Origin of the sequence: Massilibacillus massiliensis (genome assembly GCF_900086705.1) — a bacterium.
GTDB classification, from domain to species: domain Bacteria; phylum Bacillota; class Negativicutes; order FLKF01; family FLKF01; genus Massilibacillus; species Massilibacillus massiliensis.
The window spans coordinates 1,365,090-1,480,432 of the sequence record NZ_LT575483.1 but is presented as its reverse complement, the minus strand read 5'-3'; the positions used below and the strand labels follow the sequence as shown (position 1 = coordinate 1,480,432).

The following is a 115,343-nucleotide window of genomic DNA, read 5'->3' as shown; positions in this document are numbered from 1 at the left end:
TAGATAATCCAGTAGAAGGTGCTGAATTTGCTTGGAAGGGCAATGCATTGACAACTACAGTAACTCTTGGTCGCCTTGCACAAAGCGATTATGATTTTACATCTAATGCAGCTAAAGCAGCTAAAAAAGCTGATGATGCAGGTGTAGCTCGTCCTGATGGTGCTGGCTATTATGGTACTAGTGATTATGCAGCAATTCAATTTGATTACAAAGCAACGGATAAATTGAAAATTGGTGCTGGTTATCATCACTTAAAAAATGATAGTGCTTTTGGTAGTGACGAAGACACAAATAATATTTGGAATTTAGGTTTTGATTATAAATTAAATAAAACTCTTACTTTTGGCGCTTTGTATGCAGCATCTGATATTGATGCTGAAGATAGCGATATAGAAGAATCTTATGGTGCACAATTAACTTATAAAGGTGTTAAACAAAGTGCTCCTGGATCTTTTGGAATGTGGCTTGCATATCGTCAAATCGGTGAAGCAGCATCTTTCCACCCAACTTATGATGGCGTTGGCTATGGTGAAAAAGGTGTTGAATTTGGAGCACAATATATGTTAGATAAAAATATCATGGCATATGTAAACTACTTTGATGGTGAACAAGTTGATGGCGATAAAGATGTTGAAAAAATCTTCGGTCGTCTGCAATTCTCCTTCTAAGAATAACTATAATAAAAGGACTTTCTGTTTAGGCAGAAGGTCCTTTTTTATGAGAATTTTGAAATTTGTCTATTGTTTTCCATGAGAAAAAGTGGTATTATACTAAAAGTAAAGTGATTGTCAAATAAAGGTTAAGTATTTATTAAGATTTTTACATACACTTTATCTTTAGTTTAGATATGAGTATATACTTTATTTAAAGTATATCTTATATACAGAGCTGGAACTTAATAGGGGAGAAAAGTTTAAGAGGAAACGTGGATACTCTAAAATTCGTTCTCACCTTAAAGTAAAGGCTCAAAAAAATATTATTTATTTTAAGGGGGATTTTCTCATGAAAAAAACACTTGTTGCTGCAATCACTTCAGCACTCGTAATCGGTGCAGCAAGCACAACATTTGCTGCTGCAAATCCATTTAGCGATGTACCAACAGACCATTGGTCTTATGATGCAGTTGCTAAATTAGCACACGAAGGTGTAATCGAAGGTTATGGCGATAACACATTCCGTGGTGATGCAAAAATTACGCGTTATGAAATGGCTCAAATGGTAGCAAAAGCTATGGCTAAAGAAGGCGTTAGCTCATCAAACAAAGCTACAATTGACAAATTATCTGCAGAATATGCAGATGAATTAAACAACTTAGGTGTTCGTGTTTCAGCGCTTGAAAAGAAAACTGACAACGTGAAATTCACTGGTTTCTTACGTTTAGATGGTACGCATACAGAAATTGATAGTCATGACGATGGAAGCGAAGCTACAGGCACGATTCGTTTAGACATGAATGCTGCCGTAAATGATGATTGGGCAGTAAAAGCTCGTTTTGAATCTGAAGCTGATTTAGATAATGATAGTTCCGATAGAGATACAGAACTTAAGCAAGCCTATGCAGAAGGACCATTATTTGGTGCAAATGCAAAATTAGGTAAATTCGGCACATTTGATGCTGAACACTTAACTAACGGCGGTTTAATCATGGATACTGAAGTTAGTGGTGCTGAATTCCAATTTGGAAAGGCATTAAAAACTATAGTAACTGTTGGACGTTTACATGGTGATAATTATTCAGCAAATGATGAAGTTAAAAGATTGACTAATACGGATGCAAATCTTTATGGTACAAGTGATTATGCAGCAATCCAATTTGGATATGATGCAACAAATAAACTTTCATTAGGTGCTGGATATTACAATCTTCGTAATAGTGTAGGATTCCTAGATGGTGAAGGGGTAGATGATACCAATTCTATTTGGAATTTAGGTTTTGATTACAAATTTAACAATAATCTTACTTTCGGTGGTTTATATGCACAATCTAGTTTAGATGCAGCTGAAGGTACAAATGATGACAATGAAGACGCATATAGTGTACAATTAACTTATAAAGGTGCAGAATCTAATGCACCAGGTTCTTTCGGTGCATGGGTAGCATATCGTCAAATCGGTTCATTTGCTTCTGTTGCTCCAACTTATGATGGTGTTGGTTTCGCTGAAAAAGGTACAGAAGTTGGCGTGGATTACATGCTTGATAAAAACATCTTAGCTAAACTTGTTTACTTTGATGGTGAAAAAATTAATGGTGAAAATGATGTAGAAAAAGTATTCGGTCGTATCGAATTCCAATTCTAATCTTAGACAATTTGAAAGAGCTTATGCCAATTGGCATAAGCTCTTTTTGCGTATATAGTAGCAAAAAAAACTTTAGTGAGATTTAAGAACGACTTTACATAAGAAGGGGTTTTTCTTCTTGTGTCGAATACAATTAATGAATATATTTTTAGGAGGTATTTCGATATGAGTATGAAGAAAACCTTAATTGCATCAGTTGTTGCTTTGAGTGTTGTTTCTACTATTGCTATACAAACGACCCAAGCATTTAGTTTTGGGAGTATTTTAAAGGTTGGCGGTATCGCGATTCTAGTGGACAAGTTTGCTGAACCATTAAATAATTTTATCAATACATTGACTGCGAAACATTCTGTTAGCAGTGATTATGCAACCAAGGTTGTACCAATTATCGTCGTGGGGAGTGGTACATATACTGGTGCCGCACAGATTACTGGACCTCAAGCATCCGTAGATCAAACCCAAGCAGTATTGCAGATTGAAGGGAATTTCAGCGGCGATAAATTCAGAATCAAAGCATTGATTCCAATCGACAGTAAAAATCCAACCAGCTTTAATCGTGTACAAGGTGTAGGGGTATCTGCCCAAATTGATGTGAAAATCTGATAGGCGCGCAAACCAATCGATATATTTTAAATTATCTATAAAATAAAGGCATGGTATTTTTAGGATATCATGCTTTTCTTTTTGTGATTGCAGGATTTTGTAAATAAATTTAGAAGTTTATACAATAATAATATGAATTTAAGGGGGATTCTAATATATGTTTCGTAGAACGATAGCGATGGCACTAGTATTCATGTTTATGTTTACTACGATTATTTCAGCCCAGGCGACAGCAGAGATGACAGTAATGGATAAAATGTCTACAGTAGAAAAGACTTTGTATGGCAATGACCAAACAGGAGCATTACTTGAACGTGTCTCGAAGTTAGAAAAGGATGTATATGGTACTTCCATGGATGGAGCAATCGTTTCGAGAGTTGATAATTTATATAATGGAGCTTTGGATAATTCAGCGGGACATCCATCCATGCTGACAAAGGTAAATGGGATTGAATGGGCGATAACACATAGTGTGACGAATACAGCTATGAAAAATAGAATAGAACATTTGGAAACAGTAATTGAGGGGAATCCAAAAGTAGGCGCATACAATGATCGTATTAGTAATTTAGCAGCATTGGCTTTTGCTGATGGGTCTGTAGATGTATCGGACGAAATTATTCCTGCGGATACTTTGGTTAAAATAAAATTGGTTACACCAATTGAGAGCAAAACAGCGCGGGTTGGGGATATCGTTACATATCAAGTTGCTGAAGATGTAGTGATGAATGGCGTTTTAGTGTTTGCCAAGGGAGCCGAAGGAAATGGTAAAATAACAAAAGTATCACAAGCACAAAATTTTGGACGTGATGCGAAAGTGGATATTGATTTTTCTTCTATTACTGCAATCGATGGCTCAGAAGTAAGTACCTTTTTGGGCGATAAAGCCAAAAAAGAAACCGAATCTATGGCGATTGCCGCGGGAGCTACGGTAGCAGGATTGGCAATCTTAGGACCAATCGGGATTGTCGGGGGCGCTTTTGTTAAAGGTAAACAGGTAAATATTCCAGAAGGTACAGAAATCTATATTCAAACAAAAGAAGAAAACATCGTGCATGGGGTGCAATCGCAAACCACATTTAATTAAGTTGTATAATAAACCACAAAGATCGCGCTGATTTTAGCGATCTTTGTGGTTTTCTACATATTACCGATAGATTTAGTGCAGGAAATACGGTATATTTGTAGAATAAAACTAAGTTAAGAATTATTTCTTAATTTTTTCAAATGATAATAGTAGGTGCTAAGAAATTTTCTTGGATTAGAATAGGAGAACTATATGGCAAGAAAAAATAAGATCCTTTGTGGTTTGATTACTTTATATACAATACTTGGCTCCAATATGGTAGGACAGGCTGCAGAAGCAAACGACAATGTCCCAGTTCATGTTGAAGAAACAACAAATGATATGGGTGCAACAGTAGAAAAAGATCAAGAAAACCTTGAAAAACCAGCTGTTCCAGTGACGATAGAGGGAGATGATATTTCTTTTGATAATCAAACTGGCGATGTGTATGCAAAGGGAAATGTGGTAATAAAACAAGATCCGGCAACGGTTTATGCAGATGATATTCGCGGAAATACGAAACGTACAGAGGTCAATATAGATGGCAAAGCGAAGATTATGCAGCCAGGAATGAACTTAGATGGTTATGCTACTTTCTATAACTATCAAGATCATGTTGGTAATATGGGGGAAGCGAAAGGCATCGTTGATTATGAAAAACATGTTACTGCAAAACACATTGAATTTTTGCCAGATGAATATATTATTTATAATGGCACAGTAACAAAATGTCCGGCAAAAAAACCGGATTATCATATGCGGGCAAAAAAAATAGAAATTTGGCCGGATGATAAAATGGTCGCCTACGATGCACAATTCTTAATTAAGGATAAAATTATCTATTCAACGCCACGTTATGAAACTAAAATTGGTAAGAACAAACAAAAGAGCGCTTTTCCTAGAATTGGTTACAATAGTGATAATGGTGTTTATGTCACTCAAAATTTCCAATATCCATTAGCAGATACGATTATAGCGGAAGCTAATATTGGCTATTACAGTAAGCATGATTTTAAAAATGACTACGAAATTACAAAATATGATCCAAATTATACGCTCACGCTAAGAGCGGGAGATTATTTGGATGATGATGATGATTGGATGAAAAAAGAACCAGAACTAGAATTTAAATATGCCACGAAACGTATTGCGGGTGGACCTTGGAAATACGACTTTGATGCAGTATATGGTAAGTGGCGTGATGGCGATAAATCAAGTTGGCACCAAGATTATACACTATATTTTAGCCGTGATCCGATTCATTTGAGTAAGACATTTACTTTATCACTTGGTACAGGGTATGAAATTGTAAAGGAATCTTATGATGGTTCGCAAATCAATACAATGAAATATGATGCGACTTTATACAAAAAAGTAAATGATAGAATCAATGTTTATACAGGATACCATTATACGAAGAACAATAGTCAAACTTCATTATTTAACTATGATAACTCAGATGTTGGTCAAGAACTTGCTAGTGGTATTAGTTACCGGTTTGACGATAAAAATTCGATTTCAATTTCACAAAGTTTTGATTTAGCAAATGGAAGCGTTGCAGATATGTATTATTCTTGGCAGCATAATTTACATTGCTGGGATATGACGTTAACATATCATAAAGATTATCAGGAAAAAGATGATAAAATCAAAGTGAAGTTCGATGTAGCGCATTGGTAAAGGAGGATAATGTGAAGAGCGATTTAGTAGATGTAATCCATCAAATTCAAGGTAAAAAAATCTTGGTGATTGGAGACATGGTTGCTGATGTCTATTTGCATGGGATGATTTCCCGTATTTCTCGTGAAGCGCCAGTCTTAGTTTTGGAGCAGGCAAAGAGAACGATCGTTGCCGGCGGTGCAGCCAATGTTGTGCATAATGTGGCGACTTTAGGCGGTGATGTCTGGGCAGTTGGGTTAGTAGGCAATGATCAGGCTGGTACTGGTCTCAGGCAAATCTTCAGTGAAAAGGACATTCACATTGAAGGTCTTCTTCAATTAGAAGATTGGGCAACGATAACAAAGACAAGAATTATAGCTGGTGGTGCGGCCACTGTTAGTCAGCAAATCGTACGAATAGATAATGAGCCAAAAACGTCTATGAGTTCTGTAGTAGAAGATAAATTAATGAGTTTTTTAGAGTCAACGCTAAAAAATATCGATGGTGTCGTGATGAGTGACTATGGCAGCGGAACTTTGACAGAGGATATTAAAAAACGAATTATTTGTTACTGTAAACAGCATCATATACCATGCATAGTCGATTCTAGGTATAATATTTTAAGTTTCACTGGTGTAGATTATGTAAAACAAAATGATGCCGAAGCTTCAGCTAATGTAGGTTTTGCGATCGAAAATGAAGAATTATTGCTGAAAGCAGGGGCCATTTTATTAGAAAAAATGCAGGCAAAAGGTATTCTGATAACGCGTGGCGATCAAGGTATGACCTTATTTGAAGCAAGTGGTGCAGTGCATCATATTCCTGTATCCAATCTTAGCGAAGTTTTTGATGTGAGCGGTGCCGGCGATACATGTGTAGCAGCCATGTTGCTTGCGCTTGCTGCCGGTATAGAGCCTGTACTCGCTGCAGAAATTTCTAATATTGCCGCTGGAATTGCAGTACGCAAACTTGGTACTGCCACTGTAAGTGCAGCTGAATTAAAAAATGTGATTGGGGAAGTATAGGAATGTTCATAACTGAAAACGATATTGAACTTTGGTGTGAAAAACTACGTGCAGAGCGGAAAAAAATCGTATTTACCAATGGCTGTTTTGATATTCTGCATGCTGGACATGTCAGATATTTAGAACGCGCGAAAGAACTTGGAGATTGCTTGGTAATTGGGTTAAATAGTGATGCTTCTGTACGGTCACTTAAGGGAGAATCCAGACCCATCAATCATGAAATAGACCGTGCGGAAGTTTTAGGTGCACTTAGAGTTGTGGATTGTGTTGTTATTTTTGGTGATAAGACTGCCGAAAAATTAATCGCTAAAATTCGTCCTGATATTTATGTTAAAGGCGGCGACTATACGGTGGAAACATTACCGGAAGCGGAAATCGTGCAGCACTATGGTGGAAAAATTGAATTTGTTCCGCTGGTAGCAGGACGTTCGTCAACCAATATTATTAACAAAATAAAAAGTGTAGAATAAGGGTATCCATAAGATTAACCACAATAATCAAAACGAAGCAATTAAAAAATGCGTTGTTTCGTTTTGAGAATTTGTGGTTATCATTATTTTCAGAATGAGGTTGACATAATTATGTTAATACAAAATATTTTGATTGTAAAATTAAGTGCTATAGGTGATGTGATTCATGCATTGCCGGTTTCTTATGCACTAAAAGAAAGTTTTCCAGAGGCAAACATCACTTGGGTTGTTGAGCCGCCAGCGTATGATTTATTGGTAAATAACCCCTGTGTTGACCGTATTTTACTCTTTGAAAAGAAGAAATTTAAATCCGTGGATGGCTTTATAAAAAATTTACCCGGATTTTATAAAGAATTGAGAAAAGTAAACTATGATGCTGCACTTGATTTGCAGGGGTTAGGGAAAAGCGCAATCATTACTTATTTAAGTGGTGCGACTGTAAAATTAGGTTGCTGTAATATGCGGGAGTTTAGCCATTTCGTTAGCAGACCAATCTGTGGGATCAATCAAAATGGACATATTGTTGAACGATATTTAGATGTAGTCAGGGCTTTGGGGTGTAAAGTGGAAAAGGTCGTGTTTCCGCTCACGGTAACGGAAAAAGAAGCGGATATTGCGAAACAAATTATGCAGCAGTCTGGTGCAGACATAAATCAAGATTATATTGTTTTAGCGGTAGGTGCAAATTGGCCGAATAAGCGTTGGTCAACTGCGTTATATGCGAAACTTGTGGATTTTTTGTATGCAAATCATTTCATTCCTGTGGTGATCGGTGGCGGTGTTGTTGATCGTAGATTGGTGGATGAAATTACTGCGGAGTCTGAAATACCACCAGTCGATTTAGTGGGGAAGACAACACTGAAACAGTTAGCGTATATTATGCAGAAATCTAAGGCTGTAGTTGGTGGAGATACGGGAACAGTGCATTTAGCAGCAGGGATTGGTAAACCGGTAGTAATGCTGATGGGACCAACGGATGCGAATCGGAATGGACCATATGAACAAGCGCAAAATGTAATTGAGATCGAAAGACCTTGTAAACACTGTTGGAAGCGGCAGTGCAAATTCAAATTTGATTGCCTGGATGATATAAAATTGGAACCCGTCATTGAAAAGTTGCAGTCACTTTTGTAATCTTGTTTGCAGTTCTTTTTAAAAGAAGGTGATTTGATATGAAAAATATATTGCTGATAGTGCCGAGGATGAATATCGGTGGTGCGGAAACTTATGTCGCTACGGTTGCGTTAGGTTTAAAAGAGTCTGGATGGAATGTAGTTGTAGCATCAGGTGGCGGTCTGCTAGCGGAGCAACTTGTGAATAAAGGGATCAAGCATTGTTATGTTCCTATTAGAGCAAATGCCTCTTTAGCAGCGTATTTGATAGAAAAGATCGTCAAAAGATATCAAATAGATATTATTCACGCAAATTCTTCCGCTGCCGGTATTGTTGCTGTAAGGGTGAAGAAAAAACTGCACATACCAACTATATATACAGCGCATGGTGTGTTTGGTCATAATGCGAAAGAGATGACACTGAATGAGTGTGATCGGATTATTTGTGTAAGCGAATTTGTGCGTGCGTACGCAATTGAAAAAGGTTTTACACCAGAAAAACTGGTGACGATTTATAGCGGGATTGATTTGAACAGGTTTAAACCTAATTCCGAGAAGGTACGATTGATTCGGGAGAATATCGGAATTCCACAAGATGCATTTACGGTTGCAATTGTTTCACGCATAAAAAATTTACATAATAAAGGTCATGCGGACATATTACAGGTGCTACAAAATTATGCGGATGCAAAGAATTGGCATCTTATGGTTATTGGGAAAGGAAAAGGAAAGTGGAGTCTGCAGTATCAGATATGGAAGCATAATTTGAGGAGTCGTGTGCATGTGCTGGGGCATATTGTGAATGTAGAAGAAGTGCTTGATGGGGTCGATGTAGTTGTTTTACCATCGAAATTTGAGACCTTTGGCTTGGTGATTGCAGAAGCAATGGCTATGGAAAAACCCGTGATTGCTTATGCTGTTGGCGGGACACCGGAAGTTATCGACAATGAGCATTCTGGATATTTGGTGGAGAAAGATGCTATCAATTGCTTTTATGAAAAATTAGCGAGTTTGGAAAAAGACAAGGTTTTATGTAGCTCTATGGGCGAACAAGGGCGTAAGCGAGTTGAAAAATTATTTTCAAGGGATAAGATGATCGAAAATATTTTGACTCTTTATAAAAATTTATAGTCGAAAAGAAAAAATTAAATATTACATTGAAGAAGGCGTATTTGTGTTAAGATGAGATATATTTTTTTAGAATTTACAACAAGATCTTTTCTACCAGAAAAAATAAGGCAACTGCAAATTTGCAGCTACCTTATTTTTTTCTCAACCAACGCTTGAAATTACGTTCCCATTTTCGCATTGCAATAAAAATAACATGTATACGACTGACTTTTAATTTAAACTCAAATATAGATTGACTAGAAGGAATCGGGATTCGTGGCAGTGCGAATAGATCGATATGCCAAAGCGAAACATGTTCAAATATGGCAAAAGCAGCTTTGTACCCCGCTGCTTTTGCAGTACTACACGTATGTACATTGAAACTGCCATAGGGATAGCATAGAAAATCAATTTTACATTGTAGATTTTTTTCAAGTTGTTCTTTGCTCTCTGTTAATTCCAATTTTGTCTGTTCTATCGACGTGTGACCAAGAAAAGGATGATTTGCAGTATGAGATGCAATTTCCATCCCGGCATCTTGCCAGGCTTTCAATTGGTCCCAATCCATGGTTACGGTTTGCTCCTTGTTAAAGTCTTCCCATTTGTTTTTTTTGCCGATCCAATTAGAGATTGGAAAAATAGCAGCAGTCATGTTTCTTTCTTTTAAAATAGGTAGTGCTGCTGTGAAGTTGTCCATATAACCGTCGTCAAACGTGAGAAGTACAGATTTTCTAGGAAGTTTTTTACCATTTGCATAAAAATCATAGACCATTTCCATCGTTATCGTAGTGAATCCGTTGTTGTTTAAGTAATCCATTTGCTCACAGAATTTATTGGGTGGTAATGCATTCCTATCACCCGGAATATCAGCGATACGATGATACATTAAAATTGGTATGTAATTTTTAAATTTTAAATAAAGTAAGATAATTAAGAGTATTAAGATAAAAAATATGGAAGAAAATATCATTATATTGCCTCACAATAAAAAGTATAGTAAGATTAAAGACGAGTTTATTATATAAATTTTTATAAGGATAGTATTTTAAATTAGTTGTATTAAAATAGATTGTTAATAATGCAAAGATATAAGAAAGATTTGCAAATGAAGAATTGAGGATTGGTAATTTTGAATACTAAAAGAGCTGAGATTTTAGATACCGTAATATACTATATTTTTTTAGTATATATGGTAACTATATGTTGGACAGAATTAAGGACAAACTTTTTAGGCTATATTATATTAATATTAGGTATTATAAGATATTATTTTAGTCCAATTAAAATTAAATTGCAAACATATCATATTTGGATTTTAGTCATATTTTTTATTTGTAAATTTAGTACAATTTTTCTTAATGATGTAAACGCGAATTATTATACAAATTTTCAATGGTTTCGAGATCGGTTTTTAAGCCCGATATTAATTTTATTTCTATTAATATATTTTGTTAGAGAAAAAGAAAAAATTAAAAATCTATTTTTTGCTCTTGTGATATCTTTTCTTATTGGAAATTTATTCGCTATAGGAGAATTTTATCAGGGTGGAAGCAGGGTTTCAGGACTTACCACAGACACAATGGAATTAGCCGGTTTTCTTATTATGTTATATCCTAGTACAATCATTTTTTTATTTAAAGATCAATTAGCTAAACGTTGTAAAATAATTTTGTATTTGTGCTTAATTGTTTCAACACCTGTTATTTTTTTTAATGGAACTAGAATTGCGTGGGTTATTTTAGCACTAACTATTCCTTCTATATTGATTTTATTGATGAAAAATAAAAAAATGCTTATAACAATTTTACTTATAGTACTAGCTTCTACTTCTATGTTAATAAATAACAATGATGCTTTACAAAAACGCTTCTATTCAATAACCGATCATAATTATCAATCCAACGCTGAAAGAGTACGTATGTGGAAAAGTGCTTGGAATATGTTTAGTGATCATCCAATTGCTGGAGTGGGATTAGGTAATTATATGGAACAATATAGAACTAAATATATATTACCTGAAGCTAAAGAGCGAAATCAATGGCATGCGCATAATGTATTTATGCAAACGTTAGCTGAAAGTGGAATTATAGGTATTCTACCTTATATCTGTATGGTTGTTTACTTTACGATGGAAAGTTTTATACGGTGGATTAGAACGAAAGATTTAATGTCTTTACTATTTCTTTGTGTGACTTTGGGCTTTTTTCTACATGGGATGACTGACGTTAATTTGGGTAATCTTAGAATTTTATTTAAAATTTATTGCTTCTTTTTAGGTATGTACTTGATCACAAATGATTTAATTATTTATAACGAAAAGGAAACAATCAAAAATAATTAATATGAGGAGCATATAAAGTGAAAGTATTGATTGTAGGCGTTAATTATTTCCATTACGCTGCTTCTTTGGTAAGAGCTTGTGAACTACTGGGGCATGAAGTAATAAATATATGGATAACTGAGTTTAGAGATAGTGAAAATTCCTACTGGAAAATTCGTGCTGCTAAATTGGGATTAAAGATTTATGAGATTAAATATAATGAGAAAATGAATAAAAAGTTTATTAAAGCAGTAGAGCATTCTAATCCAGATTGTTGTATTATCTTAAATGGAAAGGACATTAATAATGAATTTTTAAAATACTTAAAAAAACAATTTGTGAAAACTGCTTTATTTATGATTGATAGTATACAATTTAATTGTTATAATCAGGCTTTAAAACAGATAGATTATTATGATAAAATATTTTCTTACGAACCATCTGATATACATTTTTTATCAAAAACTTATGGTCAGAAGAATGCTAAATACTCCTTCCTAGGATATGATGAAACTATTTTTCATTGTAAAGATAATTATGATGAGAAAGAATATGACATATGTTTTGTTGGTGCTTTAAATATGAAAAGGTTTAATCTTTTGGAAGCAGTTGCCGAATATGCATATAAGAATGATAAAAAAATGATCATATACACAAATCCACTGTATCCAGAGAAAAATATTTTACATAAGGTAAGGAACTATTTTAGGTCTAATAAGATTAAATCTAGATATCCTCATCTAAGTAAAATCCTAATAGATAAACCAATTTATGATGAACAATTAGCCGATCTATATAGAAATACTAAGATATGCATTAATATCCATTCGGCTGGCAACCTACACTCAGGCCCTAATCCAAGAACTTTCGAAATTTTAGGATGTGGTTCTTTTGAATTAGTTGATTCTGAACATCTATATCAAGTTGAGTTAAAGTCGGGGGAACATTTAGTTGAGTTTGAAAATGAAACAGATTTATGTAAAAAAATTGATTATTATTTAGAAAATGATGAAGAAAGAAAGTATATAGCATATAATGGATATAAGCGATCCAAGGAAAAGTACACAATGAAAAAATGTGTTGAAAATATATTAATGGAATTGGTTAATAACGGTTGAGTTAAGCAGGGAGTGAACATTCATTGATGAATTCAAAAAAAATATTAGTTAGTATTATTGTTCCAGTGTATAAGGTGGAACGATATGTGGGTCGTTGTATTGAATCAATATTAAAACAAACGCTACGCGATTTTGAATTAATTTTAATTGATGATGGATCTCCTGATAAAAGTGGTGAAATTTGCGAAAAATATAAAATGTTAGATGATAGAATTAAAGTTTTTCATCAAGAAAATAAAGGCCCAATGGCTGCTTGTAAATATGGCATAGATATGGCGCAAGGTCAGTATATCGGTTTTGTAGATAGTGATGATTGGGTCGAATCAGAGATGTATGAACACATGTATAAGACTGTTATAGAGGATAATGCGGATATTGTATCTTGCGGGGTTTTGTATCATGGTGAAAAAAAAATAATAAGGCAATACGTTGTTAAAGAAAAATCAGTTTTTTTAGAACCTGAAATTGAAAAATACATTATTCCTAATCTATTAAATTATTGGATGTATGAATATGGAATTTATGGTCCTTATAGAGTTAACAAGTTATATAGGGCAAGTATAATTAAGAATAATTTAGAATATTGTGATGAGAGAATTAGAATTAGTGAAGATATGAATTTGGTATTGGCATGTACATTAGATGCTAAAAAAATGATTTTCTTAACATCGTGTTTTTATCATTATGAATGGAACCAAACATCTACATCTGTTTCTTATACGCCAAATTATTTTGAAAATAATTTGATTTTATATAAGGCTTTTCATGATATGGTGAAAGAAAAGAATAAAAAAATACATGAAGAAATTGATCTATATTACAATTCAATGTTGATTGCGGCTATTCGAAATTTAGCAAAGGCGCCAATTTCATTAACCAATAAATGTATAATGTTGAAAAAATATTGTGAAAACAATCCAGCTAAAGACTTATTTAGATATCATAATTACAAAAATATATTAAAATCATATATTATAATTTTTTGCATTAATAGAAAATGGTATTGGATATTAACTTTCTATATTATGAAAAGGGAATTTAGGAAAAAAGTAAAAGAACTAATTGTTAAATAAGTATTGGTTTATTGTAGAATTTTAATTTGGGAGCGAGTCTAATTGATAGATTTTAAACATGTAAAGATTAGTATAATTGTGCCTGTATATAAGGTGGAAAATCTTATTGAAAGGTGTATTAATTCTATATTAAATCAAACGATAGAAAATTTTGAATTAATTTTAATTGATGATGGATCACCTGATAAATCAGGTGAGATTTGTGATCAATATGCAAGACAAGATAATAGGATACGTGTAATACATAAAAAAAATGAAGGTGCAATGGCGGCATGGATAGATGGTGTTAAGATAGCTAAGGGAAGATATATTGGATTTGTAGATAGTGATGATTATATAGAATCTACAATGTATGAGTTATTACATTATAATATAGAGATTTATCATGCTGATATTATTGCTTGTGGGGCGAAGAGAAAATCACAAAATGAAACAATATTTTATCAAATTGAAAAAAAATCGATTTTTAAATCGGCAGAAATAATAAAAAACGTTATACCTGACTTATTTAATAATGAAAGATATGGACAGGCTAGATGGAATAAATTGATTAAAAGTGAAATAGTTAGAAAAAATTTATTGTATTGTACCAATGGAATTGTTTTAGGAGAAGATTTGAATTTAGTATTAGCATGTACATTAGATGCTAGAAAAATAGTATACATTCCTGACATTTTATATTACTATTGTGAAAATAAGAATTCTGTAACAGCATCTATAAAAATTAATTCTTTAGAAAATGGAATACATTTATATAAAAATTTAACATTGATTGCACAAAAGAAAAACAGTGATATATATTTGGAAATTAATAAATTTTATAATAATCTTCTTACCGATACATTGTTGAATTTTTCAAATATAAAAACATCTTTTTCTATTAAATATAAAATGATAAAGAAATATATTGAATATAATCCCGCAAAAGGCTCATATTATGATGATTGTAAAAAAAATAAATATAAAATTAAAAGATTACTAGCAGTTTTTTTAATAAGAACTAAACAGTATAAATTATTATTATTATATATCACCTTCCGAAGGTTAAAAAGAACATGAGTTTTATCTATCTTAGGATTATTTTAATGCGATTATAAAATAAATAAATTATTAATACACCCCAATAAATGGTTAAAATAGAATAAAAGGTGTGACATATTTGATTTATAGAGAAGAACTTTTAAAAGCGATAAAAAAACACACTAATTTTGATAATAGAAAACCGGAACATATTAATAATGAAAAGGTTTTGCATATAGGTTATGGTGTAGATAATAATTATGCACGATGTATGGGAGTTTCCATTGCTTCAATTATACAAAATAATAAAGAGGAAAATATAATTTTTCATGTTTTAGCAAGCGACTTAGAGAATGAGAATATCCAAAATTTGAAGCGGTTGGCGGAAAAATTTTTTCTATGTATTAATGTTTATGATATAGATAAGAATGCATTTAATCTTTTACCCACGCATACGCATTTACCAGTGTCGACCTATTATCGATTTATTTTGCCACTCGTATTACAAGTACCTAGAGTACTTTATATAGATGCAGATATTATTTGTATGGGAAGTATAAAAAGCTTATTTGTAAATGATAAGAAAAATAGTATTATATCAGCTGTACCTGATGTCGAATCATTAGCATATAAGCGAAATATAGCTTTGGATTTAAAAGATCATATTTATTTTAATGCGGGTGTATTACTCATTGATATAGAAAAATGGAATGAGTATGATGTCGTTGGTAGGGTAATGGAAACATTAGCGAGTGATCCAGAAAAGTTTAGATATTTAGACCAAGATGCGTTAAACTTGATATTAACAGGAAAAATTCACTATTTGGATAAAAAGTATAATTGTATAAATACCCCGGATATGATGTGTAAGGATATTGTATTTTTGCACTTTGCTGCGCATCCGAAGCCTTGGAATATTGCTTGGCCTATTAGTAAAGTATGTAATGAGTTTACACAAGATATTTACGCGCGTTATGAGCAGTTAACGCCTTGGCAAGATTGTGCTTTGCTATTGCCCAAAAACTATAAGGAAATGAAACATTATGCAAATGCTTTATTTAATCAAGGAAATTATCTGCAAGGACTAAAATGGTATATTTATTATTTAAAAACGAAACTTCGATCTAAAGCTTAGAAGAAAGGTCAACTTTATGAAAACTTTTTTGGTGATTAATACATCTTTTTTTGGGGATACATTATTGACAGATCCTTTGTGCCGCAACATTAAACTAGAATATCCAAATGCGAAAGTTATTTTTATGGTTAACAAGCCTTTTCTGGAAGTGGCAAAATATATGGATGGTGTAGATGAAGTTCTTGTTTATGATAAGAAAGGTGAACATAAAGGTTTGGCAGGTTTTTTACATTTCTATCAAATGTATAAAGCAAAATACAATAACAAGATTGATGTTGCTTTTGTGATTTATGGAAATGAAAGAGGGATCATGTTAGCTAAGCTTTTTGGGACGAAGAAAATTTACAGTGATAATACAAGCATTATGCGATTTTTGTTAAATCATAGTGTGATTGATTATCATGGTAGTGTACATACACAAGATAAACATACTGTATTATTTGAATTGTACGCTGGTAAGAAAGCGCAATCTTTACCAATGCTATATGAGCCCCCTAATGAAGCTTATACGAAGGTGGATTTTTTATTACATAAACATCATTTAAAAGTGGAAGATAAATGTATTGCGCTTTGTACGACCAGTAAGCGCAAAGAAAAGGACATGCCTGTAGAAGAGTGTGCAAAACTCATCAATGCATTAAATAAACTAGGAAAAAAAGTTTTGTATGTTGGTGCTGGAAAAGCAGCGGTGGAATACGTCCAGACTTTGCATAGATTGGATTGTACGGATTTTATCGATTTGACGAATCAAACAACGATTTCAGAATTAGCTGCAGTAATAAAACGCTGTCAAGTTGCAGTGAGTGTAGATACAGGAACGATGCATTTAATTTGCGCACTGCATATACCGTTATTAGCACTTTTTTATGTGCAGGATCGGAATCATTTAAACGCTTGGGCTCCTAAAAATTTTTATCCGCATAAATTATTGGTTGGTGAGAGGCTGTCACCGGAATCTATGATGGCTGAAATTAAGAATTTGCTGAAAGAAAGGGATATAAATGGTTAAGAAAAATTTATTTATCGTAAATACTCCCTTTCATTTACTAACTTCCTTTATTCTAAGTAAGGGAAGATTTCAAAAAGATGAAAATTATCTTGCATTAATTCATCCACATGGATATGAAAAATGGCAAGATAGTGATGTAATGCAGTATATGTCATCCATCAATTGTGGATATAAGGAAGTATTTCCGTTGATTACTTGGATGTCACGAAAAAATAAAAAGCAGTCCTATCGCAAACAAGTTAATGAAGTAAAAAATACGATTGGTAAGATAGAAATCGATCAGATTTTTTTAGGCAGTGATATTGATGTGCAAAATCAGTTATTGGTAGGTGCGCTAGGGAAAAAAGAATTTTATAGATATGAAGATGGACTATATTCTTACTACAATCAAAATCGTCGTCGTCCAATTTCGCATATGTTATTTCATAAATTAAAAATCCATGCTATTGAATGGATTGCGGGTATAAAGAATGGCCCAGATATTAATACCTCTACTGCTAGTGCTAGTAAGGCTGGGATTTGTGATTATATGTATAAGCCGAAACTTTTGAAGAGATATTCTCCACAAGCCTATGAAATTACTTCAGCTCTGATTCAGATGGCAATGTGTGATCTTCAGGAAAATACAAGGTTGGATTCAGTTATGAAAAAAGCTAGTATTTTATACTTAAGTCAGCCACTAGTAGAACAAGGAAAATTTACAATTGAAGAAGAGTTTGGCATGCTTAGAGACATTGTGGAAACTTTAGATGAGAATCAAGTCTTTTACTATAAATCACATCCTAATGACAGTCCTGAAAAAATAAAATTTTATAAAAAAGAATTACCGAAAATGGAGTTTTTTGAATCTATAGAACCAGTTGAGATAGCTTTTTATAGTGAAAAAAACTTGCATGCAGTGATTAGTTACCAGTCCACTGCATTAATGTTTACGGACAAATTTGCAGAAAGAAAATTAGAAAGTATCAGCCTTGCAAGTTTTTACAGGGATTCTTTACATCCTTTGTATAGAGACATTATGCAAGAAGCAGGTGTGAAATTCCCAAAAAACATGGAAGAGATTAGTTCTTTACTTTCACATATAAACTAATTCATAATAGGTAGTGAAATTATGAATTAGTTAAAAAATGATTGAGTTTTAAATATTTTATTTCTTACAAAATTTATAATTGAAAGTGAGAAATATAAATAGATCTAATTGAACAATATTTGAAAAAAAAGTTATATGACTAAATACCGCGAAGTTTGATCGAGCAGAGAATTCAAAGTATCTTTGACACTTTGTTTGACTAAAGTTTTTAAATCCGTTTTGATTAAATCTTCGTTTAACTGGATAATGGTATTGGGCATGGTTCATCGTCTCCTTTGTAGAGTTCGGTTTGGCGACTTTATTCTAACAAATTACGAGTACCATGTCTTTATTTAATTTTGCGAAAATAGTATACGTTATCATAAAAACAGCCCATCCTTACGGATGAGCTAAAAAAAACTTATATTTTTGACTGTCTTTTTGAAAGGAACACACCATATAGTAAAAGTCCAAAAGTTTCGGTGTATTTTAAACAGACAGGTTCATGTTTCTGCGAATTTCTTCTAGAAAAAAATTATATTCAGACGCAGTCACAGCGAAATTTTGTGTCGTCTTTTTCAGTTTTTTTAAATTTTTTAGTAAAATTAATTTTTGGGGGAGCAGAGGTCGAAAATAAATATTGTCAACATCAATTAATTGAATATGTAAAATTTTGTTACATTGTTCGGGATGAACGATAAAATTATATAGCGAAGTATCTTGATGGGCGAGACTGTGAGTTGATAATTTAGCCAATATAAGGGCTAGTTGAGAAATAACGTTATTTCTCAACACTGGATTAGCTCGAGCTTCTCCCATGAGAAATGTATATAAGTCTATACCAGGAATTTCACGAGTCACAAAAATACTGTCAGAAGGGTAAATTCCTCTTTTTCTGGTTAAGGCAATAACTGGCTGTGCAACAGCCACACCTGCCTGCTTTATTCTGATTGATGTTTGAAAATAGCGGACAGCATCTGCTGGGCGAAAATAGTTTTTAATTTTTTTACTTATAGTTTGAGGCGTGTAGCTTTTTACATAGTAAATTTCATTTTTAAAATTCATTTTGTAGACTTTAGACCTGAAATCGCGAATGAGATCAATTTCTCGTGTGGCTTTAGATGAAGGTTGCTTTAACCAAAGAAATTGAATCAGTTCTTCTGCCAGTTCATAATATAAATCATTTTGATAATACATATTAATTTCAGCATTATATTTTTGTTGTTGTAACATTGTATGTATTTAGTCTCCTTGATCTTTGGATTTCGTAATATTGCGAAATAGGGAAAGTATACTATTTTTCATAATATCTGTATCAAGTATAGCAGAAATTTACAAAATACCACAAGCATAAAATTTCCATATCACACTCAGCCTAGCTGATCCCAAAGACGATTTAACCAAATGCCAAGCTTCAGCCGTGATGGAACAAATCGTGAGCAAAGCGATCTTTACCAGTGATAAAGGAAAATTAGAAAGCGTAGTGGAGATCATAATCAAAAGTATAGATGAAGCTGCTTTAGCGTAAAAATAAAAATGGGGCTATCGTTAGCGTTGAAGACGCTTAATGCGACAGCCTCTCTATTTTTTTGAAAAAGTGCTTTTAGCAAATTGTTTCTGTTTGTTTCTTTATTTTTACTTTAAGTGATAAATCTAATGTAGTCAAAATATCCTCTGCTATTTTATCTAGTACAGCAAAACGTTTTCTATAAAGGTTACGCTTATGAGAAGCCACCTCTTCTATACTTTTTCTAGTTTCGATTAGAGGAATCGAAAAAAAACGTTGGTCTTCAGAATGTATACCCTCAATCTCTTCCCAAAATTTATTTAAATTCGGTTGAATTTTTCGATTCCAAGGGATATGATTATTTGCATAAAACCCATAATCAGATACAGCGTAAATTTTGTCGATAGATAGAGATTGTGCTATTATACGCAAAGCGTACACGACTAAATTTTTTGGACGGTATCCGAAGAAATGTTTGGTAAGTTCTTTGTTAATTGCCAGTCCATTTCGGGATCCTTGCAGAGTTCCGATGTTTAAAATAGCATTCCGATTTGCATTAGAAGTAATCCAAAAATTTATATGGTATATACTTTTATTGTCGAGCTTTAATCCTAAAGTAAGTAATCCCTCTCTAATTTCACTTTTACAAAATTTTAAGTTCAAAGATAGTGTTTGTTCTTTATAACTTTCTGCCCAAAGACAGACTCCTGATTCTAAGTAAATATTTTTTACAACATTATCACCAAACATTTTTTCCATGAAGCAAAAATGTTTGGTGATGATGTTGAATCTTTCAAGAGCGCTAGAATTTTTATAAAAAACTGGACGTGTTAATTGTGTAAAAATAAAAAGATTACTTTCAATGATTTTTTGTCGTAGAGAATCTGATTGGAAAAATTCATTTAAATTTAAGATTGCATTACGATGCCATAACGATCTAAGCGCGAATAGAATGGAGCGACTATTTTGTTTATTGTAAATTTGTTTTCCTAATGTATAAAAATTTTTAATTTTGAAACATTCCCTTACAAATAAATTTAGTAATTATGTTGTTGTATAAAGTGGTATTTTGTTTTTGGATATACTTCTAAATATAGCAGTGCATATAATATTTCCTAAATATTTCTTATAAGAAAGAATTATACCATATTAGAGAAAAATAATACAAGCTTTATTAAAAATATTAGTTTATATAAGAACAACCAATGGATTTTTCCATTGGTTGTTCTTATATATTATAAAATTATTCTATTAAATATTTATTGTAAGTGATTGGTTTATTATACAAAAATTTATTAAAAAGTCAACGTTATTTGTATGAGGGAAGATTTTTAGCGATTTACTTTGGCAGAATCTTTTACTAATATTACTTTTACTTGTGGATCAATAAGTACTTTTTTAAAATTCGGATCAAGATAAAAAGCATACCATTTTTTGTTTTCTTTCCATGTTAATAAATCGGTTTTTATATTTGTACTTTTTATTAATGGATAATAAGCAATTGGAAACGAAACAGCATTTACATTCCCGGAGTCAGCAACTTTTGATACGATTGATATAAATGAGTTTTTTCCATTTTCTGTAGTCAGATATTTATCATCTACTGGACAATAGAAAGAGGTATAATAGCCATTGTCTTTAAAGTATTTAAGTGCTTTGTAGTCATGGCTTTCTATGACTATCCTGCTTTTATCAATATTGTTACGATTTAATAAATGATCTAATAAATTCAAAGATTCAATAGCATTATTTATATTTAAATTTTTAAAATCTAACCAAATCTTATCTTCAGTGTTACTTAAAAATTCAAAAAAAGAATTTAATGGGTAATCAATTCGTTCATTTGAATCGTGTGATACATCAAAATTATTTTCTTTGCTATAAAAAATGATATCTAATTCTATACCATTGTATTTATCAGACAACTCTTCTATTTTTTCCAGGCTATTACTTCTATGTAACCAGAATTTTTCAGAAATTGGATATAGTTGCTGAATATATGAATCTCCATGCATACGAGATATGCGATTTAAAGCTGATTCTGTTAGTGAGTCTTTTTTTAAAAAAAGTAGACTAACAGTGCTAATGATTAGCACAATAAGAATTATAGATTTTTTCAAATTTTATTCCACCTGACTTTGTGTTAAATTAAAACTATATTCTTACATTCATTTCTGCAACAAATTATAAATTCCTTTATCAATTTACAATTTGAAAAAGAGAAAGATTATTTCCTCAAAACAGCCAATGTTTACACATACAGTAAAATAATATACAATAGTTAGGCAAAATAAAAAATAATAGGTTCATACGAATCTATTATTTTTTATTTTATATGCTATTACAAGTCAATTCATTTTTAATATGAATTAATCTTATTTTATAGAAAAATTATTTGTAAAATTTAAACTAGCATGTTTAAGGAGTTGTCATTGTGTCAATTAGAAACTATTTTCAAAAGTTTATAATGATCTGTACGAACGTTTTTCAGAAAGAAATAAGGTTTATCTTACTTGTGTTTTTCTTTAATTTTGCAACGCATATGTTCTTCTTAATTGAATCTGGTAAAATTTCAAAATTAGTGAATTATACATTTAGTGCAATTTTCATATCATTTTGTTTTGGAGTGATTATAAACTTAATTCATAGCAATTATGTAAAAAATCTTTTAAAGTTTTTACTTATTAGTATATTATCGATTTTATTTTTAGTCGAATCTTTCATTGTGTATTATTATAAGACGAGTATCGGCGCAGGGATAATTAATGTTATATTGGAGACAAATCAACGAGAGGCTATAGAATTTTTAAATACATACATCAATCTTTCAATGGTGCTATTGGTAGTTGCTTTTATAGGAATTTTCTTATCTTTTATATATTTTTTGGGGAGATATATAAAGAAAATAGGTATTGTGAAACTGCAAAAAGGATTACTAGTCATGTTAATTGTAGGTGCGATATGTACAATTAGAGGTGTTTATATTTATAATGACTATGATGAGGAGTTTTTACTTCCTAGAGTATATGCTTCTACAAAAGTCGCAATGAAAAATATAAATGAATATGAAAATTTATATTCAAAATTGAATGATCAACCAGTTATTACTGAAAATAAAGCACAAATTAAAAATATTGTATTTATTGTTGGTGAATCTACCAATCGTAATCATATGAGCATATATGATTACTACAATAATACAACGCCAAATTTGAAAAGAATGCAGGAACAGCAAAAACTTTTTATTTTTAAAGATATCATTAGCCCTCATTCTCATACTAGTCCGGTAATAAGTAAATTATTTACTTTCTGTAATTTTGAGTCTGAAGAACCTTGGTATACTAACAATAATATAGTGAGTATCTTTAAGCAGGCTGGATACAAAACATATTGGTTGTCCAACCAGGAAAGTTCTGGAATTTGGGGTAATGTAGCGCAAATTTTTTCAAACTTAAGTAATCGTAAAGTATTTACTCGCTATAGAGATTCAAATGAAGATGATGAGGTTTATGACGAGTTATTACTGCCAATTCTAGATAAAGAGCTAGAAAACAAAGTAGAAAAGAATTTTTTTGTTATACATTTGATGGGGACTCATGGCGCTTATCATAAAAGATATCCAAAGGAATATAATGTTTTTCATGAACAAGACATTAAGTCAGATTTTGATAGTGATAAAAAACAGACTATTGCGAAATACGATAATGCAGTTTTATATAATGATTACATTATTCAACAAATTATAAATAGATTTAAAAATGAAGAGGCTATTGTTATATATCTTTCAGATCATGGAGAGGAGGTATATGATTATCGCGATTTTGCTGGTCATACAGAAGATAATGGCAGCAAATATATGGTTGAAATTCCGATGATAATATGGACTTCTGATTTATTCAGTGAAAAATATAGTGGAAAAGTGGAACAAATTAGAAATTCTACAGAAAAACCATATATGACAGATGATCTAATACATACATTATTAGATTTATCTGACATTAAGACACCAGAATTTGATGAGACGAGAAGCTTAATTAATAAGAATTTTAATCCACAAAGAAAGAGAATATATCATAACCAGAATTATGATATAGATCTAAAAAGCTAGATGATTTGATAATATGCTTTTATGAGTTAGAATAGTGATAATTATGGTTTGTGTAGAATCGTAGAATAGGGTATAGCATGTGGCAGTATTGCTGATTGCTATACCTTATTTTTTATTTTTATAAAATTCGTTTAAAAATCCTCCTTCACGGAATGTAGTATAGTGAAGGAGGTGATCAGCATGGCAGTAGTAAAAACGAGTCAAAGTGCGAAACTCATCATCAAAGTGCAAACGAAAACCAATGCAAAGGGTGAGCCGGTTTATGCACAAAGAAGTTTTAACGGACTGAATCCAGCCGCAGCCGACAGCGAAGTATACGCAATCGGTACAGCAATCGCAGCATTGCAGAAAAATCCGGTAGAAGCAGTATCACGTCAAGACGTAGCCGCACTTGCAGAACAGTAAGAGTTTAAAACCTAAAAAAGGAAGGGGGCAGAAAAAATGACGAAAAAACTTAACATGGTCTTTAAAACTGACTTAGGCAAAGAAGTCACACTTACCCTAGCTGATCCCAAAGACGATCTAACCAAAGCGCAAGTTTCCGCAGTGATGGAAGAAATCGTAAGCAAAGCGATTTTTACCAGCGATAAAGGGAAACTAGAAAGCGTAGCGGAGATCGTAATCAAAAGTACAGATGAAATTGCTTTAGCGTAAAAAAATCGAGTTTGTAACCATATGTATGGTGCAAACTCGATTTTTTTTGTATCTTATATATGCTTTGCGAACAGGTTGATCATAAAATGACAAACGTCCTTTTTGCATTCAATGTGAATACTGTATTTTGGCAGTTAGGATAAAATGATGAACTTGACAGTATAAAAAATAAAGATTAAGATAAACATATAAAGGGTGCTACCGATAGACGGTTAGTTCCCGAAGAACTTACGTTAAAAGATTAACCGCAAAGTTTCCAGGCTGGGCGGTTAATCTTTTTTTATGGCTAAAACCAAGATGATAAAAAATAACAACGTTATATTTGTATCATTCATGGCATCACCCCCATCCTCCTGCAAAATGCAGAACACGAATGGGAACTAACCCCCTACCGTTATCGTAGCACCTAAGTGAATTATAGCAAAAATTGCAAAAGAAATACAAGTCAAGGTAGATAATCTGTTTTTAGATAACAATCTAACTTTATATATTTTCACAATATAAAAATCCATAAATGAAATTTATCGAACAAAATAATATATATTTTGTTTATGGATAAACTGGCTTTTTTAGACTTTTTATTGATATAATGTAAATGAAATTGTATTATTAGCGTTAGGTTTGTAGATTAAGCGCTATGAATATGATAAAATAATAGTAAATTTTTATGGATTTTAATTTTAGATGGGATGATCGCAATGCAAAGAAAATTTCCGACGCTGCGAAAACTTGTATTACTTTGCGGAGATATAGGGATCGTTATACTGTCGACCTATTTAGCTGTTAGCTTTATATTTTATTACAGGCCACCACAAATGGATATGGAAATCTATCATACGATGCTGCCGGTAAGCATTATTACGATTGGAATCTTGCTCAATGTACATGGCTTGTTTTCATTAAGTAAAAAAAGATATAGTGAAATCTTACTTGGGGTAGGTATATCTGTTCTAAACTTACTCATTATTATGATGGCATTTAGCTTTTTTGTTAGAGAGTTTGCATACTCCAGGAGTGTTCTAGGTATTGCGGCAATCTTACAATTTATTTTTCTGGCACTTTGGAAATATGCATTTTGGCGTATGGAAAGAATGCTGATTGCGCCGCGCAAAGCATTAATTATCGGTGCTGAAGAAGAGTGTAATCGAATTTTTATCAGACTAAAGCATCAGTCTCAATTACGCTATGAAATTTGTTATGTATGTACAGACAGTAGCAGTGAAGAATGGAAGAGCGTTATCAGCAATATTGATATGGTGATCATTTGTTCAGATTTAAACTTAAAAAGTAAAGCTGAAATCATGCATGCTTGTCAAATGTTAAACAAGCAGGTATTGCTTGTTCCTGATGTATATGAACTATTTTGCAGTGGGCTGGAACTGGATAAGATTGATGACATCCCAGTATTTAGACCTAAATATCTAAATCCAAGCTTAGAACAGCGTTCATTAAAACGAATCGTAGATGTTCTCATTTCGGGAGTTGCACTTATCATTACAGCACCAATTATGGTCATGACAGCCATTGCAATAAAATTAGAGAGCGCAGGACCAGCGTTCTATAGCCAAGTGCGCACCGGACGATATGAGAAAAACTTTAAAATTTATAAATTCCGTAGTATGCGGCAGGATGCCGAAACGAAAAGTGGTCCGGTAATGGCGGCTGAAAACGATCCTAGAATCACTAAACTAGGAAATTTTTTGCGTGCTACACGACTAGATGAACTTCCCCAATTGATTAATGTACTTCTAGGCGACATGAGCATCGTTGGGCCAAGACCGGAACGACCATTTTTTGTGGATCAATTTAAAAAAAAAATACCAGAATATGTGTATAGGCATAATGTAAAGCCAGGGATCACCGGCATGGCACAAGTTTATGGCAAGTACAATACCACTGCCTACGATAAGTTAATTTATGATCTAATGTATATTCAAAAATGCAATGTATTTACTGACTTGGTTGTTATGATACAGACGGTAAAGGTATTGTTAACAAAAAGCAGTACCGAGGGCGTAGGTATAAATAAGAGCAAAATGAATCTAAAACAGTATGAGGTGAATGAAACAAAAGATTCATCGAATATGTACAGGGTAATGTGATAAAGGTATCAGAGAGTTAAAGGAGCATTTCATGAACGAAGAGAAAATACAGTGGACGAGTGTGATTAAGCCAACAAATGGCTGGTTTGATATAAATATAAAGGAATTATGGCAATATCGTGACTTAATCATGATGTTTGTAAAACGAGATTTTGTTGCGGTCTATAAACAAACGATTTTAGGACCGCTATGGTTTTTTCTGCAGCCAATTTTTACGACTGTTGTTTTTACCGTCGTTTTTGGACAAATTGCAAAATTACCAACCAATGGTGTACCACAAATACTATTTTACTTGTCAGGAACTGTAATGTGGAATTATTTTGCAGCCTGCTTGAATACGACTTCCAATACGTTTATTTCTAATGCAGGAATATTTGGCAAGGTTTATTTTCCTAGAATGGTGATGCCGATTTCAGTTGTGATTACGCAAATGATGACATTTGCTATCCAATTTGGATTGTTTTTGTTATTTCTTTTATATTTTCTTTTTCAAGGATCAGGCGTAAGTCCCAATGCATGGATTTTGTTTACGCCAGTATTGTTATTACAGATGGCTTGCCTAGGATTAGGGTGTGGTATTATTGTTTCATCCTTAACAACAAAATATAGAGACTTATCCCTTCTAGTCACTTTTGGTGTTCAGCTATGGATGTATGCTACACCGGTGGTGTATCCTATGTCTATGGTATCAGGAAAGCTAGCGCTATTAATGGCACTGAATCCGATGACTGCTATCATTGAAATTTTTCGGTTCGCATTTTTAGGTGGGCAGCTCATTTCATTATGGTACTGGGGAATAAGTATAGGCATTACGCTGTTTTTATTATTAATAGGTGTCATTTTATTTAGTAAAGTAGAAAAAAACTTTATGGATACGGTCTAAGGAATGAGGAATACGATGTCAGATACAGTCATAAAGGTAGAAAATCTATCAAAACATTATAATTTGGGCACGATTGGCTCAGAAACATTATATAGAGATCTCCAAAGCTGGTGGGCCAGACTTAGAGGAAAAGAAGACCCCAATACACAACTTGGTGCTTGGGATGCAGCACAAATGGATCAAGCTAACAGCTTTTGGGCGCTTAAGGATGTATCGTTTGAAGTGAAACAAGGTGATGTAGTCGGTATCATTGGTAGAAATGGAGCGGGAAAGTCCACTCTTTTAAAGATATTGTCCAGAGTAACTGGCCCAACAAGTGGTAATATAAAGATCAAAGGGAGAGTCGCAAGTCTGCTCGAAGTAGGGACAGGGTTTCACCCAGAGCTTACTGGTAGGGAGAATGTATACCTTAATGGTACGATTCTTGGCATGCGTAAAGTTGAAATTGATAAAAAATTTGCTGAAATCGTAGCATTCGCTGAAATTGAGAAATTTATTGATACGCCAGTAAAAAGATATTCTTCAGGTATGTATGTTAGATTGGCTTTTGCGGTAGCGGCGCATCTTGATCCAGAAATTTTGATTGTTGATGAAGTTTTGGCTGTTGGTGACGCTAATTTTCAGAAGAAGTGTTTAGGCAAAATGGGTGAAGTAAGTAAGGAAGGTAGAACAGTTTTATTTGTTAGCCATAATATGCAAGCTGTAAAGCGATTGTGTAATAAAGGATTGTTCTTAGAAAGGGGAAAGAAAATAGGCGAAGGAAACACAGAAAATATTATTAAAGTTTATCTTCAAGGAGATAAAATAGAAAGATATAACCTAGAAAAAGCAATAAAAAATTTGCCTCCTGATCCTGTGTTTAAGTTAAAAGCAGTACAACTAAAACAAAATGACTATGTAGTTCAAAATAATATTGAAAATGGTTCGTCATTGGAAATAATAATAGAATACTCTGTATTACAAAAGGTTAAAGGATTCAGAATATATTTTGATATATTAGACAGAGAAGAGGATTTGATTTTTCGAAGTTTCCATGATGAAAGAATAAAAAACTTTTCTGACATGGAAAAGGGAGACTACATTTCTACTGTGATTATCCCTGCTAATATATTAGGGCCAATTAATTATAACTTGAAAATATATGCAACAATTTTTAATGTAAGATCTTGTGCATCAGATGGTATAGCAATACCGTTAGAAGTTACACAAACAGGCATTTATAACGAAGCGTATGCGGCTGATACATTTAGAGGTAAACTTGGATTGGCATTAGAATGGAACACGAAAAAGCTAATATGAAGGAGACGTTTAGGATTGAATTTTAAAATTAAGCAAATACTTTTTGCACGGAATGAATTATGTAATTTACAAAAAAATGTAATTGAATGCAATAGTTTTGGTGAAATAAAGAGAGTATTTAAATGGGAAGAAGATCCTGTTCTAGATAGGCCGGACATTTATGATTTTGATTATATCGAAGATATAAATGAACGTAGAATAAGAGATGCGGAAGCCTTGGCCGTTGTAATGAAAAATGTAAAGCCGAAGATTGCGTTAGAAATTGGGACTGCAAACGGTATGGGAACGGTATTAATGGCTGCCAATGCGCCGGAAACAAATATTTTTACGATAAATATTCCGCCAGAGGAAATTTTGTCTGGAGCTGGAGGCAATTTGACAACAATTGCTTTGGAAAAAGAAAAAATAGGAATAGAATATAAAAAACAAAATCTAAAAAATATCACGCAAATTTACTCTAATACAGCTACTTGGGAGCCTAATGTGGGAAATATTGATGTAGCGTTTATTGATGGATGTCATGACACTAAATTTGTTTATAATGATACAATAAAAGTACTGAGAAATATGAAACCAGGTGGATTTATACTGTGGCACGATTTTAATTTAGAGTTGAAAGATAAATTTGGTTGGATAAACGAAGTTTGTTTAGCGATAGAGAAGTTATATAAAGATGGATATCTTAAAGGGAGAATTTTGCATTTAAAGGATTCTTGGATAGGAATTTATAAGGTGTGATTTAAATGAATAAAAATCTAAAAATAGTTTATGGATATCCGTATTATCCATCACAGGCATATGATGATACTCAGCAGATGGCTTTACGATATGCTAATCGTTTACGTGAATATGGATATAATATTATTCCATTTTGTTTGACATTAAATTCTCCGAATAGTTGTTTGTCCTTTGATGAGTTAGACTTTAGGTGGCAGATTGGCGATCGAGAGTTATTAAAAATGTATGAGCAATTGGAAGAGTTCATTCGCTTGGAAACTGTGATGAATCTAAAGTAATTAAAAAAGGTATTGAACGAGATTTGTATGAGACTAAATATGGTGATTGTTTTTGGCTTAACAATGAAGGATATCTTGATAAATGTATAAAGCAAACAGGGGTTTTTGACCCACAAAGTACTAATGTAGTTAAAAATTTAGTTAAGAAAGGAGATGTAGTTTTAGATGTAGGAGCAAATATTGGCTATTATTCTGTATTGATGTCAAAATTGGTGGGGATTAATGAAAGAGTTATTAGTTTTGAACTAACTCAGCATTATCGAGAAGTCTTACAATCTAATATTGAAATAAATAATCTTAACAATTGTGATATTATGGATTTTGGGCTTTCTAACGGAAATGATATATGTGAAATCTCTATTGGGTCATCTTCGGCAACGATGCATTGGGCGGATGATAGTAAACCAATTAAAACTGAAAAGATACAACTTAAGCGATTAGATGATATTATAGAATTCCAAAATATTAATAAAATAGATTTTATAAAAATTGATGTAGATGGTCATGAACCCGTATTTTTAGAAGGTGCATGGCAGAGTATTGAAAAATTTAAACCAGTAATATTGTTAGAAGTAAATCATGCAAATTATTTGAATTATGGAATCACAGCTTGGGAATTTTATGATTTATTAAAACGCCATGAGTTTTTTATATATTCCGAACAAAATTTAGCTGAAATAGAAACAAAAAATCAGTTTTTATTTCTATGTGGTAATTTTGCATATAGTGCTAATATAATTATTTCAAAGGGAAAAATTAATATTTAAAGATCAAATGTATATATAAACACAAATTAAAGTTAATAAAATTACATATATTTACTATTTACATAGACACATAAATGTATGAAATAATATTTTTATGGGGCTGGAGGATATTAGTTTTGATTAAGTTTAATCAATTGTGGAAAAAATCGGAATTTGGGTTGGTTATTAATTGGGATTTTCATGAAAGGAATCGATGGGTTAGTGCGCTTACGCCATATTTAGTGAATGCACTGATTGAAGAGTTCCATCCTATTATTATTTCATCTCAGTTAGAATATGAATTGCATAAGAGAAAAATAAAATATATTATATCGATGGAACCAGGCTGGGCAGCTCCAAAGTTAAAGTATGATGCAAAATGCGAATGTATAAAAGCCATTTTTTATAGTGACCCACATTATGAGACTAAAAAAAGATTAGGGTATTTTAACAATAATGGATTTGACTATGTTTTTTCTTATTATAAGTCACCATTTTTTTATCATTTCGTTGATTTTCCAGAAGATAAATTTGTGCATATGCCATGGGCTATTCCCGATCAGTTTATTGCAGATAATGAAATTGTTTGTAATGATGGCAAAATTGCTATTTTTGGTGGAGCAAATTCAGACGCATATGATATGAGAAATTGGTGTAGAAAACAAAACGGTGTTATTGATTATGCAAATTCAGGTGTAGAAAATAAAGTTTTTACAGATGAAGAATATTTTTTATGGTTGAGTAAATTTGAGGCAATTATTGCTGCCGGAAGTACAAATCCTATTTATGATTTAGTCACACCGAAATATTTTGAAATTATGGCAAGTGGAGCATTATTGATAGGTCAGAAATGTAAAGATCTAAAAGATTTAAGATTCACTTCAAGAAATATGGTATCTTTTGAAAATAAAGAGGAATTTTTAGAAAGAGTATACCAATATCAAAAGGAACCAGAAAAATTTAATATTATAAGAAAGAATGGCAGGGAAACGATTCGTAAATACCATCTTGTTTCAAATAGAATTCAGCAAATAAAGCAAATTTTTATGGGCAGATGATGAGAAATAATTTTAAGGTGAAATGGAATAAATATGAAATTGACGACTAAAGAATACTGGGATACTGGTAGAGAAAAATTTACTCCTTATAAAGTAATGGATATACCTTTTTCGTTAGAGTTGAAGAAATATCTTGAAGTTGATAAAAATAAATCATGTGTGGAGATTGGGGCATATCCAGGAACGTATCTTTGCTATTTGGCAAAAACGTTTGGTTATCAGCCTACGGCAATAGAATATTCAACACAGTGTAATCATATAGAGGAATTGTTACAGTTTAATGGGATAAACAAATATGAGATTTTAAACCAAGATTTTTTTTCGGTTAAAGATCTTCAATTTGATATTGTTACTTCTTTTGGATTTATTGAACATTTTATTGATTATGAGAGCGTTATAGAAAAACAAATAGAGCTTATTCGTAAGGATGGAATGCTGGTGTTAAGTGTTCCTTTTTTAGGGGGAATGCAGGGTATCATTAGACAACAGGCATATAAAAAAGAATTTTTAGATAAAATTTATGAGTCACATAACTTGCAAGCAATGAATTTAAATAACCTAAAAAAGATTTTAAAAAGAAAATCTATGGAAATTGTGTTTGCAGATTATGTATTAGGGACTACAGTTTGGTTTAATTGGAAAGATGATTGCGTACGAGATGACAGAAGAGATTTCATGAGATTGGCTAATTTTATGGATAAGCATTTAAGACATCGATTGCCATCTTCAAGACTGTGGAGTCCTATGATTTTACTAATAGCAAAAAAACGATAACAAAGGTCAGTGATATTTTTGAAAATTGCCGTACATTGTGATAAACAGACATATGGTAGCGGCTTTACGCCTAAATGGATTGAAAGATTAGAAGGCAAAGGTATTGAAGTAGTAAAAGTTGATTTAAAAAAAACTGATGACTTAGCCAAGGTAAAGCAATGTCAAGGAGCTATGTGGCATTGGTTTCATTCACCGGAAGACAAGAAAATGGCTTTGGGGATTTTGCAGAATATCAGTGAATGTTACAAAATACCGGTTTTCCCAAATATGCATACATGTTGGTCTTTCGATGAAAAGGTATTGCAGAATTTTTTCTTTATAGGTTCAAAATGTCCGCATATACAATCGTGGCTTTTTACCTCATATGCTGCTACTAAAAAATTTTTATCTGAAGAAGCACAGTATCCCTTAGTTTTTAAATTGTCATCTGGAGCAGGCGCTTCTAATGTTTTATTATTGAAATCATATAATGAAGCTGTACATTATGCAGAAAAAATGTTTTTAAATGGGATTTTTCCTTATACAATAAATGAATTTAGCCCTACTGTTTTTAAGTTTGGCATAAAATATGAATTAAAAAATTTGTTGAAAAGAATTTTTTATGCAATGAGATACATTTCCCAGCAGGAATATCCACCTCTTCCGGAGTATTATTTAGCGCAAAAAGGATATTTTTATGTGCAGAAATTTTTGCCTAATAATGCTTATGATATCCGAATAACAACAATTGGTAAAAGGACGTTTGGGTTTATTAGGTATAATCGTAATGGCGATTTTCGAGCATCTGGTAGCGGGGTTATAGATTATGATAAAGAAAAAATTCCATTAAAGGCAGTGAAAATAGCTCAGGAAATTTCTCGAAAATATCATTTTCAAAGTATGGCTTATGATTTTTTACTTGATGAAAAAGGAGAGCCATTGATAGGTGAGATAAGTTATGGATTTGCAGATGTGGCAATTTATAATTGTGAAGGATATTGGGATGAAAAGATGGCTTGGATTTCTGGGCATGTTTGGCCGGAATATGCACATGTAGATGATTTTATTAATGAAATTGAGATAGTACAACGCAATAATATATGAAATATGATCTTAATAAAAAATCAATAGGGAAAAACTGCTTAATTGCTGCAAACACTCAGATTTTTGACTGTAATGGTCATGATTTTTGTTTTGAGAATCCAGAAAATATGATACATACATTTGGTGAAAAATATGGAGCGCATCCCATTATTATAAAAGATAATGTATGGATAGTATTAAATACAATCATACTTTCTGGGGTGACAATAGGTGAAGGCAGCATTGTCGCTGCAGGTAGTATAGTTGTTAGCGATGTACCATCATTTTCTTTGGTTGGAGGAAACCCAGCCAAACTAATAAAATATTTTGGTAATAAATAAGCGCTTAGAATGGCATATAGTTAATGGACAAGCTGATAGCTCTTGAAACATCCATAATTTCAAGAGCTATCAGTAATATATAATATTGATAAGATGTAAGTGAATCACTAGATAAATATGTGAAAGAAGGATTACAGTGGTTAAAATAGGTGTGATTGGATTAGGCTATGTTGGTCTGCCCTTGGCAATTGCTTTTGCGAAGAAATTTTCTTCTGTGGTTGGATTTGATATCAGTTGTGAAAAAGTAACTAAATTAAAAGAATGTCATGATTACACTGGTGAATTATCAGATGGAGAGTTAGAAAATACAAATTTGAAAATTACTTGTGATGTTAGTGATTTATCTGATGTGAATTTTTATATAGTCGCTGTACCTACACCAATTGATAAAGCTCATCGTCCAGATTTGACACCAGTGATTAAAGCATCAGAAACAGTCGGCAGTGTTTTAAAAAGAGGAGATATAGTTGTATATGAGTCAACTGTTTATCCAGGGGTAACAGAAGAAATTTGTGGTGATATTTTAGCTGAAATATCAGATTTGTCAGTTGGAGAAGATTTTTATCTTGGATATTCGCCGGAGCGTATTAATCCTGGTGATAAAGTACACAAACTGGAAAATGTTACGAAAATTGTGTCGGGACAAGATGAAAGAACACTGGAATTAATTGCAGATGTTTATTCTAAGGTTATAAAAGTAGGTGTACATAAAGCATCAAGTATTAAAGTTGCAGAAGCGGCAAAGGTAATTGAAAATACCCAGAGGGATATCAATATAGCGCTTATGAATGAATTAGCTATTATATTTAATAAAATGGGAATTAACACTCAGGACGTATTAGCAGCAGCAAATACTAAATGGAATTTTCTAAAATTCACTCCTGGATTAGTAGGAGGTCATTGTATAGGTGTCGATCCCTATTATCTAACTTATCGAGCCGAGGAACTTGGGTACATTCCACAAGTTATTTTGGCAGGACGGCGTATTAATGATGGTATGGGAAAATATATTGCAGAACAAACGGTAAAAACCTTGGCTAAAATGAATAAAGATATAGTAGGATCAAAAATTGGTGTTTTTGGACTTGCATTTAAGGAAAATGTTCCGGATTTGCGTAATAGTCGTGTTCCTGATATTTTACTGGAATTGAAGGAGTATGGAGTTTCAATATTAGTTAATGATTATTTGGCTAATATTGAAGACGCTAAACAAGAGTATGGTATCGTACTCAATGATATGGAGGAACTTAATGATTTAGATGCTATTATCATTGCAGTTGCTCATGATGACTATGTAAAACATGGAGCAGAAATGTTTCTTTCAAGACTGAAAGATTATACGGGAGTTATTATTGATGTTAAATCAGTTTTAGATAAAAATGAAATTCCAGAGCAGGTGGGGTATTGGAGTTTATGATGACGATGATAGAAAAATTTGAAATAGAATTGTCTCAAAAACAATATAGATGGTTAATTACAGGAGTAGCAGGTTTTATAGGCTCAAATTTATTAGAAGAACTGTTGAAGCTCAATCAGATTGTAGTTGGAATCGATAATTTTTCTACTGGTTATCAGCACAATATAGATGAAGCACTAAGCAGTGTTACTTCCGAGCAGGCTGATAATTTCATATTTATTCAAGGTGATATAAGAGATTTAGAAATGTGCCGAAAATGCACTGAAAATATAGATTTTGTTTTACAGCAAGCTGCTTTGGGGTCTGTTCCGAGATCAATTAAGGATCCTATTGCCACAAACGCTAGCAATATAGATGGTTTTTTAAATATGCTTATTGCTTCTCGTGATGCTAATGTTAAAAGATTTGTATATGCATCATCAAGTTCGGTTTATGGTGATGAGAAGACATTACCTAAAAAAGAGGAGATAACTGGAAAACCGCTATCGCCTTATGCAGTTACTAAATACGTAGATGAATTGTATGCTAGTATGTTTTTTATGCATTATAATCTACAATGTATAGGATTAAGGTATTTTAATGTATTTGGGAAAAGGCAGGATCCAAAAGGCGCATATTCTGCTGTTATACCTAGATGGATTGGTAATATCATAAATAATAGAGAGATCACAATAAATGGCGATGGAGAGACAAGCCGTGATTTCTGTTATATTGATAATGTGATACAAGCGAATATACTGGCCGCATTTACTAAAAATATTGATGCTGTCGGGAATGTGTATAATATTGCATATGGGCAGAAAACGACACTAAATGAATTATTTGAGATGATTTGCGAAGAAATAAAAAAAAATAAAGCAGAAACTAAAATATTCAATCCAATATACGGATTTTTTAGAGATGGCGATATAAGACAATCTTTAGCAGATATTAGTAAAGCAAGAAATCTTTTGGGATATTCACCTAAGTATGCAATTCATGAAGGAATGTTAGAAACGGTAGAGTGGTTTATTCGTCACAGTCAAAACTAGTTTGAGGAGATAAAATATGCGCATTGGCTTTATAACACCAGAGTATGTTACGGAAAGCAGCTGCTTTGATGGAGGTTTATCGAATTATTTGCATAGAGTGGCAGTTTATTTAGTGGAAAAAGGACATGAGCCTGTTATAATAGTAGCATCTGATAGAGATGAATATATTATTCATGATAAAGTTGAGGTCTACCGTGTAAGAGTGAAGACGGTAGATTTTGCTAATGTATTTTTAAAAAATGCTAATTATTTAAAAGTCTATATGCCATTACATTTATTAAATATAAGTAAGGCCCTCAATGTTGAGGTGGAAAGAATTCATAAAATTAAACCGTTTAATATTATTCAATATGCTAGTTATAATGCTACTGCGCTTTTTAGACATTTGGATGTTCCCTCAGTAATAAGAATTTCTAGTTATAATCCATTAATGCGAAGTGGGTATGGTATTGATTATAATACTTTTAACAATAAATATGAAGATTTGCTAGAAGAATTATCTTTAAAAAATGTGGATGGAATATTTGGTCCGAGTCAAATACTTGCCGAAGTTATTGAAAAAGTAGTTGATAAAAAAGTTGAAGTTGTTGAATCACCTTTCTATATACCTAATATGGAATACGATTTATCTGTGCATAATAATTTGCTGAAAGATAAAAAATATTTATTGTTTTTCGGTACTGTAGGATATTTAAAGGGTGCTTATACAATATCGAAGATGATTTATGAGCTGCTTGCTAAATATAATGATTTATTTTTTGTCGTTGTAGGAAAAGATACAGAATACAAAGGTGAAAGTGTAAAAAAGAAACTTATTGATAGTACAAAAGAATTGAAAGATAGGCTTATTTGTATTGACAAGTTACCACATAATCAGTTATATCCAATTATAAAAGGGGCATATGCAATTGTTTTACCCTCACGAATTGACAATTTCCCTAATACGTGTTTAGAAGCTATGGGGCATAATAAAGTAGTTATTGGAACTAGTGGTACTAGTTTTGAACAATTGATTACAGATGGAGTAAATGGGCTTCTTACTAAAGTAGATGATGCTGATGATTTGTTTAATAAAATTGAATTTATTTTGAAGTTAGATGAATGTACGTTACAAATGATGGAGAAAAATGCGGGTGAAAGTATTAAAAGGTTGAATCCAGATCATAGTGTAGAAAGATTGATTTATTATTATAAAGAAGTAATTAATAATTTTACTAAAAAAAAGTCTAATAATATAAAAGATGATGGCAAAATTTTCAATGAAATATTAAACGCAAATATATTGTCATTGGCTGATTTTAATAAATTCATTGGAGAAAAATATACACTTAAATTTATGTTAAAATGGATTATAAAAGAATACATTTTTAAGTGGTTTGGCAAATAGTTTTAGTAATTTTATTATAGGCAAGAGATAAAATTGGTTTTTATTTAATAAATTATTAAGTTTATTTAATTTTAGAATAATGAAATTTTTATAGTAAGGATTAAACAAGGACTTTGAAATATACTGGATAGGACTTTTCAGTGTGTATCTTAAAAGATGAGGAATGATTATTTTTATCATGATCAAAAAAAAATGGAAAATTTAAGTGCAAATAAGGTTAAAGTAACTGTTTTGATGCCAGTTTATAATGCAGAACAATATTTAAAAGAAGCGATTGAAAGTATTTTAAAACAGACTTTTAAAAATTTTGAATTTCTGATTATTAATGATGGATCTACAGATCATAGTGAAGAAATTATTAGAGCATATAAAGATTCTAGAATTCGATTAATTTGTAATGAAAGAAATTCAGGATTAATTTATACTTTAAATAAGGGATTGAAACTTGCTAATGGTGAATATATTGTCAGAATGGATGCAGATGATATTAGTTATATTGATCGATTAGAAAAGCAAGTTGCCTTTATGGAAAATAATCTAGGAATTGGAGTTTGCGGTACTTGGTTGGAAACTTTTGGGAATGGGAAAAGCGATGTATGGAAATACTCAGTTGAACATGAACAAATAAAGGCACAGTTGCTATTTTATTCTTCTATGGCCCATGCGACAATTATTATTCGAACGGCACTGGTAATGAAATACCAGCTGTTTTATGATAGTTCTTATTTGTATGCTGAAGATTATCATCTATGGACGAAATGTATAGATTTGTTTAGATTTTCTAACTTACAAGAGGTTTTATATAAATATAGACTTCATGATGAAAGTTTTACTCAGCAAATGAGGGGTATACAATCTGGGACAGCAAAAAAAATCCGAGAAAAAAATTTAGCCAATATTGGTTTGAATTTCGATAAAGATGAAGTGGATTTATTTAATCAAATATGTAGTTATAATATTATAGAAAAAAGCAGAAATAAGTTATTTTTGATGTTGAATTTGTTAAATAAAATCTTTATCATATTAAATTCCAAAAATCAATATAATGAAAATTTTAAAATAATTATTAATAAATATGTTTTGTTTTTATTAGAAAATTTTCAAATATATGATATAAATATATTGACTTTTTGCTTAAAAAGAAAGATTTTTTTTCAAATGAGTTTAAAAAATCAAATAAAATTTTTTATAAAATGTGTGGTATACTATGGCAAATAAAAAGATTGCAATTATCTCTTCTTCTTTTCCGCCTTATGGAGGTGGAGGAATATCATCAGCTCATTATAATTTATTTAAAATATTAAAAGACAATGGATATGATGCTAAAGTCTTTACGTTTGGTGACGATGGAATAATAGATAAGGATACGGATGAAGTGGTTCGTTCAGGTATGCCGTCATGGATGAAAAAAATATGCTTGTTTATATTTTGGGTTATTAAAAAGATTTTTCGAAAGCATATTAAATTTATAGGTTGGCATACTTTGGATGTTTTTTTATCATTGTATGGTGCCTTCTTCATGACAAAAAAAGTAGAAAAATTTGAACCAAATGTTATTATTATACCAGATCATGGTTGTCCGGGTTTTTTTATAAAAAAGAAAAATAACGTGTTAAATATATTAATTTCACATCATAATCCATCGCGATTTTACAATATTCCTTTTGTTATGAAAAGTGATATTGAGGACATAAAGTTAACACTAAAATTTGAAAATATAGCATTAGAAAAGATTGATAAAGTTATATGTCCTTCTAAGTATATGCAAAATGAGTTTAATAAAACCTATAAGCTGAAAAAGGAAATTGAAGTAATTCCCAACATAGTAGATTCAGGTTTGATTAATAATATTATTGCAAAAGACATGAAAAAGGAATTAGGTCTTACTGAAAATGCCGTTTTAATTTACATTCCAGCCGCAGGAAGTGTCTTTAAAGGTAGTAGATTTGTATTTGAAATTATTCGACGGTTAAGTTATAAACGTCAAGATTATGAAATTGCTTTTTTCTTATCGGGAACCCTTTCGGAAGAATTGAAAGAAGAATTTAATTTCATGGATAAGAGAGTAAAATTATTTTGTCCGGGGCATTTGAGTTATCACGAAAATATCTCTGTTATAAAATCATGCTCTTTTGCAATTTCTCCTACATTGATTGAAAGTTTTGGAATGGCTTTATTAGAAGCAGTTTTTTGTGGAATGCCTGTAGTAGCTTTTGATGTAGGGGGAGATAGAGAAATTATTATAAATGAAAAAAATGGATACCTTGTCCCATTTTTAGATATTGAACAATTAATCAATTGTTCAGAGCGTCTAATTGAAGATAATGTATTAAGAGAGCAAATGGGTAAAAATTCATTGTTAATTAGTAAACGATTCTCCGAAAAGGTTATTTTGGAAAAATATAAGAAAATTTTAAGTGTAGAAACTTGCCCTTAGTAATTTAAGTTTCTTATGAAGAACATATGGTTAATAATGGGATGTTTGATTATGATTCTATTTATTTGTAAAATAGAATTGTAATGTAATGGTATGAATTTTAGAATGGTATTAGTAGATTTTAAAAAATATTAAAATAAGATAGTCAATTATGAAAAAAGTTATTGTAAAAAAATAGCGTTGTTGATATTTTTGTAACTAAAAGGAATTAGTTTTATTAAAGAGAGTTGGCGGAACATTGGTTTTATCTTATATGTTAATTTTAGTTACTCCAATTATTGATTTTTGAGTAAGTGTATAAAATAATTGATAAAAGAACATGAAAAAAATGAGTTTACATAACCAATTTTTAAAAAAGGTAGATAATGTTTTTGTGAAAAATGCTATTATAGGAAGATAAAGGTGCATTGGTTAGTTATCATGATCCTTATGTTGCAACGCTTCCAAAGATGCGAAAATATAAATTTAATTTGAAATCCGTTGAAATTAATGATGAAAAATTGAAAGAATTTGATTGTGTTTTGATAGTAACAAATCACGACTGTATTGATTATTGCGCAATTAAAAAAAGCAAATTTGTTGTAGATACTCGAGGAAGATATAGAAATAAATCAAATAATATTGTTAGGTGTTATCTTATGAAATTGCTACGTATAACAGATGTATATCCATATTATGAAAATATATTTTATTCTCGTTATCCCGAAGTTATTCAACAGCCCTATATAGTTCAGAAAATGAAGTATAATCAAGATTTTTTTGCTTGGGCAGGATGTTGGTGTAATGCATTGAACAATATAGGTTATGAGGCAGAAGAGATAGTTATTAACATGAGAGGAATACAATTTGCATGGGCAAGTGAAAATTTATTAAATTCTCATACCCTTTCTTTAGAAGATATTGCTATTGCTCAAATAAAAAAATTTAAACCAGAAATTTTGTGGTTTGATATAATTAATTATGATTTGCTGCGAAAAATAAAAAGCGAATGTACGAGTATAAAACTTATTATGGGGTGGGTTGGTAGTGCTATTGCTAAGACTGATCAATGGTCCCAAATGAATGTAATTCTTAGTTGTGCTCCAGAAAGTGTATCAAGGTTAAAAAGTTATGGCGTAAAAGCAGAGCATATTCACCATGCATTTGATCCACGCATAAATCAGCATATTTTGAAAGAAAAAGAAGTAGCAAATAATACTTTTATAGGACAAATAGTTCGAGATAATCAATTTCATTTAGAACGTGAACGCATGTTAATTGAAATAAGTAAAGTTGTTGATTTGAATATATATTCGCCAAGTGCAAATATAAAATATAGAGATATTATAAAGCCATTTTTGAAACAAATGATTTATAAAACAGTAAAACGTGGCGAAAATATAGGATTTGAAGGTATGATAAAGCATATACCTATAATACAAAAGGCTTTACATTGGGAAAAATGTCCGGTGCTTCCAGTCAATATGTCGTTAAAAAATAATTTAAAGAGGCCTGTATTTGGTATGGAAATGTTTCAAATTATTAGGGATTCATTAGTAACCTTGAATATACATGCTGATACATCTCCAATATATGCCTCGAATATGAGACTTTTTGAGACAACTGGAGTAGGAAGTTGCTTAGTCACAGATTGGAAACAAAATGTTTCTGAATTATTTGAAGAAGATACAGAGATTATTACATATAAATCTATTGATGATTGTGTAGAAAAAATAAGATGGTTGAATAAACATCCAGGTAAAGCGAGACAAATTGCGGCTGCTGGCAATAAACGGTGTTTAAATGAACATACGTTTGAACATAGAATTTTAATTTTGGATAAATTGATAAAAAAGTATTTAGTATAGTTTTAGATAAAATTTTGTTTGTTATTGATGATTTACTGATAAATCTATCCAAGAGTATATGGATAAGTATTTGGGGACTTCAATGCATATTTATAGAGGAGTATAGTGAGTTGAACGGCTCTTTTATAAGGATTAATAATAGAGGATTTGCGTCATATTAAATTGTAGACTATCAGGTGACGATAGAGATTTTTGCTATAAAAAGATAGGGGGATTATGATGCTAAGGTATTTTTACCATGAGGCAAGAAAGCGAATAAGAATCTTAAAAAACCTTACTTCTAATATTATAGAAAAACCAGTCATTATATTGTTGTATCATCGAGTTGCTGATTTAGAAATAGATTCTCAACTGCTATCGGTTAGTATAAAAAATTTTGATGAACAAATCAAATTTTTAAAGAGTAGTTATCCTATATTGCGATTTGAAGACAAATGGGATAATATCAAAGAAAAATCTATTTGCATTACTTTTGATGATGGTTATGCAGATAATTATTATAATGCATTACCTATATTAGAAAAATATAATGTACCAGCAACTTTTTTTATTAGTTCAGGTTATATTGGAACTAATAAAGAATTTTGGTGGGATGATTTAGAGAGAATAATTTTATTGAATAAGGTTATACCTGCTGAAGTTACTATTAATATCAGTGGAGTAGCATATAAGTGGAATACAGGCAGTAAAGGTGAAATTTTAAATTTTTATAATCAATTACATCCGTTACTTAATGATGTCAGTAATACAGAAAGAATTCATATTATTAATGAGTTGATAGAAAAATTAACTCCTAATTTGGATTATAGAGATACTCATCGTGTTTTAAATGAATTAGAATTGAAAAAATTTTCTCAATCACCATTAGTAACTATTGGTGGTCATACAATAACACATACAAGACTAGGTATACAGAGTTATAATGAGCAAAAGTTTGAAATAGATAAATCTACGGATAAAATAGAGAGTATAATTAATGATAAATTAGTAGTATTTTCATATCCTTTTGGACAAAAATGTGATTATAATCATGATACAATTAAAATTTTAAAAGATAATAATTTTAAAAAAGTTGCTTCTAATTTTCCGGGGCAAGTACATAGCTGGAGTAATAAATATGAAATACCAAGGAATTTAGTTAGAAATTGGGATGTAAATGTTTTCAAAAAAGAAATTAGAAGGTTTTTTACAATATGAAAGTTTTAAATGTTAATACATTTGATGATGTAGGCGGTGCGGCACGAGCTGCATATAGAATACATAAAGGTTTGATTGCAAACAATGTAAAATCAAATTTATTTGTTCAAAAAAAAATAAATGATGATTCTACAATTAATGTACTCGAAGGAAAAGTGAACAAATTATCGACTAAATTACAGCAACGTGCCGATAGTTTATTAAAATTAATTTTAAGATATGAAGTATCAACTCCATGGAGTTTAAACTATTTATCCAATCTGAGAGGGATAGATTATTTAAACAATAGTAATGCTGATATAATCAATTTACATTGGATTAATCAGAATTTTATATCAGTCTATAATTTACAACATATCAATTTACCTATAGTTTGGACATTACATGATTCATGGGCATTTACTGGTGGGTGTCATATTCCATATAGTTGTAAAAAATATATGGAATATTGCGCAAAGTGTGAACAACTAAATAATGGTCACTTTATTGATTTGGCCCAATATGGTTATAAAGCTAAAAAAAAGGTATATAGTAAAATAGACATGACTATTGTAGCTCCAAGTAAGTGGTTAGCTAAGTGTGTTCAAGAGAGTTCTTTGTTAGGCTGCAATAAAATTAAAGTTATTCCTAATGGAATTGATATACAAAAATATAAGCCGATAGATAAAAATGTAACAAGAGATATTTTATCAATAAATAAAAAGAAGAAAATTATATTATTTGGAGCAATGAGTTCTACGAAAGATAAAAATAAAGGTTATCAATATTTAATAGATGCTTTAAATAAAATTGGTAACTTTATTGAAGATGATTGTATAGAGATTATTGTATTTGGTGGGAATCAGCCAAAAGAAGAAAAAATTTTCAATTATAAAACGACGTATTTAGGGAGATTATATGATGATATTACTTTAAATATTTTATACTCGTCAGCAGATGTGTTTATTGCTCCATCCATATCAGAAAATTTACCAAACACGGTGATGGAATCAATTGCCTGTGGAACACCTGTTGTAGCATTTAATATTGGTGGAATATCGGATTTGATTAATCATAAACAAAATGGTTATTTAGCCAAGCCGTTCGAATCAGAAGATTTGGCTAGAGGCATTGCGTATATTTTAGAAGATAAAGAACGATGGAATATGTTATCGCATAATGCTAGAAAAAAAGTGATCGATACTTTTGATATTAATATAGTGGCAAAGAAATATATTAATTTGTACGAAGAAATTTTAGAATCGAGGAAAAATAGATGACTAATAAAGCATTAATCACAGGTATAACAGGGCAAGATGGAGCATATCTAGCAGAATTTTTGCTCGAAAAAGGTTATGAAGTTCATGGCATTAAACGTCGTTCTTCGATGTTTAATACGGATCGTATTGATCATTTATATAAAGATCAACATGAAGAAGATGTGAGATTCTTCTTGCACTATGGGGATATGACAGATTCTACGAATTTGATTCGAATTATTCAGCAGGTACAGCCAGATGAGATCTATAATCTTGCTGCGCAAAGTCATGTGCAGGTATCTTTTGATACACCGGAATATACAGCAAATGCCGATGCGCTTGGTACTCTTAGAATATTAGAGGCTATTCGTATTCTAGGGTTGGAAAATAAAACAAGATTTTATCAGGCTTCGACGAGTGAATTATATGGCTTGGTACAGGAAACACCACAGAAGGAAACAACTCCTTTTTATCCGCGTAGTCCGTATGCAGCGGCAAAGTTGTACGGATATTGGATCACGGTGAACTATCGAGAGGCATATGGAATGTATGCTTGTAATGGCATTCTATTTAATCATGAATCCCCGTTGCGCGGAGAAACTTTTGTTACGCGTAAGATTACGCGAGCGGTTGCTCGTATTAAACTTGGTTTACAAGAAAAGATTTATTTAGGAAATCTCAGTTCAAAACGCGATTGGGGTTACGCAAAAGATTATGTAGAGGCAATGTGGTTATTATTACAGCAGGACAAGCCAGAAGACTTTGTCATTGCAACTGGTGAAACGCATGAGGTTCGTGAGTTTGTTGAATTGGCATTTAAAGAGGTTGGCATTGCTATTGAATGGCAAGGGATAGGAGTTAACGAAAAGGGAATAGACAAAGCTACAAGTAAAGTTTTAGTCGAAGTTGATCCAAGATATTTTAGACCAACAGAGGTCGAGTTATTACTTGGGGATGCTACAAAAGCACAAGAAAAATTAGGGTGGAAGCCTCAGACGACGTTGAAAGAGCTTTGCGCGATGATGGTGAGAGAAGACTTAGTTACAGCGAAAAAAGATTTGTTGTGTGAGAAACATGGATTTGAAGTACATAATTATAATGAGTAGTTGAGAATTTGCTGTAAGAGATATTATTGGAATTGGTTAGTAGTAATATATAAGCACAGGGATGGGAACCCTTGTGCTTAGCTTTTTAAATTATTTATACTTTTATTATTAGGTTTAATATTTTAGATAAAGCTAGATTTTTATTTAGTTTTATCTAAAATATTAAATTTTACAAAAATATAGAATGAAAGTTTGTTTTAAAATTTTCATGAATGAAGGTATTGGATCCAAGGAGTAAGAAGTATGACAGAAAAAGTTAGTATTATAATGGTCTCTTATAATGCTGTAAAGACTATCGAACAAACGATTCTAAGTGTAATTCAGCAAACATATGAAAATATTGAATATATTATTATTGATGGTGGATCAACGGATGGAACTGTTGATATTATAAAAAAGTATCAAGATAATATTGGTTATTGGGTGAGTGAGCCTGATCGGGGAATTTATGATGCAATGAATAAGGGGATTGATATTGCAACAGGCGCATATATCTATTTCTTAGGTGCTGATGATAGTTTAGTTGATCGTGAGATAATCGCAAAGGTGGCTTTAAAGCTGGATAAAAATATAGATGTTTTATGTGGTTGCGTTTATGTTGTGGAAAAAGAAAAACATTTTTTGCAATTAAAGAGCGGCACTGTTTTGACAAAAGATAATGTTCTAGATGGTCGGATGACTCCACATCAGGGAATGTTTGTAAAAACAGAGTTGATGAAGGGGAATAAATTTGATTTAAGATATAAAATTGGAGCAGATTTCGATTTCTTTTTAAAATTACACTTTTTAGAAAAAAAAATCATATATATTGATGAAGTTATTGCTTTTTTTTCAACTGAAGGCATCAGCGGAACGAATACAAAACTAATTTGCAAAGATTTCATACAAATTTTATCAAAATATAAAATTCCTAAAGAAAGATTAGTTAATATAGAAAAGAGGTTTACTCAAAATCCAATAAAAAAGGTTTTAAAATTTCTATTAAAAAAATTTGGATGTATAGAATTAATAAAAATTAATATCTATCATTATGAAAAACATTTATGTAAATGGGAAAAATGTAGATGGTGCTCGGAAAGAGCAGTTAAATAATTGTGATTGTATGAGGAAAAAAGATGGAGAAAATTAGTGTTATCATTCCTATTTATAATGCAGAAAAGACACTAGAAAAATGCATAATTTCTGTAATCAATCAGTCTAAGTGGCTACTTGAAATTATTTTAATCGATGATGGTTCCAATGATAAAAGTTTACAGATATGTAATGAGTTTAAAAATAGAAATGAGAAAATTTTTGTCATTACTCAAAGAAACCAAGGAGTTAGTGCAGCTAGAAATAAAGGAATTCAATTAGCAAAGGGGCAATATATTAGTTTTGTAGATAGTGATGATTGGTTAGAGCCAGATTTTTATGAGTATTTACATTGTAATATAGAAAAATATAATGCTGATATTTCTATATGTGGAGTATTTTTAAATTATCCTAATGGTAAACAAAAAAAGGATTCTAATCAAGAAATGGTTCAAATTTTAAATTCAAAAGAAGCTATTGAATGTATGCTAAAAAATAATCCATTTGCGGGGTTTTTATGGAATCGCTTATATAGGCGAGAGCTCTTTGATAATTTGTTATTAGATGAAAAGATAGCAATGTGTGAAGATGTTTTAATTAGTGTTGATTTATTTGATAGATCAAATAAAATTGTTTATTCATCCAAAGCTAAATATCACTATTTTCAATCTGGCGTTAGTTTTACGACAAAAGATTTTACAAAAGAGCGGTTAACAGGAATTTTAGCTTTTCAATTTATTGAAGAACAAATAAAAAAGAAATACCCATCACTATTGAATTTAGCAGGTCATAGTCTATTTGTAATAAAGTTAGACTGCGCTTTAGCTATATTAAATAGTAGTTTATTAGAAAAATATGAAAAAGAATTTTTTTCATTAAAAAAAGATTTAAAAAAAAGTATTTTGAAAAATTTTACTAGCTTGACGTTGAAAAGTATTTTTAAGGTGATAATACTTTTAGCTCCTTTGAAAGTGGCTGAATCTTTGATGAAGTTTGCGAGATTTATAATAAAGAGAAAAATTTGAAAAGTTTTATTATTTATAATTAATATATTTTAAAATCAAAGAATGAATAAATATACATACGGAGAAGTGAGTTCTTTATGAAAATTGCAATGTTGATTCCAAGTTTAGCAGAGAAAGGACCAATTATTGTTGCATTAAATATAGCAAAATATAATTTTGATAAAAATATAAAATTTATTTTTATATCATTGAGATATAATTCCGAAATAGATAAAAAACGTTTTCGTGACTTAAATTTTGAAGTTTATGAATTAGGAATGAGTAAAGTTCCTACTATGAAAGCTATATATAAATTTGGGTCTATAGTAAAAAAGATATCTCCTGATATTATTCATGTTCATTGCTTTTGGCCAACGCTTTTATCTTATTTATTTGTTAAAAGGTATAATGTAATCGTTACTTTGCATAACAATCCATTTGAAGATTATAAATTTGAATATGGTGCTATAATTGGCAAAATAATGGCTACTTTATCATTGAAGATTGTATATTCTTTTAAAAAAATTATTGCTATTTCTAATTATGTAAAAAATGTTTGTAAGAATAATGAAATAAGTGTTGTTTATAATTCTACTGAAGATTTATTAACTTTAGAAGAAAAAATATATTTAAGAAATAATACATTACATGTTATTTCTGTCTCAGTCTTGAATAAGAGAAAAAATATAGAAACAGCCTTGCGAGCAATTCGGTACATTAAAAACAAAGGGAAAAAAATTAAATATACAATTATTGGCGATGGTGAGTTAAGACAAGAATTAGAGAAAATAACTAAAGAATTGGATCTAGTTAAGGAAGTTATTTTTTTAGGAACTGTTGATAGGAAAGATGCTATGAGGATTTTAGATGAGCAGGATGTATTGCTTTTTCCATCTATAAGTGAAGGATTAGGTTTAGTCGCTATTGAAGCGATGATGAAAAAAGTGGTTGTCATTGGGAGTGATATTCCTGTCATGAATGAGATTATTGATAACTTTAAAGATGGATTTATATGTAAAGTATTTGATTATGAAGACTATGGAAAATGTTTGTTACAGCTATATGATATTACCCTATTAGAATCTATGTCCTTAGAGGCCAGAAATAAATATTTAAATAAGTTTAAAATGAAGTATATGGTAGAGGGATATAATGAAATTTACTATAAGTGTTTGAAATTAAACGGAGAGAATATATGTTAAAGTTTTCGGTTTTGTTATCAATTTACAAGAAAGAAGAACCTATGCATTTTCGATTGTCTCTTGATAGTATTCTGAATCAAACCTTATTGCCAGCAGAAATTATTGTTGTAAAAGACGGAAAATTATCAGCGAATTTGGATGATATTTGCGTAGAATATAATATTAAATATACAAATTTATTTAAATTTGTATTGTTAGAAAAAAATCAAGGATTGGGTAAAGCTCTTCAAGTCGGATTGCAATATTGTTCATATGATATTATCGCTCGTATGGATACAGATGATATTGCAAAACCAGATAGGTTTGAAAAACAAATTAGAGAATTTCAAAAAGATGATTTACTCGTTATTTTAGGGACTACAATTGAAGAATTTTCTACAACTCCAGAGAGGATTGATTCTATACGTAAAGTACCTTTATCCAATCAGGAGATAAGACAGTATGCAAAGATGAGAAATCCTTTTAATCATATGACGGTTATGTTCAAAAAAAGTGCTGTTTTAGATGTGGGTAATTATCAACCTTTTTACCTATGCGAAGACTATTATTTGTGGTATCGTTTACTTAATAAAGGTTATAAAGCAAAAAACTTATCAGAAAGTTTAGTTTATGCAAGAGTAGATAAAAATATGTTTCAAAGACGTGGTGGTATAAAGTATTTTTTACAAGAAGTTAAATTGCAGAATATTTTCTATAGAAATCATTTTATTAATACCTTTGAATACATACGCAATATTGGAATACGCATGATTGCAAGATTAATACCTAACGCTATTAGAGGTATTTTATATAGAAAATGTATGAGAAAATAAAGAGGAGCTTGTTGGAATGGTAGACTGCTTGGTATATGCGAATACTTTATTAGGTTATTCGTATTGATAAAGTTTTTTAGAGGTGTAAAAAATGGATAAAAAATCAAAAATCTATGTAGCCGGTCACAGAGGATTAGTGGGATCAGCTTTAATCAGAGAACTTGAAAAACAAGGATATACGAACATTATCACGCGGACGCATGGTGAATTGGATCTGATTGATCAGGCGGCTGTGCGTAAATTTTTTGCTGAGGAGAATCCGGAGTATGTATTTCTGTCAGCCGCAAAGGTTGGTGGAATTGGGGCGAATTCTACTACGCCGGCGGAGTTTATTTATCAGAATTTGATGATTGCGATAAATATTATTCATACATCGTATGTGAATGGTGTGAAGAAACTGTTATTTTTGGGCAGTTCTTGCATTTATCCAAAGCTGGCAGAGCAGCCAATTAAGGAGGAGAGCCTCCTGACGGGTGCTTTGGAACCGACAAACGATGCGTATGCTTTGGCAAAAATTACGGGGATTAAGATGTGTCAGGCGTATAATCAGCAGTATGGGACGAAATATATATCGGTGATGCCGACGAATCTGTATGGGATCAATGATAATTTTGATTTGGAAACGAGTCACGTGTTTCCGGCTTTGATTCGCAAATTCCACGAGGCGAAGCTGCATCATGCCCCGAGTGTAACGATTTGGGGAACGGGGACACCGATTCGTGAGTTTTTGTTTGTAGATGATCTGGCTGAGGCTTGTGTGTATCTGATGAATACGTATGATCAAAGCAAGATCGTAAATATAGGAACCGGTGTTGGGGTGACGATCAAGGAGCTGGCGGAGAGCATCGCAAAGGTTGTGGGCTATGAAGGTGAGCTGGTCTTTGATAAGACCAAGCCGGATGGTACTCCGGTGAAGATCAATGATGTGAGCTATTTACATAGCCTTGGCTGGAAGGGGAAAGTGGATTTGTTGACAGGAATTGAAAAAACGTATGCATGGTATAAAAATAGCTAGGGCTTGTCAAGCCTCAAAATACTTAAAAAAGACCAACAGTGAAAAGCGTAGTTTTTGATATTTATTTAAAAACTACGTTTCTTGTTTTGTAAGAATAAAATGCTTAAATAAAATAAAAGGTCTAACGTATTTACAAAGATTTTTACTAGTATTGTGGTATAATAATGCCAATTGAGTATAGTGTGGAGGGCGAAGATGGATGGAGCAATTAATGGACAAGATTAAAATGATTGCTTTTAATTACCCTAATATTTATAAAATGATCTTGTTTGGATCGCGAGCAAGAGGTGATTTTAGAAGTAGTAGTGATATTGACTTAGCAATCTTTAGTAAGTGCCAATCAAACCTAGAAGTAGCTAATTTTATGAATGATATAGATAAGCTAGATACCTTATTTAAGTTTGATGTTGTATTTATCAATCCCAGTACAGATGAAAAGTTGCTAAATACTATAACTAAAGAGGGAATTGTCATTATGGAACGATTATCAAATAAATTACATAATTTTAAAAGTGCAGTTGAACGACTTGGTGAAGCGCTAGTTGAGCTAGAAAATTCTAATAGTAGCGTTGTTCGTGATGGGGTTATGCAGCGTTTTGAATTTACGACTGAACTTGGGTGGAAAGCGACACGTGAATATTTGCTGGATCAAGGATTTGCTGAGCTTAATAGTCCAAAAGCTGTAATGAAAGAAGCTTTTAGTTATGGTTTAATAAAAAAATGACAAAATATGGGTGCAAATTTTAAACGATAGAAACTTAACTTCTCATATTTATAAAGAAGAAATTTCTACAGAGATATGTAATCGGATCATTGCTACACATTTTAAAGAATTAGAAGCGTTAAGTGAGCGGTTGAATAAATAAGCTGATGAATACAAGGTGTGTTGATAGAGATCAAGCGATGAAGTGCATCAGCATAACGAATCGTAGAATTGATATAGTTTAAAATTGATTGTTTTTCGTCATGGATTTTGCTATGATAAATGAAAGAGACATGGAAAATCTGGGGGCGATTATCGGTGGATCAGCAGGCGCAGCTGGATCGGATCAAGTGCAAGGTATCTGTTCATGATGAAATCATTTTTAAACGGATGTAATGATTGCTGTAAAAAAAATTTAGGAAAATCACAAAACAGGCATGTCAAAGGATGTGCCTGTTTTGGTAAAAGGAATCGTAAAATCACGATGACTTGAAGAAGATTCGTGTGTGCTATGCTTTTATAAGGGTGGAATATAGTTTTTAATATGTTAATTGTAGATTGAGCTGGGAAGTCTAAAGTGTATAGGGGAGGCGAGCTTATGTCTGGAGTAATGAAATTGGATATTAATCAAATTAAGGATATTTTAGAACAGGAGAAAAATTACTTGGTCGATAAATATCATATATCAGAAATGGGCGTGTTTGGTTCCTATGTTAGAAATGAGCAAACTAAAAGATCAGATGTTGATATTTTAGTTGATTTTAGTAAGCAAATCAGTGCTTTTCAGTTTATCGATTTAAAATATGAGCTAAGTAAAAAAATAGGCATAAGAGTTGATTTGGTATCTAAAAAGGCGCTGAAACCTAGAATTGGTAAGCGTATTCTTGAAGAGGTTCACTACCTATGAGTAGAAAGAAAAACCGCGAATATCGAGATTATGTTGAAGATATTTACAGGGATTTGCAATTTGTAAAGGAATTTACTAAAGGAATGTCTCTTATAGATTTTATAGACGATTTTAAAACTCAGTATGCTGTATATAAAGCATTAGAGAATATGGGAGAGGCAAGTAAGCGCATTCCAGAATTTTTAAGAAGAAAGTTTCCCGATATTCCATTTCGGCAAATGGCAGGATTAAGAGATATTGTGACGCATGATTATGATGGGATTAGCTATGATATGATTTGGGAAGTTGTCGTGAAGGAGCTTCCACCACTTGAGGATAATATTTTAAGAATGTTATCGGAAGAATGGTGAAGTGTAAGAATTTTGCCGATTGTGCAAATTATCTATATTGATAGCGGTGTGTAATGCGATGGGAAAAGAAGCGAAAATTTATGTAGCTGGGCACAGAGACTTAGTGGGTTCTGCGTTAGTGACAGAGCTAGAAAAGCAAGGGGATAGGCGTACCATGCGGATATGGATTTGATTCGCTGGGAGGCTGTGCTGTGACGGAGTTTATTTATCAGAATTTGATGATTGCGGCGAATATCATTTATCAATCGTATGTGAATGGTGTGAAGAAGCTATTATTTTGGGGCAGTTCTTGCATTTATCCAAAGATGGCGCAGCAGCCAATTAAGGAGGAGAGCCTCCTGACAGGTGCTTTGGAGCCGACGAATGATGCCTATGCCATGGCGAAGATTACGGGGATCAAGATGTGTCAGGCGTATAATCAGCAGTATGGAACGAAATATATTTCGGTGATGCCGACGAATTTGTATGGGATCAATGATAATTTTGATTTGGAAAAGAGTCATGTGTTTCCGGCTTTGATTCGCAAATTCTACGAGGCGAAGATCAATCATGCACCGAGTGTAACGATTTGGGGTACGGGGACACCGATTCGTGAGTTTTTGTTTGTAGATGATCTGGCTGAGGCTTGTGTGTATCTGATGAATACGTATGATCAAAGCAAGATCGTAAATATAGGAACCGGTGTTGGGGTGACGATCAAGGAGCTGGCGGAGAGCATCGCAAAGGTTGTGGGCTATGAAGGTGAGCTGGTCTTTGATAAGACCAAGCCGGATGGTACTCCGGTGAAGATCAATGATGTGAGCTATTTACATAGCCTTGGCTGGAAAGCTAAAGTCAATTTATTGGCAGGGATTGAGAAAACTTATGCATGGTATAAAAATAGATAGGATCTGCGAATGCAGGTCCTATCTTCATATATTGACGATTGGAAAATATGGGGTTTATAATTAAAACAAGCACGGCGCCTACCGTGCTTGTAAACTGAATACAGGAGGGATATCTTTGAAGTTTCGCGTGAACTTTTGCATCAGCGACGCGGCACTTGTGAAGGTAATAGCACTTGCGGCTTTTATCCTAAAGTTGCTGTTCACCTGATCCTGCATTCAACCGAAACGTCCTGTTAGCGCAGGGCGTTTTTGGTATATATAGTATATGTATATTATAGCGAATTTAATCTGGTTTGTAAAATAGTTTTCCTGTGTGGTATTTCTAAATGATGAATGTTGCAAGGAATTTACTGATAATTTGTAGAATATCTATAAGTTAAGAATGTTTACGGAGGTTGATTGGGTGATGAAGAAAGTTCTAGTTACTGGTGGTGCTGGATTTATCGGTAGTAATTTTGTGCATTTGATATTAAAAGAGTATACAGATATAGAGATTATCAATTTAGATAAGTTGACGTATGCAGGAAATCTTGACTCACTTGAAGAGATTTCACAAAATGGGCGGTATACTTTTGTGGAAGGGGATATTTGCGATGCTGTATTGGTAACGAAGATATTTGCTGAATATCGTCCGGATGCAGTTGTACACTTTGCAGCGGAGTCGCATGTGGATCGGTCGATAGATGGACCGGGGGAATTTGTGCGGACGAATATCAATGGAACGTTTAACCTGCTAGAGTGCGCGCGCAAGCAGTGGAACTCATTGTGTGAGGAAAGTCAGAAATCATTTCGGTTCATTCATATTTCGACAGATGAGGTGTATGGAACACTTGGCGAATCGGGTTATTTTACAGAAGAAACACCATATGCGCCAAATTCTCCTTATTCAGCGTCAAAGGCATCTTCGGATCATTTGGCGAGAGCCTATTACCATACCTATGGTATGCCAGTGATTATGACGAATTGTTCGAATAATTATGGTCCGTATCAATTTCCGGAAAAATTAATTCCATTGATCTTACTGAATGCTTTGGAGGGCAAAGCTCTGCCTATTTACGGAACGGGTCAAAATGTTCGGGATTGGCTCTATGTGGAAGATCATTGTCGGGCGATTTTGACGGTGCTTAAAAAGGGTGATCCGGGTGATAAGTATAATATTGGCGGTCATAATGAAAAGACAAATTTAAGTATTGTTCATACATTGTGCGATATTTTAGATGAAAGACGTCCGAGAGAGGATGGAAAGTCGTATCGGGAACAGATTACCTTTGTAACGGATCGTCCGGGACATGATGCGCGCTATGCGATTGATGCAACGAAAATCAAGGATGAGCTAGGTTGGGTTCCGGCGGAAACATTTGAGACCGGTATTGTAAAAACGGTGGATTGGTATTTAAATCATGCTGGGTGGTGTCAGCGGGTGACAGATGGCAGTTATCGGCGGGAACGACTTGGAATAGGAAAGTAGGGATACGAGATGGCAATTACAAAGGGAATTATTCTAGCGGGCGGATCAGGTACGAGATTGTATCCAATTACGAAGTCGATTAGTAAGCAATTGGTTCCGGTATATGATAAACCAATGATTTATTATCCGTTGACGACGTTAATGCTGGCCGGTATTCGAGATATTTTGATGATCACAACGCCACAGGATCAAGCGGCCTTTCAGCAGCTTTTAGGTGATGGAAGCCAGTGGGGGATTCAACTGCGATATGCGATTCAGCCTAGTCCGGATGGATTGGCGCAGGCGTTTATCATTGGGGAAGAATTTATTGCCGGTGAAGGCTGTGCTTTGGTACTTGGAGATAATATTTTTTATGGGTATGGCTTTAGTGAAAAACTCAAGCAAGCCGTGGCGCTTGAGCATGGTGCCACTGTTTTTGCTTATTGGGTAAAAGATCCGGAGCGATATGGTGTGGTTGAATTTGATGCTGATGGGCAGGCAATGAGTATTGAGGAAAAACCACAGCAGCCGAAATCATCGTATGCGGTTACGGGTTTATATTTTTACGATGCACAGGTCGTAGAATTTGCCAAGTCGATCAAGCCATCTAAGCGAGGGGAACTAGAGATTACTGATTTGAATCGTATTTACTTAGAACGGAAAGAATTACAGGTGGAGACTTTGGGGCGCGGGTATGCATGGCTCGATACGGGTACATATGATTCTTTATTACAGGCATCGAACTATATTGCGACGATTCAAGAGCGTCAAGGTTTAATGATTTCTTGTCCGGAGGAAATTGCGTATAGTAAAGGGTATATTACAAAGCAGCAATTGATAGAAATTGCTGAAGAAATGAAAAAAAATGCCTATGGACAGTATCTATTGAATTTAGTTATGCATAAAAAAGAGTTTTTTTGAATCGCTTGATTAAGGAGTGCTGAAGTTGAAGATAATAGAGACGAAGCTAGCAGGGGTGCGGATCATTGAGCCAAAAGTATTTGGTGATGCGCGCGGATTTTTCTTGGAAACGTGGAGTAAGGAGAAGTATAGAGAAGCAGGCATTGATGTGGAGTTTGTGCAAGATAATATGTCTTTTTCAACGAAAGGCGTACTTAGAGGGCTGCATTTTCAAAATCCAAATGCACAGGGAAAATTGGTATCTGTAGCGCAAGGGGAAGTATACGATGTTGCGGTGGATATTCGTGATGGTTCGCCAACTTTTGGCGAATGGGTTGGTGTTATGTTATCCGGAGAAAAGCATAATCAATTTTGGATACCACCAGGCTTCGCACACGGTTTTTGTGTGGTGAGTGAAACCGCTTATTTTACCTACAAGTGCAGTGATATTTACAACCCTGCCGCCGATGGCGGAATTTTGTGGAATGATCCGGCAATTGGTATCAAATGGCCGATGGTGGATGTCGTGTTATCGGAAAAGGATAAGGTGCATCCATTATTGAAGGATTTGCCAAAAGAACGATTGATTCGTTATCAAGGATAAGAGGTAATGAGATGAAAATTGTAGTGACTGGTGCAAATGGGCAATTAGGCCGTGAGGTTGCCACGCAGGGAAAGACGTTACATGAGTTGATCTTGGTTGGTCATCAGGATTTAGATATTGGAAATAGTCGGGCAGTGAAAGAGTTTTTTATGAAGACAAAACCCGATGCAGTGATCAACTGTGCAGCCTATACAAATGTGGATCATGCCGAAACAGATTTTGATGGTGCATTTAGGGTAAACGTCATTGGTGTACAGAATCTGGCTGCTGCTTGTTTAGAGATTGGCGCAAAATTGGTGCATGTGAGTACCGATTATGTATTTGATGGCAGCGGAAAAGAAAGTTACCGGGAGTATGAAACTGTGTGTCCGCTTGGCGTATATGGAAAGACGAAGTGGATCGGTGAGCAAATGGTGCGCGAAATTCTCGGCAGGCATTTTATTGTGCGGACAGCATGGCTGTATGGGGATGGAAATAATTTTGTGCGAACGATGCTTAGATTGGCCGAAAGCAATCAGACTTTGCGGGTGGTCAATGATCAGATTGGGACACCAACTTCTACTGTTGATGTAACGAAAGCGATTTTTAGATTGCTGGAAAGTAATTCCTATGGAACCTATCATGCAACTTGTCGGGGAAAATGCTCCTGGTATGATTTTGCAGTGGAAATATTTAAACAGGTGGAAAAAGAAATTGATGTGGTGCCGGTAACGTCAGAAGAATTTTCTCGCCCAGCGAAGCGCCCGGCGTATTCAGTGTTGGACAATTATATGCTCAAGATGACGGTGGGAGATCCGATGCGTGATTGGCAAACGGCACTAAAAGAATATTTACATCGAGAGGGAAAAGTATGATTTATTTGCTGAAATTTGGTGCGAGTTTTCTTCTGCCCCCTGGGATTTTCATAGTCGCATTGTTGGGGATGGCCTTATATCTATGGAAGCGCAGAGAGCGGAGACTGGCTAGAATTCTAGCCGGTCTTACCGTTATTTTTTATCTGCTGTGTACAAGTTATGTGAGTGAAACATTACTTGGTTCATTAGAAAGACGGTATGAGCCGCCGCGTGAAGTTGCTGGCGATGCGGTGATTATGCTGGGCGGTGGTGCGACTGCGGATACGATGGATGTAGATGGTCAGGGGAATTTGGGCAGCAGTGCGGCCAATCGCCTGCTTACTGCGGTTCGATTGCAAAAAAAACTGGATGTACCGATTATTTTGGCTGGTGGGCAAGTTTATGGGGATTCCGGGCGGGAGGCACAGATTGCCAAGCGAATTTTATTGAGTTTAGGTGTTCCGGAAGAACAGATTTTGATCGAAGATCAAAGTGTGAATACAAAGCAAAATGCACAGTTTGTCCATAAGCTATTAGATGAAAAAGGATATACGAAGCCAATTTTAGTCACATCTGCTTTTCATATGGAACGATCGGTACTTAATTTTCATAAGGAAAATGTCAATGTTTTACCGTATCCGAGTGACTATATGGTAAATAAGCAGCATGTGTTCCATTATAATAAATTGGCACCATCAGCAGGTGCATTATATGGAAATTATATTTTCTTTCAGGAATGGCTGGGTATTACTGTGGCTAAGTTAGTTAAATAATTCTAGGCTGAGGATGATTTATATGAAGATTATTATATTGGCAGGTGGCGGTGGTACGCGATTATTTCCGCTATCTCGTACGGGGTATCCGAAACAATTTCTAAAGGTGAATCAAGGAAAATCTTTATTAGCACAAACTGTGCTGCGTTTTCTGCCGATCGTTGAGGCAAAAGATATCATTATTGTGACGAATCAAGCGTATGTATACCATGTACAGAGTGAACTTGCCGATTGTAATGCCGATGCAGCACATGTGATTTTAGAGCCTGCGGGACGGAATACGGCACCGGCTATTGCACTTTCATTGAAATTTTGCATGGAGAAGCTTGGCTGTGACGAGAATGAAGTTTTGCTAGTAACGCCGGCCGATCATGTGATTCAACAGGAAGAAATGTTTGTCAAATCGGTTCAAACGGCGGCTGCGCTTGCTAAAGAGCAGAAATTAGTTACTTTTGGAATCAAGCCTGATAAGCCGGAAACAGGGTATGGGTATATCGAAGCAGGACAAGCTTATGAGGGAGGCTATGAAGTTCTCTCTTTTAAAGAGAAACCGGAGCTTTCAGTCGCAGAAGAGTATCTGGCTAGGGGAAACTACTTTTGGAATTCGGGAATGTTTGCATTTGCAATTGGTTTCATGAAAAATGAATTGGAAAATTATCAACCGGATATTATGCAACAGCTGACGGGAACGTATGAAGAGGTGTTGGCGGCGTTTTCTGCGATGCCAAATATTTCGATTGATTATGCAGTTGCGGAAAAATCAACTTCAGTCGTTGTTCTGGAATTGCCTTGTTATTGGAATGATATTGGCTCCTGGGATGCGATGTATGAGATCTTACCGAAAGATGAACGCGGCAATGCGATGGAGGGAGATTGTTTAGCCGTTGATTGCAAGAATTCTCTCATTCTCGGACGAGATCGTCTGATTGCAGGAATTGGGTTAGATGACGTACTTTTGGTAGAAACGGATGATGTGATCGTTGTCGCCAAAAAGGGCGAATCACAAAAGGTAAAGGAAATTGTAAATGAGCTGAAAAAACGTGGACGCAAGGAAGCTGATGAACATACGACGATTTACCGGCCGTGGGGTAGTGTGACTACGCTTGGTGAGGGACCACGATATAAGATGAAGAAAATTCGTTTGCAGCCTAAAGGTGTTCTCATGATGCAGATGCATTACCATCGCAGTGAACATTGGATCGTAATTTCTGGTACGGCTAAAGTGACAATTGCGGGGGAGGAAAGCTGGGTGCATGAGAATGAGAGTGTGTTTGTGCCACCAACGACCAAACATCGTTTAGAAAATCCGGGACAAATTCCATTGGAAATCATCGAGATACAAAATGGGAGTTATGTTGGGGAAGATGATATTGTACGATTTGATGAAGGGCGCAATTAAGAAATGCGTGTAACATAGAAATTTTTTTATAGACTATATTTAGGAAAGTATGGTATAAATAAAGAATAGTTTTTTAGAGTAGCTATATTACATAATAGGAGATCTTGCTATGAAAGTATTAATAACTGGGGGCGCTGGATTTATTGGTTCTCATGTGATAGAAAAATTATTGAAAGAAGATTGTAAAATTACAGTCTTAGATAATCTACATACGGGTTTACGAGAAAATGTACCAGAGGGTATAGACTTTATCGAAATGGATGTATGTGATCAGGACATTGTGACGGTACTTACAGCGCGGAGGTTTGATGCTGTTATCCATTTGGCTGGGCAGACGATGGTGAATGTATCTGTAGATGATCCATATTTTGATGCGCAGGTGAATCTTTTAGGTACGATCAATTTACTGGAAGCCTGTCGTAAGACTGGTGTGAAAAGAGTCATCTTTGCAACTACAGCGGCTGCCTATGGTGATATTGAAGAAATGCCGGTTTTAGAAAGTTTTGCAACTGAACCGACTTCCTTTTATGGGTTAAGTAAATTAACGGTGGAGAAGTATTTACAGTTGTATCATACGTTGCATGATTTGGAGTATGTAGCATTACGTTTTGCCAATGTCTATGGAGAACGGCAGGGGGACGGCGGTGAAGGTGGTGTCATCAGTATCTTTGCGAAGAGGATCGCCAATGGTGAATCTATTTCGATTTACGGCGATGGCAATCAAACACGAGACTTTATTTATGTGGGTGACGTGGCAGCGGCAATTTGTCAATCACTGGGTAGTTCAAATTGCAATAGCGTATATAATATCAGTACAAAGACCGAAGTTTCGGTCAATACCGTTGTTACATTGTTTGGAGAAATTTCCGGGCGGGCGATTGCGCCAGCTTATTGTCCAGCTCGATCAGGTGATATTTATCGTTCGGTATTGTCAAATGATCAGGCTGTAGCGGCACTGGATTGGCAGCCAAAGACTTCATTAAAAGAAGGATTGGCAAGAACTTATCAATATTTTTTTGAAAAGAATAAAAAATAAAAAACTTCCTTGAAATGTGAATTTTTCATATTCCAAGGAAGTTTTTTGTTTGGGATTTTAGATACTTTTCAAGCGATTGAACCGATGCTCATGATAGTTGACCTGTAGTGCAAGGGTATCCATTTTGCTGCTTATGACATCAACCTTAGATTCAATACGTTCATTGAATTCCTGATGCATTTCACGCGCATCGTAAAGTGCGGCAAAATTGGTTGTCATGGTATTTTCCATGCGTAATTGTGACTGTTCAACATTGAGCAGTCTGTCGCCTAAATCGTCTACACGAGAAGTTAATGTACTAACATTGGATTTGAGTGTACCTACATCAGATTTCAGAGTACCGACGTCGGATTTGAGTGTACCAACATCGGATTTAATATCTTTTACATCCGATTCGAGGTGGTCAAACTTTGAAGAAAGAGACGAGACTTCAGTGAGAATTTGTTTTAAGATGGCTTCCATAAGTAAGTGTGAACCTCCTTAAAGTTATGCATGTGGACTCAGGCGGGTAGAGGGTGAAGTTGAATCCGCACTTATATTATACTTTATTATAACATAAAAAAATTTGGCTGAACATAAAGGAAAGAATCGAATTATGAAGGGAAGCTATCTATATACTATTCGTATTATTTATAACTACCATCAGGTATTTCTAAAATTTTGTATAATAAAATGTGATAAAAAGTCTAGACAAGTAATTTTATATGAGATAAAATTGAACTATAGAAAGATAATAATTATTTATTCAATGTAAAACGGTTTAGTAAAACGAGTTCTAGCTGGTTTGTAGTAGGAGTTTGATGCTATGGAGAGAAATCATAAAAATATTACAATTGTAGACGTTGCGGAAAGAGCTGGGGTATCAAAGACGACGATTTCCAGATATTTAAATGGTAAATTTGAGTTTATGTCAGCAGAATCGAGAAACAAGATTGCCCAAGTAATTGAAGAATTAAACTATCGGCCAAATAATTTGGCGCGTAGTTTGAAATCTAAAAAAAGCAGAATTATTGGTGTTGTTGTTTCAGATATCAGCAGTCCGTTTTCTTCTATTTTATTAAAGGGCATTAGTGATTGTTGTGACCGATACGGCTATGGTGTGATGATTACCAGTACCGATGATGATCCGCGTAAAGAACGTGAATATATCTTGTCTATGATTGACCAGCGTGTTGAAGGGTTAATTATTAATACGACCGGTGAAAATAATGCATTTTTAGAATCCATGGCAAAGTCAGGGATTCCTATTATTTTGGCGGATCGACCGATTGAATCAAAATCGTTTGATATCGTAAGAACCGCTGATATGGATATCACAATTGAAGCGATTGAGTACCTAAAGAAATGCGGGTATACAAGAGTAGGATTCTTCAGTGAACCGTTGAAAAAGAATGGCACAAGAAATTGGCGGTATAATGCCTATGAAAAGGCTTGTCTTGATGTTTTGGATATTGAGCCGCAATCCTATATACTAGAAGTAAAGCAAGAAGAGTATGTAGAGAATTTAGTGAAACAGTTTATAGAAGCCAACAGTGCAGAAAAGAAGGCGATTTATACAGCCAATGGCGTTACCATGCTGCATGTGGTAAAAGCGTTACAGAGAATGCAGTTAAAATTCCCAGAGGATATAGGGATTTTTGGTTTTGATAATTGGGATTGGACTGAATTGGTGGATAGAGGAATTACGGTTATTTCTCAGCCGTCCTATAAAGTAGGAAAAGAATGTGTGAAACGTTTAATGTTTCGTTTGCATCGCAATAAAAATGCGGCACCGAGATTAATCGAACTGGATTGTCAGTTGGTGATTCGCAATTCAACCTGATAAGGTTGACGAATGTAAACCGGTAAACGAAACTGTTTCATAAAATCTATTTATATAATTCAGAAATTTCATTAAAGAATGAAAATAATAACAATTAGCTTTGATCGATGGAGAGGGGTAGTGAAAATGATAGAAGTGCTTACGATTGGTGAGCCAATGGGATTATTAGTTGCAGATGAGGTGAAACCGCTTGAAGATGTTGCACATTTTACGAGATATGTGGCTGGCGCAGAGATTAATTTCGCAGTGGGCATGGCTCGTTTAGAGCATAAAGTAGGTTATGTCAGTAAATTAGGCAATGATCCTTTTGGTAAACATATCAAAAAGTTTTTAGCTGAAAATAAAATAGACAATCGTTATATTTCTTTTGACGATGACCATATGACGGGAATGCAGTTAAAAGCAAAGGTTGAAGTCGGTGATCCTGAGGTTGTCAATTTTAGAAAGAATACTGCTTCAGCGAATATGGATGTAAATGATATTGCAAGCATTGACTGGTCAACGATTCGTCATTTGCATCTCACAGGAATTCCGCCTGCTTTATCTGCATCTTGCCGTAAAACGATGTATGAATTAATTGCAGCGGCAAAGCAACATCAGGTTAGAATTTCTTTTGATACCAATCTTCGTCCGGCATTATGGAAGGATAAGCAGGAAATGATCGATGTGATCAATGATCTTGCATTCAAGTGTGATATGGTTTTACCGGGCGTAGGTGAAGGGAAGATTTTAACCGGTAGTGATGACGTAAATACGATTGCTGATTTTTATCTCAATGCTGGCGTAAAAACGGCGATTATCAAGGTTGGAGCAAAAGGAGCTTTTGTAAAAACAAAAGAAGGCAGTTTTACAGTTCCTGCATTTAAAGTAGATCACATCGTGGACACCGTTGGTGCTGGCGATGGATTTGCGGTTGGGGTAGTAAGCGGTTTACTCGAAGGATTAAGTCTTAAAGATGCGGTAAGACGCGGTTCTGCGATTGGTGCACTGGCAATTATGTCTCCTGGGGATAACGATGGATTGCCAACCGTAGCTGGATTAAAGAAATATTTAAGTGCGCATCAAAATTAAAGTTGTTGTTATTTTTTATTCACATATAAATTTTATGAGGGGGTTATTTCAATGGAAGTAAGACACACAGTTCATCCCAATGATGTAAAACGTTATACGACTGAGGAGCTAAGAGCAAATTTTTTAATTCAGGATTTATTTCAAGTCGATAAGATTCAAATGGTGTATAGTCATGTGGATCGTATGATCGCTGGCGGTGTATGTCCAATAAAACCGCAGGAATTAAAAGTGGAGGAAGGTATGGGCGTCGCGTTTTTCTTAGAACGCAGAGAACTCGGCATCATTAATATTGGCGGCAGTGGAAGCGTTGAGGTCGATGGAACCACCTATAAACTTAGTAAAACGGATGGATTATACATTGGCATGGGAGCAAAAAAAGTTGTATTTAGTAGCGACCATACAAGTGAACCGGCAAAATTCTATTTTAATAGTGCGCCTGCGCATGCAACGTATCCAACAAAAAAAATTGAACGTAAATCTATTACGCCAAGACATTTAGGTTCTCAGACCAATTCAAATGAGCGTAATATTTATCAATATATTGTTCCCGGTGGTGTAGAAAGTTGTCAATTGGTAATGGGGATGACTGCTTTAGAACCAGGTAACATGTGGAATAGTATGCCTTGTCATACGCATGAGCGCCGTGCAGAAATTTATCTGTATTTTGATTTACCGAAAGATAACGTTGTGATGCATTATATGGGGGAACCAACGCAAACACGTCATATTGTTATGCATAATGAGGAAGCTGTGATTTCTCCAAGCTGGTCGATTCATTCTGGTGTAGCTACACATAATTATACATTTATCTGGGCTATGGCTGGTGAAAATCAAGATTTTGATGATATGGATGCAGTAAAAATGGAAGACATACGCTAATCTAGGAGGTTCGATGATGGGATTATTTGATTTAGAAGGTAAAGTGGCAATTGTTACTGGTGGTACAAAGGGATTAGGGCAAGGTATGGCTTTGGCACTTGCAAGTGCCGGTGCTGATATTGTGAGCGTTGCAACCAGTGATTTTTCGGAAACAGAGCAAAAGGTAAAAGCACTTGGTCGTCGTTTTCTAGGAATTAAGGCAAGTTTAGGATCATTAGAGCCGATTGCAGATATTATTGAAAAATCAGTAGCTGCATTTGGGCATGTCGACATCTTAGTAAACAATTCTGGCATTATTCGCCGAAATGATGCGCTTGATTTTACAGAAAAAGACTGGGACGATGTAATGAATCTGAATCTAAAAAGCATGTTTTTCTTGTCGCAAGCGGTTGCAAAGCAATTTGTGAAACAAGGCAAGGGCGGAAAAATTATCAATATCGCTTCAATGCTTTCTTTTCAAGGTGGGATTCGTGTTCCATCCTATACATCGAGTAAAAGTGGTGTCATGGGATTAACGAAGATCCTGGCAAATGAATGGGCAAAACACAATATTAATGTTAATGCAATTGCACCGGGCTATATGGCAACGGATAATACGGCAGCGCTTAGAGCTGATGAAGTTCGTAATGCTGAAATTTTAGGTCGTATCCCGGCAGGGCGTTGGGGAACGCCAAGTGATTTAGGCGGTCCGATTATATTTTTGGCATCGGAGGCTGCAAATTACGTGCAGGGGTATACCATTGCAGTCGATGGTGGCTGGTTAGCGCGTTAGTTTAGAGACTTAGTCGTTTTTTACTCCTGTCGAAGACGGACGGGAGTAAAAAACGGGTTATGTCTTTGGATCAAGTATATACATTTTGGTTCTTTATAACTTGTGGGAATTATCTAAATATTTATAATAATGCAAGGAGAGAGTAAGATGAAAATTAAACAAAGTATTGAGCGTATTCCTGGTGGTTTGATGTTAGTTCCATTATTTCTAGGAGCACTTTGTCATACGTTTGCTCCGGGTGCAGGTAAGTATTTTGGTTCTTTTACAAATGGATTGATTACTGGAACGGTACCAATTCTTTCTGTATGGTTTTTTTGCATGGGTGCTGGAATTGATATCAAAGCGACTGGGACTGTGCTTAGAAAATCGGGTACGATTGTAGTAACGAAGATTTTGGTTGCCTGGATTGTTGGGATGATTTGTGTAAGCTTTATGCCGGTGGGCATGATTGAAAAAGGTTTTTTTGCCGGGCTTTCAACGCTGGCAATCGTAACTTCTATGGATATGACCAATGGTGGTCTTTATGCTTCGATTATGCAGCAATATGGTACGAAAGAAGAAGCAGGAGCGTTTGTATTGACGTCAATTGAATCCGGTCCATTGGTAACGATGATGATTTTAGGTACGACTGGTGCGGCTTCTTTTGAACCTCGGTTGTTTGTTGGCGCAGTACTTCCATTTATTATTGGCTTTATCTTAGGTAATTTGGATACAGAGCTTAGAACGTTCTTTGGCAGTGCGTCCATGACAATGATTCCTTTTTTCGGTTTTGCATTGGGGAATACGATTAATTTAGCTGTTATCGGTCAGACTGGTTTGCTAGGACTTTTACTTGGTTTGGGTGTTATCGTGATTACGGGCATTCCACTTATTTTAGCGGACATTTATATCGGCGGCGGTCATGGCGGAGCCGGGCTTGCAGCTTCATCTACAGCGGGGGCTGCGGTTACCAATCCTATTATTATTGCAGAGATGGTACCAGAATTTAAACCAATCGCACAGGCGGCTACTGCGCTTGTGGCGACAGCTGTTATTGTCACTTCTATTGTGGTACCGATTATTACCGCATATTGGTGTAATCATTTTAATAAGAAATCACCAGAGCATATTGCACAGGGAAAAGCATTGGTGTAAATACAGAGGACATGGATTTAGGAGGTTATGATGGATAAGGAAAAAGTAATTGCAAAAATTAAAGAACTAGGTGTGGTTGCAGTGATTCGCGGCGAGGATGCTGATGAAGGTGTAAAAATTTCTGAGGCTTGTATTGCCGGTGGCGTGACGGCCATAGAGGTTGCATTTACAACACCGGGTGCACATGACGCGATTAAAACACTTGTGGATCGATATAAGGATAATGAAAATGTAATCATCGGTGCCGGGACGGTACTTGATCCAGAAACTGCCCGCATTGCGATTCTAAATGGTGCTGCGTTTGTAGTTTCTCCGTCTATCAATTTGGCAACGATCAAACTTTGCAATCGCTATCGTGTGCCTTGTATGCCGGGAACGACTACGATTGAGGGAGTCTTGACCGCGATGGAATCCGGCGCGGATATCATTAAAATCTTCCCGGGAGAAATCGTTGGTACGAAGTTGATCAAAGCAATCAAAGGCCCGGTACCACAGGCTCAGATGATGCCAACCGGTGGTGTCACAGTGGAAAATTTGCATGAATGGTTAAATGCCGGTTGCGTAGCAGTTGGTGCCGGTGGAAGCCTCACTGCCGGAGCAAAAACCGGCGATTATCAGCTGGTTACAGATTCCGCTGTAAAATTCGTTGAAGCTGTGAAGGCGGCGCGCAGATAGAGAAATCGTGGACAGATAGGCCGCGGGTCGGCGATAAGCACCCATCTGCGTCGTTGCATGAAGGTGCTGTTCGTCGACGTACGACAGTACGACTCCTTCACATCCCCTTCATGTGCCTAGCATCTGAGTACTTCTCACCAACCGGCAACCTATCTTCGTACTAGTTTATAAGTGGAATGGATTTTAGCAGCTCGTATTTACATATGTGAATACGAGCTGTTTTGTTTATTTTTGCCTGTCGCATTTTAATGCGGCAGTTCTTTCGTTCCCCTGGCCTTTTCCGGAAAAATACGTTCCGAAGGATGAAAAATGACCAGCTTACGTAAAGAAATCCGTTTGTCTGAGCGAAGCGAGTTAAGGATTTTAGTAAGCTGGTCATTTTTCAAGTATTTTGGAGGTTTGTGGCCTAGACTTTTTGTTTCTTTTGTGTCAATGACAAAAGAAAGGTCTTTTCCTTAATGGCATTTCATACTCTATACTCAGAGCTTTTATTTTAATAAAGAGGAGCGAACCAGTTTGAAGGTCGTGATCAATGGAGGACATTATCCAGGGTTAGATTGTGGGGCTGTGGGGGCGTTTGTCTGTGAGGCAGATATTACAAAAACAGTTATGGCACTCACCTGCTATTACTTGCAGGCAGTGGGATATGAGGTCTTGGCAGTGCAGGAAAATGAACTTCAAGACATTACGAATTACAGTAATGCTTTTGGGGCGGATTTGTTTGTGTCTTTGCATTGCAATGGTTACAGCACAAGCGAAGCTTATGGTACGGAGACTTATTTTTATAGTCGTAATGGGCGGACTTTGGCTGAGTGTATACAAGCACAAATTGTCTCTAGTCTGGGAACTTATGATCGAGGCGTTAAAGAAAATCAGGCATTGTATGTCTTGAGATATACAGAATGTATTGCTGTTTTAGTGGAACTGGCTTTTATCACCAATAAAGAAGACGAGCGGCTATTGCTCTATCGTCAGGACGATTTTGCCAGAGCGGTTGCAAGGGGAATTACGGATTATGTACAGTTGTTAAATGAGAACAGTTAGAAGTTTCGGTAAATCCTTCATTTTGTACAGGATTTTATGACGGATATAACGAATATTTACTAAAATTAGAATTTGTTATACATCTATTTTAGTAATATTTTTAGTCATGGCTCATAAGATGATAAAGTAGTCTTATTTTAGATGATTTGGAGTCATAAAAGCATGATGAGATGAGGAGATGAGTAAATGGAGTTAAAACGTACTGCATTTAAAGCCTATGATATTCGGGGGAAATATCCGGATGAAATCAATGAAGAATTAGCTTATCGTATTGGGCGTGCATATGTTGAACTTTTTAACGCAAAAAAAGTAGCAGTTGGGCATGATATTCGTTTATCCGGACAATCTATACAAAATGCGCTTGAATTGGGCCTAACCGATATGGGTTGTGATGTGGTTGATATTGGGGTATGTGGAACGGAGCAGATCTACTTTGCTACGGCACATTTAAATTTAGATGGTGGTATTATGATTACAGCGAGTCATAATCCGAAAGACTATAATGGGATGAAGTTTGTACGGGAAGAGTCGCGTCCGATCAGCGGGGATACGGGGCTGAGAGAAATTGAAGAACGTGCAGTTACGGGTACCTTTGAGCCTGTAGTCGGTATTAAGGCTGGCAAAGTAATCTGTATAGACGTTTTAGAAGAGTATGTAAAACATTTACTTACTTATGTTGATAAAAGCGCATTAAAACCATTAAAAATCGTTGTAAATGCTGGGAATGGTGCTGCGGGAGCGGCTATCGATGTTTTGGAGAAACATTTGCCATTTGAATTTATCAAGGTAAATCATGAGCCGGACGGCAATTTCCCGAATGGTGTACCGAACCCGATTTTACAGGAAAATCGTGAAGCAACAGCAAGTGTTATACGGGAGCATAAAGCTGATGTCGGCATTGCCTGGGATGGCGATTTTGATCGTTGTTTTATGTTTGATGAAAAAGGTGACTTTATTGAGGGCTACTATATGGTCGGCTTCATTGCGCAGGCTTTTCTACGGTCGAATCCCGGGGCAGGAATTATTTACGATCCGCGTTTGATCTGGAATACAATAGAATTGGTGGAAGAAGCGGGCGGCAGACCGATCATGTGCAAAACTGGACATGCTTTTATTAAGGAACGTATGCGTAAAGAAGATGCCGTTTATGGTGGAGAGATGTCAGCACATCATTATTTTAAAGAGTTTTCTTTTTGTGACAGCGGTATGATTACTTGGTTGCTTGTTGTAGAATTGATTTGTCGCTCTGGTAAGCCATTCTCGTCTCTGATGCAGGAAAGAATGGAACGTTATCCGATCAGCGGAGAAATTAACCGTACGGTAAAAGATCCAAAAGCAGTTCTTGAAAAAATTGAAGCACATTATGGAAAAGATGGCGTTGTGACAAAAGTGGATGGTCTCAGTATCGAGTATCCAAATTGGCGGTTTAATTTACGTATATCCAATACGGAACCGGTGATTCGCTTGAATGTGGAAGCACGACAGGATAAAATATTATTAAAAGAGAAAACCGATGAATTATTAGCAATGATTCATGCATAGTCTGGAGTTTTGAAGATGAAAAAAATTCGCAAAGCAATTATACCAGCTGCTGGAATGGGAACACGTTTTTTACCAGCGACGAAAGCGCAGCCGAAAGAAATGCTGCCAATCGTTGATAAACCAGCAATTCAATATATTATTGAAGAAGCCATTGATTCTGGAATTGAAGAGATTTTGATCATTACTGGACGCAATAAACGCTCAATTGAGGATCATTTTGATCGTTCTGTAGAGTTGGAATTACAACTGAAAGAACAGGGAAAATATGAATTGTTAGGGTTGGTAGAGGAAATTTCAGATATCACGGTGCATTTTATTCGCCAAAAAGAAGCGAAAGGGTTAGGACATGCTGTACTTTGTGCCAAGCAATTTGTTGGTAATGAACCGTTTGCGGTTATGCTTGGTGATGATATTGTTGATGCGGAAGTGCCTTGCCTTCGGCAGATGATGGATGTTTACAGAGATTTCAACGGATCTGTTCTAGGGGTGCAGGAAGTACAGAAAGCTAAAGTTTCCAGTTATGGTATTGTAAATCCGAAGGTGATAAAAAAGAATGTTTGGCAGGCGTTGGATTTGATTGAAAAACCTTCCCCAGAGGAAGCGCCATCTCAGTTGGCTGTGCTTGGACGATATATTTTGGAACCGGAAATTTTTGATCTTTTGGAAATGACAAAACCGGGACGTGGGAATGAGATTCAACTTACGGATGCAATTTGTCAGCTTGCGGCGGTGCAGAAAGTTTATGCATATAATTTTTCCGGCAGACGGTATGATATCGGTGATAAGCAGGGATACCTGGAAGCTACGGTAGAGTATGCACTGAAACGTCCGGAACTGCGGGACAAGTTTCTGGAGTATTTAACGAAGACCGTAGGACCCTTGTTAAAATAGTATTGTTGCTTGCCGTATTTTCCTCTGGTATTTACTTGAAGTCCAAGAACTGGTTTAGTATAATAAAATAAGTTTTAGTTATACTTTTGAGAAAAGGAAGGTGCTAAAAAATGAGTTCTAATAGTAAAAGTGCATGTGTTTTAGAGTCGGGGTTTTGTTTTGATTATGAAAATCTTTTCGGTGAAGGCAAAGTAACGGCTGCTGATTTAAAGGAATATAGTGAAGCGTTAAAAAAAGCGCATGAGGCGATGAAAGTGATGCGCGATACGGGCGTAATTCGCGGGCATTTGTCTAAGGATGGCGCGCCGGAAAAGGTATTGTTCACTGAATTGCCATACATAAAAGAAGGCAATTTAAATTCGCCATCTTCCATTAGGCGATTAAAAGATTTTTCAAAATCGGTGCAGAATCGTATAGATGCAGTAATTTCTTTTGGAATTGGTGGATCTTATTTAGGCAATAAAGTATTGTTTGATGTTCATTGCGGTGAATTTTGGAATAGTATGTCTACGGAAGAACGCAATGGATTTCCAAAGGTATATTTTAGCGGAAACAACATTGACCCTAGAAGAACAACGGACCTAATTGAGCATATTGCAACGAATGCAAAGATAAATGAAGCACATGGGATTCAACGTCCATATCGTCTAATGATGATTGTGATTTCTAAATCGGGTGGTACGTTAGATACGATGTCAAATTTCATGGTTGCTTATGAGGCTTTGAAAAAGTATCCGAATATTGAAATTGAAGTTGTTGCAGTAACGGATCCAAATGAATCGAATATGACATTACTTAAAAAACTTGCTACAGACGAAGGCTGGCCAACGTTTAGCGTTCCAGATGGCGTTGGCGGACGTTTTTCAATATTCTGTGAAGTGGGCTTGGTGACAGCGGCTTGTATCGGATTTGATATTGAAGATTTCTTAGCCGGTGCTAGAGCGATGGATCAAGTTTGTCAGACGGATGATATTTGGCAGAATCCAGCGATGCTCAATGCAGGCTTAAAATTTATTGCAGCGAAGAAATATGGCAGAACAATTGAAGTTCTGATGCCATATGCAGATTATCTGAAATCCACTTCGGAATGGTATATCCAATTATTAGCCGAATCATTAGGCAAAAAATTTGATAAAGAAGGCAATGTTGTAAACAATGGCAGAACACCGCTTGTTGCTGTTGGAACAACGGACATGCATGCACAGACACAGCAGCATCAGGAAGGTGCACTGGACAAAATTGTCCAATTTATCAAAATTGATAAATGGGCAGTTGATCCTGTGATTGCCGATGCCTTTCCAACGGTAAAAAAATTATCGGATATTTCTGGCATTCCAATGAGTCAAGCTTTAGAAGTTGCCAGACAGTCAAATGCAAGTGCGCTTGCTTCGGAAAATCGTTTTAATGCGGCTTATGCTTTACCAGAATTAACGCCGTATCATTTAGGTGAACTGCTTTATATGCTTGCTTTGTCTGTTTCTTATGAAGGGGAACTTGCCAATGTAGATGCATTTGATCAGCCTGGAGTAGAGGCTTATAAGCGTATCATGGGTCCTCGGTTACGAGAGATTAAGCTTAGCTTGTAGACAACAAAATAAGGACAGATAGGCAGCGGGTCGGCGATAAGCACTCATCTGCGTCGTTGCAACAAGGTGCTACTCGTCGACGTACATGAGTACGACTCCTTCGTATCCCCATGTTGCGCCTAGCATCTGAGTACTTCTCGCCAACCGGCAACCTATCTTCGTACTAGTTTATAAGTGGAACGAATTTCGTTATCTTCTAAGTTATCGATATAAATATAGTATTTGTTTGCAGTCATAGAAATACCGCATTTTTGATGTGTCATCTCTATGCATAGTTTATTTTGTAAACAATTTGGAATCCTGTCATGAAGTGACAGGATTTTTATTTTTTTTATAGAATTTGTTATTTTATATAACTTTGTGGAAGGTTTAGAGAAAGTATGGAGAATTTGCTGAAAAGACTTCGAGATGATAAGCTTATTTTGAAGAATAAAAGAATGCTTTTGCTTTTTGGGGGAAGTATTTTTATTGGCTTATTTGTAATTTTTTTGACAAAAGAATCTCCTGCGGAGACCGTGATCGTAGAATCGGAGACGAAACAAATAGGGGAGAAAACACAAAGTTCGACGGCGTTTCATCCAGTTCCCCGTGCTGATGATACTAAGATGAGAGATCCTTTTGCTGCGCCAAAGAAAGCGCAGCAAAAGATAGAAAAGACGAAGGTAAAAAAGGAACCGGAATCCAGTAACAGTAGTTATACAAGAAAAAATCCTGTGACGATGTCTGACAAAACTCCTGTTTTAACAGGTGTCATCAGCAGTGAAAATCGTTTTATTGCGATTATAGAATATGATGGTGAGAGTAAACAATGTCTGCAGGGAAGCGTAGTGGGCGTTTATAGCGTGCGTGCAATTGATGAATTTCGTGTAATCTTAAATGGACCAAACGGAGAGGTTGTATTAACGGTTGGACGGTGATGGATTTGTATTTGTCAAAAGTATTTCGGTGGATTATATTTACAGGAATTATGGCATGGACTGACGTTTTAGGACAATCGTACAGTGTCGCAGAAGGTGCTGAACTGGTATCATTAAATGTAGTAAACGCTGAAGTACGCGATGTACTAACATCACTGGCAAAGCTAAGTGATCACAATATTATCGTAGATGATTCAATAAAAGGGAAAATTACGATACAACTGCAATCCATTGATTTTGATACAGCCTTAGACTTGATTGCCCAAACAAAAGGACTAAAGTATCAGTTGCAGGGGGATGTAGTTATTGTTGGCGAAAAAGAAATGATGAGCCAAACCTTCGGTACGTTGCATGTTTTTTCTTTAAAGTATGCTGATCCAAATATGGCTGCACAATCAGCAGCGCTTGCTTTAGGAAAGATGGATGCGAAACCAATCGCAAAAGAAAAGTCCGGGGAAACAGATCTGCAACCGGTTTATCCCGCACAATTGTCTGTTGATCTGGCGACGAATTCGCTTTTATTCTATGGGACTGAGCCAGAAGCAGAGAAAATTCGGTTATTGCTCTCCAATATCGACATTCCTTATCAGCAAGTTTCTTTAGAAGCTAAGGTAATTGCCTTGAACAAAGACGCTGCGAAAAACTTGGGGATTGAATGGGAATGGTCGAAATTTCCCCAGACACCGGAATATGAAACTACGACTGAAACGCAAACGAGTAGTGTCTGGAATGCGGTGACCAATCGTTATGAAACTGTCAGACAAACAGTGCCGACAGAAAAAATCACAAGGAAATGGAAGGATGGCACGGAGGGCGTTCCCGGTGTAATTCGTTTTGGGCATGATGTGAGTGGGCATCCTTTTGAAATGTATTATGCAGGGCGATTAAGTGCACTTGTCAGTGATGGGAAAGCAAGTATATTAGCGCGTCCAAATATTTTAACGGTGAATGGAAAAGAAGCAGTCATCAATATTGGTGGAGAGGTGCCCGTGCCGACTGTAGCGGTCACAAACTCGACCACAACGACATCAATTGTGTATCGTGAAGCCGGTATTATTTTAAAATATACGCCGCGTGTCAATCAGGATGGTTATATCACAGCAACTGTACATACTGAGGTGAGTTCACCCTATTATGTTGCTGATATTAAAGCTTATAAGTTTAATAAGCGTTCGGCAGATACTGTAGTTCGATTGAAGGATGGAGAAACGATGGTGATTGGTGGATTGATTGGCAGTGAAGAGAACAAAAGTTTTGCCAAAATCCCCTTTTTAGGAGACTTGCCGATCTTGGGTCATTTTTTTAAGTCTACCAATCAAAGTAAAAGTGAGTCAGAAGTGTTGATATTTCTTACAGCGAATATTGTAAAATAGAAAGAAGTGAGTTCGTGTGTCAATTAAAATTTTAATCGCCGATGATCATTTGTTGTTAAGACAAGGGATTCGGATGGTATTAGATCTTGAAGATGATTTAGAAGTTGTCGCCGAAGCAGTCGATGGTCACGAAACATTAGCAAAAACAATGATGTTGCAGCCGGATATTTTACTTTTGGATTTGAATATGCCGATTTTAAATGGGATTGAAGTAACCCAAAGACTGCAAACAGCACAGATTGATACTAAAATTATTATGTTAACAATTCATGATGATGATAATTATGTAATAGAAGTATTAAAAAACGGTGCAATGGGGTATTTGCTGAAAGATGTAGAACCTGAAATGCTCATTAAGGCAATTCATATGGTGCACGGTGGAAGTGCTTTTGTGTATCCGGAAATTGCAGAAAAATTATTTGGTGCTGCCCAGTGTGAAAACGTAGGTGATCGTGCCGAAGAAATTTGGCGGGAACGTCGCAGTGAACGGTTAACTGCCAGAGAAATGGATGTATTGCGCTGCATTGCCAAAGGGTTTAGCAACCAAGAAATCGCGCAGGCTTTATTTGTCAGCGAAAAAACGGTGAAGAATCACTTGACCAACATTTTCCGCAAGATTAATGTAAACGACAGAACACAGGCTTTACTCTATGCGCTTAAAAATAAAATTATGACATTAGAATAGACAAACTATGGACAGATAGGCCGCGGGTCGGTAACTTATCTTCGTGCTAGTTTATAAGTGGGATGGATTTCAGAAAAAGTGCGCTTCATCCTAAAAAAGGTGATGATTCACTAATTTTTTAGTGAAACATCACCCTTATTTTAAACCTTGACAGTATAATCTTTTGATATTATGATAATTATATGAAAGGTGCTACTGGTAAACGGTTCACCTAACAAAAGATATAGGGAAATCATTAAAGATTAATCGCTAAACTCTGGCTAGGAGGGGCGGTTAATTCTTTTTTATTGCGATAATGTAACCTGTAGCAAGTATTAGCAATACATAAAGCTCCATAGTTCCCATATGCTCACCCCATTTCATTGGGGAAGGTAAACCGCCTACCGTTTTCGTAGCACCTGCTTGCATTATAGCAGACGCTGTCAAAATGATGCAAGAATAAATTTCATCTACTACTTTGTCTACAGCCTGCCTGTCGCATTTTAATGCGGCAGGTTTTTTCGTTCCCCGGCCTTTTCCGGAAAAATATGTTCCGAAGGATGAAAAAATAGTGGCTTGCGTGAAGAAATCCGTTTGTCTGAGCGAAGCGAGTTCAGGATTTTAGCAAGCCGCTATTTTTTTTAGTGTTTTGGAGGATTTAGGCCTAGACTTTTTGGTCCTTTTGTGGCAATGACAAAAGGACGGCTACCTTATTGAATATATTTATATTATAATTAAATGATTGTGTAATACCCAATCATTCGATTATAATATAAATATGAATATCATTCATTTATAAATTTAATTCATTTTTTTGAAAATAGGATGGAAATTCATTTAAAAAAGCGATATTATATTATAAGGTGTATTTAGGCTTATTTTGGCGAGGTGAGAAGTACAGTGGCTGTTTATCCGGTGAATCTAAATATTGAGGGTAAGCCATGTGCTGTGATTGGCGGAGGCAAGGTTGCGTATCGGAAAGTGAAGGCTTTATTAAAAGCCAAGGCGAACGTAACGGTAATAAGTCCGATGCTGGTAGATGAGTTAACGCAGTTCGTTGAGCAGGCTGCTATCATGCATAGTGCAAAGGTTTATAGCCGAGGCGATTTAAATGTTTATTTTCTTGTTATTTGTGCGACTGATCATAGCGAGGTAAATCAAAAAGCTGCTTTAGAAGCAAAAAAAGCGGGGGCGCTTGTGAATATTGTAGATGATGAAAGTTACAGCGATTTTATTGTGCCAGCACAAGTCAGTCGCGGTGATTTATTATTTACTGTGTCTACAGGTGGGAAAAGCCCTGCATTGGCAAGGCAGCTTCGAGCAGAGCTTGCAGACACCTATGGTATGGAATATGAAATGTATCTAGATCTGGTAGCAAGGATTCGTTCAGAGTTAAAAGAAAATCTTAGAACGAGCCAAGAACGTGGTGAGTTTTGGGAAAAGGCGATGAATCAGAATATACTTGATTTGCTAAGACAAGGAAAATTAAACGAGGCGGAGGCTAGAATTAAAGATGCAATTGGTAGTATTGGGTCTGAATCATAAAACAGCACCGGTTGGCGTGCGTGAATGTTTTTCCTTATCGGATGATAAGGTCAAAGCGGGACTTAGGCATATAGATGAATATGAGCAAATTCATGAAGCCGTGATTATATCAACTTGTAATCGTAGTGAAGTCTATGTAGTTGTGGATGATGCGGAAGAAGCTTTACCGGCATTGAAGCAATTTTTATATGATTTGGCAAGTAGTGATGAGGATGCGGAAGATTATATGTTTCATTACTATGACGAGGCATGTATTACGCATTTATTTAAAGTTGCAGCAAGTTTAGATTCTTTGATCATTGGCGAGGGACAAATTCTCAGTCAAGTAAAAAAAGGATATTGGATTGCAAAAGAGGCCGGTACGACCAGTACCGTGTTAAATACATTATTTCATCGAGCGATTGCAGTAGGAAAACGAGTGCGTACGGAGACGAGAATTGCTTATAGTGCAGTTTCGGTCAGTTATGCAGCGGTAGAATTGGCTAAAAATTTATTTGGTGATTTATCAAATTCCAATGTGTTATTGCTCGGTGCCGGACAAATGGGCGAGCTTACGGCAAGGCATTTGGCTGATCAAGGCGTGCAAACTGTCTTTGTATCAAACCGCCGCTATGAACGTGCGGTAGATTTGGCGAAGAAATTTAATGGGCAGGCAGTCCAGACGGAGCATGCAATGAACTGTGCGGTGAATGTAGATATTGTAATAACTTCTACTGGTGCACCGCATTATATCGTGAAGGCGTGGGAAACGCAGCAATTGATGACAAAACGTAAGGGGAAACCGATTATTTTCATTGATATTGCTGTGCCGCGCGATGTTGAACCAGAAGTAGCGAATATCAAGGGTGTTCGTTTATATAATATAGATGATTTAGAGGCTGTGGTAGACTCTAATATAAAAGTGCGGGAGCAAGAAGCTGCGCTTGCAGGGAAAATTGTAGCAGAAGAAGTGGAAGAACTGGTGAATAAGTTCCGCTACTTATCTTTTCGGCCAGTTATGGCCTTATTGACAGATAAAGCAGAGCGTATACGGCAGCGGGAAGTTAAGCGGGCAATGGCGAAATTATCTGATATTACGCCAGAAGAACGCAAGATCATGGAAAATATGTCAAGAATGATTGTGCGTAAACTTCTTAGAGAACCGATGGTGAAAATCAATAGTGCAGCCGGTACGGGAAATGAAGAATATTATATCAAAGCTATGCGGGATCTTTTTAAACTTGATACAATAGGAGAGAAAAGAAAAATTGAGAAAAAAACTAGTTATCGGTACGCGCGGCAGTAAGCTAGCGCTTTGGCAGGCAAATCATATTGCGGATTGTTTACGCAAGCAGTATCCTGATTTGGATGTGATATTAAAGCATATTACGACGACCGGCGATAAAATTCTTGATGTACCATTGGCTAAAATCGGCGGAAAAGGCTTATTTACAAAAGAACTGGAAGCAGAAATGCTGGAGGGTACGATTGATTTAGCCGTGCATAGTCTGAAGGATATGCCGACAGAATTGCCGGAAGGTTTGACTTTGGCGGCGATTACAAAGCGTGTAGATCCGGGGGATGCGCTGATTAGCCCGGTATATAAAACACTGGAAAATTTGCCGCAAGGAGCAAAAGTAGGAACTTCTAGTCTTAGAAGGAAAGCACAGCTCTTAAGTGCTCGACCTGATCTTCAAATTTGTGAATTGCGCGGTAATGTTGATACAAGATTGAAAAAATTGGATACAGGCGATTTGGATGCCATTGTTTTGGCTGCGGCTGGCTTAAAACGCCTTGGCTGGCAAGCGCATATTACGGAAATTTTGGCGAAAGAAATTTGTTTGCCGGCTGTAGGACAAGGTGCACTTGCAATTGAAGCACGGCAGCATGATGCAGAAGTTTTAGAGCAATTAGAATTTTTAAACGATAGAGCAACACGTTATGCGGTGACGGCGGAACGCGCTTTTTTAAAAACGGTTGAGGGCGGTTGTCAGGTACCTGTCGGCGTATTTGGACGACTCGATGAAACGAAGCTTACCGTAGAAGCAATTATCGCAACGATAGACGGACAGACTGTGATCAAAGACTGTATTACCGGCGATAAAGAGGCGGCGGCTCTACTTGGAAAGCAGCTTGCCAATCGTATGCTCGATGCCGGTGGACGTAAGATTATGGTTGATTTAGGCTGTATGGTGTAAGAATAATATATAGGTCAGGTGGAGCGAGCGTTTTCACCTGACTTTTTTGCAGGAGGAATGAACATGGCAGGTAAAGTATATTTGGTAGGAGCAGGCCCGGGAGATTATAAACTCATTAGTGTAAAAGCCTGGGAGTACATACAAGAGGCGGATACAATCGTTTATGATCGTTTGGCAGATGACAGATTGCTGCGTTATGCGCGCAAGGATGTAGAACTGATTTACGTGGGCAAGGCTTCGAGTCAGCATACGATGCGGCAGGAAGACATCAATCAATTATTAGTGGATAAAGCAAAAGAAGGTAAGACCGTAGTGCGTCTAAAAGGCGGCGATCCATTCGTTTTTGGCCGCGGCGGAGAGGAAGCGCTTTTATTATTAGAAAATCATCTGCCATTTGAGGTTGTTCCGGGGATTACTTCAGCGATTTCTGTACCGGCCTATGCGGGCATTCCGGTCACGCATCGTGCTGTGGCTACATCTTTTGCCGTTGTTACGGGACATGAAGACCCGACAAAAGGAAAATCCAACATGCGGTGGGATAAACTTTCGACTGGCGTAGATACGCTGGTATTTTTAATGGGGGTAGAAAACTTACCTCACATTACGCAAAAGTTAATTGAAAATGGACGCTCTGCTGACACGCCGGCGGCCGTGATTCGCTGGGGGACAAAACCGGAGCAGCGTGTTTTAGTGACAACGGTAGGCGAGGCGGCCGCAGATGTTTTACAACACGGTATGAAACCGCCTGCGATCTTTATTGTCGGCGATGTGGTAAACTTGCGCGAAAAACTTGCTTGGTTTGATAATAAGCCATTATTCGGAAAGAATATACTGGTTACACGGGCAAGAGAGCAAGCAAGCGTGCTTACGAACAAATTAGAAGCGCTTGGCGCAAATTGTATAGAAGCTCCGGCGATTAAAATTGTTGAACCGGAAAGTTATGAAGGTATCGATGCGGCAATTGCAAAGATTACAAGTTATCAATGGCTGATCTTCACCAGTACCAATGGTGTAGATCATTTCTTTAAGCGTTTGCGTAAAAAAGGGCTCGACAGCAGAGCGCTTGCAAATGCTAAAATTGCGGCAATCGGTGTTTCTACTGCCGATCAATTAGAGCGGTATGGAATTAAAGCAGATTGTATCCCGGTTCAGTTTAGAGCAGAAGGGATTATCGAAATATTAAAAGATGAAATTACTGCAGGAATGAAAATCTTGATTCCACGCGCAGCGGAAGCACGTGAAATATTGCCGGAAAAACTGCGTGAAATGGGTGCTGTCGTCGATGTTGCACATGTCTATCAGACCGTAATTGGTGAGGTGGATAGTCAACACTTGCTTGAAAAATTACAGGCAGACGAGATTGACTTAGTAACGTTTACCAGTTCTTCAACCGTGAAAAATTTATTGGATGTTTTAGGTGAAACTGGCAAAGCGTGTATTGTAAAAACAAAAACAGCTTGTATCGGTCCGATCACGGCCAAAACATGTTTTGATAACGGAATTGAGCCAACGGTTGTTGCTGAAGATTATACGATTACAGGTTTGGTGGATTCTATAGAAAAATTATTTCAATAATTTAGAGGTGGAGTTTGATGATTAAGCAAAAATTAAGACCACGTCGTATGCGTATTTCTGAAGGTGTACGCAGTTTAGTCTGTGAAACGATCCTTACGGCAAAAGATTTTGTCTACCCAATTTTTGTCGTAGCTGGTGAAAAAGTAAGAGAAGAAATTCCTAGTTTGCCGGGATGTTACCATCTATCGGTGGATGAAGCGGTGAAAGTGGCAAAGGAAGCCTATGAACTTGGTATTCCTGCTGTTGAGATCTTTGGATTACCGGAATATAAAGATGAAATTGGGTCGAGTGCCTGGGATATGAACAGTCCAGTACAAAAGGCGATGAAAGCGATCAAAGCTGTATTGCCAGAACTTGTGATTATCGGTGATGTTTGCCTTTGTCAATATACATCGCACGGTCATTGCGGGCAATTGCAGGATCAATATGTTGACAATGATGCGACGCTTACCTTATTGGCAAAGGTGGCTGTCAGTCAAGCACAGGCAGGTGCGGATATCATTGCGCCTTCTGATATGATGGATGGGCGTGTTGCAGCGATTCGTGAGGCGTTAGATGAGTCCGGGTATCAAAATGTGTCAATTATGTCTTATACGGTAAAATATGCGTCGGCATATTATGGCCCGTTTAGAGATGCCGCACATTCTACGCCGCAGTTTGGCGATCGCCGTTCTTATCAAATGGATCCGGCCAACGCACGTGAAGCATTAAAAGAAGTAGAACTCGATCTTGCTGAAGGTGCGGATATGATTATGGTAAAACCGGCGCTATCTTATTTGGATATCGTGCATCAAGTACGGGAAATGACGCATCTACCTGTTGCTGTTTATAATGTAAGCGGTGAATACGCAATGGTAAAAGCAGCGGCCGCAAATGGCTGGATTGATGAAAAGCGGATTGTGCTGGAAACTTTGACGAGTATGAAGCGTGCAGGCGCAGATATTATTATCACGTATCATGCATTAGATGCTGCGCGGTGGTTAACGGAAAAATAATTGCTTGATCTTAGGAGGCTAAAATATGACTTTGCATTTAGAAAAATCAATAGAAGCATTTGCCGAAGCAAAAAAGTATATTCCCGGTGGTGTGAATAGTCCAGTTCGTTCGTTTAAAAGTGTGGATGCAAATCCACCGTTTATTGCGAAAGCGAAAGGCAGTAAGATTTATGATATCGACGGGAATGCGTATATTGATTATGTAGGCTCTTGGGGGCCTATGATCATCGGACATGCCCATGATGAAGTGATCAAAGCGATTTCTCGCGCAGCCGAGCTTGGCACAAGTTATGGTGCACCGACTTTGCTCGAGACAGAACTTGCAAAATTGGTGCAAAAGATTATGCCATCGATGGAATTGATTCGCATGGTGAATTCGGGAACAGAAGCAACGATGAGTGCGCTTCGTTTGGCACGCGGTTTTACCGGACGTGAAAAAATTGTCAAATTTGAAGGCTGTTATCACGGCCATCACGATAGTTTATTGGTAAAAGCGGGTTCTGGTGCCGCTACGTTCGGTGTGCCCGACAGCCCAGGCGTGCCAAAAGGTGTTGCCAATAATACGATCACTGTCCCATATAATGATGTTGACGCGATTCGGGCAGTATTTGAAAAATCCGGTGAGGAAATTGCTGCGGTGATTATCGAACCAGTTGCCGGGAACATGGGATTGGTTCTGCCGAAACAAGGGTATCTGCGTGAACTTAGAAAGATTACAGAAGCACATGGTGCATTGTTGATTTTTGATGAAGTGATGTGCGGGTTCAGAGCTTCTTTAGGTGGTGCACAGGCTGCTTATGGAATAAAACCGGATTTAACTTGTCTCGGTAAAATCATTGGCGGTGGACTTCCGGTAGGCGCTTATGGTGGCAGACGGGACATCATGGAGCAAATTTCACCGGCAGGACCGGTTTATCAAGCCGGCACTTTAAGCGGAAATCCACTTGCGATGACGGCTGGGATTACAACTTTAAGTATCATTAGTGAAATTCCAGAGCAAGGACAGCCGGATTATAGCCGCGTGCTTACGCTTAAAACGAAAAAATTAACGCTAGGTATGGAAGCAGCAGCGAAAAAAGCCGGGCTTACGCTCCAATTTCATCAAGCAGGTTCGATGTTTGGTTTATTCTTTACCGATCAGCCTGTTTATGATTATGAAACAGCAAAAAAATCAGATTTGACAGCGTTTAAAATCTATTTTAAATCGATGTTGGAACAAGGTATTTACCTTGCACCATCGCAGTTTGAAACTGCGTTTATGTCCGGTGCGCATACGGATGAGGATATTGAGAAAACCATTGCTGCAAGTGCGGTAGCATTTGCAAAGGTTGCCGCATCTAAATAGGGGCGTCCTTTTGTCATTGACACAAAAGGACCAAAAAGTCTAGGCCTAAAACCTCCAAAACACTTGAAAAATGACCGACTTACTAAAATTTGCAAACTCACTTCGTTCAGACAAGCAAATTTCTTAACGTAAGCCGGTCATTTTTCATCCTTCGGAACGTATTTTTCCGGAAAAGGCCGGGGAACGAAAAGAACTGCCGCATTAAAATGCGGCAGGTTCAGGACAAAGTAGGTGGTATTCACAAAGTGAATACCACCTACTAAAATACGTTCCACTTATAAACTAGTACGAAGATCGGTTGCCGGTTGGCGAGAAGTGCTCAGATGCTAGGCGCAATAATGGGGCTGCGAAGGAGTCGTACTTCCGTACGTCGACGAGCAGCCCCATTATTGCAACGACGCAGATGGGCGCTTATCGCCGACCCGCCACCGATCTGTCCCCGAGGTTAACTATTCAAAGCTTGTGGATTTGTGATTGTGATGCCATCACCGAGATTAGAAATTGCATTGGAGATTAGAAAAATGGCATCGAGGTCAAGGGTATTTTTCTTACATTCTTTGATGAGCAGTTCTTGTAACACGAGCATCGTAAAAATGATGACAGAATTGCTCGTTGCTGCGGCGATATTAGAGGATCTGAACGCAGCGGCACGGCTTTCTTCTGCAAGTTTTTTTAAATCAAAATGCGCACAGGGACCACAAGGAGCATCGGTATTTTCTGTTTCAGTGATTTGGCAAGTGGAACTGTTTTGCTGATTGGTTGTTGTCGTTGTGGTTGTAGAGGCGGCTGCATCTGTTTCGGTTACGACCGTTGTCGTCGAAGTGGAATCCGCTGTTGTGCAGGTTTTGGATATATCGGCCAAAATACGTACCTCCTCTGCATAAGATTATCTATCTATATGCAGAGGAGGTAGATTTCATACGATAAAATTTTATCTAATACCTAGGAGCTAGGCTGAAGATAGGTTGTCATGTATCAACCCTTAGGTTTTATAATGGGGTAATAATGACATCAACAGAATCGCCATTTTTTACGAGTGAAGTATATTCAGCAGATTCTTGATTTAAAAGGATTTCCACTTTTACATGAGACAACGCACTCGGCGGCTGAAAATTTGTTGCCAGCAGAACGTCGCTAATCATAGTGACTGCTTTTTCGGAAACCGAATATTGAATTTCGCTGCCGTCCCTGACCAGCGTTTGTAAAGAAGCCGGATTGCCGTCTACTGTCAGCGTATAAGTTGTCGTTGGGATTCTAGATGGGTTTTTATTAAAATGAACGGTTAAATACGTATCCATTGTATTGATGTCGATAATTTTTTCAACAGTCGGTGTTTTTGGTTCAATGCATATAATACGATCTTCTGGATTTACAATGCTCGAAAGAGAAGCTGGTTCTTCATTGATTGTAATGGTTGGGGAAACTGTTTGCTGGATGCTTGCTCCATTTACTTTGTATTTAAAGTGACGATCGGCTGGCTGATACCCGATGCGCAACAGAATATCTCCTAATTTTTTTATCTGCTGATAAGTGATTTCATCGCGGTCTTTTAACTGATACGCAGCGTCAACTGTTTTGTGATTGACGAGTACTTTGGAATCGATGGTGAATTCTTCATCATTCACAGTAATCATAAAAGCAGGCGGCGCGTCTACGACATCGTTTAGTTTTACTGTCGGCACATAACCGTCAATTCCATTTGTGACACAGATTTTATCGCCGTTTGCAATCGGTGCAGTAAGTGTAGTTGCTTCACCGTTCAGCGTAAATTTTGCTGGTTTTCCTAAGGTACCGGCAAAAAATTTAGTTTGATTGTTGATTTTCACAGTAAGACCAAGACCAGGTTTGCCACCGAGCTGTTTCATATCAATCCCAGCTGCAAGTAAGGCATCGGAAACGGTCAAGTTACTGATATTAAATAAATGCAACTCATTTTTATTGACGTAGATCGTAATAAAATTTAAGGTTTGCGTAGAAGCAATTTTTAAAATACCGAGTGGCGTTACTGCATCGGGGCGTTTTAATATTTCCGGAATATCTTCTATATTTTGAATTGTATCAGGTGTACGGACGGCAACACGTGCCGTAGGAATATCAAGTGCCTGCGCAATTGCTTCCGGCAGCATTGGGGTTAAGGAGCCACCGCCAACGAGCAGTACTGCCTGTGGTGCAGCGCCATTTAAAGTTAAAATCTGCGTTGCAATCGCCTGTGCCAATTCGGCGACATTCGTAGAGAGTTTATCGTTGATTTCTTTCGGAGATAAAGTATAGGTCATTCCTAAAATATCTTGGAAGGAAACTTGGTTATCTTCTGCATTACGATTTGGATTATTTAGTTCACGTTTGATTTGTTCTGCAACGTTAAAATCCAGCAAATAATGTTGGGAAAGCGCTTCGGTAATTTCATCACCGGCAAATGGAACCATGCCATAGGCGATGACAGAGCCGTTTTTTGTAATTGCAACATCGGAGGTGCCGGCGCCAATATCAACTAAAACGAGATTTAAATGGCGCATCGTTGGTGGTATGAGTACATTGATTCCAGCGATTGGTTCCAAGGTCAATGAAGCCATTTCAAGTTTTGCTTCATGTAAGGCTGATTTCATTGAATCAATAACTTGGCGTGGCAAGAAAGTGGCGATTACATCTGCTTTAGCGATTTTTCCGCGCTGTCCGACCAGCGTTTTTAGTTGAACACCATCCAGTTTATAGCTGACCGTGCTATACCCCACACAATAATACATCGTTGGATCATCCACTGTGCTGGAAGTGGCCAATTTGTGCTGCGCTGATTGGATCGCAGCATAATCAAGCGCATGTTCATCATCAATGGTGAGGATTTCCGATACTTCAAGTTCTGCACTTGCATTGATGGTGTAAAGGGCACGCCCGGCAGCAGCGACAGAAGCAGATTTCAATGGACCGACTTTTTCTTCGAGTTGTTTTTTTACATCTTCTAAGATCGCAGCAACTTCGGGTACATCATGGATTTGCCCGTCCAACATGGCACGTGTATTATGTTCTTTTCGCTCTGTAGCGATAATTTTAATTTTATGTTCGACTTGTTCGGCAACGATACCGATCACGCTTCTCGTACCGATGTCTAAAGAAAATAGTAAGTTTTTCTGCATGAAAACTCTCCCTTATCAATAGGAATGAATCATTGAAAGCTAAAATATAGTAAAATGGAAAGGGTTTTAAGTTTCAATCCTACATTCCTTGAAATGAAAATTTTGTCCAAATATTTGTTATTTCGCTAATTTAGGTAAATAATCCTTTGATTTTTTCATAAATAAGTGAGAATATATTCTAGCAAAAATTGTTTGGGCTGTATTTCAGTGTAGAAATTTAGTACAATATATAGAGTAGAAATTCTTTTTTGGAGGAAAAGCGTGAATAGAATTCATATCGTTTTAGATAGTACGGCTCATATAGAAGATGAGCTTTTACAAAAACATAAATATTTGCACAGGGTTGAATTGAAGGTCAGTATAGCAGATCGAGAATGGGATGAGGATGATTTATCTCCGCGGGCGTTGTTTGCTGAGACAAAAAAGTCAGGTGTTATGCAGCGGACATCTCAGCCACCAATTGGCGATTTTGTTACATTGTTTCAATCCATTGCAGAACAAGGTGATGAATGCATTGTAATTGCTGTTTCCGGTGCACTCAGTGGGACTGTGCAAACGGCCCGGGCTGCAGCGCAGATGGTAGATGCGAGTAAGATTCATGTTGTGGATTCACAGACGGCTGCGATTGGTATGCTGCGATTGGCTGAGACTGCTTTAGCATTGAGAGAAGAAGGAAAAAAGGCCGAAGAAATTTTAGCAGTGCTGCAAAAGCAAGTAAAAGCAACCCATACGTTGTTATTACCAGACTCTTTGGAATATTTACATCGAGGTGGACGAATCGGCGGTGCAGCTGCTTTGTTTGGCACAATATTGCAGATTAAACCTGTATTATATTTGTCAGAAGGAAAAATTGCCGTTTTAGACAAAGTCAGAACGCGAAAAAAAGCGATCAATCGTCTGATAGAGGAGCTTGCACAATATAAAGAATTGGATTATATTGGTGTTGTGGAAGTCGAAGCTGAAGAAGGACCGCAAACGAAAGAACGTATTATGGAACTTTATCCAGATTCAAGAGTTTCTCTGACAAGTGCGGGATCAGTTGTTGCATCACATACTGGGCCGGGCGCATTGGCGCTGATATTTCAGGAAAAGATAGAGAAATGAGAGAAAATGGTGGTGAAGGTATGACGAAAAATAAAGAAGTAATTACTGGCAATGATTTTAAACGCATGATTGCCGGTGCATATAGTGAATTTAATCTTGAACATGAGAAGATTAATCAATTGAATGTATTTCCTGTGCCAGATGGTGATACAGGAACAAATATGCTTCGTACGTTAGGTGCGGTAGCAAGGGCGGTGGCAGAGGCACCACAAGATGAAGGAATTGGTTCTGTGGCAAGACGAGCAGCAGACAGTGCTATTATGGGAGCACGTGGTAATTCGGGTGTTATTTTATCGCAGATTTTTCGCGGTATAGGACGCGGTCTTGCTGGAAAACATGAAGTGCATTCTGCCGGATTAGGCAAGGCCTTTCAATATGGTGTATTGTATGCTTATCGTTCAGTTGCCAAGCCTGTAGAAGGTACGATTTTAACAGTTGCAAAAGGTATCGCAAAGGGCGCATACCATGCGGTAAGAGCAGATCTGTCCATTGCCGATATCCTAGAAGAGGCAATTAAAGCTGGAAATGTTGAATTAGCACGTACGCCGGAGCTTTTACCGGCACTTAAGGCTGCTGGTGTAGTAGATGCAGGCGGCAGAGGATTGATCGTATTTTTGCAAGGGTGTCTGCAGGGATTAGGCGGTGAGTTTTCTTCACCGGAACTTGATTTCGAAATGAGTTATAAAGCAGCTAAAATTATGCCAACTGTAGATTTTGAAATTGCTCGGCCGTATTGTACAGAGTTTATGGTGAAAAATACAAAAGTTACGGTTGAAGAAATTCGGCGCGTTCTTGGAGAATTAGGAGATTCTTTAGTCGTCGCGGATGGCAGTGATATTGTAAAAGTTCACATTCATACAGGACATCCAGGCACGGTACTTGAATGTGCAGTGGGCTGGGGTGGTACGTTGCATGATATTAAAATTGATAACATGGCCGATCAGCACCGTGCGATTTTATTGCCGAATGCAAGTAAAAAAACAAAACTGAAAACGGCGATAATTGCCGTTGCTGCCGGTGATGGATTGGCGGATATGATGAAAAGTCTTGGTGCGGACATTGTCATTTCCGGTGGTCAAAGTATGAATCCGGCCGTAGAGGAATTCATTGATGCAGTGCATCAGGATATTGCAGAAAAATATATTGTGTTACCGAACAATAGCAATATCATTTTAGCAGCGGCGCAAGTAAAAAAATTGTTGGGTGATCGTGTAGAAATTGTTTCGACGACGAATACTCCGCAGGGATTAGCTGCGCTTGTTGCATATGATCGTGAGGCGGATATTCTCAAAAATGTTGAAGAAATGAATGTGGCGATAAAAGAAGTCAAAGAGGCGAGTTTAACGATGGCTGTTCGTGACAGCTTCGTAGAAGAAACACTGGTCAAGGAAGGTTCTTATATCGGTGTGATTGGTGGCAAGGTAAAAGTTTTTGGTGCTGATATGATCAAAACTTTAATTGATACAGTAAAAGCAATTGCTGGGGATGACAGTGAAATCATTAGCTTGTATTATGGCGAAGATTTAGACGAAACAAAAGCGAAAAAAATTGCAGCAGCAGTAGAAACAGCATTCCCTGAAATGGAAGTACAAGTTTACGCCGGTGGTCAGGCAAACTATCATTTTATTATGAGTGTTGAATGAGCTGTTTAAACTATCTTCGTACTAGTTTATAAGTGGAACGAAATTCGATAGTGCCTATTTAGTGCTTTCGTACCTGGCCTTTTCCGGAAAAATACGTTCCGAAGGATGAAAAATGACCAACTTACGTAAAGAAATCCGTTTGTCTGAGCGAAGCGAGTTAAGGATTTTAGTAAGTTGGTCATTTTTCAAGTTTTTTGGAGGTTGGAGGGCCTAGCGTTTTTGGTACTTTACTATGAAAACCTCTTCTATATCCTAGAAAAAGGACGCACAAAGACAAGCCCTATAATTCAGGACAAAAAATATCGTATATAGACAATCAGGTTGTAGCTGTGGTGGGGCGCTCCCAACCCAAAGCCGCTAATTTCTTCAAATAGGATTGTATTTTCTTCTCTCGGTTAAATTGATTGTAATATTCCGAACCTAACTCTCGATAAGGAACTTTTGCTTTTAGTATGTAGTAAATAGCGATTAGTATGGAATGAGCCACAGCTACGGCGGCTCTGCTTTTTCCTCTTCGCGCTGCAATCCGTTGATATTGAGCTGAAAAAAAGCTTCCCTTCGTCTTTTGCGCAGCCTTAGCACATTGTACTAACATAGCTTTTAATGTTGTATTTCCATGCGTAGTTTTTCCACTCTTTCGTTTCCCTGCACTCTCATGGTTACCTGGCGCCACACCAGCCCAAGAACTAATATGTCTTTCGGTTGGAAACCGATTCATATTTAATCCGATTTCCGCTAAGATTGTTTCTGCACTGATTCTCCCAACACCCGGTATTTCATCTATGGCTGCGATGGCTTCTTCATATTTGTTCAAGTAGTCTTTGATTAGTTTGTCCATATCTTCGATACGTTTTGTCATATCGTCAATATGATCCAAGACATTACGAAGCAATCTGCGTTGCAAGGGCGAAATAATTCCATCAACGCAAGCCATGATTTCATTGAGTTTAGCGTGCATACTAGGATGAAGCAGCCTTAAAATCTCGTCTTCATCAAGCTTTTTATCTTGGACAATGCTTTCCAAAAGTCGCCTGGAACTCTTGCCGTTGATGGCACTTACTACACTGGATAGTTTCACATTGGCTCCTTCTAGCATTTTCTGCAATCGGTTCAGCTCTCGGCTTCGCTCATCAATCAAGCTCTTGCGATAGCGAGAGATTTCCCGTAGTTCCCGTTGTTCACGGTCTGGAATATAGCTTGCTTTTAGTAACCCATGTCGAAGAAGATCGGCAATCCATTCTGCATCTTTGACGTCGGTCTTACGACCAGGCAAAGCTTTCATGTGCTGGGCATTTACTACCATGGCATTGAGATCGGAAAGCTCAAAGATATTGTACAATGGTTTCCAGTAGGAAGCGGTACTTTCCATGGCAATCATTTGACAACCGGCGTCAACTAACCAAGCTGATAAATCTCTCAGTTCTTTTGTCGTTGTACCAAACTGACGAAGTTGCTGCTTTCCACCACAGATTAGACAGGCAACTATCATCTTTTTGTGTACATCAATCCCACAACAACGCTCATAAGTTATGTCCACAATACCATCCCCTTGTAGATAAAATATGGCGTGACTTCCTGTAAGTTATTACTTTACTACACGTCCTTTCGCCCGAAGGGGCTGGACAATATGTGGTGCAAGCAGGAAATCATATCAATTTTGGGGTCGAGTTCTTGACTCAAAAAGAATCGACCTTATGCCATACTTTAATTATACATCATTGTTTTCGTTCATGGTGATGCTACCGCTTGCGTTGCATCTTATTTTGGGGTAATGCCAAAAGTATACCTATGCGGATGGGACTATACAAAGAGTTTTACAAATAAAATCTTAGTGCAACGGTTCTTAGTTGAAAAAATACATAAATTACAATACATGTTTGTTATTGGGGAGGAAACTAGCATGCTTACCGATTTAAGTTTACATCATTTTTTTTCAAAAATGGCGGGAAATGAGGCACCGGGGAGTGGAAGCGGAGCGGCTCTGCTTGGGTTAACAGGTGTAAGTTTGTTGAAGATGGTAAACCAATTGTGCGACGAAAGAGAAAGTGGAGAAGTTACTTTATTAAATATTGAATTAGATAAGCTGCATGTGCTGTTAGGAGGGTTAATCAACCGTGATGCGGAGGTTTTAAATCAAGCTTTACCTGCGTTGACTGCTGTGGGGGCAGATGGCAATAGTCAAGAGTGGAACGAAGTATTACTGCAAGCAATCGATGTACCTTATGCGATTGCAGATGCTTGTTTGCAGGCACTTGAAGCAGCAAAAAAATTACGGGGGATAGCAAAAGCAAATCTTATTTGCGATGTACAGTTTGCTGCAATGAGTTGTAATACAGCAATACAAGGCGCGATTTTAATTGCTCAACTGAATATTTCATTGCTGCGAGACGATGAGGAGCTGGCGGCAGAGTTGAAGGAAAAAGTAGAGCAGTTTGCCGAATCAAGTGACCGATTTATAGATGCGATTCTTTTATAAATAAACGATGGGATAGGTAGTGTACCTATCCCATCGTTTATTTATATTTATCATATACTCTTGGTTTGTCGCTTGGCACCGGGACCGTCGTTAGCAACGGCAACGGAGGTTTGTCCAAAAGTTTTCATATCATTGAGCATGTGCATACTGGCATCTAGTAATTTCATACCAAGTGCGCTTGCACAGCCCTCACCAATAGACATATGAAGCGTTAAGTAAATTGGAAGATCGAGTAGTTCGATCACAAGTTTATGTGCTGGTTCTGGCGAAAGCTGTGAGGTGATCAAATAACCTTTGACTTGCGGCGCCATTGTTACAGCAACCAGAGCTGCGGTACACGTTGTCAAATTGTCCAATACGATTGCACAGTGTTCATCTGCGGCACTGAGGATTACACCGACCAGAGCTGCAATTTGTGGTGTTCCGAATTTTTCTAAGAGCATGAGCGAGTCGATCGGGGCAGAGGATCGATCCTTCTCATAAGCGGTTAAAATTTTATGACAAGCGTCTATAGAGCATGTATCGTCTATTGTACCGAGGCCAAAGACGTTTGCATTACTGTCAGCTTTTGTAGAGATAAGCTGACAGCCAATTTCAATCGCTTGGAACATTGCCTGCTTTGTAAGTTTGAATTCAGCTTGATTTGCACCTGATGGTAAATCAATGAAATGCAATTTGGCACTCGCATGCTGTGCAAAAGTTTGAATTGCGCAATATGGATTTTTGGTGTCTTTTAGCTGGGCTGGGGCGGTAAAGATAAAAAGTTCTTTATTTAATTGACGAGGTTTTTCATTGCCAGTGATTCCGGCAATTTTTATTGCCAATTCTTCGAGTGCACCAAGACTATGCATCGGTTTAGTTAGGTTGTCTATATAGAGACTGCAAGCTTCCATTACTTTTGTATTCAAGGGTTGAATCTTATCAATAAGTTTAGATAAGTGCGCTTGGGATTCTTTTGCTGATGAAACAGCTTGGACAGATTCTAGCGTTGGCTTGTTGCCTGCAGTAGAGCATAAATTGATATATGTTTTGATTGCTACATCTAAAAAGTGAATTGCAATAGAGGAACCGGTTGCTTCACCAAGGCGAAACCGCATATTGATGTAAGGTTTTAAATCTAAAAGCTTTAACATGGTTTTATGTGCTGGTTCAATGGAGAGATGAGAACCAATGAGATAATGTTTTACAAGTGGACAAATACTGTTGGCAATAAGGGCGGCGACACCGGTATTAAAACCATCAAGCATAACAACACAATTGTTTGCAGCAGCACCAAGCATAATACCGGCAATACAGCCAAGTTCAAAGCCTCCAACTTTGGCTAAAACATCAATGCCATCAGTGGGGTCTGGTTTATTAACTTCCAAAGCTTGGCGCACAACATCAATTTTAACTTTCAACCGTTCATCAGAAATATTTGTACCGCGGCCAGTGGCCTGCTCGGGAGTGAGATTCCCAAAGGTAGCAACGATGGCAGCACTTGCCGTAGTATTGGCAATACCCATTTCCCCAGGTAAAAAACATTGATATCCTTTTTTTGCATATTCATTCGCAATTTCTATACCGGTTGTTAAAGCTTGTACTGCTTGCTGACGTGTCATGGCGGGCCCTTTGGTCATATTTTTTGTACCGTAATCGATTTTACGATCAATCAATCCAGGGATTTTTTCCATGGAAGCTGCGATCCCCATGTCGACAACAATCATATTTGCTTCAGAAAAATTAGAGAGCGCATTGGCAACAGCACCTTTTGCAACAAGATAATTTCTCGTCATATGTACGGTGGTTTCAACTGGGTAGGCACTCACGCCCATTTCAGCTACCCCATGATCCGCACAGACGATAACGGTACATTTTTTGGGAAGCTTCGGCATTTTTTGCCTAGTGATACCAGCATATTTGATGAGAATATTTTCTAAATAGCCAAAGTTTCGTTCTGGATTTGTTATGGCAGCGAGCTGTTTTTTTGCGTATTGCATAGCTGCTTCATCTGGCGGAGTGATAAGAGAAAGCGTTTGCTTAAGTAAGTTCATTGATTGCCTCCATAAAATAAATTTACATTATTCTATTATAACAAGATTTGTGACAAAGGCATAAGACAAATCCAAAAATAAAGATACGAAAAATTTAACAAATCAAGAAAGACAAATCATATATTTATGCAAATAACTTAGAAAATAACGAAATCCGTACCACTTATAAATTAGTACGATGATAGGTTGTCTACACGCTGACAAGATAGACTGCAATTGGTAAACAGTCTATCTTTACATTTATATATGGAGAAATTGAAAATATTAGGATCAATTCGCAGATAATTGTGCGAAATATTTATTATTATGAAGAATGCTAGGATGATCTGGCACATAGGCTTCAGCAATTTTATTATGCTGAATTGCTAACGGTACTTCCCCGATATTTGCATAGCAAACACATAACTGAAGATGTGGCAGCCAAGTCCAGCAAGAATTATTTAAAAGAGCCAAAGAGTCTTTTGGTTTTTGTAGATTGGTGGCAAGTGTATACCAAAAAATTGCTTGTTGATACTGTTTTAAGCTGAGAAAATGATACCCGATTCGGCAGCAGAATTCTGCGCGTGGTGTATCATAATTAAAGGATCGATATGTATAGTTTAATTTATTTTCATCGTCACCAAGCGCACTATAACAGTCTGCAAGTTTTCCACAGATCGCAATATTATCTTCGATCCAACAGGCTTTTGTAGCCAATGCTTTTTTATAGTAAACAATTGCTTCTTCATATCTTTGGTGATCATTTAATTCATTGGCATAATAATATAAATCTCTTGGAGAAAACTCTTCTCCATTTGCTAAGCGATTTTCATAAATTTTTAGATTACGATCATACGTATCAGATTTTTCTTTTTTGTGGGTTACGCTAATATCTAGATTTACGATTTTTCCTCCCACGGCTAGGTATTCATGAACGGCTCCGATCCATTGAAAATGGTTTGTTCGTTTGACTAGGCGGTTTCTTCTTAACTTTGAGGCAACATTACCGTTAGTATCGAAAGATAAATTATAATTCATGGTATAGGCATCCACGGTTTTGTCAGCGCTTTGTTTAAACGTCAATAATTTTTCTAAATCATCTGTCAGCATAACATCATCGGCATCTAACCAAAGAATATACTCTTGCGTTGCCTGCTGAAAGGCAAAATTACGTGCAGCTGCAAAGTCATCAATCCATGTAAAATCATAAATGGTATTTGTAAATTGGCGAACAATTTCTTTCGTTGTATCTGTTGAACCAGTATCGACGATTATAATTTCGTCCATAGCTTTTGCAACCGAACCCAGGCAACGCTCGATTGTTGCTTCTTCGTTTTTTACAATCATACATAGACTGATGGTCATTGGTTTTGCAGAATTTTCTTCCAATGTGGTCATTTCAAATGCCTCCTCAAAATTATATTTCTAATATATGCAACATGGGCATGTCTTGTTACCAAAAGTTTGGAGGATTGTTTTGAAATTTGATATAAATGATATAAAGGAAGTGTTGTACTACACACATAGATGTTCTATTGTCATTGACAAAAAAGAATCAAAAAGTCTAGGACGTATAACCTTCAAAACAATTGAAAAAAGACCAACTTATAAAATTCTAAACTCGCTTCGGCGAACAAACGGATTTTTTAACATAAGTTGATTCTTTTTCATCCTTAGGAACGTCCAAGTACGTAAATAATAGAGGTGCCACATTTTTTTTTTGGTATGCTACCTCTAGATAGGACAGTGAAAAAAAACATTGTCTTATCTGGAGGTATTTTTTATGTCAAAGAAAAGTAAAGTTTCTCTAAAATTGAAACTGCAAGCCTGTAAAGATGTCATTGAAGGAAAATGCAGTTATAGAGAAGTGGCCAGGACTTTAAAAATAAGCCCGATGACAATTCAACGATGGGTATGTAATTATCGTAGTGAAGGAATAAAAGGTCTCATTGCACGAACTCACTTTAAAGCCTATTCACCAGAGGTAAAACTATCTGCTGTCCAGGACTATCTAAGCGGATCTATTCCCGTAATAGAAATTTGCGAAAAATATCAAATTCGTAAGAATGATCAATTACTCAATTGGGTAAAGAAGTATAATAGTCATGAGAAGTTTCAGCTTCGAACAGGAGGAAGCAGTATCATGACAAAATCAAGAAAGACTACACAAGAAGAACGACTAGAAATTGTTCAGTATTGTACAGCTCACGATAACAATTATGGACAAACAGCACTTGCTTATAAAGTATCCTATCAACAGGTTTTCATATGGATGAAAAAATATCGCCAGATGGGCAAATCTGGACTAGAAGATCGCCGTGGGCATCGAACAGGTACACTGCCCAGCCGTACCCCGGAAGAAGAACTCAGGGACTGTGTTGCCCAACTGGAACGTAAAAACCATTGGTTGCAGATGGAGATTGATGCATTAAAAAAACTGGACGAACTGGAAAGAAGGGATGCCTTGGCTTTACACGCAAGGAAAGAGAATACGAAGCAATAAAACAGCTTTCACAGACAGAGCCGGTGCATTATTCGGTTTTAGAACTTTGCCCAATTTTTCATGTAACCCGTTCAGCGTATTACCATTGGCTTAAAGGAGATAAAAGCCCAAGTGAGCGGGAAAATGAGCGACTGGCTAAGAAGGTCATCGAAATTCACGAAAAACATCCAGACGAGGGATACCGCAGAATTCGTGATGATTTGAACCGTTGGCATCATGAGCATATAAATGATAAACGTATTCTGCGCATTGACCGTAAATTACACATCCAGTCAAATATTAAACACCGGCAAAACTGTTGTACTCGCCGGGCACCTGATCCAGCTTACACAGCAGAAAACATTCTAAACCGGCAATTCCATGCTGATGCACCAAATGAAAAGTGGCTGACTGATGTGACGGAATTTAAATATTGTATAGGTCCGGTTATCCATAAGCTCTACCTGAGTGCTATATTGGATTTATATGATCGCCGAATTGTGTCATATGTACTAAGCGACCACAACAATAACAAGTTGGTCTTTAACACTTTTGATGAAGCTGTAAAAAACAATCCACAGGCGCACCCATTATTTCACAGTGACCGTGGATTTCAGTATACCAGCCGCAGTTTTCATAGCAGACTGATAGAACATGAGATGACACAAAGTATGTCTCGAGTTGGTCATTGCATAGATAATGGACCGATGGAAGGATTTTGGGGCGTATTGAAGCGTGAAATGTATTATGGTCATAAATTTACAGGGAAACAAGACCTGATGCATGCAGTTAGCTGCTATATTCACTATTACAATTTTGAACGTTTGCAGCGTCGATTAAATGTAATGACTCCCTACGAATATTATGAACATTATATCGCTGCATAAAAAACAGCCCATCCTTACGGATGAGCTACAAAAAATTCTTATATTTTTTGACTGTCCTCTTGACGGGGTGCACACCATTTAATGTGACACCCCCAGATAATAAAGTATTGAATGATGTTTACGCTTTTGATTACTGATTTTTAAGCGATAGTATGAAGTAGACTTAGGTTTTCTACAGTTAGTATAAATATAGCAATAATCTTTTGACTGATCGGAGCGTTTATATTAGTCGTATAACTGTCATGTAGGTGCTTGAACCTCCAGTAAGCGTTGCTGCTCCAAGCAGGCCAAATAACTGAAGTGTTAGTGTATCACCTGCAGTTAGCGGTACGATGAAGGACGTAAAGAGTGTGTTTATTTCAACAGTAGGGGTAATTATTGAAGCTGCTATCGGAGTACCATTCTGTAATATTTGTGAGGAAACAAGCAGTGCTAGTGTTGTGATTACGGAATAGCTGATTAGATACTCACCTGTCGTTGGTACTGTAAATTCAGTATTTGTACCATCTACGGTAAACGTATTCAGATTTTGATTGTCTGGTAGAGGAACATCGGTACCGCCAAGTACAACAGCGATAGTATCCGAACTTGTGTTGGTAGTGGACATGCTGTCACTCGTAACACTAGCACCCGTATCGCCGGTAGCACCCGTATCGCCAGTAGCACCAGTTGCGCCGATAGCACCCGTATCGCCGGTAGCACCCGTAGCACCCGTAGCGCCCGTATCACCGGTAGCACCCGTAGCACCCGTATCGCCGGTAGCGCCGGTATCGCCCGTAGCACCCGTATCACCGGTAGCACCCGTAGCACCCGTATCACCGGTAGCACCCGTAGCACCCGTAGCACCGGTAACACCAGTTGCGCCGGTATCGCCGGTAGCACCAGTTGCGCCGGTAGCACCCGTAGCACCAGTTGCTCCTGTAGGTCCAGCTGGAGTTAGATCATCTATTGTCACAATTGCCGATCCTTCGGTAACTGTAATATCAAGCGTAGAGGTTTGGAAAATCAAGTTTTCACCTAATCCTACTGTAGCAGTGCCAGTAGGGCCAATTACATTAAAGAGTGTTGTGCCGGGGGCAGCTACAGGACCAGTGGCACCAGTATCACCGGTAGGACCCGTCGGGCCGGTAGCTCCTGTTGGACCAGTAGGACCAGTAACACCAGTAGCGCCAATATCACCGGTAGGACCCGTTGGACCAGTAGGGCCAGTTGCGCCGGTAGCCCCAATATCGCCGGTAAGACCTGTTGGACCAGTAGGACCCGTTGCACCAGTAGCGCCAATATCACCGGTAGGACCTGTTGGACCAGTAGGACCAGTTGCGCCGGTAGCGCCAATGTCACCGGTAGGACCTGTAGGGCCAGTTGCGCCGGTAGCGCCAATATCGCCAGTAGGACCTGTCGGACCTGTAGGACCAGTAGGACCAGTTGCGCCGGTAGCGCCAATATCGCCAGTAGGACCTGTCGGACCTGTAGGACCAGTAGGACCAGTTGCGCCGGTAGCGCCAATATCGCCGGTAAGACCTGTCGGACCCGTCGGGCCAGTTACACCGGTAGCACCAGGATCACCAGTAGCACCCGTTGGACCAGTAGCACCTGGATCGCCAGTAGCACCCGTTGGACCAGTAGCACCTGGATCGCCAGTAGCACCCGTTGGACCAGTAGCACCTGGATCGCCTGTAGGACCAGTAGGACCTGTTACTCCCGTTCCAGGCCCCGTGGGACCGGTAGGCCCTGTTGCACCTGTTGCTCCCGTTGTGCCAGGTGACGGAATTATAAAATGATTTGGATAGTTGCATCCATTAAAGCTGTGATAGTCTTCACCACATTGATTGCAGTTATCGTATTTGTAGCGTTGTTCGTCCTCTTTTTTTGACATGATTATTTAACCACCTTTTTCAAAAAAAAATGTTGTTACCCTATCATACGCATGGAGTAACAACAATGTGACATATTATAAAAAGTTTTTTATTTGAAAAAAATGGATAAAGTTTCATCTATATATACTGAAATCATGAGATATAGTCATATACGAAGGAAGTTTTGCATACCTATACCTATCAAAAGGATATGAGGTGTTGAAATGGCGTTTATAGATGTAATAGCCTATCAAATTGTAATCATTCGACCTCTGGGATATCAGCACTCGGATGCTTTTCAAGAAATTGCAGTTACGTTAAAATATGGGCTTGAAAGGCTGGGCTATAAGAGTATCATTACAGAAAATGATTTTTCTGAAGACAATGTGAATATTATTTTAGGTTTTCATCTAGTTTCGGCAGAGTTATTGCCTAAGGTTCCGGAGACTTCGATCATTTATAATCTGGAACAATTCGATCAAAACTCTATGTTAAATGAAAAAAAATTGCCATTGTTTAAAATGTTTATCATATGGGATTATAGCAAACGGAATATTGAAATTTTTAAAAAAATGGGATGTAAAAATCCTTTATATTATGTGCCGATTGGTTATGTACCGGAGTTGACTTCTATTCAGTCTGTTGCAGTGCAAGATATTGATGTTTTATTTTATGGTTCCATGAATGCAAGACGTGAAAAAATTCTGCAAGAGTTAGAGAGAAGAGGTCTTCATGTCATTACTTTGTTTGGTGTATATGGAAAAGAAAGAGATACCTTTATTGCCAGAGCAAAAGTGATTCTTAACATTCATTATTATGATGCGAATATTTTTGAAATTGTACGAATATCGTATTTGTTATCAAATCGTAAGGCAGTGGTTGCCGAATGTAGTGAAGATACAGAAATTGAGGATGATTTAAAAGAAGCTGTTGCCTTAATTCCCTACGAAAAACTTGTTGAGACTTGTGTGGAACTTGTTAAAAATGATGAAAAACGTCATGCATTAGAGACAAATGGTTTTCAAAGTTTTTGCGTAAGGCGTGAGGAAGATATTTTGCGCAATGTGATTAAGGAGAGGATTTTTGTGGAAAATAATATCGAACAATTGCAAGTGCCGCGTATGATCAATTTAGGTAGTGGCAAGGATTGGAGGAAAGAGTACTTAAATGTTGATATCAATCATGCTTGGCATCCGGATATTATTGCTGATATAAGTCATGACTTTCCAGTGAATCAAGAAATTGAGACAAAGCGATTTGGGACGATACCTATTGAAGAAGGCTCTTTTGATGAAATTATCGCGAGCCATCTTTTAGAACATATTCGGGATTTGGTCAGTGCAATGACGATGTGTTTAAGGTTATTAAAGGTAGGAGGCGTATTTAAAATTCATGTTCCGTATGATTTATCTTGTGGAGCTTGGCAAGATCCAACGCATGTGCGGGCATTCAATGAAAAAAGTTGGCTTTATTATACGGATTGGAGTTGGTATATTGGTTGGAAAGAAGCAAGGTTTGATTTAGTTCAAAATTTATTTATATTGAATTCTGTCGGACTTGAGATGCAGGCAAATCAAGCTTCTTTGGCAGAAATTCTCGCTCGTCCGCGCGCAGTGGATGAAATGCAGGTTGTATTGCGTAAACGTCTATTAACAGAGGAAGAGAAGGCATCTGTTTATTATAGGAATCTTTAGCTGCCGTTTTCTAAATTCTGAGTTTCTACTTGTTTAAGACTAAGGCCGATACGATTTCTTTCAGCGTCTATACTAATAATCATTACATCAATAACGTCTCCTACAGAAACGATATCAAGGGGATGGCGGAAAAATTTATGACTGAGTTCGGAACGATGTATAAGTCCGGCTGTTTTAATGCCGATATCGACAAAAGCGCCGAAATCAGTGATGTTTTGCACGGTACCTTTCAAAATTGTTCCGACGGCTAAATCAGTGAGTTGAACAATTGCCTTACGGGTTAATGGTGCAGGTAAATCCTCACGTGGGTCGCGACCAGGTTTAGCAAGTGCATCTATAATGTCGCGTACGGTTGGTATACCTGCATTTAATTTTTCTGCAAGGTCTTCAATACGTATATCTTTGAGTCGATCTTGCAAGTTTAGCAATTTATTTTTTTTATCTAAATCATTTAATGAAAAACCTAGTTCGGTTAAGATATTTTCGGCTGTTTTATAGGATTCTGGATGGACAGGCGTATTATCAAGCGGCGATTCACTTTTAGCGATACGTAAAAATCCTGCACATTGTGTGAATGCAGCTTGACCAAGTCTGGCCACTTTCAAGAGCTCTTTGCGATTTTTGAATGTACCATTTTGATCACGATAAGCAACAATGTTTTTGGCGACAGTAGAGTTTATACCGGAAACGTGTTTTAGGAGTTCGATTGAAGCTGTATTTAGTTCTACGCCGACATGATTGACTGCTGATTCAACAATATGATCTAATGTTTCGGAAAGTTCTTTTTGGTTTACGTCATGTTGGTATTGTCCTACCCCGATGGATTTTGGATCAATTTTAACGAGTTCTGCCAAAGGATCCTGTACACGACGGGCAATAGATACAGCGCCGCGAATGGTAACATCATAGTCAGGCAATTCTTCTTTTGCCAATTTTGATGCTGAATAGACAGAGGCTCCGGCTTCATTCGTGATAAGATAATGAACAGCAAGATTGTTATCTGCGATGAGTTTTGCCGTAAATTCTTCTGTTTCGTAGGAGGCCGTTCCGTTGCCAATAGAAATCAAAGTAATGTTGTGGGTTTTAATCAATTTGAGAACTTTTTCGGCAGCTTGCTGTTTTTGACTATCACTTGCTGTTAAGTATAAGACGCCGTGATCAAGTACAGTTCCTGTTGGACTGATTACAGCGATTTTACAACCGGTTCGATAGCCGGGGTCGAGCCCAAGTACCGTATGGCCAGCCAGGGGTTGCTGTAATAAAAGTTGTTTTAGGTTTAGCCCGAATACTCGAATTGCCTGTTTTTCAGCATTTTCGGTTAAGAGTGAACGGATTTCACGTTCAAGTGCAGGAAACAGTAAACGTTTGTATCCATCATTGATTGCTTCCGTAATACATTGTGTGAAGATGGACGGATGATGGATGATGCGCCGAGCGATCATATCCATATTGGTATCGTGATTTGTTTCCAACTTTACTTTTAGAAAATCTTTGTTTTCACCACGATTCATTGCCAAGATTCGGTGTGATGGCATGCGATGAATCGGTTCAGAATGTTCTTTATACATAAGAAATGCTTTGCTTTCTTCCGTTTCTGCGGCTAGGTCTGTATTAATTTGACCATATTGCCAAAGCTGTTTGCGCATAAAAGCACGTATATCAGCTTGTTCGCATACTGTTTCAGCGATGATATCCATAGCTCCAGCCAGGGCCAGTTCGGCAGAGGTAATTTCTTTTTCTTCATTTATATAGTCTGCAGCGTAGTCGAGTGGGTTTCCTTGTGCTATATTTTGTGCTAAAACCAGATTTGCAAGCGGTTCCAATCCTTTTTCTCGTGCGATTTGTGCGCGTGTACGCTTTTTTTGTTTGTAAGGCAAATATAAGTCTTCTAATTCTTGTAGTTTTGTAGTATGCTCGATCGCCATTTTTAATTCGGGCGTCATTTTACCTTGTTCTTCAATAATCGAAGTGATATCTTCTTGTCGTTTTACTAAATTACGTAAGTATTGGAGGCGTTCTTCAATTGTGCGGATATGTTCTTCGTTTAACTCTCCGGTTGCTTCCTTACGATAACGAGAAATAAACGGGACTGTATTTCCTCCATCTAATAGATCTATAGTTGCTTTTACCTGCGCGTGTTTTATGCCAAGTTCTTTAGCGATAAAACCAGCAATTTCTTCTAAAATCATTCAGTCACCAACTTTTTATTATAATAAAATTCATTATACCATAAAAATACATAAGCTTCAGCAATAGGCAAGGTATAGACAGATCGGGCGCGGGGCAGAGACTCTAGCAAGTAAGAAGCTGCAAAATTTTTGGAGTTTTATCTTATTATGATGTATGTTTCCTTTTTAAGTAACGCAAACTAAATGCGTAAGTTCGAAAGGAGGCTGGAATATGTTAACAGAAAAAGAACTGATGTTACTTACAGATTATTTAGGTCAGGCACAAAGTACATCGGAAAGTATGAACAATCTTGCAAATACTTTGCAAGACGCGCAAACGAAACAATTGTTTCAACAAATCTCTAGGAAGAACAATGAAAATGCGCAAACCTTAAGCAAACATTTAAATGCTGGACAAAATATGCAATAAGGAAGAGGTGAACTGAATGGTACAACAAAATAATAATAGTCAAATGCAAACCAATAGTGGTCAAATGAACGGACAAGCACAACAATTTTCAGAACAAAATGTGTTACAAATTGCTCTAAATGATACAAAATTAATGGCAGCATCGCTAAATAGTTATATTTTAGAGTCTTCTGATGACCAACTAAGACGTGATTACATGACCGTCCTTGGTGATGTCTATAGTGAACAAAAGCAGATTTTTGACATTATGGAACAAAAAGGATACTATCAAACGCAGCAGGCAACTCCACAAGCCGTTAACCAAGCAAAACAAAAGTTTATGTCAAGTGCAAACGGTGGTCAAAATTAATCATCCTATTTAACTATGGACAGATAGGCAGCGGGTCGGCGATAAGCACCCATCTGCGTCGTTGCATGAAGGTGCTGTTCGTCGACGTACGCCAGTACGACTCCTTCACATCCCCTTCATGCGCCTAGCATCTGAGCACTTCTCGCCAACCGGCAGCCTATCTTCGTACTAGTTTATACGTGGAACGTATTTTAGTAGGAGGTATTCACTTTGTGAATACCTCCTACTTTGTTTACAGTCTGACTGCTGCATTTGAATGCGGCAGTTTTTTCGTTCCCCGGCCTTTTCCGGAAAAATACGTTCCGAAGGATGAAAAATGACCGACTTACGTTAAGAAATTCGCTTGTCTGAACGAAGTGAGTTTGCGAATTTTAGTAAGTCGGTCATTTTTCAAGTATTTTGGAGGCTTTAGGCCTAGACTTTCTGTTTATTTTGTGTCAATGACAAAAGAAAGACATTGAATTTAAGGGTGCATTAAGATTTATATAGATAAAATTTTAGTGCGAACAGCCTCCTCAAATTTATGTGAATTTTTTAAATTTATTGTACTTATATTGACAAATACTAGATAGTTGAGTATCATGATTACATGAGATGACTATTTAATAATATTTATTTCTTAAATGATATTTTCTTTAAAAAAGATTTCCTGCAACGGTTCTTGAAAATATGGAGAGTTTCATAAATATTTTTAAGGTGGTGTAAATATGGACGATCAAAAAATAACTTCATTATTACGGGAAAAGGGGTTTAAAGTTACACCGCAGCGTTTGGCTATTTATAGTGTGTTGTACAATACGACAGAGCATCCAAGTGCGGAAACAATTTTCAATCAGCTTCAACCGCATTATCCTACGATGAGTTTAGCAACTGTGTACAAAACGATTGAGATTCTAAGAGAAATCGGTTTGGTGCAAGTGCTCAATGTTGGAGAAGATAGCTTCCGCTATGATGCGAATACGAAAAATCATCCTCATATACGTTGCACAGTTTGTAAACGTGTAGATGATATCTATGATGTTGAGTTGAGCGAATTTGTGAACAAAATAGCTGAAAAAACTGCGTATCAGTTAACTGGCCAACAATTCTATTTTTATGGAATTTGCCCGAGCTGTCAATCAAAACAAACAAAGCATTGATAAAAGTAAAAAAATCGTGAACGAGTAGCTAAAAGCTATACGATCACGATTTTTTTTATTCTTCTTCAGGTTCGCGGATTTTTTGATTAATTGCTTCTAAGGTGTCGATGATATGTTTATTCTGTGCAATGATGATGTCTTGGTTTCGTTGATAGATGCGAAAGGCTTCTTGCAGAGAAACTTTACCGTCTGCTATTTCGTGCATGATGTTTTTCCCTATTTTTTCTATACTGGCCATCATAAACCTCCTTTTATTAAAAACAACACTAAGTCTTTTTAAGTGTAGTTGAGGGTGCATAGCAACACATCCTTGCGGGTTTTACTTTACTATATTTTATGAAGATAAAGAAAAATGGTTACATTAATATAAATACTTGTATTGTTTTTCTTTCAAAGGTAAAATAAAGATTGATATTTTAATGTTAAGAGGAGATTAAAATGAGCTTATTTAAAGCATGTGATATTAGAGGTGTGGCTGAAACTGAATTGACAGATGAAATTGTACAAGGGATTGCAAAAGCAATCGGTGCAAAATTAACGAGAAAAAAAGTCGTTGTTGGAGGCGATTTTCGTCTATCAACGAAGCGGCTGAAAACGATTCTATGTGATGAGCTTGTATTATCAGGCTGTGATGTAGTAGATATTGGCAATGTAGCAACTCCAATGTTTTATTATGCTCTGAAAGTAAGTGGTGCTGAGGGCGGAATTATGGTTACTGCTTCTCATAATCCACCGGAATATAATGGGTTTAAACTCGTGCTGGGGAATATGCCGGTTCGCGAGGAGGATATTCAGGAAATTGCAGATCTCGTAGAACAAAATATACAGATTAGAGCAAAAGGTTCAGTAACAGAACGTAATATTTGCGAAGATTATATCAAATATACAGCGAATAAAGCCAAGCGAGGTAAATTAAAGGTTGTGATCGATGCGGGAAATGGTGCAGTGTCGGATTTTGCACCGGCGTTATATCGCGCTTGTGGTTATGAAGTAGTAGAACTTTTTTGTGAAACGGATGGAACTTTCCCGAATCGTCCGCCGAATCCTGCGTATCCGCAGAATCTGCAAAAACTTGGAGCCAAGGTAAAAGAAGTTGGAGCGGATTTGGGAATTGGTTTTGACGGAGATGGGGATCGTGCTGGATTTGTGGATGAAAATGGTCGTGCGGTCGATAATGATGATATTTTGGTTTTATTGTCACGAAATTATCTTGAGAATAAACCGGGTACGATTATTTACGATGCAAAATGTTCCATGGTTGTGCCAGAACAAATTACAAAGGCTGGTGGTCAGCCGATTATGGCGAGAGCCGGACATACGTTTTGCAAGCGTAAGTTTATCGATGAGGACGCTTTATTTGCTGGTGAAATCAGCGGGCATTTCTTTTTTTGCGAACTGGGTTACGACGATGGGATGTTTGCCGGTTTAAAGATGTGTGAATACATAGAGAGAAATGGAAAGTTATCTACATTGATTGATGCTATACCAAATTATATTTTAACGAGTGAAGCACGTGTAAGATATTTGCCAAATGATAAAGAAAGTGTGCTTACGGCTGTGGCGGATCATTTATCTGCTTATAAAGTGAATCGCATTGATGGTGTTCGCTTAGAATTTGAAGATGGCTGGGGGATGATACGTTCTTCGGTTACTGAGCCGATTTTTACTTTACGGTTTGAGGCGAGGATACAAAAACGTCTTCTTGAAATTCAGCAAATTTTACTTCAAGCTTTACCGAAAACGATTCAAGACGATGTTGCAAAAGAAGTTGCAAAGATGAATGGAGATCTATAAGTGATGCAAGTGCATGTTTTAGCAAGTGGCAGCAAGGGAAATTCCACGTATATACAAATTGGCGATACAAAAATATTGGTTGATGCAGGAATTAGTGCACGAAGGATAAAAACGAGTTTAGCGAGTATTGGCGTCGCAATTGAAGAATTAAACGGCATATTAATTACGCACGAACATAGGGATCATATCAGTGGTTTGCCGACATTGACGAAGAAGTATCAATTACCCATCTATACACGTGCGGATACGTTTCAGTCGATGTATTGCCGGAGTTTGCTTTCCGATGCATGCTGCAATGCAATTGGCGATAAAATAGGCATAGGCGAATTGAAAATTGAATGCTTCAATATCCCGCATGATGCGGCAGATCCAATTGGGTTTAATATTTTCGGTAAAGATATAAAATGCACGTTTGCAACGGATTTGGGGTTTGTCACCAGCAGTGTGCAGAAAGCGCTGGATCATTCTGATATCTTGATTCTTGAGGCGAACCATGATGTTGAGCTCCTCAGAAATGGTGCTTATCCGAGTTACTTAAAGCAGCGGATTTTGAGTAATCGAGGGCATTTGTCGAATGCAGATGCAGCGTGGGCTTTGGTTAGAATGAAGAAACAAAAGCATATGAAGGTTTTTTTAGCACATCTTAGTGAAGAAAATAATCGACCGAATATTGCATGGGAAACAGTGCAAAAGATTATCAGTGCGCAAGGAGAAGCGCTAGATATTCGCTTGGCAAGCCAAAATGAGGTTGTAAGTCTATAGCAAGGATGGTTTGGGTTATTCTACAAATTAAAATATTAGAAAGCGGAATATTAGGAGGTTAGTTTATTATGGAAAAGTATTATAAAAAATTAACGCCATATCTATTTGTAGTTGTATTTGTTGGAATTGTTGGTGGGGTATTGTTTTCTGGCTGTACAAATTTTGCCGGAGAAGATGTTAAATCAAAAGTGCAAGCACAGCCAAATCTACAAGTTCCGACGAGCACGAATATTTCAGATGCAAGAAATACACCCGTTGTGAGAGTTGCGCAAGCCGTTGGTCCTGCTGTTGTCGGAATCACCAATAAAGCGACAGCAAGGGATTGGTTCAATAATAAAGTAACGGTTGAGCAGGGCTCCGGTTCGGGCGTTATTATTGATGCCAATGGATATATTGTAACAAATAATCATGTAATTCAAGGTGCAGAAGAAATTGTGGTATCGCTTTCTGATGGCAGAACTTTAAATGGGAAAGTTCTTGGTTCTGATCCGGCAACCGATTTGGCAGTTGTAAAAGTAGATGGAAAGGATTTACCGTTCGCGACACTTGGTAATTCTGATGAAATTCTGGTTGGTGAGCCGGCAATTGCAATCGGTAACCCATTGGGACTTGAATTTAAAGGAAGTGTAACGACGGGCGTCATTAGTGCCCTGAATCGTTCTATCGAAATTGGTGAACGGCGGTTTAAATTAATTCAGACCGATGCGGCAATCAATCCAGGTAATTCGGGTGGGGCTTTGGTGAATGCGGATGGTATGGTGATTGGCATTAACAGTGCAAAAATTGCTGTACAAGGTGTAGAGGGGATTGGTCTTGCAATTCCGTCGAATACAGTTCGTCCGATTGTTCAGGCAATTATTGAACAAGGAAGAGTGGTTCGTCCTTATTTAGGAGTTGGTGCATTTGATAAAGAAACAGCGGCAAGACAAGGCTATCAGTTAAATATTGATGCGGGTGTTTATATTGCCAATGTCAGCAAAGGTGGTCCAGCGGCTAAAGCTGGGATCAAAAAGGGCGATATTATTTTACAAATCAATGGTGAAGCAACGAATAGTGTTGTAGATTTGCGTACCATCATTGCCAATTATGAGGTTGGCAAAACGGTTCAGGTAGAAATAAATCGTGATGGCAGTAAAACAACCGTAGATGTAAATTTAGAGGAGATGCCAGCAAACGAATAATGAAAATTACAATTGTAGCTGTAGGTAAAATTAAAGAAAAATATTTGACTGCGGGAATTCAAGAGTTTTTAAAACGCTTAACACCGTTTGCCAAATTGAATATTATTGAAATTGATGAAGAAAAAATGCCAGAGAATCCATCGGAAGCTGAAAAACAAAAGACGCTCATCAAAGAAGGTGAGCGTCTTTTAAAAGCCGTACCAGAAGGGAGCCATCTCATTGTACTCGATGTTTACGGTAAAAACATTTCCTCAGAAGATTTAGCCGACAACATTGCCGGTCTAGGTCTCCAGGGACAAAGTCATATCACCTTTCTTATCGGTGGTGCTTTTGGCCTTTCCGCAGAAGTTCGCAAAGCTGCCAAAGAGAAATTGTCTTTCTCTAAGATGACGTTTACGCATCAGATGGTGAGACTTTTGTTGGTGGAACAAGTCTATAGAGCATTTAAGATTAATCGGGGTGAGAAGTATCACTGGTAAACGAACAAGTCAATCTTCAAAATTGAATACGGAGAGGATAGAATCCTTTTTTGTTGGGAAACTATTTTTGAACGGTTTTCATTATTGAGTTAGAATTGGAGGTTGATGTTTATGGTAGATATAAAAAATGACTTCTCAAAGCTGCCGATGATGGCATTGCAGGATATACCGCAGCCTAATGCGGATGCTAAGCAGATTGTAGCGCTGGTAAAGGAAGACGGGCTAGTGACTGGCTATCAATTGTCGGATGGGCGTGTCTTAAGCAAAGATGAAGGGGTCCAATTAGCTAAACAGGGAGGTATTCAGGGAGTCGGCGTTGCTGTAAGAAATGGGACTGAGTATCTAAAATCTCTGCCGGATGAAAATGAAGGGAATAATTTAAATAATTTACCCTCTGTAACACAATGACGCAAAGGCAATGATATGAGCAGGAACAAAAGAACATCTTAGGCGTAATATTTCTTATCCTGAGGCTAAAAAAAGCACTCGTTCCATGAATCGGTGGAACGAGTTTTTTACATAAAAGAAACTGATATGGTATAATAAACACAACGCAGATATATTAAGAGTTATACGATATTACCAACCTTTATGTAGGTTGGTAATTAAAACTCAAAAGTAAATCTTCTAAGCGGATTTTTGCATATCTTAAAAATAGGAGGAATTTAAACATGAAATTGGAAATGTTTTTTGACTACCTATGTCCCTATTGCTATCTGACTTTTCATGAATTTAAAGAAATTCTGCCTGATTACCCAAGACTATCGGTAATTTGGCGGCCATGTGAAGTCCGACCTCGACCTGAACTTAGAGCAACTGCTTGGGAAGGCGCCCCCAAATGGCTAACAGAGTTGAAGCCTAGAATCGATCAGGCGGGATTGTTGCCTATAAACCGTCCGTTTTCTTCGGGTAATTACAGTGATATGGCTATCCAAGGGCTGTTATGTCTGGAAGAGCAAGGGGCGGATATTATGCGCTACAATGCTGCAGTTTTCGCTGCTGTCTTTTCCAAAGGGATGGACATTGAAAATCTGGAAGTACTTTGCGATTGTGCCGCGGATGCTGGGGGAAATATAGATGCATTCCGCCAGGCCATAATTTCGGAAACCTACAAGAAAAAACAGCTGGAACTGAACCAATATGCATGGAGAGAAAATGCATTGGATTCTGTACCTTCTTTCCGTCTGGGAGACGCTCGTCTAAATGCTGTTTACAGTGTCGGTGTTTTAAAGTCTCAGCTTGCGAATTTTTTGGATCGGCATGTTAGTCGGTAACGATGCAAAGCGCTAGTAAAGCAATAAATCAATCTTAATCTTTAAAATAATATTTAGCACGCTAGCCCCCTGTCTATAGGGGGCACTTCATTTTACAATGGGGTTGATAAGTTAGATGTCTTTGTCAATAACGATAAGGGTTAACTCATACGGAAATTTGTTCAAAAGATATAAAAATAATAAAGAATCATCAATTAGCGAATTGACAATGATAATTATTATCGACTATAGTTAAGAGTAGAAGTTTATTTTGTTGTCGTAAGTGTTTTTAATACGAATTCCTTACGATAAATGAATTTCAAGTATTTATTTAAATCGTGAGGTTCTTTTCTTATGCAAACCGGACAAACTATAAAGAAATATATCTTCATTGTATGTGGCTGTTTATCAATCTTGCTAGGAATTTTCGGTATTTTTCTTCCGTTGTTGCCGACAACGCCATTTTTGTTGCTGGCTGCGTATTTTTTTACGCGTAGTTCCAAACGGCTGCATAGTTGGTTGATTCACCATAAGACATTTGGTCAATATATTTATCAATATGAAACCTATAGAGCGATGGATCGGAAGACGAAATTGGTGGCAGTGGGGTCTATGTGGGTTTCGCTTTTTATATCGATGATTTTGGTGTCTAATTTTTATATAAGACTGTTATTGGTGGTTATTGGGATTGGAGTAAGCTTGTATATTCGTTCATTGCGTACCTTGGAAAGGCAGACGGAACTTTTGGATGTGGATGCCAATAGGAAGGAAAAAGAATGAACTTGTATCAGAAAAGCAGCAGCCAGCGTGTAGACAAACTATGGACAGATAGGCAGCGGGTCGGTGATAAGCACTCATCTGCGTCGTTACAGCAAGATGCTGCTCGCCCTAGTACAGAAGTACGACTCCTTCACAACCTCTTACTGTGCCTAGCATCTGAGTACTTCTCACCAACCGGCAACCTATCTTTGTACTAGTTTATAAGTGATACGAAGATAGGTTGTTGGTTGCTGGTATAAATACATTTATTTGTCTACAATCAGACAGCAGCTTATCAGACGGATAAGCTGCTGTTTTTAACTATAGGATTTAGTTTCTTGTTCTGTTTTATGTGCTTTAAATGAATTGGTAGACAACTGATTTTATGAAAGATGAATCGTTTTGCTTTCACCGCTCATTGAAGAAAAGTTTGCAACGGCGTTGTCAATATAAAAAATTTCACATAGATTATCATCTACAGAATACATTTGCTTTAACATTGGCATAACTTCTAACGCCTCTGCTTTTGCTTCTCTCGTAGTGCAAAATACTGCTTGACCGCTTAATCGTAACCATTTTCCACCTTGTGATGCGCAGATTTCAATGTTTGGATTCGCCATCAGTTGACGATAAAAAGGTTTTTGATTGCTTGTACCGAAACAGAGTTTTCCTTGATATTCCATTACAAAGCTAAATGGACGGACTTTTGGTTCAGTTTCATCTACGGTAGCAACAAAGAAAATTCCGCAATCTTGAAGAAATTTAAAAACTTCATGCATGGTATAACCTCCAATATAGAATTATTGTATTTGTTACAGTATAATTATAATTGTTAGAAATAATACAGCAAGTATGCAGATTATTGTTTCTAAGTAAGTTTTTTGTGAGTAATAGGAGATGTTTGCATGAAAAATACAATTACTTTTTCGATAAACGATGATATATGCCCTGTAGGATTTGCATTGAAAATTATAGAAGGAAAATGGAAATTACCAATTATTTGGGTGCTTTGTCAAAATGGGACACTGAGATACAACGAATTAAAAAGAAGCATTATAGGAATTACCAATATGATGTTGACAAGCTCGCTTAAAGAACTTGAGGAGAATGGTTTGGTGCATCGAGCGCAGTATAATGAAATACCGCCGCGTGTGGAATATTCCTTAACGGAGAGTGGGAAACAGCTACTGCCTGTACTTGATGAATTTGCAAAATGGGGCAAAATGTTGATGCAATTAAATTTGAAATAGATTGTTTATTCATGTTTTTATTATGATGATGAATTAAAATCTCAGAATTATCCAAAATTCATGAGTTCTTCACATTTGCCTGCTATACTATTTGATATATTTTGTTAAAAATATAGATGGGCGGGGAGTGATTATCATTCGTGAGAAGAGACAGATTATAGACGTTGATGGGATGACTTGTCATTCTTGTGAGACTCGAATTGAAAAGGCTTTGCTTGCAGTTCCGGGAGTTTTAGAAGCGTCGGCCAATTTTTGCGAGAATCAGGTTTGTGTAACTTATAATACGCAGGAATGTCGTCAAGAAGATCTTATACAGGCAATTGAAGCAGCTGGATATACCATTGGCAGCAAGCAGAATAAATTTTTTTCGGCTTTGAAGATGTTAGGTATAGCGGGTGTTTTTTTTGCTGTTTTGTTTTTAGGAGAGTACACGGGCAGTTTTGATATGAGTTCAAAGTTGCAGGGAAGTGTAACTTACATAACGTTGTTCTTGATTGGGCTCTTTACTTCGTTACATTGCGTGGGGATGTGCGGCGGTATTATGCTTTCACAAAGTGTGAAGGAGGATACGACGAAAAAGGGGACTTTTTTTGCTGCAAGTGCATACAATGCCGGACGTGTGTTGGGATATACGGTATTGGGCGGTATTGTTGGGGCGATTGGTTCGGCTTTGTCCGTATCGATTGAGTTCATGGCGGCAATGGCCGTGATCGCTGGGCTGTTTATGGTGTGTATGGGGATGAATATCGCAGGGGTGAATGTATTTAGAAAATATATCAAGTTGCCTGCTGTTCCGTTGCGCAGTCGTCTGCTCAAACGGGCTGATACGCCTTTTCTGGTGGGTGTGATCAATGGTTTGATGCCGTGCGGTCCGCTGCAGACCATGCAATTGTATGCCTTAGCATCAGGAAGTGCCTTCAATGGTGCAATCGCAATGTTGATTTTTGCTCTGGGAACTTTGCCGTTGATGCTTTCTTTTGGTGCTGTTTCTGGTTGGCTTGCGCAAGGTGCGACCAAACGATTGATGAAGTTCAGCGGTGTATTTGTGATCGTCTTGGGATTGATCATGACAAATCGTGGGCTGGCTTTAGCGGGTGTTGATGTGTCTTTATTTAACAGACTGGGAAGCAGCGATGTCAAGGCAGGCATGGTTGTGAAAGCCGAAATGCAAGAAGGGTATCAAGTCATAAAAATGACCGCTGACAATCGAGGGTATACGCCGAACGTATTATATGTACAAAAAGGTGTGCCAGTGAAATGGATCATCAATGGTGAACAAATTAACTCTTGTAATAATCAAATTATACTTCCTGCACTGAATCTTAAACGGAAATTAACAGCTGGTGAAAATGTAATAGAATTTACACCGCAGGATCAAGATTTAAATTTTAGCTGTTGGATGGGCATGATCAAGGGGCTTATCAGAGTTGTAGATGATGTAAATGCGGTCGATGTTTCAAAAGAAAATATAAATATCCCACAAAGCAGTGGCTGCTGTGGTGGCGGTGGTGCAAATAGTTCGTGCTGTAGCACTGAAAAAACAGCGAGTATTTACAATGAGGATATCAATCAAGAGCCAACAGAGCGAATTGTTAAAAAAGCCACTGTGATAGATCAGGCAGCAAGTGTGACTTTTACAGGCAAAGGGGCGGAGTTTGAGCCGCTTATTGTGGTTGTTGAAAAAGCAAAAGCAACACGGGTACTATTTGATTTGAATGCGTTTGATCGTGAAGAAGGAACGTGGGAGATTGTAGATTATCAGCAGAAGCAGGTTGTGAAGAAGTTTATGTTCACACGGAAAAACTATGCATTTGATTTCAATCAACCGACCTCAGGTACTTTTTTGATTTATCAGGATCGCTCATTGAAAGGCGTGATCGAGGTTGTCGACGATTTAGCAGCGGCCGATCCGGAAAAGATACGGGAAAAGTTCTTTAAAAGCAAATAACTCGATTAAGAATGAAAACATTTCTACAAGTATGCTTTAATTACGAATCACCATGATTTAATTAAAATAATTTAAAATTTAATTAAAAATAACTTGAAAAAATTAAAATGTAATATTATAATAAATGTAAGCAAAATTTAAAAATTTTTATATATTACATAAAATTAAAAATATCAAATATTGCGTACGTGCCTTTGATGTCATTTTTGCTTGCGAGTGTATATTGGATGCAATTATCTAGATATTGTTGTATATCGTAATTCCAGTTCTGCAATAAGGTTAAGATAAGTGCGTTACTGTGGTTGGTAAGGTGTTAAACGCAAAAAGCATAAAGAATGGGGTGTTTTTATGAAAAAATCTGGAATTCTAAATGCCCAATTGGCAGGGTATATCGCTGCTCTTGGCCATAATGATATTTTCATGATTGGAGATGGTGGGATGCCCGTACCAAAGGGTGTACCGGTAGTTGACCTGGCTTTGTGTGGCGGGGTGCCGACATTTAAACAAACTTTAGATGCAGTTCTAGAAGAAGCCGTAATAGAATTTTATACAGTAGCAGAAGAAATAAAGGAAAAAAATAAACCGCTTTTAGCGTACATAAATGATAAAATGCCGAATATAAAACACGAATTCATTGAGCATATTGAATTGAAAGAAAGATCTGCAAAGGTGAAGTTCGCTATTCGTACAGGGGAATTTACGCCGTATCCTAATATTATTTTACGTGCAGGTGTGGCTTTCGTTGTTTGAGTATTGTTTGAGTATTGTTTGTTAAATGAAGAATTCAATAGGTAATTTTACAGCACTCCCCTTAAAAAGATCGTTGAATCGAACTGCTTTTAGGGGAGGCTTTGTTTATAGGATAAGAGTCAAATGCTTTCGTATTTTGATTGATTTTATTTTTTTTTATGATAGTATTAAAATGTATATAGGTTAAGTATTGTAGTTGAATCGTTTATCAGTTGAACGGAGTAGATGTTTTCTACTTTATCGATATAAATGTTTTGTTTTGTCGACAGTCTGGGACTTTGGAAGCGTTTTCAAAGTCTTTATTTATTTCTATTTATAGAGATTTAACACAAAAATCAGGGCTTGTTTTCAAAGCGCAAGTACTGACTACTTTTATAGATTTAAGACAAAAATAGTTGTGGAGGTGTATTGGATGGCGGATGTTACAATAAAAGATATAGCTGAGCAGCTCGGTATTTCTTCTGCGACGGTTTCATTGGCGTTAAATAATCGACCAGGTGTCAATCCCCAAACGAAGCAAAAGGTCATGGATCTGGTACAGAAGTTAAATTATACAGGTACTGCAGTCAATAAGGTGCATAAAAATAGAGGTGTGCTCAATTTTCTCGTTTATAAACGGTATGGAAAGATCATCGCGGATACACAATTTTTTGCGGAGTTAATAGAGTCTGTTGAGACGGCAGCGCGTGCTTTTGATTATACAATTGCGCTAACTTATTGTAATGGAAAAGATCAACTGGATACGATTCTTAAGCCGGTATTGGCTGCCCAGCCGGAAGGTATTATCATTTTGGGGACGGAAATGACCGAGGAAGATCTGCAGTCTTTTTCAGAGGTAGATATCCCAATCCTTTTATTGGATGGAGATTTATTGGATTGCGCGGTTGACCGTGTTACGATCCATAATGCGGAGGGGATCTGGCAGGCAGTCAAACATCTCCATGCACAAGGACATCGTGAGATTGGCTATTTAAAAAGTTCGTTTTCAATTAAAAATTTTGATCAGCGTTTTTGGGGCTATCGCTATGCGTTGAAAAAGTTGGATCTAAATTATCATAAAGACTATGTCTTTTTCGTGGAACCCACACTGGATGGTGCACTGAATGATATGGAGATTTTGTTAAAAAACAATGTGAAGTTGCCTACAGCATTAATTGCAGACAATGATTTGCTAGCGTTGGGTGCATTAAAGGCGTTTAAACAGAATGGTATACGGGTGCCGGATGATGTATCGTTGATCGGATTTGATGATATACCAATGTGTCTTTTTTTTGAACCGGCATTGACATCGGTTCGTGTATCGACGAGATCATTGGGCTATGCGGCTGTGCAACATATCATTCATCGGATTGATCATGTGGACATGGATGAAGCTTTTAGAAAGATTTCTATCGGGACGACTTTGATGGTACGTGATAGTGTGAAAAAGATATCACACTTGTAAATATATGGACAGATAGGCTGCGGGTCGGTGATAAGCACTCATCTGCGTTGTTGCAGCAAGGTGCTGCTCGTCGACGTACGGAAGTACGACTCCTTCGCAACCCCC

At 36.5% G+C, this 115,343-nt stretch carries 108 protein-coding genes and 2 pseudogenes (1 of these 110 only partly in view); 95 read left to right on the top strand and 15 right to left on the bottom strand.

Annotated elements, in window-relative coordinates:
- From BN6559_RS07260 to BN6559_RS07220, 9 genes are all read left to right on the top strand, one after another.
- Positions 1–668, top strand: partial view of an S-layer homology domain-containing protein gene (locus tag BN6559_RS07260; protein WP_110954095.1) — the 3' portion only. Its footprint begins 652 nt before the window's first position; only the last 668 of its 1,320 coding nucleotides appear in the window; its start codon lies off the left edge, out of view; its stop codon occupies positions 666–668.
- 334 nt (positions 669–1,002) lie between these two features.
- Positions 1,003–2,298, top strand: coding sequence for an S-layer homology domain-containing protein (locus tag BN6559_RS07255; RefSeq protein ID WP_110954094.1), 1,296 nt, complete (start codon positions 1,003–1,005; stop codon positions 2,296–2,298).
- Between the two features lie 165 nt (positions 2,299–2,463).
- Entirely contained in the window at positions 2,464–2,901 is a 438-nt protein-coding gene (locus BN6559_RS07250) for a hypothetical protein (RefSeq protein WP_234407817.1), read from the top strand.
- A gap of 157 nt (positions 2,902–3,058) precedes the next feature.
- The gene (locus BN6559_RS07245; protein WP_110954093.1) at positions 3,059–3,988 is read left to right on the top strand and encodes a hypothetical protein; all 930 of its coding nucleotides are present in this window, start codon (positions 3,059–3,061) and stop codon (positions 3,986–3,988) included.
- Between the two features lie 192 nt (positions 3,989–4,180).
- Positions 4,181–5,647, top strand: coding sequence for an LPS-assembly protein LptD (locus BN6559_RS07240; RefSeq protein ID WP_110954092.1), 1,467 nt, complete (start codon positions 4,181–4,183; stop codon positions 5,645–5,647).
- Positions 5,648–5,658: 11 nt separating this feature from the next.
- Positions 5,659–6,651, top strand: coding sequence for a bifunctional heptose 7-phosphate kinase/heptose 1-phosphate adenyltransferase (locus BN6559_RS07235; RefSeq protein ID WP_110954091.1), 993 nt, complete (start codon positions 5,659–5,661; stop codon positions 6,649–6,651).
- A 2-nt stretch (positions 6,652–6,653) separates the two neighbouring features.
- Complete coding sequence (gene rfaE2 / locus BN6559_RS07230; protein WP_110954090.1) at positions 6,654–7,121, top strand: D-glycero-beta-D-manno-heptose 1-phosphate adenylyltransferase; 468 nt, start codon at positions 6,654–6,656, stop codon at positions 7,119–7,121.
- Positions 7,122–7,232: 111 nt separating this feature from the next.
- The gene (locus tag BN6559_RS07225; protein ID WP_199883824.1) at positions 7,233–8,255 is read left to right on the top strand and encodes a glycosyltransferase family 9 protein; all 1,023 of its coding nucleotides are present in this window, start codon (positions 7,233–7,235) and stop codon (positions 8,253–8,255) included.
- Positions 8,256–8,293: 38 nt separating this feature from the next.
- Positions 8,294–9,364: a glycosyltransferase family 4 protein gene (locus tag BN6559_RS07220; RefSeq protein WP_110954089.1), complete on the top strand. Its 1,071-nt coding sequence runs from the start codon at positions 8,294–8,296 to the stop codon at positions 9,362–9,364.
- Positions 9,365–9,494: 130 nt separating this feature from the next.
- Here the strand turns inward: BN6559_RS07220 and BN6559_RS07215 are convergent, their stop codons facing one another.
- Positions 9,495–10,313 carry a polysaccharide deacetylase family protein gene (locus BN6559_RS07215; RefSeq protein ID WP_199883823.1) on the bottom strand — a complete coding sequence of 273 codons (819 nt, stop codon included), beginning with the start codon at positions 10,311–10,313 and terminating at the stop codon, positions 9,495–9,497.
- A gap of 159 nt (positions 10,314–10,472) precedes the next feature.
- Here BN6559_RS07215 and BN6559_RS07210 point away from each other — a divergent pair, with 159 nt between their 5' ends.
- The 7 genes from BN6559_RS07210 to BN6559_RS07180 all read left to right on the top strand — a co-directional run bounded on the left by BN6559_RS07210 (position 10,473) and on the right by BN6559_RS07180 (position 18,108).
- A complete protein-coding gene (locus tag BN6559_RS07210; RefSeq protein WP_110954088.1) occupies positions 10,473–11,684 on the top strand; it encodes an O-antigen ligase family protein in 1,212 nt (403 codons plus the stop codon).
- Positions 11,685–11,701: 17 nt separating this feature from the next.
- A complete protein-coding gene (locus tag BN6559_RS07205; RefSeq protein ID WP_110954087.1) occupies positions 11,702–12,781 on the top strand; it encodes a CgeB family protein in 1,080 nt (359 codons plus the stop codon).
- A 26-nt stretch (positions 12,782–12,807) separates the two neighbouring features.
- Positions 12,808–13,854 (top strand): glycosyltransferase family 2 protein, encoded by a 1,047-nt coding sequence (locus tag BN6559_RS07200; RefSeq protein ID WP_110954086.1) that lies wholly within the window; start codon positions 12,808–12,810, stop codon positions 13,852–13,854.
- Between the two features lie 42 nt (positions 13,855–13,896).
- On the top strand, positions 13,897–14,913 hold the full coding sequence (locus tag BN6559_RS07195) for a glycosyltransferase family 2 protein (RefSeq protein ID WP_234407816.1): 1,017 nt from the start codon (positions 13,897–13,899) through the stop codon (positions 14,911–14,913).
- A gap of 91 nt (positions 14,914–15,004) precedes the next feature.
- Positions 15,005–16,009: a glycosyltransferase family 8 protein gene (locus BN6559_RS07190; protein ID WP_456060543.1), complete on the top strand. Its 1,005-nt coding sequence runs from the start codon at positions 15,005–15,007 to the stop codon at positions 16,007–16,009.
- A gap of 16 nt (positions 16,010–16,025) precedes the next feature.
- Entirely contained in the window at positions 16,026–17,018 is a 993-nt protein-coding gene (locus BN6559_RS07185) for a glycosyltransferase family 9 protein (protein WP_110954084.1), read from the top strand.
- On the top strand, positions 17,011–18,108 hold the full coding sequence (locus BN6559_RS07180) for a polysialyltransferase family glycosyltransferase (RefSeq protein WP_110954083.1): 1,098 nt from the start codon (positions 17,011–17,013) through the stop codon (positions 18,106–18,108). Before BN6559_RS07185 ends, BN6559_RS07180 begins: the two co-directional genes overlap by 8 nt.
- Positions 18,109–18,248: 140 nt before the next feature.
- Here the strand turns inward: BN6559_RS07180 and BN6559_RS19655 are convergent.
- Positions 18,249–18,368: pseudogene (locus tag BN6559_RS19655) on the bottom strand (IS256 family transposase); the annotation flags it as partial.
- A gap of 208 nt (positions 18,369–18,576) precedes the next feature.
- Complete coding sequence (locus tag BN6559_RS07175; protein WP_110954082.1) at positions 18,577–19,320, bottom strand: lipopolysaccharide kinase InaA family protein; 744 nt, start codon at positions 19,318–19,320, stop codon at positions 18,577–18,579.
- Between the two features lie 130 nt (positions 19,321–19,450).
- On the opposite strand from BN6559_RS07175, the gene BN6559_RS19650 reads away from it, so the two are divergent.
- The gene (locus BN6559_RS19650; protein WP_110954081.1) at positions 19,451–19,615 is read left to right on the top strand and encodes a DUF2922 domain-containing protein; all 165 of its coding nucleotides are present in this window, start codon (positions 19,451–19,453) and stop codon (positions 19,613–19,615) included.
- Between the two features lie 75 nt (positions 19,616–19,690).
- On the opposite strand, the gene BN6559_RS07165 is transcribed toward BN6559_RS19650, so the two are convergent.
- On the bottom strand, positions 19,691–20,575 hold the full coding sequence (locus tag BN6559_RS07165) for a VirK/YbjX family protein (RefSeq protein WP_267886721.1): 885 nt from the start codon (positions 20,573–20,575) through the stop codon (positions 19,691–19,693).
- A 350-nt stretch (positions 20,576–20,925) separates the two neighbouring features.
- Positions 20,926–21,714: a PI-PLC domain-containing protein gene (locus tag BN6559_RS07160; RefSeq protein WP_110954079.1), complete on the bottom strand. Its 789-nt coding sequence runs from the start codon at positions 21,712–21,714 to the stop codon at positions 20,926–20,928.
- Between the two features lie 314 nt (positions 21,715–22,028).
- Here BN6559_RS07160 and BN6559_RS07155 point away from each other — a divergent pair, with 314 nt between their 5' ends.
- The 39 genes and pseudogenes from BN6559_RS07155 to BN6559_RS06965 all read left to right on the top strand — a co-directional run bounded on the left by BN6559_RS07155 (position 22,029) and on the right by BN6559_RS06965 (position 60,240).
- Entirely contained in the window at positions 22,029–23,702 is a 1,674-nt protein-coding gene (locus BN6559_RS07155; RefSeq protein ID WP_110954078.1) for a phosphoethanolamine transferase, read from the top strand.
- Between the two features lie 180 nt (positions 23,703–23,882).
- Complete coding sequence (locus tag BN6559_RS07150) at positions 23,883–24,107, top strand: DUF1659 domain-containing protein (RefSeq protein ID WP_110954077.1); 225 nt, start codon at positions 23,883–23,885, stop codon at positions 24,105–24,107.
- 36 nt (positions 24,108–24,143) lie between these two features.
- Positions 24,144–24,356 (top strand): DUF2922 domain-containing protein, encoded by a 213-nt coding sequence (locus BN6559_RS07145; RefSeq protein WP_110954076.1) that lies wholly within the window; start codon positions 24,144–24,146, stop codon positions 24,354–24,356.
- A 698-nt stretch (positions 24,357–25,054) separates the two neighbouring features.
- A complete protein-coding gene (locus BN6559_RS07140; protein ID WP_110954075.1) occupies positions 25,055–26,458 on the top strand; it encodes a sugar transferase in 1,404 nt (467 codons plus the stop codon).
- A 31-nt stretch (positions 26,459–26,489) separates the two neighbouring features.
- Positions 26,490–27,341, top strand: a complete 852-nt coding sequence (locus BN6559_RS07135; RefSeq protein ID WP_110954074.1) for an ABC transporter permease — start codon at positions 26,490–26,492, stop codon at positions 27,339–27,341.
- A 15-nt stretch (positions 27,342–27,356) separates the two neighbouring features.
- Positions 27,357–28,640 carry an ABC transporter ATP-binding protein gene (locus BN6559_RS07130; protein ID WP_110954073.1) on the top strand — a complete coding sequence of 428 codons (1,284 nt, stop codon included), beginning with the start codon at positions 27,357–27,359 and terminating at the stop codon, positions 28,638–28,640.
- A gap of 15 nt (positions 28,641–28,655) precedes the next feature.
- Positions 28,656–29,378 carry a class I SAM-dependent methyltransferase gene (locus tag BN6559_RS07125; protein ID WP_110954072.1) on the top strand — a complete coding sequence of 241 codons (723 nt, stop codon included), beginning with the start codon at positions 28,656–28,658 and terminating at the stop codon, positions 29,376–29,378.
- A 5-nt stretch (positions 29,379–29,383) separates the two neighbouring features.
- On the top strand, positions 29,384–29,656 hold the full coding sequence (locus tag BN6559_RS07120; RefSeq protein WP_110954071.1) for a hypothetical protein: 273 nt from the start codon (positions 29,384–29,386) through the stop codon (positions 29,654–29,656).
- Between the two features lie 23 nt (positions 29,657–29,679).
- The gene (locus BN6559_RS07115) at positions 29,680–30,423 is read left to right on the top strand and encodes an FkbM family methyltransferase (RefSeq protein WP_199883821.1); all 744 of its coding nucleotides are present in this window, start codon (positions 29,680–29,682) and stop codon (positions 30,421–30,423) included.
- Between the two features lie 116 nt (positions 30,424–30,539).
- Complete coding sequence (locus BN6559_RS07110) at positions 30,540–31,460, top strand: glycosyltransferase (protein ID WP_199883820.1); 921 nt, start codon at positions 30,540–30,542, stop codon at positions 31,458–31,460.
- Positions 31,461–31,493: 33 nt separating this feature from the next.
- Positions 31,494–32,234, top strand: coding sequence for a class I SAM-dependent methyltransferase (locus BN6559_RS07105; protein ID WP_110954068.1), 741 nt, complete (start codon positions 31,494–31,496; stop codon positions 32,232–32,234).
- Between the two features lie 18 nt (positions 32,235–32,252).
- Positions 32,253–33,317: an ATP-grasp domain-containing protein gene (locus tag BN6559_RS07100; protein WP_110954067.1), complete on the top strand. Its 1,065-nt coding sequence runs from the start codon at positions 32,253–32,255 to the stop codon at positions 33,315–33,317.
- The gene (locus BN6559_RS07095) at positions 33,314–33,637 is read left to right on the top strand and encodes a DapH/DapD/GlmU-related protein (protein WP_110954066.1); all 324 of its coding nucleotides are present in this window, start codon (positions 33,314–33,316) and stop codon (positions 33,635–33,637) included. The genes BN6559_RS07100 and BN6559_RS07095 overlap by 4 nt, the downstream gene beginning before the upstream one ends.
- 136 nt (positions 33,638–33,773) lie before the next feature.
- The gene (locus BN6559_RS07090) at positions 33,774–35,054 is read left to right on the top strand and encodes a nucleotide sugar dehydrogenase (protein ID WP_199883819.1); all 1,281 of its coding nucleotides are present in this window, start codon (positions 33,774–33,776) and stop codon (positions 35,052–35,054) included.
- On the top strand, positions 35,051–36,085 hold the full coding sequence (locus tag BN6559_RS07085; RefSeq protein WP_324609405.1) for an NAD-dependent epimerase/dehydratase family protein: 1,035 nt from the start codon (positions 35,051–35,053) through the stop codon (positions 36,083–36,085). The genes BN6559_RS07090 and BN6559_RS07085 overlap by 4 nt, the downstream gene beginning before the upstream one ends.
- Before the next feature lie 16 nt (positions 36,086–36,101).
- Positions 36,102–37,472: a glycosyltransferase family 4 protein gene (locus BN6559_RS07080; RefSeq protein ID WP_110954064.1), complete on the top strand. Its 1,371-nt coding sequence runs from the start codon at positions 36,102–36,104 to the stop codon at positions 37,470–37,472.
- Between the two features lie 192 nt (positions 37,473–37,664).
- Positions 37,665–38,690 (top strand): glycosyltransferase family 2 protein, encoded by a 1,026-nt coding sequence (locus tag BN6559_RS07075; RefSeq protein ID WP_199883818.1) that lies wholly within the window; start codon positions 37,665–37,667, stop codon positions 38,688–38,690.
- Entirely contained in the window at positions 38,680–39,909 is a 1,230-nt protein-coding gene (locus tag BN6559_RS07070; RefSeq protein ID WP_110954062.1) for a glycosyltransferase family 4 protein, read from the top strand. The genes BN6559_RS07075 and BN6559_RS07070 overlap by 11 nt, the downstream gene beginning before the upstream one ends.
- Positions 39,910–40,316: 407 nt before the next feature.
- Positions 40,317–41,756: a glycosyltransferase family protein gene (locus BN6559_RS07065; protein WP_110954061.1), complete on the top strand. Its 1,440-nt coding sequence runs from the start codon at positions 40,317–40,319 to the stop codon at positions 41,754–41,756.
- A gap of 216 nt (positions 41,757–41,972) precedes the next feature.
- A complete protein-coding gene (locus BN6559_RS07060; protein ID WP_110954060.1) occupies positions 41,973–42,953 on the top strand; it encodes a polysaccharide deacetylase family protein in 981 nt (326 codons plus the stop codon).
- Entirely contained in the window at positions 42,950–44,212 is a 1,263-nt protein-coding gene (locus BN6559_RS07055; protein ID WP_110954059.1) for a glycosyltransferase family 4 protein, read from the top strand. The genes BN6559_RS07060 and BN6559_RS07055 overlap by 4 nt, the downstream gene beginning before the upstream one ends.
- Positions 44,209–45,297, top strand: a complete 1,089-nt coding sequence (gene gmd / locus BN6559_RS07050) for a GDP-mannose 4,6-dehydratase (RefSeq protein WP_110954058.1) — start codon at positions 44,209–44,211, stop codon at positions 45,295–45,297. Before BN6559_RS07055 ends, gmd begins: the two co-directional genes overlap by 4 nt.
- Positions 45,298–45,540: 243 nt before the next feature.
- On the top strand, positions 45,541–46,389 hold the full coding sequence (locus tag BN6559_RS07045) for a glycosyltransferase family 2 protein (RefSeq protein WP_110954057.1): 849 nt from the start codon (positions 45,541–45,543) through the stop codon (positions 46,387–46,389).
- A 23-nt stretch (positions 46,390–46,412) separates the two neighbouring features.
- Positions 46,413–47,393: a glycosyltransferase family 2 protein gene (locus BN6559_RS07040; protein WP_110954056.1), complete on the top strand. Its 981-nt coding sequence runs from the start codon at positions 46,413–46,415 to the stop codon at positions 47,391–47,393.
- Between the two features lie 77 nt (positions 47,394–47,470).
- Positions 47,471–48,574 carry a glycosyltransferase family 4 protein gene (locus tag BN6559_RS07035; protein WP_110954055.1) on the top strand — a complete coding sequence of 368 codons (1,104 nt, stop codon included), beginning with the start codon at positions 47,471–47,473 and terminating at the stop codon, positions 48,572–48,574.
- Positions 48,568–49,386 (top strand): glycosyltransferase, encoded by an 819-nt coding sequence (locus BN6559_RS07030; protein ID WP_110954054.1) that lies wholly within the window; start codon positions 48,568–48,570, stop codon positions 49,384–49,386. The genes BN6559_RS07035 and BN6559_RS07030 overlap by 7 nt, the downstream gene beginning before the upstream one ends.
- Positions 49,387–49,477: 91 nt before the next feature.
- The gene (locus tag BN6559_RS07025) at positions 49,478–50,401 is read left to right on the top strand and encodes a GDP-L-fucose synthase family protein (RefSeq protein WP_110954053.1); all 924 of its coding nucleotides are present in this window, start codon (positions 49,478–49,480) and stop codon (positions 50,399–50,401) included.
- Between the two features lie 199 nt (positions 50,402–50,600).
- On the top strand, positions 50,601–51,125 hold the full coding sequence (locus BN6559_RS07020; protein ID WP_110954052.1) for an HI0074 family nucleotidyltransferase substrate-binding subunit: 525 nt from the start codon (positions 50,601–50,603) through the stop codon (positions 51,123–51,125).
- 10 nt (positions 51,126–51,135) lie between these two features.
- Positions 51,136–51,267 carry a nucleotidyltransferase substrate binding protein gene (locus BN6559_RS19805; protein ID WP_199883817.1) on the top strand — a complete coding sequence of 44 codons (132 nt, stop codon included), beginning with the start codon at positions 51,136–51,138 and terminating at the stop codon, positions 51,265–51,267.
- 435 nt (positions 51,268–51,702) lie between these two features.
- Entirely contained in the window at positions 51,703–52,011 is a 309-nt protein-coding gene (locus BN6559_RS07010; RefSeq protein ID WP_199883816.1) for a nucleotidyltransferase family protein, read from the top strand.
- The gene (locus BN6559_RS07005; protein WP_110954050.1) at positions 52,008–52,361 is read left to right on the top strand and encodes a HepT-like ribonuclease domain-containing protein; all 354 of its coding nucleotides are present in this window, start codon (positions 52,008–52,010) and stop codon (positions 52,359–52,361) included. The genes BN6559_RS07010 and BN6559_RS07005 overlap by 4 nt, the downstream gene beginning before the upstream one ends.
- Positions 52,362–52,419: 58 nt before the next feature.
- Positions 52,420–53,248, top strand: a pseudogene (locus BN6559_RS07000) (GDP-L-fucose synthase family protein).
- Positions 53,249–53,654: 406 nt separating this feature from the next.
- Positions 53,655–54,716 (top strand): dTDP-glucose 4,6-dehydratase, encoded by a 1,062-nt coding sequence (gene rfbB, locus BN6559_RS06995; protein ID WP_110954049.1) that lies wholly within the window; start codon positions 53,655–53,657, stop codon positions 54,714–54,716.
- Positions 54,717–54,725: 9 nt separating this feature from the next.
- A complete protein-coding gene (rfbA, locus tag BN6559_RS06990) occupies positions 54,726–55,616 on the top strand; it encodes a glucose-1-phosphate thymidylyltransferase RfbA (protein WP_110954048.1) in 891 nt (296 codons plus the stop codon).
- 25 nt (positions 55,617–55,641) lie between these two features.
- Positions 55,642–56,199 carry a dTDP-4-dehydrorhamnose 3,5-epimerase gene (gene rfbC, locus BN6559_RS06985; RefSeq protein ID WP_110954047.1) on the top strand — a complete coding sequence of 186 codons (558 nt, stop codon included), beginning with the start codon at positions 55,642–55,644 and terminating at the stop codon, positions 56,197–56,199.
- An 11-nt stretch (positions 56,200–56,210) separates the two neighbouring features.
- On the top strand, positions 56,211–57,053 hold the full coding sequence (gene rfbD, locus BN6559_RS06980) for a dTDP-4-dehydrorhamnose reductase (protein ID WP_110954046.1): 843 nt from the start codon (positions 56,211–56,213) through the stop codon (positions 57,051–57,053).
- Entirely contained in the window at positions 57,050–57,805 is a 756-nt protein-coding gene (locus BN6559_RS06975; protein WP_110954045.1) for a YdcF family protein, read from the top strand. The genes rfbD and BN6559_RS06975 overlap by 4 nt, the downstream gene beginning before the upstream one ends.
- 22 nt (positions 57,806–57,827) lie before the next feature.
- Complete coding sequence (locus BN6559_RS06970; protein WP_110954044.1) at positions 57,828–59,204, top strand: mannose-1-phosphate guanylyltransferase/mannose-6-phosphate isomerase; 1,377 nt, start codon at positions 57,828–57,830, stop codon at positions 59,202–59,204.
- Positions 59,205–59,313: 109 nt separating this feature from the next.
- Entirely contained in the window at positions 59,314–60,240 is a 927-nt protein-coding gene (locus tag BN6559_RS06965; RefSeq protein ID WP_110954043.1) for an NAD-dependent epimerase/dehydratase family protein, read from the top strand.
- 57 nt (positions 60,241–60,297) lie between these two features.
- On the opposite strand, the gene BN6559_RS06960 is transcribed toward BN6559_RS06965, so the two are convergent.
- The gene (locus BN6559_RS06960) at positions 60,298–60,702 is read right to left on the bottom strand and encodes a hypothetical protein (protein WP_110954042.1); all 405 of its coding nucleotides are present in this window, start codon (positions 60,700–60,702) and stop codon (positions 60,298–60,300) included.
- A gap of 343 nt (positions 60,703–61,045) precedes the next feature.
- Here BN6559_RS06960 and BN6559_RS06955 point away from each other — a divergent pair, with 343 nt between their 5' ends.
- From BN6559_RS06955 to hemL, 19 genes are all read left to right on the top strand, one after another.
- The gene (locus BN6559_RS06955) at positions 61,046–62,062 is read left to right on the top strand and encodes a LacI family DNA-binding transcriptional regulator (protein ID WP_110954041.1); all 1,017 of its coding nucleotides are present in this window, start codon (positions 61,046–61,048) and stop codon (positions 62,060–62,062) included.
- A gap of 126 nt (positions 62,063–62,188) precedes the next feature.
- A complete protein-coding gene (locus BN6559_RS06950) occupies positions 62,189–63,133 on the top strand; it encodes a sugar kinase (RefSeq protein ID WP_110954040.1) in 945 nt (314 codons plus the stop codon).
- Between the two features lie 51 nt (positions 63,134–63,184).
- Entirely contained in the window at positions 63,185–64,012 is an 828-nt protein-coding gene (kduI, locus tag BN6559_RS06945) for a 5-dehydro-4-deoxy-D-glucuronate isomerase (RefSeq protein ID WP_110954039.1), read from the top strand.
- A 13-nt stretch (positions 64,013–64,025) separates the two neighbouring features.
- Positions 64,026–64,784: a 2-dehydro-3-deoxy-D-gluconate 5-dehydrogenase KduD gene (kduD, locus tag BN6559_RS06940; protein ID WP_199883815.1), complete on the top strand. Its 759-nt coding sequence runs from the start codon at positions 64,026–64,028 to the stop codon at positions 64,782–64,784.
- A 147-nt stretch (positions 64,785–64,931) separates the two neighbouring features.
- The gene (kdgT, locus tag BN6559_RS06935; RefSeq protein ID WP_110954037.1) at positions 64,932–65,918 is read left to right on the top strand and encodes a 2-keto-3-deoxygluconate transporter; all 987 of its coding nucleotides are present in this window, start codon (positions 64,932–64,934) and stop codon (positions 65,916–65,918) included.
- A gap of 30 nt (positions 65,919–65,948) precedes the next feature.
- Positions 65,949–66,593: a bifunctional 2-keto-4-hydroxyglutarate aldolase/2-keto-3-deoxy-6-phosphogluconate aldolase gene (locus tag BN6559_RS06930; RefSeq protein WP_110954036.1), complete on the top strand. Its 645-nt coding sequence runs from the start codon at positions 65,949–65,951 to the stop codon at positions 66,591–66,593.
- Positions 66,594–67,109: 516 nt separating this feature from the next.
- Positions 67,110–67,637, top strand: coding sequence for an N-acetylmuramoyl-L-alanine amidase (locus tag BN6559_RS06925; RefSeq protein WP_110954035.1), 528 nt, complete (start codon positions 67,110–67,112; stop codon positions 67,635–67,637).
- Between the two features lie 186 nt (positions 67,638–67,823).
- Positions 67,824–69,179 carry a phosphohexomutase domain-containing protein gene (locus tag BN6559_RS06920; protein WP_110954034.1) on the top strand — a complete coding sequence of 452 codons (1,356 nt, stop codon included), beginning with the start codon at positions 67,824–67,826 and terminating at the stop codon, positions 69,177–69,179.
- 15 nt (positions 69,180–69,194) lie between these two features.
- Positions 69,195–70,070 carry a UTP--glucose-1-phosphate uridylyltransferase GalU gene (gene galU, locus BN6559_RS06915; RefSeq protein WP_110954033.1) on the top strand — a complete coding sequence of 292 codons (876 nt, stop codon included), beginning with the start codon at positions 69,195–69,197 and terminating at the stop codon, positions 70,068–70,070.
- 110 nt (positions 70,071–70,180) lie between these two features.
- The gene (locus BN6559_RS06910; protein ID WP_110954032.1) at positions 70,181–71,656 is read left to right on the top strand and encodes a glucose-6-phosphate isomerase; all 1,476 of its coding nucleotides are present in this window, start codon (positions 70,181–70,183) and stop codon (positions 71,654–71,656) included.
- 380 nt (positions 71,657–72,036) lie between these two features.
- Complete coding sequence (locus BN6559_RS06905; RefSeq protein ID WP_110954031.1) at positions 72,037–72,573, top strand: hypothetical protein; 537 nt, start codon at positions 72,037–72,039, stop codon at positions 72,571–72,573.
- An 11-nt stretch (positions 72,574–72,584) separates the two neighbouring features.
- Positions 72,585–73,946 (top strand): secretin and TonB N-terminal domain-containing protein, encoded by a 1,362-nt coding sequence (locus BN6559_RS06900; RefSeq protein WP_199883814.1) that lies wholly within the window; start codon positions 72,585–72,587, stop codon positions 73,944–73,946.
- Between the two features lie 16 nt (positions 73,947–73,962).
- Positions 73,963–74,631: a response regulator gene (locus BN6559_RS06895; protein WP_110954030.1), complete on the top strand. Its 669-nt coding sequence runs from the start codon at positions 73,963–73,965 to the stop codon at positions 74,629–74,631.
- An 879-nt stretch (positions 74,632–75,510) separates the two neighbouring features.
- Positions 75,511–76,155, top strand: a complete 645-nt coding sequence (locus tag BN6559_RS06890) for a precorrin-2 dehydrogenase/sirohydrochlorin ferrochelatase family protein (RefSeq protein ID WP_110954029.1) — start codon at positions 75,511–75,513, stop codon at positions 76,153–76,155.
- Positions 76,124–77,440, top strand: coding sequence for a glutamyl-tRNA reductase (gene hemA / locus BN6559_RS06885; RefSeq protein ID WP_110954028.1), 1,317 nt, complete (start codon positions 76,124–76,126; stop codon positions 77,438–77,440). The genes BN6559_RS06890 and hemA overlap by 32 nt, the downstream gene beginning before the upstream one ends.
- On the top strand, positions 77,403–78,332 hold the full coding sequence (gene hemC / locus BN6559_RS06880) for a hydroxymethylbilane synthase (protein ID WP_110954027.1): 930 nt from the start codon (positions 77,403–77,405) through the stop codon (positions 78,330–78,332). The genes hemA and hemC overlap by 38 nt, the downstream gene beginning before the upstream one ends.
- Positions 78,333–78,395: 63 nt before the next feature.
- The gene (gene cobA, locus BN6559_RS06875) at positions 78,396–79,907 is read left to right on the top strand and encodes a uroporphyrinogen-III C-methyltransferase (protein WP_110954026.1); all 1,512 of its coding nucleotides are present in this window, start codon (positions 78,396–78,398) and stop codon (positions 79,905–79,907) included.
- Between the two features lie 17 nt (positions 79,908–79,924).
- On the top strand, positions 79,925–80,902 hold the full coding sequence (gene hemB / locus BN6559_RS06870) for a porphobilinogen synthase (RefSeq protein WP_110954025.1): 978 nt from the start codon (positions 79,925–79,927) through the stop codon (positions 80,900–80,902).
- Between the two features lie 25 nt (positions 80,903–80,927).
- Positions 80,928–82,247, top strand: coding sequence for a glutamate-1-semialdehyde 2,1-aminomutase (gene hemL, locus BN6559_RS06865; RefSeq protein WP_110954024.1), 1,320 nt, complete (start codon positions 80,928–80,930; stop codon positions 82,245–82,247).
- A gap of 445 nt (positions 82,248–82,692) precedes the next feature.
- Here hemL and BN6559_RS06860 read toward each other — a convergent pair whose 3' ends face one another.
- Positions 82,693–83,109, bottom strand: a complete 417-nt coding sequence (locus tag BN6559_RS06860; protein ID WP_110954023.1) for a hypothetical protein — start codon at positions 83,107–83,109, stop codon at positions 82,693–82,695.
- A gap of 127 nt (positions 83,110–83,236) precedes the next feature.
- Positions 83,237–85,378 (bottom strand): cell division protein FtsA, encoded by a 2,142-nt coding sequence (locus BN6559_RS06855; protein ID WP_110954022.1) that lies wholly within the window; start codon positions 85,376–85,378, stop codon positions 83,237–83,239.
- A 261-nt stretch (positions 85,379–85,639) separates the two neighbouring features.
- On the opposite strand from BN6559_RS06855, the gene BN6559_RS06850 reads away from it, so the two are divergent.
- Together BN6559_RS06850 and BN6559_RS06845 are read left to right on the top strand one after the other, a co-directional pair.
- A complete protein-coding gene (locus tag BN6559_RS06850) occupies positions 85,640–86,482 on the top strand; it encodes a DegV family protein (RefSeq protein WP_110954021.1) in 843 nt (280 codons plus the stop codon).
- Positions 86,479–88,125, top strand: a complete 1,647-nt coding sequence (locus tag BN6559_RS06845; RefSeq protein ID WP_199883813.1) for a DAK2 domain-containing protein — start codon at positions 86,479–86,481, stop codon at positions 88,123–88,125. Before BN6559_RS06850 ends, BN6559_RS06845 begins: the two co-directional genes overlap by 4 nt.
- A gap of 316 nt (positions 88,126–88,441) precedes the next feature.
- Here the strand turns inward: BN6559_RS06845 and BN6559_RS06840 are convergent, their stop codons facing one another.
- The gene (locus BN6559_RS06840) at positions 88,442–89,662 is read right to left on the bottom strand and encodes an IS110 family RNA-guided transposase (RefSeq protein WP_110953917.1); all 1,221 of its coding nucleotides are present in this window, start codon (positions 89,660–89,662) and stop codon (positions 88,442–88,444) included.
- A 363-nt stretch (positions 89,663–90,025) separates the two neighbouring features.
- On the opposite strand from BN6559_RS06840, the gene BN6559_RS06835 reads away from it, so the two are divergent.
- Positions 90,026–90,601, top strand: coding sequence for a cyclodeaminase/cyclohydrolase family protein (locus tag BN6559_RS06835; RefSeq protein WP_199883812.1), 576 nt, complete (start codon positions 90,026–90,028; stop codon positions 90,599–90,601).
- 50 nt (positions 90,602–90,651) lie between these two features.
- Here BN6559_RS06835 and cobT read toward each other — a convergent pair whose 3' ends face one another.
- The gene (cobT, locus tag BN6559_RS06830; protein WP_110954019.1) at positions 90,652–92,634 is read right to left on the bottom strand and encodes a nicotinate-nucleotide--dimethylbenzimidazole phosphoribosyltransferase; all 1,983 of its coding nucleotides are present in this window, start codon (positions 92,632–92,634) and stop codon (positions 90,652–90,654) included.
- 270 nt (positions 92,635–92,904) lie between these two features.
- A complete protein-coding gene (locus tag BN6559_RS06825) occupies positions 92,905–94,011 on the bottom strand; it encodes a glycosyltransferase family 2 protein (RefSeq protein ID WP_110954018.1) in 1,107 nt (368 codons plus the stop codon).
- 385 nt (positions 94,012–94,396) lie between these two features.
- On the opposite strand from BN6559_RS06825, the gene BN6559_RS06820 reads away from it, so the two are divergent.
- Complete coding sequence (locus BN6559_RS06820) at positions 94,397–95,116, top strand: helix-turn-helix domain-containing protein (RefSeq protein WP_110954017.1); 720 nt, start codon at positions 94,397–94,399, stop codon at positions 95,114–95,116.
- Between the two features lie 23 nt (positions 95,117–95,139).
- Positions 95,140–95,982 carry an IS3 family transposase gene (locus BN6559_RS06815; RefSeq protein WP_234407811.1) on the top strand — a complete coding sequence of 281 codons (843 nt, stop codon included), beginning with the start codon at positions 95,140–95,142 and terminating at the stop codon, positions 95,980–95,982.
- Between the two features lie 220 nt (positions 95,983–96,202).
- Here BN6559_RS06815 and BN6559_RS06810 read toward each other — a convergent pair whose 3' ends face one another.
- The gene (locus BN6559_RS06810; protein ID WP_110954016.1) at positions 96,203–97,858 is read right to left on the bottom strand and encodes a BclA C-terminal domain-containing protein; all 1,656 of its coding nucleotides are present in this window, start codon (positions 97,856–97,858) and stop codon (positions 96,203–96,205) included.
- Between the two features lie 204 nt (positions 97,859–98,062).
- Between BN6559_RS06810 and BN6559_RS06805 the strand changes: the two genes are divergently transcribed.
- On the top strand, positions 98,063–99,532 hold the full coding sequence (locus tag BN6559_RS06805) for a class I SAM-dependent methyltransferase (RefSeq protein ID WP_110954015.1): 1,470 nt from the start codon (positions 98,063–98,065) through the stop codon (positions 99,530–99,532).
- Here BN6559_RS06805 and BN6559_RS06800 read toward each other — a convergent pair.
- Positions 99,529–101,721 carry a Tex family protein gene (locus BN6559_RS06800; RefSeq protein ID WP_110954014.1) on the bottom strand — a complete coding sequence of 731 codons (2,193 nt, stop codon included), beginning with the start codon at positions 101,719–101,721 and terminating at the stop codon, positions 99,529–99,531. The two genes, BN6559_RS06805 and BN6559_RS06800, sit on opposite strands and share 4 nt — an antisense overlap.
- A gap of 211 nt (positions 101,722–101,932) precedes the next feature.
- Here BN6559_RS06800 and BN6559_RS06795 point away from each other — a divergent pair, with 211 nt between their 5' ends.
- The 3 genes from BN6559_RS06795 to BN6559_RS06785 all read left to right on the top strand — a co-directional run bounded on the left by BN6559_RS06795 (position 101,933) and on the right by BN6559_RS06785 (position 103,618).
- Positions 101,933–102,130 (top strand): hypothetical protein, encoded by a 198-nt coding sequence (locus tag BN6559_RS06795; RefSeq protein ID WP_110954013.1) that lies wholly within the window; start codon positions 101,933–101,935, stop codon positions 102,128–102,130.
- A 16-nt stretch (positions 102,131–102,146) separates the two neighbouring features.
- Positions 102,147–102,479 carry a spore coat protein gene (locus tag BN6559_RS06790; protein ID WP_199883811.1) on the top strand — a complete coding sequence of 111 codons (333 nt, stop codon included), beginning with the start codon at positions 102,147–102,149 and terminating at the stop codon, positions 102,477–102,479.
- Between the two features lie 707 nt (positions 102,480–103,186).
- Positions 103,187–103,618 (top strand): transcriptional regulator PerR, encoded by a 432-nt coding sequence (locus BN6559_RS06785; protein ID WP_110954012.1) that lies wholly within the window; start codon positions 103,187–103,189, stop codon positions 103,616–103,618.
- Positions 103,619–103,673: 55 nt separating this feature from the next.
- Here the strand turns inward: BN6559_RS06785 and BN6559_RS06780 are convergent, their stop codons facing one another.
- The gene (locus BN6559_RS06780) at positions 103,674–103,859 is read right to left on the bottom strand and encodes a hypothetical protein (protein ID WP_199883810.1); all 186 of its coding nucleotides are present in this window, start codon (positions 103,857–103,859) and stop codon (positions 103,674–103,676) included.
- 197 nt (positions 103,860–104,056) lie between these two features.
- Between BN6559_RS06780 and BN6559_RS06775 the strand changes: the two genes are divergently transcribed.
- The 7 genes from BN6559_RS06775 to BN6559_RS06745 all read left to right on the top strand — a co-directional run bounded on the left by BN6559_RS06775 (position 104,057) and on the right by BN6559_RS06745 (position 109,867).
- Positions 104,057–105,412 (top strand): phosphomannomutase/phosphoglucomutase, encoded by a 1,356-nt coding sequence (locus BN6559_RS06775; protein WP_110954010.1) that lies wholly within the window; start codon positions 104,057–104,059, stop codon positions 105,410–105,412.
- A 3-nt stretch (positions 105,413–105,415) separates the two neighbouring features.
- Positions 105,416–106,174, top strand: a complete 759-nt coding sequence (locus tag BN6559_RS06770; protein WP_110956303.1) for an MBL fold metallo-hydrolase — start codon at positions 105,416–105,418, stop codon at positions 106,172–106,174.
- A gap of 68 nt (positions 106,175–106,242) precedes the next feature.
- The gene (locus BN6559_RS06765; RefSeq protein WP_110954009.1) at positions 106,243–107,355 is read left to right on the top strand and encodes a S1C family serine protease; all 1,113 of its coding nucleotides are present in this window, start codon (positions 106,243–106,245) and stop codon (positions 107,353–107,355) included.
- Positions 107,355–107,834, top strand: coding sequence for a 23S rRNA (pseudouridine(1915)-N(3))-methyltransferase RlmH (gene rlmH, locus BN6559_RS06760; RefSeq protein WP_110954008.1), 480 nt, complete (start codon positions 107,355–107,357; stop codon positions 107,832–107,834). Before BN6559_RS06765 ends, rlmH begins: the two co-directional genes overlap by 1 nt.
- 111 nt (positions 107,835–107,945) lie before the next feature.
- On the top strand, positions 107,946–108,242 hold the full coding sequence (locus BN6559_RS06755; RefSeq protein ID WP_110954007.1) for a DUF3892 domain-containing protein: 297 nt from the start codon (positions 107,946–107,948) through the stop codon (positions 108,240–108,242).
- Positions 108,243–108,505: 263 nt separating this feature from the next.
- Positions 108,506–109,108, top strand: coding sequence for a DsbA family oxidoreductase (locus BN6559_RS06750; RefSeq protein WP_110954006.1), 603 nt, complete (start codon positions 108,506–108,508; stop codon positions 109,106–109,108).
- A gap of 333 nt (positions 109,109–109,441) precedes the next feature.
- Positions 109,442–109,867, top strand: coding sequence for a YbaN family protein (locus BN6559_RS06745; RefSeq protein ID WP_110954005.1), 426 nt, complete (start codon positions 109,442–109,444; stop codon positions 109,865–109,867).
- A gap of 362 nt (positions 109,868–110,229) precedes the next feature.
- Here BN6559_RS06745 and BN6559_RS06740 read toward each other — a convergent pair whose 3' ends face one another.
- Positions 110,230–110,625, bottom strand: a complete 396-nt coding sequence (locus BN6559_RS06740; RefSeq protein WP_110954004.1) for a pyridoxamine 5'-phosphate oxidase family protein — start codon at positions 110,623–110,625, stop codon at positions 110,230–110,232.
- Between the two features lie 126 nt (positions 110,626–110,751).
- Here BN6559_RS06740 and BN6559_RS06735 point away from each other — a divergent pair, with 126 nt between their 5' ends.
- From BN6559_RS06735 to BN6559_RS06720, 4 genes are all read left to right on the top strand, one after another.
- Positions 110,752–111,096: a winged helix-turn-helix transcriptional regulator gene (locus tag BN6559_RS06735; RefSeq protein WP_110954003.1), complete on the top strand. Its 345-nt coding sequence runs from the start codon at positions 110,752–110,754 to the stop codon at positions 111,094–111,096.
- A 127-nt stretch (positions 111,097–111,223) separates the two neighbouring features.
- Positions 111,224–113,044, top strand: a complete 1,821-nt coding sequence (locus BN6559_RS06730) for an urease accessory protein UreH domain-containing protein (protein WP_199883807.1) — start codon at positions 111,224–111,226, stop codon at positions 113,042–113,044.
- A gap of 348 nt (positions 113,045–113,392) precedes the next feature.
- On the top strand, positions 113,393–113,794 hold the full coding sequence (gene rbsD / locus BN6559_RS06725) for a D-ribose pyranase (protein ID WP_110954002.1): 402 nt from the start codon (positions 113,393–113,395) through the stop codon (positions 113,792–113,794).
- Positions 113,795–114,206: 412 nt separating this feature from the next.
- Positions 114,207–115,238: a LacI family DNA-binding transcriptional regulator gene (locus BN6559_RS06720; protein ID WP_110954001.1), complete on the top strand. Its 1,032-nt coding sequence runs from the start codon at positions 114,207–114,209 to the stop codon at positions 115,236–115,238.
- The last annotated feature ends 105 nt before the right edge of the window (positions 115,239–115,343 follow it).

What these genes read in the sequence shown, in the direction of transcription:
- BN6559_RS07255 (WP_110954094.1), top strand. Translation starts at nt 1,003, where the DNA reads ATGAAAAAAACACTTGTTGCTGCAATCACTTCAGCACTCGTAATCGGT.
- BN6559_RS07250 (WP_234407817.1), top strand. Translation starts at nt 2,464, where the DNA reads ATGAGTATGAAGAAAACCTTAATTGCATCAGTTGTTGCTTTGAGTGTT.
- BN6559_RS07245 (WP_110954093.1), top strand. Translation starts at nt 3,059, where the DNA reads ATGTTTCGTAGAACGATAGCGATGGCACTAGTATTCATGTTTATGTTT.
- BN6559_RS07240 (WP_110954092.1), top strand. Translation starts at nt 4,181, where the DNA reads ATGGCAAGAAAAAATAAGATCCTTTGTGGTTTGATTACTTTATATACA.
- rfaE2 (WP_110954090.1), top strand. Translation starts at nt 6,654, where the DNA reads ATGTTCATAACTGAAAACGATATTGAACTTTGGTGTGAAAAACTACGT.
- BN6559_RS07225 (WP_199883824.1), top strand. Translation starts at nt 7,233, where the DNA reads ATGTTAATACAAAATATTTTGATTGTAAAATTAAGTGCTATAGGTGAT.
- BN6559_RS07220 (WP_110954089.1), top strand. Translation starts at nt 8,294, where the DNA reads ATGAAAAATATATTGCTGATAGTGCCGAGGATGAATATCGGTGGTGCG.
- BN6559_RS07215 (WP_199883823.1), bottom strand. Translation starts at nt 10,313, where the DNA reads ATGATATTTTCTTCCATATTTTTTATCTTAATACTCTTAATTATCTTA.
- BN6559_RS07200 (WP_110954086.1), top strand. Translation starts at nt 12,808, where the DNA reads ATGAATTCAAAAAAAATATTAGTTAGTATTATTGTTCCAGTGTATAAG.
- BN6559_RS07185 (WP_110954084.1), top strand. Translation starts at nt 16,026, where the DNA reads ATGAAAACTTTTTTGGTGATTAATACATCTTTTTTTGGGGATACATTA.
- BN6559_RS07180 (WP_110954083.1), top strand. Translation starts at nt 17,011, where the DNA reads ATGGTTAAGAAAAATTTATTTATCGTAAATACTCCCTTTCATTTACTA.
- BN6559_RS07175 (WP_110954082.1), bottom strand. Translation starts at nt 19,320, where the DNA reads ATGTTACAACAACAAAAATATAATGCTGAAATTAATATGTATTATCAA.
- BN6559_RS07150 (WP_110954077.1), top strand. Translation starts at nt 23,883, where the DNA reads ATGGCAGTAGTAAAAACGAGTCAAAGTGCGAAACTCATCATCAAAGTG.
- BN6559_RS07145 (WP_110954076.1), top strand. Translation starts at nt 24,144, where the DNA reads ATGACGAAAAAACTTAACATGGTCTTTAAAACTGACTTAGGCAAAGAA.
- BN6559_RS07140 (WP_110954075.1), top strand. Translation starts at nt 25,055, where the DNA reads ATGCAAAGAAAATTTCCGACGCTGCGAAAACTTGTATTACTTTGCGGA.
- BN6559_RS07135 (WP_110954074.1), top strand. Translation starts at nt 26,490, where the DNA reads ATGAACGAAGAGAAAATACAGTGGACGAGTGTGATTAAGCCAACAAAT.
- BN6559_RS07130 (WP_110954073.1), top strand. Translation starts at nt 27,357, where the DNA reads ATGTCAGATACAGTCATAAAGGTAGAAAATCTATCAAAACATTATAAT.
- BN6559_RS07120 (WP_110954071.1), top strand. Translation starts at nt 29,384, where the DNA reads ATGAATAAAAATCTAAAAATAGTTTATGGATATCCGTATTATCCATCA.
- BN6559_RS07105 (WP_110954068.1), top strand. Translation starts at nt 31,494, where the DNA reads ATGAAATTGACGACTAAAGAATACTGGGATACTGGTAGAGAAAAATTT.
- BN6559_RS07095 (WP_110954066.1), top strand. Translation starts at nt 33,314, where the DNA reads ATGAAATATGATCTTAATAAAAAATCAATAGGGAAAAACTGCTTAATT.
- BN6559_RS07085 (WP_324609405.1), top strand. Translation starts at nt 35,051, where the DNA reads ATGATGACGATGATAGAAAAATTTGAAATAGAATTGTCTCAAAAACAA.
- BN6559_RS07080 (WP_110954064.1), top strand. Translation starts at nt 36,102, where the DNA reads ATGCGCATTGGCTTTATAACACCAGAGTATGTTACGGAAAGCAGCTGC.
- BN6559_RS07075 (WP_199883818.1), top strand. Translation starts at nt 37,665, where the DNA reads ATGGAAAATTTAAGTGCAAATAAGGTTAAAGTAACTGTTTTGATGCCA.
- BN6559_RS07070 (WP_110954062.1), top strand. Translation starts at nt 38,680, where the DNA reads ATGGCAAATAAAAAGATTGCAATTATCTCTTCTTCTTTTCCGCCTTAT.
- BN6559_RS07060 (WP_110954060.1), top strand. Translation starts at nt 41,973, where the DNA reads ATGATGCTAAGGTATTTTTACCATGAGGCAAGAAAGCGAATAAGAATC.
- BN6559_RS07055 (WP_110954059.1), top strand. Translation starts at nt 42,950, where the DNA reads ATGAAAGTTTTAAATGTTAATACATTTGATGATGTAGGCGGTGCGGCA.
- gmd (WP_110954058.1), top strand. Translation starts at nt 44,209, where the DNA reads ATGACTAATAAAGCATTAATCACAGGTATAACAGGGCAAGATGGAGCA.
- BN6559_RS07045 (WP_110954057.1), top strand. Translation starts at nt 45,541, where the DNA reads ATGACAGAAAAAGTTAGTATTATAATGGTCTCTTATAATGCTGTAAAG.
- BN6559_RS07040 (WP_110954056.1), top strand. Translation starts at nt 46,413, where the DNA reads ATGGAGAAAATTAGTGTTATCATTCCTATTTATAATGCAGAAAAGACA.
- BN6559_RS07035 (WP_110954055.1), top strand. Translation starts at nt 47,471, where the DNA reads ATGAAAATTGCAATGTTGATTCCAAGTTTAGCAGAGAAAGGACCAATT.
- BN6559_RS07030 (WP_110954054.1), top strand. Translation starts at nt 48,568, where the DNA reads ATGTTAAAGTTTTCGGTTTTGTTATCAATTTACAAGAAAGAAGAACCT.
- BN6559_RS07025 (WP_110954053.1), top strand. Translation starts at nt 49,478, where the DNA reads ATGGATAAAAAATCAAAAATCTATGTAGCCGGTCACAGAGGATTAGTG.
- BN6559_RS07020 (WP_110954052.1), top strand. Translation starts at nt 50,601, where the DNA reads ATGGAGCAATTAATGGACAAGATTAAAATGATTGCTTTTAATTACCCT.
- BN6559_RS07010 (WP_199883816.1), top strand. Translation starts at nt 51,703, where the DNA reads ATGTCTGGAGTAATGAAATTGGATATTAATCAAATTAAGGATATTTTA.
- BN6559_RS07005 (WP_110954050.1), top strand. Translation starts at nt 52,008, where the DNA reads ATGAGTAGAAAGAAAAACCGCGAATATCGAGATTATGTTGAAGATATT.
- rfbB (WP_110954049.1), top strand. Translation starts at nt 53,655, where the DNA reads ATGAAGAAAGTTCTAGTTACTGGTGGTGCTGGATTTATCGGTAGTAAT.
- rfbA (WP_110954048.1), top strand. Translation starts at nt 54,726, where the DNA reads ATGGCAATTACAAAGGGAATTATTCTAGCGGGCGGATCAGGTACGAGA.
- rfbD (WP_110954046.1), top strand. Translation starts at nt 56,211, where the DNA reads ATGAAAATTGTAGTGACTGGTGCAAATGGGCAATTAGGCCGTGAGGTT.
- BN6559_RS06975 (WP_110954045.1), top strand. Translation starts at nt 57,050, where the DNA reads ATGATTTATTTGCTGAAATTTGGTGCGAGTTTTCTTCTGCCCCCTGGG.
- BN6559_RS06970 (WP_110954044.1), top strand. Translation starts at nt 57,828, where the DNA reads ATGAAGATTATTATATTGGCAGGTGGCGGTGGTACGCGATTATTTCCG.
- BN6559_RS06965 (WP_110954043.1), top strand. Translation starts at nt 59,314, where the DNA reads ATGAAAGTATTAATAACTGGGGGCGCTGGATTTATTGGTTCTCATGTG.
- BN6559_RS06960 (WP_110954042.1), bottom strand. Translation starts at nt 60,702, where the DNA reads ATGGAAGCCATCTTAAAACAAATTCTCACTGAAGTCTCGTCTCTTTCT.
- BN6559_RS06955 (WP_110954041.1), top strand. Translation starts at nt 61,046, where the DNA reads ATGGAGAGAAATCATAAAAATATTACAATTGTAGACGTTGCGGAAAGA.
- BN6559_RS06950 (WP_110954040.1), top strand. Translation starts at nt 62,189, where the DNA reads ATGATAGAAGTGCTTACGATTGGTGAGCCAATGGGATTATTAGTTGCA.
- kduI (WP_110954039.1), top strand. Translation starts at nt 63,185, where the DNA reads ATGGAAGTAAGACACACAGTTCATCCCAATGATGTAAAACGTTATACG.
- kduD (WP_199883815.1), top strand. Translation starts at nt 64,026, where the DNA reads ATGATGGGATTATTTGATTTAGAAGGTAAAGTGGCAATTGTTACTGGT.
- kdgT (WP_110954037.1), top strand. Translation starts at nt 64,932, where the DNA reads ATGAAAATTAAACAAAGTATTGAGCGTATTCCTGGTGGTTTGATGTTA.
- BN6559_RS06930 (WP_110954036.1), top strand. Translation starts at nt 65,949, where the DNA reads ATGGATAAGGAAAAAGTAATTGCAAAAATTAAAGAACTAGGTGTGGTT.
- BN6559_RS06920 (WP_110954034.1), top strand. Translation starts at nt 67,824, where the DNA reads ATGGAGTTAAAACGTACTGCATTTAAAGCCTATGATATTCGGGGGAAA.
- galU (WP_110954033.1), top strand. Translation starts at nt 69,195, where the DNA reads ATGAAAAAAATTCGCAAAGCAATTATACCAGCTGCTGGAATGGGAACA.
- BN6559_RS06910 (WP_110954032.1), top strand. Translation starts at nt 70,181, where the DNA reads ATGAGTTCTAATAGTAAAAGTGCATGTGTTTTAGAGTCGGGGTTTTGT.
- BN6559_RS06905 (WP_110954031.1), top strand. Translation starts at nt 72,037, where the DNA reads ATGGAGAATTTGCTGAAAAGACTTCGAGATGATAAGCTTATTTTGAAG.
- hemA (WP_110954028.1), top strand. Translation starts at nt 76,124, where the DNA reads ATGCAATTGGTAGTATTGGGTCTGAATCATAAAACAGCACCGGTTGGC.
- cobA (WP_110954026.1), top strand. Translation starts at nt 78,396, where the DNA reads ATGGCAGGTAAAGTATATTTGGTAGGAGCAGGCCCGGGAGATTATAAA.
- hemB (WP_110954025.1), top strand. Translation starts at nt 79,925, where the DNA reads ATGATTAAGCAAAAATTAAGACCACGTCGTATGCGTATTTCTGAAGGT.
- hemL (WP_110954024.1), top strand. Translation starts at nt 80,928, where the DNA reads ATGACTTTGCATTTAGAAAAATCAATAGAAGCATTTGCCGAAGCAAAA.
- BN6559_RS06855 (WP_110954022.1), bottom strand. Translation starts at nt 85,378, where the DNA reads ATGCAGAAAAACTTACTATTTTCTTTAGACATCGGTACGAGAAGCGTG.
- BN6559_RS06845 (WP_199883813.1), top strand. Translation starts at nt 86,479, where the DNA reads ATGAGAGAAAATGGTGGTGAAGGTATGACGAAAAATAAAGAAGTAATT.
- BN6559_RS06835 (WP_199883812.1), top strand. Translation starts at nt 90,026, where the DNA reads ATGCTTACCGATTTAAGTTTACATCATTTTTTTTCAAAAATGGCGGGA.
- cobT (WP_110954019.1), bottom strand. Translation starts at nt 92,634, where the DNA reads ATGAACTTACTTAAGCAAACGCTTTCTCTTATCACTCCGCCAGATGAA.
- BN6559_RS06825 (WP_110954018.1), bottom strand. Translation starts at nt 94,011, where the DNA reads ATGACCACATTGGAAGAAAATTCTGCAAAACCAATGACCATCAGTCTA.
- BN6559_RS06820 (WP_110954017.1), top strand. Translation starts at nt 94,397, where the DNA reads ATGTCAAAGAAAAGTAAAGTTTCTCTAAAATTGAAACTGCAAGCCTGT.
- BN6559_RS06810 (WP_110954016.1), bottom strand. Translation starts at nt 97,858, where the DNA reads ATGTCAAAAAAAGAGGACGAACAACGCTACAAATACGATAACTGCAAT.
- BN6559_RS06805 (WP_110954015.1), top strand. Translation starts at nt 98,063, where the DNA reads ATGGCGTTTATAGATGTAATAGCCTATCAAATTGTAATCATTCGACCT.
- BN6559_RS06800 (WP_110954014.1), bottom strand. Translation starts at nt 101,721, where the DNA reads ATGATTTTAGAAGAAATTGCTGGTTTTATCGCTAAAGAACTTGGCATA.
- BN6559_RS06795 (WP_110954013.1), top strand. Translation starts at nt 101,933, where the DNA reads ATGTTAACAGAAAAAGAACTGATGTTACTTACAGATTATTTAGGTCAG.
- BN6559_RS06790 (WP_199883811.1), top strand. Translation starts at nt 102,147, where the DNA reads ATGGTACAACAAAATAATAATAGTCAAATGCAAACCAATAGTGGTCAA.
- BN6559_RS06785 (WP_110954012.1), top strand. Translation starts at nt 103,187, where the DNA reads ATGGACGATCAAAAAATAACTTCATTATTACGGGAAAAGGGGTTTAAA.
- BN6559_RS06780 (WP_199883810.1), bottom strand. Translation starts at nt 103,859, where the DNA reads ATGATGGCCAGTATAGAAAAAATAGGGAAAAACATCATGCACGAAATA.
- BN6559_RS06775 (WP_110954010.1), top strand. Translation starts at nt 104,057, where the DNA reads ATGAGCTTATTTAAAGCATGTGATATTAGAGGTGTGGCTGAAACTGAA.
- BN6559_RS06770 (WP_110956303.1), top strand. Translation starts at nt 105,416, where the DNA reads ATGCAAGTGCATGTTTTAGCAAGTGGCAGCAAGGGAAATTCCACGTAT.
- BN6559_RS06765 (WP_110954009.1), top strand. Translation starts at nt 106,243, where the DNA reads ATGGAAAAGTATTATAAAAAATTAACGCCATATCTATTTGTAGTTGTA.
- rlmH (WP_110954008.1), top strand. Translation starts at nt 107,355, where the DNA reads ATGAAAATTACAATTGTAGCTGTAGGTAAAATTAAAGAAAAATATTTG.
- BN6559_RS06755 (WP_110954007.1), top strand. Translation starts at nt 107,946, where the DNA reads ATGGTAGATATAAAAAATGACTTCTCAAAGCTGCCGATGATGGCATTG.
- BN6559_RS06750 (WP_110954006.1), top strand. Translation starts at nt 108,506, where the DNA reads ATGAAATTGGAAATGTTTTTTGACTACCTATGTCCCTATTGCTATCTG.
- BN6559_RS06745 (WP_110954005.1), top strand. Translation starts at nt 109,442, where the DNA reads ATGCAAACCGGACAAACTATAAAGAAATATATCTTCATTGTATGTGGC.
- BN6559_RS06740 (WP_110954004.1), bottom strand. Translation starts at nt 110,625, where the DNA reads ATGCATGAAGTTTTTAAATTTCTTCAAGATTGCGGAATTTTCTTTGTT.
- BN6559_RS06735 (WP_110954003.1), top strand. Translation starts at nt 110,752, where the DNA reads ATGAAAAATACAATTACTTTTTCGATAAACGATGATATATGCCCTGTA.
- rbsD (WP_110954002.1), top strand. Translation starts at nt 113,393, where the DNA reads ATGAAAAAATCTGGAATTCTAAATGCCCAATTGGCAGGGTATATCGCT.
- BN6559_RS06720 (WP_110954001.1), top strand. Translation starts at nt 114,207, where the DNA reads ATGGCGGATGTTACAATAAAAGATATAGCTGAGCAGCTCGGTATTTCT.